This is a genomic window from Azospirillum sp. A29, from assembly GCF_042604625.1.
In the GTDB taxonomy this organism is placed as follows: Bacteria; Pseudomonadota; Alphaproteobacteria; order Azospirillales; family Azospirillaceae; genus Azospirillum; species Azospirillum palustre.
Genome location: NZ_CP170469.1, coordinates 167198 through 282156, shown reverse-complemented (window position 1 = coordinate 282156; position 114959 = coordinate 167198). Strand labels below are relative to the sequence as shown.

The following is a 114959-nucleotide window of genomic DNA, read 5'->3' as shown; positions in this document are numbered from 1 at the left end:
GTGCCGGCCGCCATGCTGTTCCTGCGCGAACGGCCAGGCGCGGTGGCCATCGGCGCGGCGCTGGTCGGCTTCGCCGGCGTGGTGCTGATGCTGGTGCCGGCCTTCGAAGGGCCGACGCTGGACCGCGGCACCCTCATCGGGGTTGCGGCCGGGCTGGCGATGGCGTTCGCGACCGCGGCGGGCCGGGTCGAGATCAAGACTCTGACCGCGACCGAAGCGCCGGGGACCATCGCCTTCTACTTCGCCCTTCTTTGCGCACTCGGCGGTCTGGCGAGCTGGCCCTTCGGCTGGATCGTCCCGACCGGGCCGTCCCTGGCCTGCCTGATCGGGGCGGGCATCTCCGGCGGTCTGGCACACATCACCATGACCGAGGCGATGGCCCGGGCGCCGGTGTCGACCCAGGCGCCCTTCGACTACACCGCCATGCTGTGGGCGCTGATCCTCGACGCGGCTATCTTCGGCCTGCTGCCCTCTCCGGTCAGCCTTGCCGGCGCCTTCGTCATCGCCGCCTCCGCCCTGGTGGTCCCGCTGTCCGGCCGGTTCACGGCCCGGTCCGAAGCACTGCGGCCCGCCCGCTGAGAAGCAGGCGGGTCTGGCACCGTCAGGCTTGCGCCGCCTGCACGGCGGCGGTCTGGAAACGGCCGATGCGGAAGTCGTGCAGCGGCGTTTCGCTGTGCCCGGTGGCGATGATCTCCGCCATCACGTCGCCGACGCCGGGGCCGAGCTGGAAGCCGTGGCCGCTGAAGCCGAAGGCGTGGAACAGTCCGGGCGTCGTCGCCGATGCCCCCATGACCGGCAGCTTGTCGGCGACATAGCCCTCGCAGCCCGACCAGGTGCGGATCACCGTGACATCGGCCAGCGCCGGCAGCAGCCGGACCAGGGCCCGCAACTGGCCGGGCAGCCGCCCCGGGTCGGCCCTGGCATGGCCGGGATCGAGCGCCACCGGCACCCGCTCCGCCCCACCGCCGAAGACGATGTTGCCGCGTTCCACCTGACGAAGATAACCGTCCCCGCCGGCGCGCGACCACATGCCGACCACCGGCAGGATCCGGTGCGGCAGGGGTTCGGTCACGCCCATCTGCGGCCCATAGGCCGCCATCGGCACGCTTTCGCCGAAGCGGGCGGCGATGGTCGCTCCCCAGGCCCCGGCGGCGTTCAGCAGGCGATCCGCGGTGAAGCGGCCCCGGTGCGTCGTCGCTTCGAAGCCCGACGCGGTGGCCGACACCTCCACCGGCCCGCACTCCTCGACGATCTCCGCGCCCAGACGGCGGGCGGCGTCGGCGAAGGCGGGGGCGATCAGGCGGGGGTTGCCGCTGCCGTCCTGCGGCGAGAAGGAGGCGGCGATGGCGCCCGGCCCCAGGCCGGGGAAGCGGCGGCGGATCTCCGGCGGCGACAGTTCATCCAGTTCCAGCCCCCAGGGCCGCGCGTCGGCGATGTAGCGGCGCACGTCGGCCAGACCATCCTCGTCGAACACCAGCCGCAGATGGCCGGTGGCGCGGAACTCGACATCCCGCCCCAGCAGCCGCTCCGCCTCCCCCCACAGCGCCCGCGAGCGGTGGGCGAGCGGCAGTTGCGGCAGATAACGCCCGGTGCGGCGGATGTTGCCGAAGGACGCCACCGTGGCGCCGGTGCCGACGCGGTTGCGCTCCAGCAGCGTGACGGACAGGCCGCGCCGGGCCAGGAAAAAGGCGGCGGCCGATCCGATCAACCCGCCGCCCAGCACGATAACCCTCATCGACCTCTCCCACATGCGGGCGGACATGGCTCCGCCCCATCGGTCAGGCTGCCCACGACCGGCGGGCTGGTCAAAGACGGGTTCGGCAGGATCCCATAAGGCCGGGCTATGGGAGCGCCGCCTTATGCGGCGCAATGCATAAGCCCGCCTTATGTGTTTGCGCTCAATGGCTCTTAGACCGTCCCCGGCCCGCCATGTCAGCTTTCCGTCCGGATCAGACACAGACTGACTTGCCGAGAGGAGCGGAGATGGACGGAGGCTTGGGTGAGGCCGATTGGAAGGTCGGCGTCGACATCGGCGGGACATTCATCGATTTCTGCGCGCTGGACACGCGGTCGGGACGGGTGGCGTCGCTGAAGGTGCTGACGACGCCGGACGACCCCGGCGCGGAGCTGATGACCGGCCTGACCCTGCTGGCGGAGCGCGAGGGGCTGGACCCGCGCGCCGTCACCCGTTTCGTGCACGGCACGACGGTGGGCATGAACACGGTGATCCAGCGCAAGGGCGCGCCGCTGGCGCTGCTGACCAATGCGGGGTTCGAGGATGTGATCGAACTTGCCCGGCTGCGCATGCCGGACACCTATTCGCTGTTCTGCTCGCGCCCCGACCAGCTCATCGCCCGCGACATGGTCTTCGGCATTCCCGCCCGGCGGCGCTCCGACGGGACGGAACGGCAGGCCCCCGACATGGCGGCCGTCGCCGATGCCGTCGCCGCCGTCAAGGCCAAGGGGGCGATGGGCGTCGTCGTCTCCTTCCTCCATTCCTGGCGCGACGACGCCCACGAAACCGCGGTGAAGGAGGAGGTCGCCCGGCTGGCCCCGGAGCTGTTCGTCTTCACCTCCGCCGAGGTCTGGCCGGTGATCCGCGAGTATGAGCGGACGACGACCGCGGTCCTGAACGCCTATGTCCATCCCCGGATTTCCGGCTACCTCTCGGCGCTGGAAGGGAGGCTGGCCGGGCGCGGGGTGCCCGCCCGCCCGCTGCTGACCAAGTCCAACGGCGGCGTGATGAACGCGGCGGAGGGCAAGCGGGCCTGCGTCCACATGCTGCTGTCCGGTGCCGCCTCCGGGGTGAACGGCGCGGCGTGGCTGGCCCGGCAGGCGGGGGAGCCGCGCATCCTGACGCTCGACATCGGCGGCACCTCGGCCGATTTCGCCCTGATCGTCGACGGGCAGGCCCAGTTCGGCGTCGGCGAGATGATCGGCGAGTTCCCGCTGCACATCCCGTCGGTCTCGGTCAGCTCCATCGGCATCGGCGGCGGGTCGATTGCCAGCGTCGACGGGCAGGGCGTGCTGCGTGTGGGGCCGGAGTCCGCCGGTTCGACGCCGGGTCCGGCCTGCTATGGCCGCGGCGGCGACTGGGCGACGGTGACCGACGCGATGGTGGTGTGCGGCTGGCTCGGCCACAGCCAGATGGCCTACGGGCAGCTGCGGATGGATGCCGACCTCGCCCGTGCCGCCGTCAAGCGGCTGGCCGACGAACTGTACCGCTCGGTGGAGGCGACCGCCCAGGCGATCCTCGACGTCGCAGTGTCGGAAATGTTCGCGGAGGTCGAGAAGATGGCCGCGCGGGCCGGCGTCGATGTGCGGGACTTCGCGCTGATGCCCTTTGGCGGCGGCGGTCCGATGCTGGGCGTGTTCCTGGCGCGCGAGCTGGGGATGCCGCGCGTCGTCGCTCCGCGCTGGCCGGGCGTGGTGTCGGCGCTGGGCGGTCTGGTCGCCGACCTGCGCGGCGATTTTGTCCGCACCCTGTTCGCCGACCTTTCCCCCGGCCTGATGCCGGCGCTGCGCGAGGCCTTCGCCGCGATGGGCAGGGAAGGGCGCGACTGGCTGGCGGCGCAAGGCCATACCGGTGCCGCCGAGCTGAGGGTCGTCGCCGACATGCGCTATGCCGGCCAGAGCTACGAGATCGAGACGGCGCTAAATCCCGAATGGCTGGATGGCGGCGATACTAGCGGCGATCCTGGCGCCATCGCCGAGGCCTTCCATGCGGCGCATACCCGGCTTTACGATTTCCATGACCCCGACGGGCGGATCGAGATCGTCAACCTGCGCCTGTCCGCCATCGGCAACGGCCCGGCCTTGCATTTCCCGACGGCACCGGAGGAACCGCATGCCGCCTCGGCGGAGCGCAGCGTGCCGGTCTTCACCGGCGGCGCCGTGACCCCGGTCGGGCTGTACCGCCGTGCGGACTTGCAGGCCGGCGCACGCTTCGAGGGACCGGCCATCGTCGCCCAGGAGGACACCACCTTCGCCATCCCGGCCGGGACCTCGGCCCGTGTCGATGCGCATCTCAACCTCCACCTGACCTTTGCGGAGTGACGCCTGTGTTCGATCGGATGAAGCTTCAGGTGCTGGCGAACCACGCGCGGTCGGCGGCCGAGAACATGGCCCACACGCTCCAGCGCACCGCCCACTCCGCCTTCGTCAAGGAGACGGAGGATTTCACCGTCATGCTGCTGAACCGCCGGGGCGAGACCTTCGGCGTGCCGATGGAGCTGGGGGCGACCTGGTATCCCGGCCTGACCTATGGCCGCGCCATCGACATGATCGAGGACTACCGGCCCGGCGACGTCGCCTTCACCAACGATCCCTACTCCGGTTTCGTGGCGACCCACGCCCCCGACACCCATTTGTGGAAGCCGGTCTTCTATGAGGATGAGATCATTGCCTGGACCGGCGGGCACATCCACAACACCGACATGGGCGGCGCCGTCCCGGCCTCGCTGTCGCGGGCGCTGACCGAAATCCATCAGGAAGGCATCCGCTTTCCGCCGATGAAGCTGGTCCGCGAAGGGGTGTTCGACGAGCAAATCCTGCGGATCATGACCACCAACGTCCGCAAGCCCGACCTGAACATCGGCGACATCAAGGCTCTGGTCGGCGCGCTCAACACCGGGGAGCGCAAGATCCTCGCCATGGTGGAGAAGTTCGGCAAGACCGCCTTCCTCGACGGCGTCGACGCCCTGCTCGACCATGCCGAGGCGCAGGCGCGCGACATCCTGCGCGCGATGCCCGACGGGCGGTGGGAGTTCGCCGACTATGCCGACGAGGATTCCGTCACCGCCAACCCCTGCCGGCTGAAGCTGACCCTGACGATCAGGGGCGACGAGGCGGTGCTGGACTTCACCGGCTCGGACCCGCAGCTGGCATCCTCGCTCAACGTGCCGTCGGGTGGCGATCCCCGCCACACAATCCTGCTGGTCGGCGTCTATTACGTCCTCTACACCCTCGATCCGAAAATCCTGCTGAACACCGGGCTGACCCGGCCCTTCACCTGCATCACCCCGGAAGGGACGGTCCTGAACCCGACCTTCCCGGCGGCGGTGGGGATGCGGTCGCTGACCTGCGCGCGGCTGCGCTCGGTGATCTTCGGCGCCTTCTCCCAGGCGGTGCCGGAGCGGCTTCCGGCGGCCCCGGCCGGCAACAACTGCATCGTCAACGTGATGACCACCGACGAGCGGACCGGCAGCCGCATCATCGCCGCGGTGAACCCGGTGGTCGGCGGCGGCGGCGGCATGCCGCACCGCGACGGCACCAACGGGTCGGGCGCCGACGCCGCCTATCTGAAGAACACGCCCATCGAGATCACCGAGATGGAAACCCCGGTGGAGTTCGTCCGCTACGGGCTGGCGGCCGACAGCGGCGGGGCCGGGCGCTGGCGCGGCGGGCTGGCCACCCACATGGCCTTCCGCGTCTTCTCCCCCGACACCCGGATCACCGCACGCAACCGCGACCGCGGATTCTTCCGCCCCTGGGGCGTGCTGGGCGGCCGGGCGGCGGGGCTGTCGGACATGGTGGTCAATCCCGGCACGCCGGGCGAAAGGCGGCTGGGCAACATCGACACGGCGGTGCTGCAACCGGGCGACGTGCTGGACATCCGTTCGGCCGGCGGCGGCGGCCGGGGCGATCCGTTCACGCGCAAGTCCTGGCGGGTGGCCCAGGACGTGGCGCGCGGCTATGTCTCGGTGGAGGCGGCGGAGCGGGAGTATGGCGTCGTCATCCGCGACGGCGTGCTCGACACGCAAGCCACCGACCGGCTGCGTGCGAACCGGACGGCCCCCACCGGGCATTTCCATTTCGGACCGGAGCGCGAGGGCTACGAGCGGCAATGGACGCCGGACGCCTACGAGTTCCTGACGCGCACCCTCGCCGGCCTGCCGATCCACTGGCGCTTCTTCGCCAAGACGGAGATTTTCGGCCGTATGGCCGGCCGCGATGGCGCCGGCGGGGTTGAAGCGGCGCTGGCCGAGGTCTATGCCCGCTTCCCCGAAATGCCTCCCTCGAAGGCCCTGGTCCGCGAGGCGGCGGAATGAGCGGAACGGCGGCGGGCAGGCTGGTCAGGCTGGCCGAGACGGGGCGCGACCCGGTCCGCTTCCTGCTGGATGGCGTGGAGCGTGTGGCGCTTGCCGGCGATACGGTGCTGACGGCGATCCTCACCAACGCCCCGGCGCTGCGGCAGGCGGAGTTCGGCCCGGAGCGGCGCGCCGGCTTCTGCCTGATGGGGGCCTGCCAGGATTGCTGGATATGGCAGGAGCAGGGTGCACGCATCCGCGCCTGCTCCACGCCGCTGGCCGAGGGTATGCGGCTGCTGACCCGGACGCGGGAGGATTGGCCATGACGGAACCAAATCAGCCGCGCGTCGTGATCGTCGGGGCCGGTCCGGCCGGGATTCGGGCGGCGGAAACGCTGGCGGCGGCCGGTCTGCGCCCGACGGTGATCGACGAGGGCGCGCGGGCCGGCGGGCAGATCTACCGCCGCCCGCCCGACGGTTTCACCCGCCCGCCCAAGGCGCTCTATGGCTCGCAGGCCGGCAAGGCGGTGGCGCTGCACGCCGTCTTCGACGGGCTGGCGGCGGCGGGCCGCGTCGTCCATCTGCCGCGCCATTCCGTCGTTGCGCTTGCCGGCGGTGTGCTCCATGCGGTCAGTGACGGCGGAAGCCGCCGGATCGGCTACGACCGGCTGATCCTGGCGACTGGGGCGACCGACCGTCTGGCGCCGGTACCGGGCTGGCAGGCTCCCGGCGTCTACAGCCTGGGCGCGATGCAGATCGCGTTGAAGGCCCAGGGCGTGGCGATGGGGCGGCGGATCGTGCTGGCCGGGTCGGGGCCGTTGCTGACCCTGCTGGCGACCCAACTGCTGAAGGCGGGGGCGGAGGTCGCCGCGGTCCTCGACACCGCCGGCCTGCGCGGCCAGATCGCCGCCGTCCCCGACCTCGCCGCCCGCCCGTCCTTCGCCCTGCAAGGGCTGGCGATGCGGGCGCGGCTTGGGCGGCTCTACCATGCCGGCGTCGTTCTGGAGGGGATCGAGGCGACGGAAGGCGGGGTGACGGCGGTCCGCTGGACGGATGCCGGCGGACGGTCGCGTCGGACGGCCTGCGATGCCGCCGGGCTGGGCTGGCATTTGAAGGCGGAAACCCAGCTTGCCGATCTTGCCGGCTGCCGGTTCGCCTATGATGCGACCTGGGCGCAGTGGCTGCCCAGCACCGACCGCATGGGCCGGGCCGGGGAGGGCGTCTATCTGGCCGGCGATGGCCTTCGCCTGCTGGGGGCCGACGGGGCGGAGGTCGCCGGACGCCTCGCCGCGGCGGCCTGCCTGTCCGATCTGGGGCTGTCCGATCTGGGGTTGCCGGTTCCGGACATCGCGGCCGATCTGAAGCGTCTCGACCGGCTGGAACGCTTCGCCCGCGGCATCGCCCGTGCCTTCCCCTGGCCGGTGGATCGGGTGCGGGCGGTCCCCGACGACACCGTTCTCTGCCGCTGCGAGGGGATTACCGCCGGTTCGGTGCGTGAGACGGCGGCCTATGGCGGGGCGGAGGCCAACCGGGTGAAGTCTCTGGGCCGTGCCGGGATGGGGCGCTGCCAGGGCCGCTATTGCCAGCTGGCCGCGGCCGACCTGATCGCCGCCTCCGGCGGGCTTGCGCATGCCGGAGAGGTGGGGCGCCTGCGTGCGCAAGCCCCCGTCCGCCCGACGCCGGTCCGCGCGTTGCTGGAGGAGGAGTGAGCGGCGGTGATCGTCCCGCAGCATCCGGTGCAGGTCCGCCCCTCTCCCTCGCTGATAGAACCTCATGGTCCGGATCCAGAAATGGACTTCCCAGGATGGAGGCATTGTGATCCAAAGCCCTGGACGGGGCGTCGCGGCGGGCGCCGATCCGGTCTGCCCGATGCTCAGGCACGAGCCGAAGAGTGAAGGAAACCGATGTTGGCCGGAGGCGACCGTGAAGCGCAGCGTTGAGAACGCGGAGCATTACCACTGGGGGGACCGCTGCGACGGATGGGTGCTTTCCCCCTCTCCGGACATGACGGTCATTCAGGAGCGCATGCCGGCCGGAACGGTGGAGCGCAGGCATGTCCATGGTAGGGCGCGCCAGTTCTTCTACGTGCTCTCCGGCGAACTGACGATGGAGCTGGAAGGAACCCGCCACCTGATCACTGCGATGTCCGGGATCGAGATTCCTCCGGGAAGCCGCCATCAGGCCCGGAACGACAGCGGCGCGGACGTGCATTTTCTCGTCGTGTCGTCCCCGACGACACGGGGCGACCGAACCGACCTCGACGGCTGAGCCGCACTCTCAGCGCCGGTAGGTCGGCGCTGGCAGCGGCAGGGGCGCCGGGTTCAGCGTCACCCAATCGAGGGCGAGCGCACGAAGCCGGACGCTGTCGTCACCGATCCTGGCCTTCGCCTCGCCGATCGTCCGGTCGGCCTCCGACAGCGCGGACCTGGGCAAAGGCGTGGCGGAGCGGATGTGGTGCAGGAAGGCATCGGCCATCTTGTGATACTCCGCATCCCAGTTGACGCCGCCGTTGCGTTCGAGTTCGTCGTTGATCCTGCCTGCGATGCGGATGACCTCGCCCTGCACGGTGTCCGCAGGGCCGGTCGAGGGCACCAGCAGATCCCAAAGCTCCCGGTATTGCTCTTCCCAGCCGGCCGCCCTGGCGACGACAGGCGATCTGCCATCATGCATCACGCGGCGCGGAACGGGCGTCACGCCGAACAGCGCATAGAGCCGGTCCAGCGCGGCACTTGTCGCCTCTACATCGTCGGGGTTGTATCCGGTGCGATGGAATTCGAACTGCGTGCCGATGCGCTCCACCAGGGCCGCGATCTCCGGCGGCGCCACGGTCCTGTCGTCACAGCCCTTGCCGAGGAGACGGCCGAGCAGGGATTTCGGCCTGGCCGCGGCCGTCCGGCCCTCGGCGGCCACCAGCAGCTGGGCGGCGGCTTCCACCCGCCTGATGTCGCTGTTGGCACAGCGCCGCAACGCATAGGCCAACGGCGTCTGGCCGCTGCCGTCGAGCGCGTCGACACGCGCGCCATGGGCCAGCAGCAGCTCGACTGCCCGCAGATTGCCGACCGCGGCCGCCTTGTGGAGCGGCGTGCCGCGCGCAGCCTCGCCGCTGTGCACGTCGGCGCCGAGATCCAGCAGAATTTTGATCCGGCCTTGCCAGTGGCCGGAGCGCGCATGAAGCGGGGTGTCGCCGTAACTGTCGGGTGCGGAGACATCCGCGCCCTGCTCGACGAGCCAGCGGGCGAGCGCGTCGGGGCATTCGTTGAAGGCGAGGGCGGTCTGCTTGAACACGCCGCCGCGGGCATTCACGTCGCAGCCGTCGAAAACCGCCTTCAGCGCCTCGACGTCGCCCGTCCTCAACAGGCTCTCGAAATCCTTCGGCAGCGTCTTTCGTTTCGCCTTCTCCACAGCAACTCTCTCGGATCTGAGGGAAGCCGGCAGGATGCCGACGCATCGGCCCCGCCGGCGACCGGCATAAGCCACCGCCTCGCCGCAACACTCTCAAGGCGGATTATGTCAGAAGCGAATGACTATGGCATGCGATGTGCTGATCGGCAGCTCGGTTTTATAGGTGATCTGCTTCAGCACCAGATTGGACCTGATGGTGGAGACGAACTCTATTTTCGACAGCTTGCTGGCGATCAGATGTTCCAGCTCCTCGACATCCCGGACGATCACGCGCAGAAGGAAATCGCAGTCGCCCGTCATCCAGTTGCATTCCATCACCTCGGGAATCCGCTCGACGGCATCGCGGAAATTTTCCAGAGCCGATTGCGGCTGCTTGTCGAGCTTGACCTGGATATAGGCATTGATTTCCAGCCCCATCACCTTCGGATTCAGAAGGGTGACCCGCCGGTCGATGATGCCGGTCTGCTCCAGCTTCTTCACCCGTGTGAGGCAGGGCGAGGGGGAGAGGTTGATTCTGCCGGCAAGCTCGACGTTCGTCAGGTTTGCGTCTTTTTGCAGCTCGTTGAGGATCTTGATGTCCGTTCGGTCGAGCGTCAACGTGTTCATCATGATGACTCCCTGTTGTAGTCTTGACGGCCTGTCCTGGAACCGATGCGAAGAACGGCAGGAAATTCCGCGGAACAAACCTATTTGAGTGCGGCGCGCATTCCCTTCAGCCATTCGACTGTGCATACGGCAGAGTGTATCCGAGCCCAACCAATGGCAGAATCTACAGGATTGCCATTTTATGTCGCGAAACTGTCAAACTCGGACCGAGGTCCGCTTCGAACAGCACGGAGGCCGCAACATTGCCGAAGAGTGCGCGGATTGGTGCGAAGTGGCCAGAAGCCCCGGTGGCCGGCGATGATCTTCCGATGGCGTGGGATCCCACCGGCCTGCGCATCAGCTTCACCCCTGAGGATCCCGACGAGTTTGCCCGGCCGCTGGTCTCCTTCCTTGTCCGGCGCAATGTGGATGACGACGAGCTGCCGATCCACCGGCACCGGAAAGGCCAACTGGTGGTCGCGGCGGAAGGCTCGGTCATGTGCCGGACGCTCGACGGGCTTCGGATCGTCCCATCCAATGGAGCGGTGTGGATTCCGGGAGAGATTCCCCACAGCATTTCCATGTCGGACAAGGGCCGGTCATACTGCGTCTTCATCAATCCGGGGATTTCGCCTCTGCCGAATTCCTGCGCGACCTTTTCGATCAGCCCGATGCTGCGCGAGATGATTTTTCACCTGGCCAACCTGCCGCCGCTCTATCCCCTGGAGGGGCCGACGAGCCGTCTGGTCCAGGTCATCCTGGACGAGCTTGCGCAGATGAAGGCGGAGCCGCTCCACTTCCCGGTTTCCAACCATCCCAGGATCCAGCGCATCGCCGCCCAGTTGCTGGAGGCGCCGGACGACCGCAGGACCATCCGGGACTGGGCGGCAACAGTCGCCATGAGCGAGCGCACGCTGGCCCGGCTCATCCAGAAACAGACGGGAATGTCGTTCGGCCGGTGGCGCCAGCAACTCCACATCGTGATCGCCGTCCAACGGATGTCGATGGGCGCCACCGTGCAGGCGATCTCCCAGGAGCTGGGATACGATTCTCCAAGCGCGTTCACCGCCATGTTCAGGAAACAGATGGGGCAGCCTCCGCGCCGGTATTTGCAGGATCGGGCCGAAGGCGGGACGACCTGACGGCGCGTCGCCCTTCTCATGCCGACAGCCCTCGATCCGACTGTCGGGATCGAGGGCCGCCGGTGCGGTCGGGAACGGGATTGCGGTTCCCAGGCGGATGGCTGCCGCGGTTTACCCTGTCAGCTTACGATGTCCTGCCTGATGCTCTTTCGCGCCGCCATGAAGGCCATCGCCGCCAGGACATAGACGAGCGACGTGCTGATCAGAGCCCAGCGGATGCCGTCGCCGGACCCCATCGACCGCGCGAGCAGATCGCTGATCAGGCCGACCGACAGCGGTCCAAGGCCAAGCCCGATCAGATTGGCGAAGAACAGGAAGATGGCGGTGGCCGTCGCCCGGGTGCGCGGACGCACCAGGCTCTGGACCGCCGCGAAGATGGGGCCGTAATAAATGGACTGCAGCATCATCGGCAAACCCATCAGGCAAAGCGCCGCCACGGTGTTCGAGGTGAGATAAGCCGCGAAAAGCGCGAAGGGCATGCACAGGGCAGCCGCGGCCGGAATGGTCGCGTAGGCGTTCAGGCTGCCGCGCGCCACCGCGCGATCCGTCGCCCGGCCGCCCAGCCAGGTGCCGGCCGCGCCGCAGATGCCGACGATCAGGCCCAGCACCGTACCGAGGAAACCGGTGGGGCCCAATTGAATCCCGGTGAGATCGTGCAGCCTGGCCGCCAGGATGCCCAACCCTTCGGCGTGATTGCGCAGGAAGTGGGAGCTTTGAAAGGCAAGATTGCTGTAAATCCCGAAGCTCATGGCCACCATCGCGACCGTAAGCCAGATGTAGGTCCGCTTCCCGCCGAGTTCGCCCAGCGCCTCCCTCAGGCTGGGCGTGCTTTGCGCCCCGCTGGCCGCGACGGAGGAATTCCGCGGCTCGGGCAGCGTGAAATAGGCCAGCAGCCCAAGGGCGATGCCGGGCACCCCAACCAGCGCGAAGGAGGCGCGCCATCCGAGGCTGTCCGCGATCAGGCCGCCGACCACCATCCCGACCAGCGAACCGGCCGGAATGCCCATGGAGAAGAAGGCCAGCGCCGAGGCCCGCTTCTCCCGTGTCGTGTAATCGCTGATCAGCGACTGGGATGCCGGCGTGCAGCCTGCCTCTCCGACACCGACGCCGACCCTGGCGAGGAACAGCTGGGTGAAGTTCTGGGCCACGCCGCAGACCGCCGTGAACAGGCTCCAGGTGATCGCCGACAGCGCGACGATCCTGACCCGGTTCGCACGCTCCGCCCACCGCGCGATCGGAAGCGCCAGCGTCGCGTAGAAGATGGCGAAGGACAGTCCGGTCAAGGATCCCAGCTGCCAGTCCATGAGACCGAGTTCACGCTTGATCGGTTCCGCCAGGATGTTGACGATCTGACGGTCGACGAAGTTCAGCATGTAGATGAGGAACAGCATGGTCAGGGCATAGCGCCGATGGTGGATCGTCAGGCCCATCGGCTTTGGCTGCGGTTTCGGCTGCGGCACCGACACCGTGGTCGTTGCGTCGTCGGTCATACGGCAGTCTCCAAAAAGACCGGGCACAGGGGGGCCGGGTCGGTTTCGGTCGGAACGCGGTGTCGGGAGGTGTTGGGAATGGATGCGGCCGGCCTGCGGCTCGGCATGCGGTCAGAGTTTGACGCCCGTGCTGATGAGAAACACGTCACGGTCGGCGCGCGGGTCGTAGGGGCCGGCGAGGGTCGTCTGGTAGGTCAGGTTGAAGAGATAGCTGTCCTTGACCGTGCCATCGAGGGCGAGCCGGAGGATCTGGCGCCCCTGATTGAACGCGCCGTCATAGGACGTCCCGTTGACGTCGTGGGCGAAGGCGACGGACGGCTTGAGGTTCACCCCCGGCAGAAAATCCTGGTAGCTCAGGCTCGCCTGAAGGCGATAGCCCCACGAGAACGGCGTCACGAAGCCCTTGGTGGTGCAGGCCTTGGGATCGGCGCCGGCCGCGCAGACGCCGTTGTTGGGGCCGGTTCCGAAGATGTCGGACCGGCCATAGCGGCGGACGTTGGGGTCCGGCAGATCGTGGACATATTTGGCGCCGACCTCGCCGCCGAGGGTCAGGGTGCCACCGATCACGCTGCCGATATCGCCCGATGCGGCGAGCTGCCCCTGGGTGACGTGGAAGCGCTCGTAACCGGCGAACGGCCCGCCCCGGGGCACCAGGGCGAAATCTCGCGCCAGTACGCCGGTTTCGCTCACGGCCGCCTGCAAAAGATCGGGAGCATTGAAGGCGAGCGGCTGGTTGAATTTATGGTCGAGTTCGCCCGCGACCCGCAGTTTCATCGACGGAACGCTGGTGGCGAAGCTGCCGGACAGCATTCTGATGTTTTTGGGGTACTGGAACCGATAGGCCGGATTCAAACCGTCCGGATCTCCCGGCAGGAAGATGGCGCCGCTCCGGCCGGTCCGGTCGGCCTCGACATAGCCGGTCCGCGCGTGGATGTTGGTGAAGTGGAGCGAAAATTTGGTGCCGATATCCGGCACCAGATAGGAGCCGCCGATACCGAACTGGCCGGCATCTCCCGCCGTCCCGTCGCTGCCACGCTTCAGGAATCGCCCGGTCGCCAGCCCGTCGGCCGAGGACAAGGCATTGGATACCATGACCCTGTCGCACCCCGGCGAGGCGTAATCGGCGGTGGCGGCGAATGTTCCGCAACCGGGCTGCGTCGATGTCGCCGAGAGCAGCTGATAGAAGATTTCGAGGCTTGCGGACGCCGAGAGGTCGATTTTGCCCGACAGCGCCAGGAACGGCTTCGCTCCCTCCTGCGGCTGCAAGCCGGGCCGGGACAATGCCGCGAAGTCGCGCGGGTTGATGTCGCGGAGGCCGCCGGGAATTGTGAAGGCTGGTCCCCAGTCGACGGTCTGCTGGCCCGCCTTGACGGAGACCGGGAACCCGCCGGCGGAGAACTGCCCCTTGACGTAGGCATCGGCAAGGGAGATGCCGCGGAACTTGGCGCCTTGCGAAAAGCCGCGGTCGGACAAGGGACCGCCGGCATAATTGTTCGGCAGGTTGCCCAGCGCAACATGCCCCTCGGCGAGCGTGTGGTCGTACCAGCCCTTCACGCGGGTGAAGACGCCCCAGCCGTCGGCGTTGTTGGCCTCGAAATCGACCAGCCCCTTGGCGACGGTGGAAACCGGGTCTCCCCTGCGATAGTTCAGGTTCCCGTCGTCGGAATTGACGCCTCCCGGCGCCGCATGTTCAAGCCGGAGCCGTGCGCCGTCGCCGGCGGGCACCAGGGACGGGTCGATGGGGCTGGCGCGGATGGCCGTTCCGACGGTGACCACGGCCCGGATGCCCCCCGACCAGTTTCCTTCCTTGAATTCCCAGGCATGGGCCGGCCAGGAGATCGACAAGGCGGCAAGGATCGCCGCTTTCCGGCTGATGCCAAGGCTTGTCCACCACGCGGCACGAGGTGCCGGCAGAATTACGTCCCCCATCTTTGCTCCCTGCGAAGATTTATTGGAGTTGAGACAAGGAAGTCCGTCCCCGATCTTTCCGGACGGGCCAGGGTTCGGTCTTCCATTTTTCCTTGAAAGAACTCGGCATTGCCCCTGATCCAGGGCAATCGCATCCGAGAGTGGAGCGACAAGGCTCTGCTTCGAATGACCCTCTTCCCTTACGGAAGACAGGCTTCGTCACCGGACAAAATAAAAGATGCGGTGATAAGAACGCGGAGAATCCGTCCTATTTGACGGATTCAAAATGTTCGATTCGGCCGAATCTGCCCAACGAGTAAATCAGCGGAACCTTGTCCTGATCGTGACTCTGGGCGACGACGGCACCGATCATGATCGTATGGGTGGCGACTTCCACGCTGTCCTGCAGTCTGCAATCGAAACTGCAAACGGATTGGCGAAGGACCGGAACCCCGGTAACCCTCTCGCTCCAGTCGGCGGGGGAGAAGCGGGAGGCACCCTTGCTGCCGTCCATCGCCGCGAAGCGTTCCGCCAGCTGGATCTGATCGGCGGACAGGACGTTCCAGGAAAAGGCGCCGGTCCTGAGAATGACGTCGTGGGCCTCGGCACTGCGGTTGATGCAGGCAAGGACCATCGGCGGATCGACGCACAGGGAAACCGCGGCGGTGACGGTCAGGCCACGCCTGTCGGCACCCTGGCCCGACGCCACAATCGACACCGACCCCACCACGGCCCGCAATGCACTTTTGAAGGCTGCCGTCTCCACATAGTCCGCAACGGAAAAATCTTGTCCTGACATGGTGAACCTCACGCAAGGCGGTGGAAGGGCATGCCGCCGGCACGGGCGGGATTGGCCGTCCGGCAACTGTGTGGACGCTGCGCTACGGGGTGGAGGCGACCGGCAGCATCCGGTGCTCCACGATGTTCAGCCCGTAGCCCCGGAGTGCCACCGGGACATGCTGCGAGTTGGACAGGAGGATCATGTCGTGAATGCCGAGATCCGCGAGGACCTGGGCGCCGATGCCGTAGTTGCGCAGTTCCGCCTTGTCGACGAGCGGCTCCCCCGCCTTCACCCGAAGAAGCTGCGAGAGCGGCACATCGCGGTTGAACAGCACGATCACGCCCCTCCCTTCGGCAGCGATCTCCTGCATGGACCGGGCGACGATGTCGCCGCGGTCGCCGGTCTGGCCGAGCACGTCCGACAGGATGTCCAGCGCGTGCATGCGCACCAGGGTCGGCCTCTCGTCGATCACGCCCTTCACCAGCGCAATCGCTTCCGTCTCGATTGCCTTGATGCGGAAGGTGATGGCACTCCACTCGCCGCCCCATCGGCTGTCGAATTTCGTGGTGACGACACGCTCGACGTTGTGATCGTGGCGGCGGCGGAAGGCGATCAGGTCGCGGATCGTGCCGATCTTGAGCCCGTGATGCCGGGCGAAGGCGACGAGATCGTCGAGGCGGGCCATCGTCCCGTCCTCCTTCATGATCTCGCAGATCACGCCCGATGGGTTGAGGCCGGCAAGGCGTGCCACGTCCACCGCCGCCTCGGTATGTCCGGCCCGGACCAGCACGCCGCCGGGTCGCGAGACCAGGGGAAAGATATGCCCCGGCGAAACGATATGATCCGGTCCCCTGGCCGCGTCGATTGCCACCGCCACCGTCCGCGCGCGGTCCGCCGCGGAGATGCCGGTGGAAACCCCCTCTCGCGCCTCGATGGAAACGGTGAAGGCCGTCCCATGGCGGGTTCCGTTCTCCGCGCTCATCAATCTGAGGCCGAGCTGGTCGACCCGTTCCTTGCCGAGCGCCAGACAGATCAGGCCCCTGCCATGCGACGCCATGAAGTTGATCGCCTCGGGAGTCGCCATCTGCGCCGGGATCACGAGATCGCCCTCGTTCTCCCGATCCTCGTCGTCGACGAGGATGAACATCCGGCCGTTGCGGGCCTCTTCGATGATCTCCGCCGTCGGGGACAAAAATGGATGGCGTGGGGGGCAGGGCAGCATCGTCATGATCTTCCTCCGGTCACCGCATCACAGGTTGGACAGCGCCTGACGGATCAGCGAATCCTCGGAGTCGTCGTAGAGCGAATCGATCAGCGCCGCGTAACGCTCGTTCAGCACCTTGCGCCGCTTTTTCCGGGTCGCCGTCATGACGCCGTTTTCCGCCGACAGCTCTTCGGGAAGGATCCGGAACGACTTTATCTGCTCGACGGGCGCCAGCCGCTGGTTCGCCTTGGCGACCTCCCCCTCGATCAGGTGAATCACCGCTTCCGACGAACAGAAATCCGCGTAGTCGTTGATCGTTTCATTCCGCTCCTTCACCCAGTCCATCATCGCGATGCGGTCGACCTCGATCAGCACCACGAGGTATTTCCGCCCGTCGCCGCAAACCGCGGCTTCCGAGATGTAGGGGCTTCGCCGCAGCTCGTTCTCGATCTGCGCCGGACTGATCGATTTGCCGCCGGAGGTGTTGATGATCTCCTTTTTCCGGTCGATGATCGCCAGCTGGCCATCGGGCCGGACCTCGACGATGTCGCCGGTGTGGAGCCATCCGTCGCGCAGAGCCTCCAGCGTGTCGTCGGGCTTGTTCAGGTAACCCGTGAACAGGCCCGGGCCCGTCACCAGCATTTCGCCGTCGCCGGCGATCCTGGTCTTCCAGCGCGGATCGGCAATCGGAACGCCGATGGTGCCGGGCTTCGACCAGTCCCGTATCTGCCCGGTGTTCGCTCCGACCAGTTCGGTCTGCCCATAGACCTCCTTGAGGTTCACCCCCCAGGTCTGCCACAGCTTCACGACATCCGGCGGCATCGGCGCGGAGGCGGTGTAGGGGTATCTCAGCTGATCGAGCCCGATCTCCGCCAGGAGTGGCAGGAAGACCCGGTCGCGGCAGGTCGTGAAAAGCGCCTGGAGAAAGGGATCGTCCGGGCCGTCCGCCTGCCGGTCCGCCAGCGCCTTCTGGGCGATGGACATCGCGAAGCGGTAGGATTTCTTGCCGACCGTGGCCGACGCATTGATCCTGCTGACCAGTTCGGCGGCGTAGCGCTGATAGAAGCGCGGCGGCGCCATCCAATAGGTCGGCCTCACCTCGCGGATCGTCGTCGCGAAGTCCGCTCCGGTCTCGCCGAAATAGGGCGTGACCTCGCCGATGAGGGGAAGAACGATTCCCTGCCCGAGCCCGACGACATGGGAGAGCGGGAGATGGACGACCACCCGCTGGGGTTCGCGGAAAAGCGCCGGGCAAAAGCCTCGGATGGTCAACAGCCCCTCGATCAGCGACCGGTGGGTGAGGATCGCGCCCTTGGGATTGCCGGTCGTGCCGGAGGTGTAGACGATGCTGGCATTGTCTTCCGCCCGCACCTTGCCGGCCTGCTCGTCGAGCAGAGACGCACAGTCGGAGGACGACGAGGCGGAAAACCGCGGCAGCGAGACGATGGTCTTCGATGACGGAACCGCCGGATCGAAGACCACGATCTTCTTCAAGCTCTCCGCCTGCCGGCTGCGGAGAAGAATGCCGAGCTCCTTCTCTCCGGCGACGAAGGCGAATTTGCTTCCCGAGTCCTCCAGGAAATACTCCACCTCCTCGGTCGAAGAGGTGAAATCAATCCCGACCGCCACGCCGCCGGCACAGACCGTCGCCATGTAGGCGATCACCCAGTCCTGCGAGATGTCGCCCATGATGGCGACGTGGTCCCCCTTCTCCAGACCGTGATCGAGGAGGGCACGCGAAAGCGCCGCGGCGTCCCTGGCGAACTCCCCCCAGGTCGTGGCATGCCACGTTCCGGCACGCTTCTGGAAGAACGCCACAGCCTCGCCCCTGTTGTCCCGGCGGTCGCGCAGCAGCGACGGCAGCGTCGCGTCCTCATGCGCGGCCGGTGGAGTGTCGATGGCGGATGAGGCAGTTGAGGGCAGGACGGGCGGGAACAAGGACTGCGGCCCGCCCATCTCAATTGCCGCCTTCTGCAAAGCGCTTGCGCTTCTCGCGGAAGGCGGCGACGGCCTCCTTGCGCTCCGGGCTGTGGAAGGTGAGCATCTCGAGCGCACCGGCGGCGTCGAGATTCAGGTGCACCTGTTCCTTGATCAGCTTGTTGACGGCGTATTTGGTCCAGACGATGGCGTCGCGGGGACCGGATGCGAGCATCTCGGCATAGCGGACCGCATGCTCGACGACGGTTCCTTCCGCCACGACCCTGTTGATCATGCCGGCCGCCGCCGCCTCCTCCGCCGAAATGAAATCACCGGTCATCAGATAATGCTTCGCCCGCACCGGCCCCAGGAGGAGCGGCCAGATCACCGCGCCGCCATCGCCGGCGACGACGCCGGCCGTCACATGGGTGTCGGCGAAGCGGGCAGCGGGCTCGGCGAAGACGACATCGCAGAACAGGGCGAGCGTGGCGCCCAGCCCGACGGCGACCCCATTCACGGCGGCGATCAGCGGGCATTCCAGTTCGAGCATGTTGCGGATGAGATGGCGCCCGGAACGGGTGGGCGAAATCGGCCCCAGATCGTCATCGAGCGCATTCTGATCGCCGCCGGAGCAGAAGCCGCGACCCGCGCCGGTCAGGACGACGGCCTTGACCGCCCGGTCGTTGTCGAGGTCCGCGAACAGCTCTTCCAGCGCGGCATGCATCGGCCAGTCGATGGCGTTGAGGATTTCCGGCCGGTTCAGGGTGACGATGGCCACGCCGCTCGCGCGCTTCTCGACGAGCAGGCCCCTATAGGTCTTATCGGTCATGGGAGACTCTCTTCAGATCGGTCGAGAGGGGATCAGGCCGAGGCGTTCACCGTCCGCATCCGGCGGATCTGGTCGAGGATCTCGTCGGTCGGACGCACCACATTGTTGCGGTCGTTGAAATGCGGGATGACGTAGCGTCCGACCAGTTCGATGGCCTTCATGATCTCGGCGTGCGAAACAGAGTCGATGTGGAACAGGATTTCTTCGGCGCCGGTTTCGATGAAGCGTTCCAGCTGGCGGATGACCGTATCCGGGCTGCCGCAGACCAGGCTGGCGGAGTCGTTCAGGAGATAATCCCAGTCGGTGGCCGCGCGCTGGAGCGCCTCCAGCCCTTCCCCCATGTAGGCGTAGTCGTCGGCGATCTTCGCCAGCCGCGGATAGGCGTCGGTCGAGATGCGGGCGTACTGCATCAGCGGCTCGGCATAGATGTCCTTCGCCGCCTGATCGGTTTCGGCGATCCCGAGGAACACCGGCATGCCGAGACGCGGACGGTCGAGCGGGCCGTTCGGATCCCGCTGCCAGTTCGACCGGTAGGCCTCGACCATCTTCGCCTGGGCGTCCCAGCCCTGGTACAGCGTGTGGCTGAGGACGGCGAGCCCCTGGCGGGCCGCCCAGACATGGCTGCGCTCGCTGGTCGCCGCGATGCCCATCAGCGGATAGGGCTTCTGGACCGGCTTCGGCACCAGCATGCGCGGCGGAACCTGATAGTGCTTGCCTTCGAAGGTGAAGATGTCCTTGCTGAAGGCTTCGCGGATCAGCGCGATCCCCTCTTCCATCTGCTCGAGCGTTTCCGCCGGCTCCACATTGAAGGCGCGCATGGCGATGGTGGTGTTGGCGCGGCCGCAATACAGCTCCATGCGGCCGTTGGACAGGATGTCGGTGACGGCGGCCCGTTCCGCCGTGCGCAGCGCGTGGTTGATCTTCTTCGGCATCAGCGAAACCGCCGGCCTCAGCCGGATGCGGGACGTGACCGCCGCGAGGTAGCCATACACGACTTCGGGAGCCGAGCTGGAGATCCCGCCCAAGGCGACATGCTGTTCGGACAGGCTGACGATGTCGAAACCCATCTTCTCGGCAAACACCGCCTCTTCGACAAGCTCATGAAGCCGGCGCGAATAGCTTTGGCCGACCAGAGTTTCCTGCTCGGACCAGAAGCCGAACTTGACTGCCATTTGGATGCCCTCTCGGGTTTGTTTGTGATGCCTCTTCGGTGATTGGAAGCTTGTCATGAAGCCGGCGGCAGAACCTGCCGAAGATCCGTCATGCGGACTGTGTGTCCGGAACATTATTTTGTATAGGAATGACCGGCTGGGTCGTCCTAGGAAAAGCTCTCGACGAGAAGCGAGGCGATGCGCTCGATGCAATGGCTGCCGATGGCCGCCGAGGAACCGGTGGGGTCGCCGAGAATGCCGTTGGCGCTGACCGCCGCCAGCCCGTCGCGCCACATCAGTTCCAGATCGCCTTGCGAAAGCAGCCCCAGTCTTCCGGCCTCGTAGCGCTCCGTGCGCACCCGCCCGGGGTGGATGTCGAGCATCAGCGAGGTTTCGGCGATATCGGCATGGCCGCCGACCCTGACCGGCTCGCCGCCCGCCTCTTCCACCGCATCGCGCCAGCATTCCAGCCACGCCTTGGCATCGGTGAAGGCGGACACGCGGCAGGAGGCGGGCACGGCCGCACGCAAGCGCGGCAGCATCCTGGCCAAGGGCGGGGAATTGCCGACATGGGCGGAGAAGATCAGAATGCGCTCGAACCCGTGCCTTGCCAGGCTGGTGCAGTAGTCCCGGCAGATCATTTCGAAGGTGCTGTCCTGCAACGAGATCGTGCCGGGAAATGCCAGATGGTGGGAGGAACAGCCGACCCTGATGGTCGGTGCCACCAGCGCGCGTCCCACGCCCTTCGCCACCAGGATGCCGAGATGGTCGGCATGGTCGGCATCGACGCTGAGGGTCAGGTGCGGCCCGTGCTGCTCCACCGCCCCGCAGGGGATGACGATGGTCCGGGTGCCGCCCGCAATGGCGAGGGCGACTTCGGACGAGGTCATGAACTCAAGCCGGAGATGATCGCCGTCAGCCATGCTGCTGCCCCGCTTTGCGCTGGAGGAATCGGTCACGCGCCGCGGCCGTCTCGCCGCGGTTCAGGTAATCCCGCATGTCGCCGAGCGTGCGCGCTTCCAGCTCCTCGTCGGTCATCCGCGGCGCATCGGCGAAGGTACGCTTGATCGCCGAGAACAGATTCCTGTCCTTGCGGCGAAGCGTCTCGGCGGCGGCACGGGTCCGGTCCTGCAGATCGCTGAAACTGACGATGTCATCGACGAGGCCCATCGCCTTCGCCTCCTGTGCCGAAACGAGCTCCCCGGAATAGAGGAGACGCTCGGCAGCCCGGCGCCCGAGCCGGTTCATCGCCTGCCGCATGCCCTTCGCGGCGGGAAGCAGCCCATGGTTGATTTCGGGAAAGCCGAACTTGGCTCCCTCGCTCGCCACGACATGGTCCGCGAACAGAACCAGTTCCAGCGCCCCACCCACCGCATAGCCGTTGACGGCGCACAGCAGCGGGCAGCGGTAGCCTTCGAGCGCGACGAGCAGCCGGTGGAAGGCACGCATGCGCGGGACCGCGGCATCCGCGTTGACGGTGATTTCGCGAATGTCGCCGCCGGCACTGAAGAAGCGCTCGCCGGCGCCGGTCAGGATCACGGCCGGCGCGTCGGCCTCCACCCCGAACCGGGCGAGATCGTCCGCCAGCGCCTGAATCAGGTCGAATGAGAGCGCGTTGGCGGGCGGCCTGTCCATGGTCAGCCGGACCAGCGTCGTGGATAAACGATCCATCCTCAGCATCTTGCATCCTTTCAGATCGTGCAGGAGTGCCGGCCGAGGTTAGCGCGTGGCCCTCAAGGGGTTCTTCCGAAGACTCCCCGCGGGCACGCCCATGAAGGGATGTTCTGGCGTGACCTGAGTGTTTGACGGCCGAAGATGCCGCGCTCTCCCGCCGCCGGTTCGATGCCGGGCGGGATCCGGTCGATGGGGGTGCGCGGGTCGAGCGGCTCCAACTGCGCCCGGAACCCTTCGCAGCTCAGCACCGCCGCAGCCGGCGCTCCAGCCACAGGCTGTAGCGCGACGCGATGACGCAGACCGTCAGGTAGACCAGCGCCGCGAAACCGAACGCCTCGTCGTAGAAGCCCAGCCATGCCGGGTCCTTGGCGGCGGTGCGCGCGGTGTTCAGCAGGTCGAACAGGCCGATGACGATGATCAGCGTTGTGTCCTGGAACAGCCCGATCGCCAGGGTCACGATGGAGGGGATCACCGTCCTGAGCGCCTGCGGCAGGATCACCAGCCGCATCGATTGCCAGTAGCCGAGCCCCAGCGCCTGGGCGGCTTCATACTGGCCCGCCGGGATGGACTGGAGGCCGGCGCGGAGGATCTCGGCCAGATAGGCGGAGACGAACAGGACGATGGCGATCTGCGCCCGCAGCAGCTTGTCGATGGCGGCGCCGGCCGGCAGCATCAGCGGCAGCAGCAGGGTCGCGACATAGAGCACCGCGATCAGCGGCACGCCGCGCGTCACCTCGATGAACACGACGGCCAGCGTCCGCACCCCGCCCATGGAGCTGCGCCGGGCGAGCGCCAGCAGCACCGCCAGCGGGAAGGCGCCGACCAGCCCGACGACGGCGAGCAGCAGGCTGACCGGCAGGCCGCTCCAGCGCTCGGTCGGCACCGCCGGCCCGCCGGGGCCGCCGGTCAGCAGTACCAGTGCGGCGGCCAGCCCGAAAAGCCAGAGCCACAGCGTCGCCCGCCGCCAGAAAAGCGGCATTCCGCTGAGCCCGGCCAGCGCCAGCAGGATGGCGCCGGCCGCCGCCGGCCGCCACTGCCGGTCCTGGTCGTAGAAGCCGAACAGGATGTAGCGCAGCTTCTCGCCGATGAAGGCCCAGCAGGCGCCGGCGGCGTCGGCGCAGCGGTCGGCGGGCCCCACCCACACGGCATCCAGCAGGGTCCAGCGCAGCAGCGGCGGCACGGCCCAGCCGAGAAGGGCGAGGCAACCGAGCGTCACCACGGCATTCAGCGGCGTGCCGAAGAGGCCGGCCCACAAGCGCTGCCAGCGCGGCTGCGGCGGGGTCAGGGGTGGGGCGGCGCTTTGCAGAACGCCGTCGGTCATCGCGCCCCCCTCGCCGCCAGCCGGCGGTTGTACAGGTTCATCGCTGCCGAGACCGCGAGATTCACCGTCAGATAGGCGCCCATCATGATCGCCATGGTTTCCAGCACCTGCCCCGTCTGGTTGGCGCTGGTGTTGATGACGCTGACCAGATCCGGGAAGCCGATCGCGACGGCAAGGCTCGAATTCTTGGTCAGGTTGAGATAGCTGGAGGTCAGCAGCGGCACGATCACCCGCATGGCCTGGGGCAGGACCACCAGCCGCATGATCCGGCGGCGCGGCAGGCCCAGCGCGCGGGCGGCCTCCCACTGTCCAGCCGGCACCGCCTGGATGCCGCTGCGCACGATCTCCGCGATCATCGCCGCGGCGTTGACGACCAGCCCGACCAGCAGGGCGGAAAATTCCGGCGACACCGTCATCCCGCCGCTGAAATTGAAGCCGGCCAGTTCAGGAACCTTGACCTGCAACGGCGCGCCCGACGCCAGCAGCAGCGCGACGGGCAGGCCGCATGCGGCCGTGGCGAGTACCACCCCCGACAGCGCATCTCGCCGCCCGAGGCGTCGGCGCAGAACGGTCCCGGCAAGGGCGAGCGCCAGCGCCAGCGCGATGGCCGCGAGCAGCCATCCGCCCGCCCGGCCGTCGGCGAAGGCCGGCAGTTGGATGCCGCGGTTGCACAGGAAGACGCCCGGCAGCGGGTTCAACGCCTGGCGCGGGGAGGGCAGCGCCTGGAAGGTGGCGCTCCAGAAGAAGAGTTGCAGCAGCAGCGGCGTGCTGCGGACCAGCTCGACATAGCCCTGCACCAGCCCCGACAGCAGCGCGTTGCCGGACAGCCGCGCGACCCCCAGCAGCACGCCCAGGACGGTGGCGATCAGGCAGCCGGCCACCGCGACCTTGACGGTGTTCAGCAGCCCGACCAGCAGGGCCAGCGCGTAGCTGTCCTGCGGCCGGTAGTCGAGCAGCGCCTCGCCGATCTCGAAGCCGGCCGGGCGGCCGAGGAAGGCGAAGCCCGGCGTGATGCCGAAGCGCTCCATGTTCGCCAGCGTGTTGGAGCCGAGCAGGAAGCCGCCCAGCAGCACGAGCGCCAGGATCGCCGCCTGAAGGCCGCTGCGGCCACCCCACCAGAAGGCGACCGCAGCGACCGGACCGGAGCGCACCGCGCCGGGCGGCACGGGACTGCTCACCGGAAGGGCGGGGCGTAGAGCAGGCCGCCCTGGGTCCACAGCTTGTTGAAGCCGCGGTCCAGCCCGACCTTGGTCGCCGGCCCGACGTTGCGTTCGAAGATCTCACCGTAATTGCCAACGGTCTTGACGATGGTGTAGGCGAATTTCGGGTCGAGCTTGGCCGCCTCGCCCAGGCTGGGATCGACGCCCAGGAAACGGCGGACCGTCGGATCGGCGCTGGTCAGGAAGCTGTCGATGTTGGCCTGGGTGATGCCCAGCTCCTCCGCCTGGATGGTGGCGTAGACCGCCCAGTTGACGATCTCCAGCCACTGGTCGTCGCCGTAGCGGACGGCCGGCGCCAGCGGCTCCTTCGAGATGCGTTCGGGCAGCAGGACATAGTCGTCGGGCTTGGGCAGCTGGGTGCGGGTGATCGCCAGATCGGAGGAATCCTGGGTCAGCACGTCGCAGCGGCCGCTGGCGAAGGCCTTCTGGTTCTCGGCGGTTTCCTCGATCACCACCGGCTTGAAGGCGATCCTGTTCTGCCGGAAGAAGTCGGTGATGTTCAACTCGCCGGTGGTGCCGGTCTGGACGCAGACGGTGGCGCCGTTCAGCTCCTTGCCCTTGCTCACCCCCAGCTTCTTCGGCACCAGCAGGCCCTGGCCGTCATAGAAGACCACCGGGCCGAAATGGAAGCCCAGCTTGGTGGCGCGGGTGAAGGTCTGGGTCACGCCGGAGAGCAGGATGTCGAACTCCCCCGATTGCAGGGCCGGCAGGCGCTGCTGCGGCGAGGAGGAGACGAACTGCACCTTGTCCGGGTCGTTGAACACGGCGATGGACAGCGCCCGTCCGAAATCGACGAAGAAGCCCTGCCAGCGGCCGTTGCTGTCGGGGGAGAAAAAGCCCGGCTGGGTGCCGACGCCGACCTTGATGCTGCCGCGCGCCTTGATCGCGTCCAGCGTCGGGCCGGCTTTGGCGGCACCGGTCAGGGCGAGGCCGATGGCGAGGCTGAGGGCACCGGCGATCAGGAAGCGCGGCGACAGGCCGCTTCGGGAGGCCGGACGCGAAGGAGCCTGCGAAGGAGTGCGCATGGTGGTTTCCCGCAATGAGTTTGTTGTTTTGTGAAAGACGCGGAGCGCCGCATCGAACAGGCGCCCGATCTGCCGGATCCGTTTGCGAACCGGCTCTTGGAAGGGCAGCCGCGAAGGGGCAGCGCTTATTCCCTAATTAGCAGATAGGGAAAAAGCCCTGTCAACGGTTTCGTGAAAATTAATAAAACAACATGTATGAAATGTTGATTGTGAATTTTCCCGGCTCATAAATCCATAATTATGGTAGACAATAAGAGTCTTTCGCGTAATGATCGGATGTGAAACCGAAAGGCCGCCTGGAGTTCCGTGACCCCGGCGGCCGTGTCCAGCCTCAAGCCCTAACCTCCCAAGTCATTGTACTGGAACGTTATCATGGCCAATCCTCAGACGGCCCGCCGGGCCACCGCCTCCGCAGCGTCCGGACAGACCATGGTCTGGATCCCGCTTCCGGAAGCCATGGGGATGTGTGCCGTGAATGACGTGCCGACGCCGCAGGCACCGGCCGGCCGGCTCTGGGCACAGATGCGCGGCACCTGGCTGAAGGCGCGCAGCCGCACCGACTGAGCGGCCGTACCAGCTTCCGCAAAATCCGATTTCACACGTCGACGCACGCAAGCGGGCGTTCCCGAACGCATGTCCGCAAAGGAGAGTCCTGTGACCGCGCTTCCCTCTTCGGCCGAGCGGCCGCCGCTGCCGTTTCTCGATCTTGCCCGCCTGGACGGCGCCGTCGCGGACCGCGCCCTGTTCCTGTCGGAGCTGCGGGCGGCGATCCGCCGCTTCGGCGCCTTCTATGTGACCGGGCATGGGGTCGATCCGGCTTTCATCGACTCCGTCTTCGACCTGTCGCGCGGCTTCTTTGCCCTGCCGGAGCAGGACAAGCTGTCCATCGAGATGGTCAACTCGCCCCATTTCCGCGGTTATACCCGCGCGGGCTGGGAGCGCACGCGCGGTCTGGCCGACTGGCGGGAGCAGTTGGACGTCGGTGCGGAGCGGCCGGCCTTGCCCCAGGGCCCGGACTCGCCGCCCTGGGTCCGCCTGCAGGGTCCCAACCAGTGGCCGGAGGCCCTGCCGGACTTGCGCCCGGCGGTTTTGCGCCTCCAGGACCAGTTGACCACGGTGTCGCGGCGCATCCTGGCTACGGTGGCGGTGGCCCTGCGTCTGCCGGAAGATGCCTTCGATCCGATCCTGACCGATCAGCCGACGCAGCTCGTCAAGCTGATCCGCTATCCGGGCCATGACGCGGTTCCTGCCGACGATGCCCCCGGCGGTGATGCCCCCGCCGACGATGCCGGAGGGCAGGGCGTCGGGCCGCACAAGGACAGCGGCCTGCTGACGCTGGTTCTCCAGCACCGCCAGAGCGGTTTGCAGATCGAAACCGACGGGGGCTGGGCCGATGTGCCGCCAGTCCCCGGCACCTTCGTCGTCAATGCCGGCGAATTGCTGGAACTGGCGACCGACGGCTATTTCGACGCCGCGGTGCACCGGGTGGTGACGCCGCCGGCGGGGGTGGACCGGCTGTCGACCGCCTTCTTCCTGGGGGCGGGCCTGGATGTCCGGGTGCCGGTGCTGCCGCTGCCGGACGATCTCGCCGCCGAAGCGCGAGGTCCCGAGCGCGACCCGCTGAACCCGCTCTACAGCTCGGTCGGGGAGAACACGCTGAAGAGCCGCCTGCGCTCCCACCCCGACGTGGCCCGCCGCCATTACGCCGATCTGGTCGGCGCCTCCGCCTGACCGCCGAACTCTCAACGAAAATTCTCAAGGAATAAGAAGGAGCCCCGCCGATGACCGACCGCAAGCCGCACTTCGAAACCCTGGCCGTCCATGGCGGCGCCTTCCGCGCCGATCCCGTCACCGGCTCCGTCGCCGTGCCGATCCACCAGACGACCTCCTACCAGTTCCAGGACACCGCCCATGCCGAGCGCCTCTTCGCGCTTCAGGAGCTGGGCCACATCTACACCCGCGTCACCAACCCGACGGTCGAGGTCCTGGAACAGCGGCTCGCCGTGCTGGAAGGCGGTGCCGCGGCGGTGGCGGTCGCGTCCGGACAGGCGGCATCCTTCTATTCGGTGCTGAATCTGGCGCAGGCCGGCGACAACATCGTCACCTCCACCGACCTTTATGGCGAAACCTGGAACCTGTTCGCCAACACGCTGAAGCAGATCGGCATCGAGGCGCGCTTCGTCGATCCGGCCGATCCGGAGAATTTCCGCCGCGCCACCGACGAGCGCACCCGCGCCTATTATGCGGAGACGCTGCCGAACCCGAAGCTGAACGTCTTCCCGATCCGCGAGGTCGCCGACATCGGCCTGGAGCTGGGCGTGCCGCTGATCGTCGACAACACCGCGGCACCACTGACCGTGCGGCCTTTCGACCATGGCGCGGCGGTGACGATCTATTCGGCGACCAAATACATCGGTGGCCACGGCACCACCATCGGCGGCGTTCTGATCGACGGCGGCACCTTCCCGTGGGAGGCGCATGCCGCCCGCTTCCCGCTGCTGACCCAGCCCGACCCCAGCTATCACGGTGCGATCTGGACCGAGGCGGCAAAGCCGCTCGGCCCCATCGCCTATGCACTGCGCGCCCGCGTCACCCTGCTGCGCGACATCGGCGCCGCGCTCAGCCCGCAATCGGCCTTCCAACTGATCCAGGGGCTGGAGACGCTGCCGCTGCGCATCCGCCAGCACAACGCGAACGCCGGCATCGTCGCGAATTATCTGAAAACTCATGCCAAGGTGACGTCGGTCATCTTCCCCGGTTTGCAGGAGGGCGAGGCGCGGCGGCGCGCCGACACCTACCTGAAGGGCGGCTATGGCGGGCTGGTCGGCTTCGAACTGGCCGGCGGGGCGGAGGCGGGGCGGCGCTTCATTGAAGCCTTGAAGCTGTTCTACCACGTCGCCAACATCGGCGACGCCCGGTCGCTGGCGATCCACCCGGCCACCACCACCCATTCCCAGCTGTCGCCGGAAGACCAGCTCGCCACCGGCGTCACCCCCGGCTATGTCCGCCTGTCGGTCGGCATCGAGCATCCCGACGACATCGTCGCCGATCTGGAGCAGGCGCTGACCGAGGCGTAAGGCCCGCTGCCCATCGTCCATCCTCCAGCTGTTCCGGTCTCTCTCGGCCCATTGCCTCACTGCGCGGCCGGCACCATTCCCTCGGCGGGAGGTGCCGGCCGAAATTTTTCACAGACGTGCATATTTTGGTATGCGGCTTATCTCTACTGTGTAAGTATGATTTTAAGAAGAAAAAGCGAACCAAAGCAGTAATAGAATGCTGCTCCGGAATCGCCGCTTCGCTCAATCCACATGATCGACAGTCCCGGAGGGTTTTTCCGATGGCCAACGTGCCCGGCGCTCCTGTCAGTTCATCCGCCGCATCCCTCGACCTTGAGACCGACGTCCTGATACTGGGGGGCGGTCCCGCCGGCACCTGGGCCGCCATCGCCGCTGCATCCGGCGGTGCCCGCACCATTCTGGCCGACAAGGGATTCTGCGGCACGTCCGGCGCCACCGCGGCGTCGGGAACCACGCTGTGGTATGTCGATCCCGATCCGGCCAAGCGCGCGGCGGCCAAGGCGTCGCGCGAGGGGCTGGGCGGCCATCTGGCCGACCATGGCTGGATGGACCGCGTGCTCGACCGCACCCATGCGGCAGTCGGCCAGCTCGCCGACTGGGGCTATCCCTTTCCACGCGATGCGGACGGGCGCGAGCGCCGCGTGTCGGTGCAGGGACCGGAATATATGCGGCTGATGCGCCGCCGGGTGAAACAGGCGGGCGTGACGATCCTCGACCATTGCCCGGCGCTGGAACTGCTGGTCGATGACGACGGCGCGGTGGCCGGTGCCGTCGGCTTGCAGCGGCAGAAGGGCGGGCGCTGGACCGTGCGGGCGAAGGCGGTGGTCATCGCCACCGGCGGCTGCGCCTTCCTCAGCAAGGCGCTGGGCTGCAACGTGCTGACCGGCGACGGTCTGCTGATGGCGGCGGAGGCCGGGGCCGATCTGTCGGGGATGGAATTCTCCAACGCCTACGCCATCGCCCCGGCCTTCGGCTCGGTGACCAAGACGCTACTCTACCAGTGGGCCAGCTTCACCCGCGCCGACGGCGAACCCATTCCCGGTGCGGCTTCCAAGGGCGGCCGGTCCGTCATCGCGCGGGTGCTGGCGACCGAACCGGTCTATGCCCGCCTCGACCGGGCAGAACCGGAACTGTGGGCGGCGATGCGTCAGGCCCAGCCGAACTTCTTCCTGCCCTTCGACCGCGCCGGCATCGACCCCTTCACCCAGCGTTTCCCGGTGACCCTGCGGCTGGAAGGCACCGTGCGCGGCACCGGCGGCCTGCGGCTGGTGGACGGGACCTGCGCCACCGCCGTCCCCGGACTGTTCGCCGCCGGCGACGCCGCGACGCGCGAACCGATCTGCGGCGGTTTCACCGGCGGCGGCAGCCACAACGCCGCCTGGGCGATGTCGAGCGGCCATTGGGCGGGTCTCGGAGCCGCCGATCATGCCCGCGCCCTGGGTAACGGAACCCGCACCCTGCGGCGGGCGGGCGGCGCCGGATTGCAGGACGGGCCGCGGGGCGGCGCGGCAATCGATGCCGGGGGCCTGACCCGTGCCGTCCAGGCCGAGGTGTTCCCTTACGACCTCAATTACTTCCGCACGGAGGAGGGGCTGACCGGCTCCCTCGGCCGGCTGGACCGGCTGTGGGCCGATGCCGCCGGGGCCATGCCGGCCTCCGCCGACACCGTCCTGCGCGTGCGGGAGGCGGCGGCGATGCTGGCGACCGCCCGCTGGATGTACCGTTCGGCGTTGGCCCGCACGGAATCGCGCGGCATGCACCGCCGCATCGACCATGCGGCCCTCGACCCGGCCCAGCGCCATCTGCTGACGGTCGGCGGCCTGGACGAGGTGCATGTCTCGACCCGCCCAGCGCCCGTCCGCGCGGATCGGACCGAGGCCGGCCGGGAGTTGGCGGCATGATCGAGCTGATCAGCCCGGCCCGCTGCACCGGCTGCAACATCTGCGTCTCCGTCTGCCCGATGGACGTGTTCCAGGCGGCCGGCGGCGGCCGGGCCGAGGGCACCGCCCCCGTCATCGCCCGGCAGTCCGACTGCCAGACCTGCTTCCTGTGCGAAGCCCATTGCCCGGACGACGCCCTCTATGTCGCCCCCGATGCCGAAACGGTGACGGGGATCGCCGAGGACGCGGTCGCCGCCGCCGGCCTGTTCGGCAGCTACCGCCGCGCCATCGGCTGGACTGCCACCCATCGCGAGAACCGTTCCGCCGACCAGACCTTCCGGCTGCTGGCGCCCCATTGAGCGCCCGGCCGCATCCGACAGGAGCCTTTCGATCATGACCGTGTTCGACCCCTCCGGCATTCGCCTGAACCGCCGCCGCCTGCTGACCGGCGCGGCAGTCACCGCCGGTGCCGTGTTCGCCGGCGCGCTCGCCGCCGGGCCGCTGTGGGCCGGCCGCGCGCAGGCCGCCGCAGCCAAGGCGACGCTGGCCTATGGCAGCACCGGCTACACCTGGGCGGTTCCCTTCGTCGCCGAGGCCGCCGGCACCTGGGCCGAGGCCGGCTTCGATCTGAGCACCATGGAATTCGAGAGCGGGCGCGATTCGATGCAGGCGCTGCTCGCCGGCTCGGCCGACTTCTCCGCCTCGACCGACACGCCGGTGGTGTTCGCGGTGCTTCAGGGGCTGCGGCCGCTGATCCTGGTGAATTACAGCCGATATTCGCGCGACATGAAGATCGTCGTCCGCAAGGACGGCGGCATCGATCCGGCGAAGCCGGCCAGCCTGAAGGGGCGCAGGATCGCCACCCGCGTCGGCACCTCCGGGCAATACATGCTGGCGAAGTATCTGGAATTCGCCGGGCTGGCGCCGGGCGACGTCGAGGTGGTCGACCTCACCCCGAACAACATGACCTCCGCCCTGGTGCGCGGCGACATCGACGGCTTCGCCTGGAGCAGCCAGTCCGCGGCGGTGGCCGAGCGCCAGTCTGGCGGCAAGACCGCGGTGATGACGCAGGACGGGCTGGAGAAATTCTTCCAGAGCCATCAGCTGCTGCTGACCACCGAAAAGGTGGTGAAGGAGAAGCCGGAGCTGGTGGCCGGCGCCATCCGGGCGTTGCAGGGGGCGGAACGCCGCATCCTGGCCGACGGCGGCTGGGCCGACCTGATCTCGCGCCGCATCCACACGCCGCCGAAGGAGATTCTGGAGGCGACCTCCGAGTTCACCTTCAAGATCGCCTTCGACGACCGCTTCGTCGACGATCTGGTGGCGGAGGCGGAATGGGCCATCGCCGCCGGCCTCGCCAAGCGTCCGGCGGGGGATCTGCGGGCGCTGTTCCGCGGCCTGATCGTCGAGTCCCCGCTGAAGGCGGTGGCGCCCGACCGGGTCACCCTGTCATGAGCGGGGTCACGAGCGGGCCGCTGATCGATTTCGACCGCGTGTCGCAGATCTATGCGGCGCGCGACGGGTCGCCGGCCTGGGCGCTCAGCGACGTGTCGCTGCGGGTGGAGGCCGGCGAGTTCGTCTGCCTGATCGGCCCGTCCGGCTGCGGCAAGTCCACGCTGATCCATCTGCTGGCGGGTTTCCTCAAGCCGACCTCCGGCGCCGTGCGCTTCCGCGGCCGGCCGCTGGACGGGCCGGGGCCGGACCGCGGCGTGGTGTTCCAGGAATATGCGCTGTTCGCCTGGATGACCGCGCGCCAGAACGTCGAGTTCGGCCTGCGCATGCAGCGGGTCTCCGCCCCCGTGCGGCGCCGCCGGGCGCTGGAGGCGCTCGACCGGGTTGGGCTGCGCCATGCCGCCGACCGCTACCCGCACGAGCTGTCCGGCGGCATGCGCCAGCGCGTCGCCGTCGCCCGCGCCCTGGTGGTCGAGCCGGAGGTGGTGCTGATGGACGAGCCCTTCGCCGCCGTCGACGCCATGACCCGCACCACCTTGCAGGAGGACCTGCTGCGGCTGTGGCGGGAGACCGGGGTGTCGGTGCTGTTCGTCACCCACAACATCGACGAGGCGGTGTTCCTCGCCCAGCGCGTCGTGGTGATGGGGGCCGGGCCGGGCGTGATTCGCGAGGATTTGGCGGTCGATCTGCCCTATCCGCGCGACCGCGGGTCGGCGGAGTTCGGCCGGGAATATGCCCGCATCGCCGCGGCGCTGGCCCGCGGCAGCCGGAGTGCCGAGCGGACCGACGGCGAACGGAGGGCGGCGTGACGGCGGCAACGGATGACGCGACCGGCAACGGCCTCTCCACCTCCCGGCGCCCGGCGGCGGATGCGGCGTCCGACAGGGACGCCTTCGCCGAAGAGTTCCGCCGCGCCCATCGCCGCGGCCTGCGACGCGCGGCGTGGCTGCGCGCCCTGCTGAACGTGACCGGCATCCTGCTGTTCCTGGCGGTCTGGGAGGCGGTGCCGCGGCTGGGGACCTGGGTCAATCCGGTGCTGCTGCCGCCGCCGTCGGTGGTGTTCGACAGCTTCGTCCCGATGCTGCTGTCCGGCGAGATCCCGGCCAACATCCTGGCCAGCCTGCGCCGGGCGGCGTTGGGGTTCGCCATCGCGACGGCGACCGGCGTGACCGCCGGGCTGCTCACCGCGCGCATCGGCCTGCTGCACCATGTCAGCGAGCCGATCCTGCACGGTTTCCGCTCCGTGCCCTCCATCGCGCTGGTGCCGCTGTCGGTCCTGTGGTTCGGCATCGGCGAAGGCTCGAAGGTGGCGCTGGTCGCCTGGGGCAGCTTCTTCCCGATCTGGATCACCACCTTCATCGGCGTGCGCGACGTGCCGGCCGCCTATCTGCGCTCCGCCGCCTGTCTCGGCGCCGGGCGGCTGGCGACCCTGCTTCTGGTGGTGCTGCCGGCGGCCCTGCCGATGATCCTGGCCGGCCTGCGCCAGGGCATCGCTGTCTCGCTGATCCTGCTGGTCGCCGCCGAGCTGTCCGGTGCGCGGGAGGGTGTCGCCTACATGATGTCCACCGGCCACCAGATGTTCCGGGTCGACATCATGCTGATCGGGCTGGTGCTGCTCGGCACCTTCGGCTTCATCGCCGACCGCCTGTTCGTGGCGCTGATCCGCCGCCTGTTCCCCTGGTACACCACCGCCTCGTGAGGGTCGCCGGATGAGCGAACGGAGTTCTTCCCCCACCCTGATTCTGCGCAACGCCAACGTCCTCACCTTCGATCCGTCCCGTCCGCGCGCCAGCACCGTGGCGCTCGCCGGCGACCGCATCCTCGCGGTCGGCGGGGAGGAGGTCGCGGCACTCGCCACCGCCGCCACCGAGGCGATCGACCTGGATGGCGCGACGCTGATCCCCGGCTTCAACGACGCCCACGCCCATATGGAGCGCGAGGGGCTGAAGCGCCTGCGCCCCTCGCTGGCCGGTGCGCGCAGCGTCGGCGACATTCTTGAGCGGGTGCGGGCGGTGGCGGCGGAGACGCCGCCCGGCCAGTGGATCGTCACCATGCCGATCGGCACGCCGCCCTTCTTCTTCGACGGTGCCGCGACGCTGGCCGAGGGGAGGCCGCCGGACCGGCACGAGCTGGACCGCGCAGCACCGGACCATCCGGTCTACATCCCCGGCCTGTTCGGCAACTGGGGCAAGCCGCCGGGACACAGCGCGCTGAACAGCAGGGCGCTGGCGCTGAACGGCATCACCGCGGCCAGCCTGCCGAGCTGCGGCGGCGTGGAGATCCTGAAGGATGCGCGCGGCGAACCGACCGGCGTGATCGTCGAGCACAACAGCCGCCCGACCGTCGAGTTCGACCTGCTGCCGGCGGTTCCCCGCTTCGGCTTCGCCGAACGGCTGGAAGGCGTGCGGCTGTCCCAGCGGCTCTACAACGCCCAGGGCACCACCAGCATCTACGAGGGGCATGGCTCCGCGCCGCAGACCATCTCGGTCTACCGCCGGCTGTGGGAGCTGGGGGAGCTGACGGTGCGGGTCGGGCTGGTGGTGAGCCCGAGCTGGGCCGACATCGCCGAGGCGCGCCGCGCCATGCGTGACTGGCTGGCCCACGCGCGCGGCGCCGGGCTGGGCGATCCCTGGCTGCGGCTGTCGGGCGTCCACATCGCCTATGGCGGCGACCCGGCGGTGGCCTGCTGCGCCCGCGACAATCTGCCGGACACCGGCTGGTCGGGCTTCGTCGAGCAGGCACTGACCCCGGCCGACTTCCGCGAGGCCTGCTTCCTGGCCGCCGAGCACGATCTGCGCCTGCACACCATCGTCAGCGACAGGCTGCACGAGGTGGTGCCGGTGCTGGAAGCGGTCAACCAGCGCCATCCGCTGTCCGGCCGCCGCTGGGTGATCGAGCATATCGGCCGCGCCCGGCTGTCCGATCTGGAGGCGCTGAAGCGGCTGGACGTGCTGGTGACGACGATTCCGACCTACTTTCTATGGAAGGGCGGGGCCGCCTATCTGGATGAGGCGGATGGCGGCGATCTGGTGGTGCCGCACGCCCATCTGCTGCGGCTGGGCATTCCGACCGCCATCGCCACCGACAACATCCCGCACGATCCCTTCTTCACCCTGTGGTCGGTCTGCAACCGGCTGGAACGGACCAGCGGCCGGGTCATCGGACCCGATCAGCGGCTGGATGCCGAAACGGCGCTGCGCCTGTTCACCGTGGCCGGCGCCGCCCTTACCTTCGACGAGGGGTGGAAGGGACCGCTGCGTCCCGGCTTTGCCGCCGACCTCGCCGTGCTGTCGGAGGATCCCACCGCCATCGACCCGGACCGGCTGCGCGACCTGCGCTGCCGCCTGACGCTGGTCGGCGGACGGATCGTCCATCGCGAAGGGCTGTGACCGTGCCGCGGCCGTTGCGGATCGTCATCGTCGGTGCCGGCGTGTCGGGCAGCGGCGTCGCGGCCGGGCTGGTGCGCGCCGGTGCCGCGGGCGGCTTCTCCGCCGAGGTGGAGCTTGTGGACCCGCGGCCGTCGCCCGGGGCCGGGCTGACCTACGCCGCGGGCGGCGACCCGCGCCACCGGGTGAATGTTCCCTCCATCCGCATGGCGGCGGTGACCGGACGGCCGGCCGGGGAGGGCGGGGATGAGGATTTCCATCGCTGGTGCCGGGAGCGCGGCGTGCTGGAGGCCGATCCGGCCGGTTGGGCGGACGGGCTGGTACCGTCAAGTTCGGGCTAGCAGGGATGCCTGGGTGACGGTATAGGGCCGGCATGACGACGCGCCCCGACCCGATGTACGCCGGCTACCGCTTCCCTGCCGAGGTGATCAGCTACGCAGTGTACCTGTACTTCCGCTTTCCGCTGAGCCTTCGGATGGTCGAGGAGATGCTGGGGCTGCGTGGTGTCACGGTCAGCCATGAAACCGTGCGCCAATGGGGCCTGAAGTTCGGCCGGGAGATCGCCACCCGCATCCGGCAACGGCGCCTTGCGCGCGGCGACAAGTGGCATTTGGATGAAGTCGTGATCAGCATCGCTGGTAGGAGGCACTACCTGTGGCGGGCGGTCGACCAAGACGGCTTTGTTCTCGACGTGCTCGTGCAAAGTCGGCGCGACACGCAGGCGGCCAAGCGTCTGCTGCGCAAGCTGTTGAAGAAGCAGGGCCGGGCGCCGCGGGTGCTGATCACCGATAATCTGAAGTCCTACGCAGCCGCCAAGAAGGCCCTGAAGCTGCGCTGCGAGCACCGCCAGCATAAGGGCCTCAACAACCGCGCCGCGATCACCTTACCGCCTCCGAATACCGCGCCGCCCGCGTCCAGGCCTTCGCTGACTGGGCCGAGGTCGCCGGTGCGCCGCTGGCCGACTGAGGCACCGGCATCTGCCTATCCATGGCCGAACGGGGCCAGCCACCATGTCGGTGCCAACGAGTTGACGGTGCCGTACAGGTACACCGCGTAGCTGATCACCTCGGCAGGGAAGCGGTAGCCGGCGTACATCGGGTTGGGGCGCGTCGTCATGCCGGCCCTATACCGTCACCCAGGCACCCCTGCTAGCCCGAACTTGACGGTACCCCATAGAATGCTGGCCTGATGGCTGTTGGTGACGGCCACAGCCCTACCAGACCGCGCCTCCAGCGCAATATCTCTCTTCAGCTTAAAGTAGCATGCCGGTCAGCACCGGCTGGGACGTACCCGCTACGAACAAACTCTCAGGGGAAACGGCATGCGTGTGCTTCGGAGGTGGTACATCGGCAGCCTCCGGCCAGGGAAGATTTCTTCTCAACACGCGGTCGCGCGATCCCGCACCACGTGCAAAAAGCTTTTCTCCCGGATTTATTCTTCGGCGAGGCCATTGGGGCGGCCACGCATCCCGATGCTGAACCCGTAGCCGTTGGGCCCGTCGATCCCCCCTCGGTGATTTAGCCGCGACCTGACGCGGCCCGCGCAAGGCCGGCATAGTGACGGACGTCGAAGGCGATGAACTCGACCTCTGCGTCGGTGACGTCGCGCAGGTGCTTGGCCGGGCTGCCGGCCCAGAGCTGGCGGGCGGGGATGCGCTTGCGCGGGGTCAGCACCGCGCCGGCGGCCAGCATGGCGTTGCTTTCCACCACCGCCCCGTCCAGTACGATCGCGCCGATGCCGACGAGACAGCCGTCCGCCAGCGTGCAGCCATGCATCCTCACGCCGTGGCCGATCACCACGTCGGCACCGATGATCGTGGGATACTCGTTCAGCATGACGTGGATGATGGTGCCGTCCTGGATGTTGGTGCGCGGCCCGACCGTGATGCTGTGGTCGTCGCCGCGCAACACGCAGCCGTACCAGACGCTGGCCTCCGTCCCGATGGCGACGTCGCCGACCACCACCGCGCCGGGGGCGACGAAGGCGTCGGCAGCGATGCGCGGCCACACTCCCTTGACAGGCCGGATGATGGCGCCGGGATGGCGGGCGAGCAGGAACTCCCCGGTTTCGAAGATGGCCTCGGTTGCGCTCTCGGTGGTCATTGCTTCTTGTCCTTAATCAGGGCCTGCCCGGTCTTCGCGCCGGTCAGGAGGCGAGCCGTTCGGCCTCTGTCTCCGCTGCCGGATCGGTAATCACCCCGGCGGCGAGCAGGCGGTCGATGTCGGCCCGACTGTAGCCCAGTTCGGCCAGCAGCGTCGCGCTCTGCGCACCCACCGGCGGCAAGGCCATCCGCGGCCCCAGGCGCCGCCCGCCCAAAGTCAGCGGCAGAAGCGGTACGCGGGTTTCCCCGCCGGTTTCGGTGGTGATGGCGGCGAGGCCGCCGCTCTCGATCAGGTGGGGGTCGTCGAACAGCTCCTCCGGCCGGTTGATCGGGGCATAGGGCAAGCCGTTGCGCTCGAAGAGATCGGCGATTTCGGCCTTGCTGTAGGCGGCAAGGCGGCGGCGGATCTCCGGCAGCATCCAGTCGCGGGCCTGACAGCGTTTGGTGTTGCCGTCCAGCCGCGGATCGGCAGCCAAGTCGTCGAAGCCGAAGGCGGTGCAGAAGGTCCGCCACTGCACGTCGCTGACCGCGCCGAGGAAGATTTGCTCGCCGTCCTTCACCTCGAAGGTGTCGTAGATGCTGAAGGCGGCGATGCGCTCGGGGAAGGGGGGCGGTGCCTCACCGGTCACCGCGAACTGCTGCATGTGCTGGGCCGACAGCAGGACGCAGGTCTCGTACAGGCCGGATTGGATGTCCTGGCCGCGGCCGGTGGCGTCGCGGGTGCGGAGCGCCGCCAGGACGCCGATCACCCCGAACATGCCGCCCATGATGTCGTTCACCGAGCTGCCGGCGCGCAGCGGCCGGCCGGTCGGGCCGGTCATGTAGGCGAGCCCGGCCATCATCTGCACCACCTCGTCCAGCGCCGTACGCTTTTCATAAGGGCCGGGTAGAAAGCCCTTCAGGGACAGGTTGATGACGCGCGGGTTGCGCGCTTCGAGGCTGGCATAGTCGAGGCCGTATTTCGCCATCAGTCCGGGACGGAAATTCTCCAGCACCACGTCGGCGGTGTCGACCAGCTTGTGGACGGCGGCCAGCCCGTCCGGGCTGTTCAGGTCGATGGCCAGCGACTGTTTGTTGCGGTTGAAGGTGCGGAAAAAGCCGGCGGCGGCGCCCGGCAGGGCGCGGGTCTTGTCGCCAGTCACCGGCTCCACTTTGATGACGTCGGCACCGAGATCGCCCAGGATCATGCCGCAGGTCGGCCCCATCACCATGTGGGAGAATTCGACGACCCGGATGCCGGCTAGTGGGAGGGTGGCGGTAAGGTTGTTGGCGTCAGGCATGGACGGTGCTCCGGTGAAAATGCTTCGGCAGGCCGGCGGCGGCGATCTTGCCGTGCAGCGTCTGGCCGGGAAGTAGGGTGGCGAGTAGGCGTTGCGCCTCGATCAGGGCGTCCAGGTCGATGCCGGTGTCGAAGCCGATCGCCTCCAGCATGAAGGCCAAATCTTCGGTGGCGACATTGCCGCTGGCGCCGGGGGCATGGGGGCAGCCGCCCAGCCCGCCGAGCGAGGCGTCGAATTCGCGGATGCCGATGTCCAGCACCGCCAGACAATTGGCGAGGCCGAGGCCGCGGGTGTCGTGGAAATGGGCGCTTTGCAGCCGGTCGCCGGCGACGTCCTTCACCCGCTTGTACAGGCGGCGGACCTGGGCGGGATCCGCATAGCCGACGGTATCGGCCAGGGCCACGCGGTCGGCCCCCGCTTCCAGGCAGGATTCGCACAGGCGGACCACCTCGTCCTCCGGCACTTCGCCCTGGATGGTGCAGCCGAAGGCGGTGGAGATGCCGGCGTCGATGCGGGTCGCGTAACCACCCTCGTCGCGGGCGCGGCAGACGCGGGCCAGCTCCTCCACCGACTCCTCGCGGGTCTTGCGGATGTTGGCGCGGCTGTGCGCCTCGCTGGCCGACAGGGGCAGGACGATGACGTCGGAACCGGCGGCGAGCGCCGCCGTGGCACCCTTCAGGTTCGGGGCCAGCGTGTGGACGGTGACGCCGGGCAGCGCACGGGCGCCGGCCACCACCTCGGCGGCGTCGGCCATCTGGGGCAGCAGCCTGGGCGGCACGAAGGAGGCCGCTTCGAAGCGGCGGACGCCGGCGCGGGACTCGGCCTCCAGCCAGCGCAGCTTGTCGACGGTGGGCATCACGCGGTCGAGGATCTGGAGCCCGTCGCGCAGGCCGACCTCGACGATGGTCACGGGGGCTTTCGTCATGGCAAGGAGTCTCCGTTCGGATGCGCGCGGGGCGGCGTGCATCCGGGGGAAGGCTTTGAAGGGAATGCGGTTCTGAAGCGGGCGGTTACGTTCCGAAGCCGGCGGCTTGCGGCAGCCAGAGCGACAGTTGCGGGAACAGCCAGATGATGAACAGCCCGGCCATCATCAGCAGCACATAGGGCAGGGCGCCGCGCGTCACCTCGGCCAGGGAAGAGGTGGTGATGCCCTTGATGACGAACAGGTTCATGCCGACCGGCGGGGTGATCAGCGCCAGTTCCAGGTTGATCATCAGCATCACGCCGTACCAGATCGGATTGATGCCCAGCGCGGTCATCACCGGCAGGATGATCGGCGTGGTGATCAGGATGATGGCGATGGTTTCCAGGAACATGCCCAGGATGAAGATCGCGAACATCACCGCCAGGATGAAGCCGCTCTGCGACAGGCCCAGCGTCGCCACCGTCTCCATGATCTGGGCCGGCAGGCGGATGATGGTGATGGCATGGCCGAACATGCCGGCGGCTGCGATGATCATGAACAGCATGACGCTGGTCCGCATGGTCTGCACGCCGCAATCCAGCAGGTCGGCGACGGAGACGTTGCGGTAGACCAGCAGCGCCACCGCCAGCGCATAGACCGCGCCGATCGCCGCGGCCTCGCCGGCGGTGAAGACGCCGAGATAGATGCCGCCCAGGATCAGCGGCGGCATCATCACCGCCCAGATCGACTTGCGGAAGGCGGCGGCGACGGTGCCGAAGCCGGGCCAGGGCTGCGACTGCACGCTGTCCTGTCCCCTGGCCCGGAGCCAGCTGTAGCCGGCGAAGATCACCGCCATCAGCAGGCCGGGAATGATGCCGGCCAGGAACAGCGCGCCGATCGAGGCATCGGTGACGATGGCGTAGAGAATCATCGGCCCGGACGGCGGGATCAGGATGCCCAGCGTGCCGCCGGCGGCGATCAGCCCGTAGGTATCGCGCTGGCGGTAGCCGTAGCGCTTCATCTGCGGGATGGAGATCGATCCGATGGTCGGCGCGGTCGCAACCGAGGATCCGGAGATGGTCGAGAAGATGGTGCAGGACAGGATGGTGGCGAAGCTGAGTCCACCCTTGATGTGCCCGACCAGCGTGTTCGACATCTCATAGAGGTCGTCGACCACCTTGGCCTTGATCATGATGTGGGCCATGAAGGCGAACATCGGGATGGTGGCGAGCAGCGGGTTGTTAAGGCTGGCGAACACCGCGTCGGCCATGCTGTCGACGCTGCCCTCGAACAGGGCCAGCACGCCGAGCGAGGTGAGGGCGAGTGCGGCGAAGATCGGCATGCCGCTGAACAGCAGGAGCAGCAGCAGGCCCAGGATCAGGAACGTCATCAGTGGCCTCCCGTCCGCTCGTCCGACTCATGTCCGGCCAGAGCATTGATCAGCTTGGCGAAGGCGACGATCCCCAGCAGGGCGGCACCGATGGGGAGTGCCGCCTGCGGAATCCACAGCGGCAGTTCCAGCTGGCCCGAGGAAAAGGCATCGAAGTCATAGGAGAAGGCGGCGGTATGCCAGCCGGTGCGGACCAGCAGCACGGCGAAGACCAGCACCGCCAGGTTCGACCAGGCATCCAGCCAGCGCCGGCCGCGCGGACCGACGAAACCCAGGATCAAATCGATGCGGATATGGTGGCCGGTGCGCAGCGCCTCGGCGGAACCGGCCATCACCATGGCGACGACCAGATAGCCGCAGGCCTCGTCGACGCCTTCCAGCGGGTGGCCGAGGACATAGCGGGCGACGACCCCGGCCGTGGTGAGGGCCAGGACGATGGCGATCAGCAGGATGCTCAGTGCGCCGCCGATGCGCGACAGGACCGACGCGGTGGCGGTCAGCAGGCGCAGGGCGCCATGGGAGGTGGCTTTGCCGTCTCCGGGGGCGACGGCATCCGGGGTGGACATGCTGCTCACGGCTTACCCTCCCGTTATTGAAGCTTCTGGACGAGTTCCAGCAGCTTGCGGCCGTCGGCACCGGTCTCGTCGGCAAAGCCCTCGGCGAAGGCGGGAGCCATGGCGGCCTTGAAGGCGGCATTCTCCTCGGCGGTCGCGACGTGGACCTTGACGCCCTTCGATTCCAACTCCGCCGGGGCATTGGCGGCCGCCTCTTGAGACGCTTCCAGCGCCCAGGCGGCAGCCTCCTCGCCGGCCTTCTTCAGGGCTGCCCTGTCCTTGTCGGTCAGCTTGTCGTACCAGCGGGGATTGACGTAGCCGTGCAGATAGGCAGCCAGCACCGGTACCACCGTCATGTGGTCCTGCACCTCGTAATATTTGCGCGACCAGGCGGCGGCGACGTCGGTGAGGGCGGAGTCGATGACGCCGGTGGCCAAGGCCTGGTAGACCTCGCTGCCGGGGATCGCGACCGGCGTGGCGCCCATCGCCTTAAGCCCGCGGTCGAAGGCCGGACCGATGCCGCGCATCTTCTGGCCCTGGAAATCCGCCGGCTTCAGCAGCGGCTTGCCCTTCGAGGTGAAGACGGTGGTGTTGGTCTGGAACATCCAGACCACGTTCTTTACGCCCTTCTTCAGCAGGCGTTCCTCAAGGAAGGCCGCCGCTTCGGAGGTCGGCCATTTCCGCCAAGCCTCGATCGACGACAAGGTGTAGGGGCCGACGGTGACGTTCATCAGCGGCAGCGTCTTGCCCCATTGGAAGTTCAGGGAAAAGGCGCATTCGATGTCGCCCTTGGCCACTGCCAGGATGTTGTCGTTGGCCTTGATCAGGCTGTCGGCACCGAAGACCTGGACGTCGAGATTGCCGTCCGACAGCGTCTTCACCTCCGCAGCCCAGCGGTCGATGACCTTGGCGATGTGATGGGCCGGCGGCAACTGGTGGCTGCAGCGCATCCGCGTCGCAGCCTCCGCATCCGTCGGCAGCGCCATCAGCGCCGTCAACGCTGTGGCCGAAATGGCGGCGAGCAGCGTCGATCTTGCGTGGCTGGACGTCTTGGTGGGCGTCATGTCCTGCACCTCCCGATGGTGGTTCGTTGCGGCGGTCCAGCCCGTCGACGCGCGGCGTCTGGACCCGGAGCCCATTCGACTGCGGGCTTTCGGATTGTTTGTTCGGCAAGCAGAACAGCATGGGGGAGCAAGGTCGTAAAATATAAAGAAACGAAGCGAGTTATCTGGTTTCGAGATGGGTCTCATGCAGCCGTCCGGGCCAGCGGCCCGCCGCCTGCGCTTCGCGCACCACATCGATCATCAGCCGACGCGCTTCCGCCACGGCGCGGGACGCGGTCTTCATCCGTGAGGACACAAGATACAGAGTGCGGCCTATCGACGGATTCACCACCGGCCGCGCGACCAGTTCGCCGCGGGCGATCTCGTCGCCGGCCAGGGCGGCCGACTGGACCGTCACGCCAAGCCCGGCGTCGACCGCCCGTTTCAGTGGAATGGCCGATTCGATCTCCAGATAGACCTTGGCGGCGATGGCGTTGCGCACCTCGGCATCGCTGGCCAGTGCTTGCAGCACGGCGACGCGCCCGGGCATGATCAGCGGCAGGCGCAGCACCTCGGCCAGATCGATGGGGCCGCCGTCGCCGATCATCGCCTGGGTGCCGAGGCAAACCAGTTCCTCGTCCAGCAACGGGACGGCCTCCAGCCGGTCGTCATTGGGCGGCATGAGGGTGAGGGCGATATCGGCCTGACCGGACAGCATCCATTGATGCATGATCTCGCTGTGCGCCTCGATCACGCGCAGCTTGACTTCGGTCAGGGTGGCCGCGACGCGCCGGATGAAGGGCAGGCCGATGGCCTCCATTGCCGTGTAATTGAAGCCGACCATCACCGGCCCCACCACTGCCCGTGACAGCGACAGCACGTCCAGTTCGGCCTGTTCCAGCGCGTGCAGCACGCCTCTCGCATGGGCATACAGCCGGTCGCCCGTCTCCGTCCGGCTGACGCCGCGCGGCTGACGGACCAGAAGCTGGACGCCCAGATCGGCCTCCAGCGTCGCGACGTGCTGGCTGAGCGCCGATTGCGCCACGTTCAGAAACTCACTGGCCTTGGAAAAGCTGCCGAGTTCGCAGACGGCGACGAAATAGCGGAGGCGGCGGAAATCCAGCTTCGTTGGCATGTGGCTTTGTCCCACAGGCCCCCTTGCCGGGCAAAGCGGAATATCGCTGTTGGCTCCGCCCGCCGCTCCCGGTACGGCACGAACGACATACTTTCTTGCAAATAAGAGCTTGTTCGTGACGGGCTCATCCTGACCGGTGCTGCGCGGGATGCTACTTTAAGCTGAACAAGAGTGTTGCGTCGGGTGGCCGGTCTGGTAGGGCTGTGAGCGTCGTCGACAGCCTTCGGGTCAGCAGTCTATGGGCAGCGCCGTTCGTCCCGCAAGCACCACGCCCGCCTCCTGGGATGCGTTCTCGAATGTCGATGCCTTCGTGGATGAGGTGCTGACGGAGTTGACAACCATGGCGGCGGAGGGGACGCGGACAACCCGAGCCGGCTCGAAGCCAGCGCTCGCCGGCGCTACCCTGCGCAAGGCGATCATGGCGGTGTGGTGCGTGTGCTTCTGCGGCATGCAATGGCGGGCCATCGGCCAGCTCTCCGGCATCCCGTTCGGCACGCTGTACACTCTGTTTGCCCGCTGGACCCGACTGGGACTGTGGCGCCGTTTGCTCGATCGGCTACGCCGCACGTGGCGGCTGGCCTGCAGCGATACGGCCGAGCCGAGCACGGTGGTGATCGACAGCCGCACCTGCCCTTCGGCCCCGAGCTGCTTCGCGAGTGGCGTGGACGGCGGCAAGAAAATCCGCGGCGTGAAGGTCCATATTGCCGTCGAGAAGTACGGCATTCCGCTGGCGATCGATGCAGCGCCAGCCAACGTACACGACTCCAAGGGCATCGTCCCGGTCCTGCGGGAGATCGCCGGCCGCGGTTTCCAGGGCCCAGCCATTGGTGACCTTGGTCATCGCGGCCAGCGCCTAGCCAAAGCCGGGGAGGCGCTTGGCATCACCATTCAGCCGATCGCCCGAGGGCGCGATGGCGTGTTTATTCCCACCAAAATCGCCTGGGTCGTAGAGCGCTCGTTTGGATGGCTGAGCTGCTACCGACGATTGAACACCATTGTCGAGCGGACGAAGGAGCACCTCGTCGCTTTTATCGGGATCGCCTTCATCTCGATCCTCTCACGCCGCCTGAAGCGGCTCGTCACCCAGGCAATCCCCGCATGAAGTCCACGAACAGCCACTGAAATTGGGTGACTTACGACGCGGCACTGTGTCGCCGAGGTGATTTGACGCTCTGGGTGACGCCGGAGGCGATCGCCGCCTGGACGCCGCTCTCCACTGACCCTCTCCTATGCTCTCACCGGCAAGGGTCAGATTGTGTAATTCGGCTCCGGCAGGCTCATGTCCATTTCCTCCGCCGGGGCCTGCGGCGAGTTGGTCCAGCCGACGATCCTGGCCGGCACCCCGGCCACGGTGGCGCCGGGCGGCACCGGCTTCAACACCACGCTGCCGGCGCCGACCTTGGCATGCCGGCCGATCTCGATGTTGCCCAGCACTTTGGCGCCCGCGGCCAGCAGGACGCCGTCGCGCACCTTGGGATGGCGGTCGCCATGCTCCTTGCCGGTGCCGCCCAGAGTGACGCCCTGGAGGATCGACACGTCGTCGCCGACCTCCGCCGTCTCGCCGATCACGACGCCGGTGCCATGGTCGATCAGCACGCCGCAGCCGAACGGCACCGCGGGATGGATGTCGACGGCGAAGGCTTCGGAAACCCGGCTTTGCAGGAAATGCGCGAGTTCGGTGCGCCCATGCCGCCACAGCCAATGGGCGACGCGGTGCCATTGCAGGGCGTGGAAGCCCTTGAAATAGAGGAACGGCGTCAGGCAGCCGTCGGCCGCCGGATCGCGGGCGACAATGGCGCCGAGGTCGGCAACCGCCGCCGCGACGATGGCCGGTTCCTCCGCATAGGCGGTCTCGGTGAGATCGGCGAGCCGCTCCGCCGAAATGTACCGGTCGCCCAGCTTGCGGGCGAGATGGCCGCCCAGCGCCGATCCGAAGCCTTCATGCGACAGCACGGCGATGTGGATGAAGCTGCGCAGCAGCGGATCGCGACCAGCAGCATCCTCGGCATCCGCGCGCAACCTCGTCCACAGCGCGGCTTCGGCCCGGTCGCCCGCCGCCGCCCGGTCCGGGGGCCTGGATGCGGCGGCGAAGCAGGCCGGGGCGACGATGCGGCCCATAGGCGTCCTCCTCACGACCGCTGCCTCATGACCGCTGTCCGCGCCGGACCAGTTCGGCCCGGATGCGGTGGAGGGCGGCGGTCGGCGCGTCGATGTCCTCGCAGCTGTTGTAGAAGGCGAGCGAGGGGCGCACCGTGCTTTCCACCCCGAAGCGGCGCAGGATCGGCTGGGCGCAGTGATGGCCGGAGCGCACGGCGATGCCCTCGCGGTCGAGCGCGCGGCCGACATCCTCCGTCCGGCAACCGTCCAGCACGAAGGACAGCACGCCGGCCTTCTCCCGCGCGGTGCCGATCAGCCGCAGGCCGGGCACGGTCAGCAAGCCGGCGGTCGCGTATTCGAGCAGGTGATGCTCGTAGGCGGCGATGGCCGGCATGCCGATCCGGTCGAGATAGGCGATGGCCGCCCCCAGCCCCACCGCGTCGGCGATGTTGCCGGTGCCCGCCTCGAACCGCATCGGCGCCGGCTGGTAGACGGTCCTCTCGAAGGTGACGTCGGCGATCATGTTGCCGCCGCCCTGCCAGGGCTGCATGCCCTCCAGAACGTCGAGACGGCCATAGAGCACGCCAATTCCGGTCGGGGCGAACATCTTGTGGCCCGACAGCACGAAGAAGTCGCAGCCCAGCGCCTGGACGTTCACCGGCATGTGCGACACCGCCTGCGCTCCGTCGACCAGGGTGCGGATGCCGGCGGCGCGCGCCATCGCCACCATCTCCGCCGCCGGGGTGATGGTGCCGAGCGCGTTCGACACCAGGGTCAACGACACCAGCTTCGTGCGCGGCCCCAGCAGGCGGACATACTCGTCCATCCGGATCTGGCCGTCGTCGTCGACCGGCACCACCCGCAGCCGGGCGCCGGTTTCGGCGCAGAGCTGCTGCCAGGGCACGATGTTGGCGTGATGCTCCAGCCATGTGACGACGATCTCGTCGCCCTCGCGGACGAAATGGCGGCCCCAGGCCTTGGCGACCAGATTGATCGCCTCGGTGGCGCCGCGGACGAAGACGATCTCGCGGGTGTCGGCGGCGCCGACGAAGCGGCGGACCTTCTCGCGCGCATCGTCATAGGCGTCGGTGGCGCGGGCCGCCAGCGCATGGGCGGCGCGGTGGATGTTGGAGTTCTCCTCCGCGTAGAAGCGGGCGAGCCGGTCGATCACCGCCTGCGGCTTCTGCGTGGTGGCGGCGTTGTCCAGCCAGATCAGCGGCTTGCCATGCACCGTTTGGTTCAGGATCGGAAAGTCGCGCCGGGCGGCGCGCGGGTCGAAGGCGGGAGCTGCCGCCAGGGGCAGGTCGGGAATGCGATCGGCGCGCAGTTGGACCGACAGCGCGCCGACATCGACCAGATGGCCGGGAGCGGCCGGAACCGTGGCCGCGGAACTGCTCGGCGCGCCGGCGGGGCCGCTTCCGAGGAAATATGGCTGTCCCGCCGGCAGAGCCGGACCGGTGGCCGGACTGGCGGCTGGCAGGGGAGATGTCAGGGGAGATGCCGGGGAAGACACCGGCGGCGGTACCAGCGACAGCGCGCCGCCCAGCGAATGCAGGATGGAGCCAAGCCCGCCGTCGCCGGCCGGGGGTGCCGTGGCCGGAGCGACCGGAACGGCCGGAACCGGTCCCGGCGCATGGACGGCGGAAACCGCAGCCGGCGGCGGAGCCGCCCGGACGGCCGTCGGCAACCCGCTCGATGACGGCCCGCCCGACGGTTGGCCGTTGGGCAGCGCCTGGAAGAACTGGTTGGCGAGCCGGGCGATCAGGCCGGCATCGGGCGAGCCCGCGAAGCCGGCATCCCCTGCCGCCGCCGACGGCGACAGGGTGAGCGCGTCGGCGGGAAGGCCGGCGGAATCAGGCATAGTCGTAATAATGGCCGACATTGACATCCTCCAGCACGCCGATGGCATCCTCGGTCAGGATCGCGGCCGAGCAGTAGAGCGAGATCAGGTAAGACGCGATGGCCTTGCGGTTGATGCCCATGAAGCGGACCGACAGGCTCGGCGCCACCTCGCCCGGAACGCCGGGCTGGAACAGGCCGATGACGCCCTGCTTCGCCTCGCCGGTGCGCAGCAGCAGGATGTTGGTGCGGCCGTCCGGCGTGATATGCAGCTTGTCGCTGGGGATCAGTGGCAGGCCGCGGCAGGTCAGGAAGGGCGAGCCGTGCAAGGGTGACGGTGGGCGGCGGCACGCCGCGGCGGGTGCATTCGCGGCCGAAGGCGGCGATGGCGCGCGGATGGGCCAGGAAGAAGGCGGGCTCCTTCCACACCTTGGCGATCAGCTCGTCCAGGTCGTCGGGGGTGGGCTGGCCCTTGCGGGTCTTGATCCGCTGGCCGGGGGCGGCGTTGGTCAGCAGGCCGTATTCGGCGTTGTTGATCAGCTCGCCCTCCTGCCGTTCCTTGACCTTTTCGATCAGCAGCCGCAGCTGTTCCTGGATCTGGTCGATGGGATGGCTGTAGAGGTCGGAGACGCGGGTCTGAACGTCCAGCACCGTCGTCACCGCGTTCAGCGAATATTCGCGCGGGCTTTCATCGTAGGGGACGAAGGTTTCCGGCAGGTCGGCGTCGTTGCGCGGGCTGCATTCCACCTCGGACCGCACTTGGCCCTGCGGGTCGATGACGCGGTTCAGGCGGTAGATGCCGGCCTCGACCGGCGTCCAGGGCAGAAAGGACACCAGCCAGCGCGGCGTGATGCCCGACCATTGCGCCCGCGTCTTCGTGGCGTTGGCGAGCTGGCGGGCCGCCTGCTCGTTCAATGTTCGGCGCAGCTCGGTGTCTTCGGACATGGGAATCGGCTCCTTGCGAAGGGCGATGGCATTGGAAGGCGCTCCGGCGGCGCGCGACGGCGACAGCCGCCGCGGCGGCGGCGTGGAGACGCCGGTGCGGGGAATGGGTCGGGCTGACCGGCGGAAGGGCGAAGCCCTCGTCCTGGGCTGCGGTCCGCCGGTGGCGGTGGCGTCCCCGGCATCGGGGCAAGGCCGACCATGCACAGCTTCCGGCTGCCTCTCAAGCGCCGGTAAAACAGCGCAGGTCGATTGATCCGCTATAACGGACAGACCTCCGTTCAATTGGGCCAAACCCTGATAGCGGATTATTCTCTATTTATCCGTAGGAATTACCGCGGCTCTTAACCTATTCAGTCGCCGGGAAATTCATCGGTGGATTCTGCGAAGCCGGTCGTGCTCTGCGGCGAAGTCTGCGAAAGACCGGTGAAAACCTGGGAGGCGATCTCCATCCATACGGCAGAGCGCGCAGTAAAACATTATAAATATGTACTATTATAACAATACACACTGTGGATAATAATTCTCTCTTATGTGACATGGAAATGGTGACTCCCATGCCGCACTCGTCCCTTCGCCGGGCGGTTCCGTCGGCTGTGCAACCTGAGGAGGCCGGCGTGGCGCCGATCCTCCGTCTCGTCCTCGACAATATGGCGGAGGGGGTGTGCGTCGCCGACTGCAACGGCCGCATCATAACCGCCAATCCGGCGGCGGAGGCGGTCTTCGGTCCGCTGGGCGGCATCGCCTTCGATGCGCATTTCGGAAACCGGCTGCGGCTGGAGGACGGGGTCAGCCCGTGCCCGGAAGCCCTTTGGCCGATGGGCCGGGCGATCCGCGGCGAGACGATGGACCGCGAGAGCCTGTATCTCGCCGCGGCCGTTTCCGGCGGAACAGGCACCTGGCTGCGGGTGAACGCCCGCCCGCTGGTTCAGGACGGCCGGCCGGTCGGCGGTGTGCTGGTGTTCCGCGACATCACCCAGGTCAAGGCGGTGGAGGACCGGATCGCCTGGCTGGCCCATTTCGATCCTTTGACCGGCCTTCCCAACCGTGTCGAGTTCCGCCGGCGCCTGGAGGCGGCGATTGCGGCGGCGCGGCGGGACGGCACCCGGCTGGCGGTGATGCTGCTGGATTTCGACGGCTTGAAGGAGATCAACGACCAGTTCGGCCATGCGGTGGGCGACGAGCTTCTCGTCGCGGTGGCCCGCCGGCTGCGCGACGCGCTGGAGGCCGGGGCGACGGTCGCGCGGCTGGGCGGCGACGAATTCACGATCATCGTCGAGGAGCGCGGCGGCCGGACGGCCGATGCGGCCTCGCAGTCCCTGATCCGGGCGATGGCCGAACCGTTTCCGCTTGCCGGCGGCCGGCACCGGCTGACCGTCAGCATCGGCGTGGTCGGCCATCCAGCGCAAAGCGACGGTGCCGACGACCTGCTGCGCAAGGCGGACATGGCCATGTACCGGGCCAAGGAGCGCGGCGGCAGCACGGTTTGCCGGTATGACCCGGCGATGACGGACGCAGCGGCGGAGCGGACCCGGCTGCGCGGGCTGCTGGCCGGCGCGCTGGAGCGCGGCGAGTTCCACCTCGCCTACCAGCCGCTGGTCGAGGCGGCCGGCGGCCGTCCCGTCGGGGTCGAGGCGTTGCTGCGCTGGCAGCCGCCGGGCGACGCGGCGCCCGTTCCGCCATCGGTGTTCATCCCCCTGTGCGAGGCGAGCGGGCTGATCCTGCCCATCGGCCGCTGGGTGCTGGAAACCGCCTGCCAGCAGATCCGGAGCTGGGCGGACGGCGGCGGGCCGCCTTTGGAGGTCGCGGTCAACGTATCGCCGCGCCAGCTTCGCGACCCCGCCCTGCTGGAGGATGTGCGGACGGTGCTGGAGACGACCGGCATCGATCCCGCACTGCTGGTGCTGGAGGTGACCGAGGGGTTGCTGATCGAGGATATGGAGTACAGCCGCCATGTGCTGACCGGGCTGAAGCGGCTGGGGGTGCGGCTGGCGCTGGACGATTTCGGCACCGGCTATTCCAGCCTCAGCTATCTCAACAGCCTGCCGTTCGACGTGCTGAAGATGGACGGCTCCTTCACCCGCAATCTGGGGGCGGCGGACCTGGACAATGCCGGCGGGCAGGCGGTCGCCCGCGCCATCATCGGGCTGGCGCGCAGCCTGTCGATGACCCTGGTCGCCGAGGGGGTGGAGACGCCGGCCCAGCATGGCTGGCTGGCGGCGAACGGGTGCAGCCTGATCCAGGGCTATCTCATCGGACGGCCGGAACCGGCGCCGTCCGCCGCTGCCCTGATCGGCCGGCTGGCCGCCGAGCATGAGCGCAGGCAGAATGAACGATTCGACTTTGTGATTTGAACCAGAAGGAACAGGCTGCGACGTTAAATCTACTTGCTGAATAGGTTAAAGGAGATATTCTCTTCTCATTCAATGGGAAATGCGGCCCGTGCCCGCAGGCCCGTTCAAGCGGAGTGGACGATCTGTGAGCGTCGCGAACGACGAGTATGCTCCCTCCGGCGAGGATGCGATCCCCGCGATACTCGGGCGTCACCTGCGGCGTCTGCGCACCCGCCAGGGCCTGTCGCTGGAACGGCTGGCGCGGCTGTCCGGGGTCAGCCGGGCGATGCTTGGGCAGATCGAGCTTGGACGCAGCGCGCCGACCATCACCGTGCTGTGGAAGATCGCCCGTGCGCTGGATGTCACGCTGGCATCGCTGACCCGATTCACCGAGCAGGGTGGGGTGGTAGTGGTGCGCCAATCCCAGACCAGGATGCTGGTTTCCCCGGATGGGCTGGCCCAGTCGCGGCTGCTGGCCCCGCCGGGGGAGGGGAGGGGGGCCGATGTTTTCGAGATCCGCCTGCATCCCGGCGGCAGCGAAGTCGGCGGCAGCCATCCGCCGGGGACCAGCGCCCATCTCGTCGTCGCGGAGGGCGTGGTCGAGCTTCGGGCCGCCGGCGTCCTGCATCGGCTGGCTGCCGGCGACACCAGTCTGTTCGACGCCGATGTGCCTTATGCCTGCATGAATGTCGGCGACGGCGATTCCCTGCTGTTCCTCGTGCTGTCGCACAGCGAAATCCTGCCCTGAGATGTCCTCTCCGCGCCCGCCGTCGCGCAGGTGCGGGACGGCGGGCGGCGCTGCATCCGCATACGTGAAGATGCAGCTTGACAGCCAAAAATTCCTACCTTCATACTAGTGAAATCAGATCTAAACACAAGACATTATGGTGTTTTTCCGCGTCCCATCCTCCGGGCCATCCTGTTCCGGGCCATCGTGCAAACTCTCACCGGCCCTCGACCCGGTGGGACAGATCAGCAAGGGCATGCCATGATGTCCATTGTTTCCCGTTTCGTCCTGCTGCGCGCCACGGTGCTGGCCGCCGGTGTGGCGTCCCTGCTTGGTGGCGCGGCATTCGCCGGGACGCCGCAGGACGGCGGCACGCTGACCGCCATCGTTCAGCCCGAGCCGGTCACCCTGACCTCGGCGATCAACACGGCGGCACCGACCGGTTTCATCAGCGGCAACGTCTTCGACGGCCTGATCGATTACGACCTCGACCTCAACCCCAAGCCGGCCCTGGCCGAGCGATGGGAGGTGGCGCCCGACGGCCTGTCGATCACGTTCTTCCTGCGCAAGGACGTGACCTGGCACGACGGGCATCCCTTCACCGCCGCCGACGTGAAATGGACGCTGGAGAATGTCTGGAAGACGATCCACCCGCGCAACCAGGCGACCTTCGGACGGGTGACGCAGGTCGACACGCCGGACGACCACACCGTCATCCTGCGCCTCAGCGAACCGTCGCTGGCCATTCTGAGTTCGGTCAACTCCAACGGCGCGCAGGTGCTGCCCAAGCATCTGTACGAGGGGACCGACGTCCTCAACAATCCCTACAACCTGAAGCCGGTCGGCACCGGCGCCTTCGTCTTCAAGGAATGGAGCAAGGGCAATTACCTGATCCTGGAGCGCAACCCGAACTACTGGGACAAGGGCAAGCCCCATCTCGACCGGGTCGTCTTCAAGGTGATCCCCGACGCCGCCGCCCGCGCCGCGGCGCTGGAGAAGGGGGACGTGCAGTATGCGGTCTTCAGCCCGGTGCCGCTGAAGGACGCCGAGCGGCTGGGCAAGCTGCCGAACCTGAAGATCGAGACGCGCGGCTACGAGTCAATATCGCCCTGGCTGTTCTTCGACCTGAACGTCGACAACAAATATCTGAAGGACGTGCGGGTCCGCCGCGCCATCGCCCACGCCATCGACCGCAAGGCGATCTCCAACATCGTCTGGTACGGCTTCGCCAAGCCGGCGATCAGCCCGGTGCCCTCGACGCTCCCCGCCTTCCACGACGCCACCGTTCCGCAATACGAGTTCGACGTCAAAAAGGCCGAGGCGCTGCTCGACGAGGCCGGCTACAAGCGCGGTCCCGATGGGGTGCGCTTCGCGTTGACCCATGACTTCATCCCCTATGGCGACGACTACAAGCGCACCGGCGAGTATCTGAAGCAGGCGCTGAAGCGCGTCGGCATCGAGGTGACGATCCGCAGCCAGGACACCGCCGCCTTCACCAAGCGCGTCTACGGCGACCGCGACTTCGACATCTCCAGCGCCTGGTTCGCCGCCTTCTCCGACCCGCAGGTCGGGGTGACGCGCGCCTACTGGTCGGGTTGGGTGGGCAAGAACACGCCCTGGACCAACGGCTCAGGATACCGCAACCCGGAGGTCGACGCCCTGATCGCCCAGGCCCAGGGGCAGGCGCGCCAGGAGGACCGCATCGCAACCTTCAAGAAGATCCAGCAGATCGTCCAGACCGACCTGCCGTCGATTCCGCTGGCCGAACTGAAGTTCTTCTCGGTCCACGCCGCGAACCTGAAGGACGTGGTGACCCACGGCGACCAAATCTACGGCTCGCTGAAGGACGCCTGGTTCGACAAGGCGGCATCGAACTGATCATGGCCGGATCCTCGATGCCTGTGGTCCGGATTGGCCGCCGGCGGCTCCGCTTCTGGGCGGGGAGGCTGGTTCACATGGCGCTGGTCGTGCTCGGCATCGCCGTCGTCAACTTCTTCCTGCTGCATCTGGCCCCCGGCGACGCGGCCCAGGTGCTGGCGGGGGAGGCGGGATCGGCCACGCCGGAATACATGGCGGCCCTGCGCCGCCAGTTCGGGCTGGATCAGCCGCTGCCGGTGCAGTTCGTCCAGTATCTCGGCAACCTGCTGACCTTCAACCTCGGCTTCTCCTTCCGGCATGGCCTGCCGGTGCTGGAGCTGATCGGACAGCGGCTGCCGGCCACCCTGCTGCTGATGACCGCCAGCATCGGTTTCGCGGTGCTGGCCGGATCGGCGCTCGGCGTGGTCGCCGCGCGCAACGCCGGGCGGCTGGCGGATACGCTGATCTCGACGCTGGCCCTGCTGTTCTATGCCACGCCGGTGTTCTGGATCGGACTGGTGCTGGTGGTGGTCTTCTCGGTCGGTCTGGACTGGCTGCCGGTCGGCGGCATGACCAGCGTCGAGGCCGGCTATGGCGGCTGGGACCATGTGAAGGATGTCGCCCGTCATCTGGTGCTGCCGGCGGCGACCCTCGGGCTGTTCTACCTCGCCATCTACACCCGCCTGATGCGGGCGGCGATGCTGGAGGTGACGACCCAGGACTTCGTCCGCACCGCCATCGCCAAGGGGTTGAAGCCGCGCCGCATCGCGCTGCGTCACGTGCTGCGCAACGCGCTGCTGCCCGTCGTGACCATGCTCGGCGTGCAGGTCGGCTCGATCCTCGGCGGAGCGGTGCTGGTGGAGACCATCTTCGCTTGGCCGGGGCTGGGGCGCCTCGCCTTCGAGGCGCTGTTCCAACGCGACCTGAACCTGCTGCTCGGCATCCTCCTGTGCAGTTCGGCGGTGGTCGTGGTCGTCAATCTCGCGGTCGATCTCCTCTACACGGTGCTCGATCCGCGCATCGAGCTTGCCAGATGAGCATCGCCCAATCCGTCCTTCCCGCTGCGGAGGAGCGGCCCGTCCGCCGCAGCCTGTTCGCCCGCCTGCTGCGCAAGCCGTCGGCAATCGCCGGGCTGACCCTGCTGGGCGCCATCCTCGCCATGGCGGCGCTGGCCGACGTCGCCTACCCGGTCGATCCGCTCGACATGGTGGGCACGCCCTTCCTGTGGCCGGGCGCCGATCCCGATTTTCCGCTCGGCACCGACATGATGGGGCGCGACATCGCCGCCGGCGTCTTCCACGGCGCGCGGGTATCGCTGCTGATCGGTGGAGTGGCGACGCTGGTGTCGCTGGTCATCGGCGTCGGCGTCGGCGCCATCGCCGGCTTCTTCCGGGGCCGCGCCGATCACGTGCTGATGCATGTGACGGAGCTGTTCCAGACCATCCCGCCCTTCCTGTTCGCCATCGTCATCGTCGCCATTCTGCAGCCGACCATGACCACGGTGGTGCTTGCCATCGGGCTGACCTCCTGGCCCAGCCTGGCCCGGCTGGTGCGGGCGGAGGTGCTGCGCCTGCGCGACGGCGAGATGGTCCAGGCCAGCATCGTGCTCGGCCTGTCGGATGCGCGCATCATCCTGACCCATGTGCTGCCCAACGTGCTGGCGCCGATCGTCGTGTCGGCCTCGATCATGGTGGCGTCGGCGATCCTGACGGAATCGAGCCTTGCCTTCCTCGGGCTGGGCGATCCCAACATCGTCAGCTGGGGCAGCATGGTCGGCGCCGGCCGCGAGGTGCTGCGCACCGACTGGTATGTCGCCACCGTGCCGGGTCTCGCCATCGTCGCGGCGGTGCTGGCCCTGAACCTGCTCGGCGACGGGCTGAATGACGCTCTCGATCCCAGGCAGAACCGCCGATGACCCAATCCCCTCAACCCGTTCTGGAGGTGGAGGATTTGTCCATCCGCTTCCAGGAGCGCGGGCGCAGCCTGCTGGCGGTGCGCAACCTGTCCTTCCAGGTGGCGCGCGGCGAGACGCTGGCCGTCGTCGGCGAGTCCGGCTGCGGCAAGTCGATCACCGCGCTGGCCCTTCTCGGCCTCGTTCCACCGCCGGGTCGCGCCGAGGGCAAGGCGATCCGGCTGGAGGGACGCAACCTGCTGGGGCTCGGCCCCGAGGCTCTGCGCGATGTCCGCGGCCGCCGCATCGCCATGGTCTTCCAGGAGCCGATGACCACGCTCAACCCGGTGCTGACCATCGGCGAGCAGATCGTCGAGACCATCCGCGACCATGAACCGGCGAGCCGCCGCGAGGCCCGCGACCGCGCGCTGACGCTGCTGGAGCGCGTCCACATCCCCGACCCCGTCCGCCGCTTCGGCGAGCACCCGCACCGGCTGTCCGGCGGGATGCGCCAGCGGGTGGTGATCGCCATGGCGCTGGCCTGCAACCCGGCGGTTCTGGTCGCCGACGAGCCGACGACGGCGCTCGACGTCACCATCCAGGCGCAGATTCTCGACCTGATCGACGAGCTGAAGCAGGGCGGCATGGGCGTCGTCCTCATCACCCACGATCTGGGCGTCGTCGCCGGCCATGCCGAGCGGGTGCTGGTGATGTATGCCGGCCGCAAGGTCGAGGAGCGCGCCGCCGCCGACCTGTTCGCAACGCCGCTGCACCCCTACACCCGCGGCCTGATCGCCGCCCGCCCGCGCCGCCGTGCGGACGGGGGCGGGCGCCCCCGGCTGGTCGAGATTCCCGGCACCGTGCCGTCGCTGGCGGCGATGCCGCCGGGCTGCGCCTTCGCTCCGCGCTGCGCGTCGGCGACGGAAGACTGCACCGCGGCCGAACCGCCCCTGACATCGTTGGAAGACGGGCAGGTCGCCTGCCTCCGCGTCGGAGACTTCCTTGCCCCAAGCCACAGCCTTCCCCATGCCCGCCTCGCCTGACCCCGTGCGCCCCGATGGCGGGCAGGGAGACCCGCTGCTGGCGGTCGAGGACCTCGTCGTCCGTTACGATACGCCGCAGGGTGTCGTCCACGCGGTGGACGGGGTGTCGCTGACCGTCGGGCGGGGCGAGACGCTCGGCCTCGTGGGCGAGTCAGGGTGCGGGAAATCGACGCTCGGCCGGGCGATCCTGCGGTTGATCGAGCCGGCGTCCGGCCGCATCCGTCTGGACGGCGAGGATTTGTCCGGCAAGAGCCGGGCGGCGCTGCGCCCGATCCGGCGCAAGTTGCAGATGGTTTTCCAGGACCCGTTCGGCTCGCTCGATCCCCGCTGGACTGTCGGGCAGCTGCTCGCCGAACCGCTGCACGTCCACGGCATCGGCCGGCGGTCGGAGCGACGCGACCGCGTCATCGACCTGCTCGCCCGCGTCGGTTTGCCTGCGGATGCGGCCTCGCGCCATCCGCATGAGTTTTCCGGTGGTCAGCGCCAGCGCATCGGCATCGCCCGCGCGCTCGCCCTGTCGCCGGCACTGGTGGTGTGCGACGAGCCGGTGTCGGCGCTCGACGTCTCGGTGCAGGCGCAGATCCTCAATCTGCTGGACGATCTGCAACGCGACCTCGGCGTCGCCTTCCTGTTCATCAGCCACGACCTGTCGGTGGTCGAGCACATCGCCGACCGGGTCGGCGTGATGTATCTCGGCCGCATCGTCGAGACCGCCCCGCGCGAGGCGCTGTGGCGGCGTCCGCTGCACCCCTATACCCAGGCGCTGTTCGATGCGGTCCCCGATCTGGACCGGCCGGCGGAACGGCGGACGCGGGCGGCACTGACCGGCGACCTGCCCAGCGCCTTCGCGCCGCCGGCCGGCTGCCGTTTCCACACCCGCTGCCCCCTGGCGGTCGAGCGTTGCCGCCACGAGATCCCATCGCTGCGTGCCATCGGCGACGCGGACCACCATGTCGCCTGTCACCTCGCCGAGCCCCCGCTCAAAACCGATCCTGCCTGATCCAACAGAAGGAACCGTTCCCATGGCCCGTGTCCGCAACATCGAGGTCGAGGACGTCAGCGGCGAAGCCCGTGCCGTCTACGAGCGCATCCAGCGCGACTACGGCCCCTTCGGCAACATGCTGCGCGTCTTCGCCCACCGCCCGCCGGCCTTGCGCCACGTCTTCGGGCTGCTGCTGGAGTCCGCATCCGACGCGGTGATCTCCAAACGGCATCTGGAGATCGTCCTGGTGACCGCATCGAAGGCGGCAGCCTGTGCCTACTGCGTCGCGCACCATGCGCCGCGTCTGGTCGAGCAGGGCCTGCCTGCCGAGACGGTGGAGCGCATCCTCGATCCCGACGTGCCGGGGCTCGACCCGGTGGACCGTCTGGTCCGGGACTATGCGGCGCAGGTCACCCGCGACCCGGCGCGGGTGAGCGACGCCCTGTTCGCCCGTCTGCGCGAGCATTTCAGCGAGGAGCAGGTGGTCGAGCTGACCCTGCGCACCGCGCTCTGCGCGTTCTTCAACCGCTTCAACGAAGCGCTGGGGATCGAGATCGAGGAGGACGCCCTGACGCTGCCGCTTGCCTGAATGGCGTGACGACTGTTCCACTGGTCTCGACGCAGGGATCGGTCGCAGCGAGAGCGTCCAAGGCTGTGGGCCAGGGGGCTGCCGGCCGGGGATTCGCAGGGTGAGGCTTCCAGCCAAGGGAGATTTGGGGACATGGTCGATTACCGCAATCTTGGCCGCAGCGGACTGAAGGTTCCGCCGCTGGCGCTGGGGACCATGATGTTCGGCGGGCAGGCCGACGAGGCGACCGCCCACCGCATCATCGCGAAGGCGCGGGCTCAGGGCTTCACCTTCATCGACACGGCCGACGTCTATCATCGCGGCGCGTCGGAGCGGGTTGTCGGAAGCGCGATCCGCGGCGACCGCGACGCCTGGGTGCTGGCGACCAAGTTCGCCAACCCGATGGGGGAGGGGCCGAACAGCAGGGGCATCTCGCGCAAGTGGATCGTCGAAGCGGTGGAGAACAGCCTGCGCCGCCTCGGCACCGATTACATCGACATCGCCTATATCCACCGGGCGCCGCTCGACGCACCGCTGGACGAGGCGGTTCGGGCGATTGCCGACCTGATCCGGGCCGGCAAGCTGCGCTATTTCGGCGTGTCCAACTTCAGCGGCTGGCGGATCGCCGAGATCGCCCATCTGGCCGACGCCCACGGCATCGACCGGCCGGTGGCGAGCCAGCCGCTCTACAACATCGTCGACCGCAAGGCGGAGGTGGAGCAGCTTCCGGCCGCGGGCCATTACGGGATCGGCGTCGTCTCCTACTCGCCGCTCGCCCGCGGCGTGCTGACCGGCAAATATGTTCCCGGGGCGGCACCGGCGCCGGACAGCCGCGCCGGCCGGGCCGACCGCCGCATCCTCGAAACCGAATGGCGTCCGGAATCGCTGGCCATCGCCCAGGAAATCCAGCGCCATGCCGCCGCCCGCGGCATCTCCGCCGCCGATTTCGCACTGGCCTGGGTGCTGAACAACCGGCTGGTCACCGCCGCCATCGCCGGTCCCCGCACCGAGGAGCAGTGGGACGCCTATGTGGGGGCGCTCGCCTATCGCTTCACCGCCGAGGACGAGGCGCTGGTCGACCGTCTGGTGTCGAAGGGCAATGCGTCCACCCCCGGCTACAACGACCCCGGCTATCCGGTCGAGGGCCGCGTCCCGCGCATCCCGGCGGCCGGCCCGGTGCCGGACTGACGGAACGCCTGCCGCCGATGGCGATGCCAAAAAAGACCTGCGCCGGCGTCACCGGCGCAGGGAGCGGTCCAGGCCGCGCAGGATCGGCAGGACGATGTCGATGATGGGTGTCGGAACGGACCGCTCCCTGGCAGAGGCCTGGACCTGACCGAGCAGGCATTCGACCTCGGTGCCGCGGCCGAGCAGGACATCTTGCAGCATGGACGGCCGGGTTTCCGACCTCGTGGCGGCCCATACCATTGAGTCGGCCATCGGATCGGCCGCATCGCCATGCGGGGGCAGGTCGTAGCCGAGCGCCCGGGCGGTGTCGGCCACCTCGCCGGCGATGCGCCGTCCGAGTTCCGCCAGCTCGGGGTCGGCGGCCCGGTCCTTCGCCGACAATCGGGTCAGGGCGGCCAGCGGATTGCCCGGCGCATTGACCAGCAGCTTGCGCCAGATGTCGGTCCGGATGTCGGTCGACAGCAGGGCGGGCATGCCGGCGCCGGTGAACAGTTCGACCAGCCCGCGGGCCCGCGGGCTGTCGCCGCCGTCAGGCTCGCCGATGATGAACCGGTTGTGCGCGCCATGGACGACGACGCCCGGCTCGACGATCTCGTTGGGCGACATCACCACGCCGCCCAACGCCCGCGCCGGCCCGACGTTTCGCCAGAGCGTAGCGTCGGGATCGAGCAACGGCAGCGGACCGCCGCCTTCCCGCAGGCCATGATTCCACCACCACGGGATCCCGTTCAACAGGAAGACCGCGACCCCGTCGGGGGCCAGCAGCCGGGCGAGCGCGCCCGCCACCGCTGGCAGGGCCGGCGCCTTCAGCGTGACGACGACAATGTCTTGCGGCGGCAGGGTCGAAGGATCGTCGGTCGCCACCGGCACGGCGACGCGGAACTCCTCGCGATTGCTCCGGAAGGTCAGGCCGTGCTCGCGCATCGCGGCCAAGTGAGGACCGCGCGCGACGACGGCGACGCCGGGGATATCGGCGCGCAGCAGCCTCGCCGCCACATGGCTGCCCACCGCGCCCGCCCCGAAGATGCAAATCCGCGGGGCGGTCATCGCACCGCCGCCGGTCCGATGCGGAAGCCGGCGGCCTCCGGTGTGCCGACGGCCTCCGGCAAAGACAGTTCCCAGTCGAGATAGGCGCGCGATGCTTCGAGGTTGCCGCTGTGGCGGTCATGGAGCCAGAACAGATGGTCGATGCGGTCGGCATCGTCAGGGTCGGAGGGCGACGGGACGACCGCAAGGCCGGCGGCTGTCCAGGCCGCCTCGCCGCCTGGAAGGACCGCGGCCGGAATGCCGGCCTCTTCCAAATCCAGGGCGAGGAGATGGGCGGTCACCGGATCCCGCCCGGTCACCACGACCCCGGCCGCGCGGTCGAACCGATCCGGCGGACCGAGGCGCGAGCGGTTGGCCCAGAGCGCTCCCGCCGGGTGGGCGCGGCGGCAGTCGCCGCTGGAATCCGAGAAAAGCAAAGCCGCACCGCGCCGCACCCGGTCGCCGGCCTCGTCGGCGGACAGCACTCTTGCCCGCGGTGGGGCGACGGGCACCGCATGGGCGGGAGGCGGGGCGGTCCCCGACACCAGCCCGGGCAGGACCAGCGCATCCCAGCCGAGCTGGCGCAGCCAATGCGCCGTCACGGTGGCGCGCACACCGTCGTCGTCGGTCAGCACGATCCGTGCCCCGCGGGTGGCTGCCCATTTGTCCAGTGCCTGGACCAGCTGCCCGCCCTGGGCGGACGGAACCCCGTCGGCATGCCCCTCGGCATGCTCGGCCGGCTGGCGGACGTCGAAGAGATAGGTGGTTCGGGCGGGATCGGCACGCAGCCGCTCCAGCGCGGCGCGGTCGATCACCGGAACGGCGAAGCGCCGGGCAAGGTCGGCGGCGCGCCGCCGCGCCGTTTCGCGGGCTTCCGGCCCCACCGGCGGCCGGGGCGGAAGCGGCGTGTCGCGCTCCAGCTCGAAACCGGCAAGGCGCCAGCCCTGGGTTCCGCCCGACAATGCGACCACGCGGTTGGGAACGCCGGCGTTGATCAGCGCCTGCGCGCCGATGATGCCGCGTGTCCGGCCGGCGCAGGACACGACGACGAGGCTGTCCGGCGAGGGAACGAGGTCGGCGAAGCGGTGGACGATCTCCGCGCCCGGCGCGCTGACGGCACCCGGCACATGGAAACGCTCGAACTCTTCCACGGTGCGGCTGTCGAGGATCACCAGATCGGCCCCGGCCCGGATGAGCCGGTCGAGTTCGGCCGCCTCGATGTCCGGCGTGTGGCAGGCATGTTCGACGCATTCGGCGAATGCCTTGCCCGGCACGTTGACGCTGGGGAAGAGCGGCAGGCCGGCGGCGGACCAGGACTCCACCCCGCCGGACAGCATATGGACGCCGGTATAGCCGAGCGCGGAGAGCCGGCGGGCCGCCCGCGCGGCGACCGGCTCTTCGGCCAGCAGGACGATGCGGGTGTCGGCGCGCGGGACGAGCGCGGCGATGTCGAACTCCAGCCGGCTGAACGGAATGTTGACGGCGAGAAGCGGGTGTCCCTCGCCGAAGGGGCCTTCCTCGCGCAAATCGAGGAAGGCGATCTCGCCGCCGTCCTCCAGCCAGTGCAGAAGCGTCCGGGGATCGATGCCGGTCGTCCCAGTAGGAGCTAGGGGCCAAGTGCTCACGGCGGTGCCCTTTCGGTCGAAGGCGGGGGCGGTCATTCGCGGTAGCCGGGGTTCTGGCGGTCGAGCAGCCGCTTCAGGGCGCCGAAATGCAGCTCGTGGCCCGACGGCACGCCGGGGGCCAGCGGGGTGCCGGTGATGGTGGCGTGGACATGCGCGACCATCTCGCCCGGCAGTTCGCGCAGCGGCTTGCCGGTCCATTGGGCGAAGAGCTGTACCCGCGCCGCCCGCTCCAGCGTGTAGAGCCGGTCGTAGGCTTCCGAGACGGTCCGGCCGGCGACCAGCACGCCGTGATGCGCCATGATCAGGATGGTCTTGTCGCCGAGGATGTCGGCCAGACGCTCGCCCTCGGCCGGGTCGCGGGCAAGGCCGGTATAGTCGTCGTCATAGGCGATCTCGGCGATCAGCTGGGCCTCGGTGTGCCCGATCGGCAGCAGCCGCTGGTCCTGCAACCGGGTCAGCGCGCTGGTGTAGGGCATGTGGGTGTGGAACAGCGCGGCGTGCTGCGGCTTGCGCCGGTGGATGGGGGCGTGGATGCAGAAGGCGGAGCGCTGGAGCGGCCCCTTGCCGTCGAGCAGGCGGCCGTCGTAATCGACGGTGAGCAGGTCGCCGGCCTTGATCTCCGACCAGTGCAGCCCGAGCGGGCTGACATAGAAGCGGTCGTCGTATCCGGGAACCGCCAGGGTGAAATGGTTGTAGATGCCCTCGCTCATCTCCTGGATCACCGCGAGGCGCTGGGCCGCGGCCAGATCGACGCGGGCCTGCCGCTGCTCGGCTGTCTCGAAAGTCGGGTCATGCGCGGCGACGGGCTTGCCGGTGACGGCGTTCATTGGACGGTGTCCTTTTGCAGGAAATGGGGAAGGGACGGGGCTGCCGCGCCATCGGTCGCGGCATCGGTCGCGGAATGGAGATGGCAGGCGACCGCATGGCCGGGGGCGATCTCGGCCAGCCGCGGCGCCTGCTCGCGGCACAGGCGGGTCGCGAAGGGGCAGCGGCCGGCGAAGCGGCATCCGGGCGGCGGATCCTGCGGCGCCGGCAGGTCGCCCGGCAGCAGCCGGGTCCGGTCCATCCCGCGCCGGTCCGGTTCCATGCGCGGAACCGCGGCGATCAGCGCCTGGGTGTAGGGGTGGGCCGGCGACCGCCACAAGGCCGCGCGGTCGGCGATCTCGACGATCTGGCCGAGATACATCACGGCGATCCGGTCGGCGAGATGCTGGACCACCGAGAGGTCGTGGCTGATGAACAGGTAGGCGATCCCGCGCGATGCCTGGAGGTCGGCCAGCAGGTTGAGGATCTGCGCCTGCAGCGAGACGTCGAGCGCCGAGACCGGCTCGTCGCAGACGATCAGGCTCGGCTCCAGCATCAGGGCGCGGGCGATGGCGATGCGCTGGCGCTGGCCGCCGGAGAATTCATGCGGCAGCCGGTCCGCCATCTCGGGGTGCAGCCCGACCTGGGTCATCACCTCGCGCACCCTGTCGCGCCGCTCGCTCCGGTCGCCCCGGCCATGCACGGCCAGCGGCTCCTCCAGGGCGCGGCGGATGCGCTGCCGCGGGTCGAGCGAGGCCGCCGGATCCTGGAACACCATCTGGAAGCGGCGGCGGTGCGGGCGCAGATGGCGGCCGTTCAGCCGGCCGATGTCCACGCCGTCGAGCCGGATGGCGCCGGAATGCGGATCGACGATCCGCATGATCGCCTTGCCGAGCGAGGATTTGCCGCAGCCGGACTCGCCGACCAGACCCAGCGTCCTGCCGGCGTGCAGGGCGAAGGACACGCCGTCGACCGCCATCAGGGATCCACGCCGGGTGGCGTAGCGGACGCGGAGATCCTCGACCTCCAGAAGCGCGCTCATTCCGCCGCCCTCCATTGGCTGCGGTCGGTCCATCGCGGGACCTGTCGGGGCGCCCAGGCCGGCAGCTCGACCTTGTGGCAGGCGACCGCGGCCCGCCCGTGCCGCTGCAACGGCGGAACGGTGGCGCAGCCGGCGTCGGCATCGGCGCAGCGCGGAGCGAAGGCGCATCCCGGCGGGATGGCGCCCGGCAGGGGCACCAGGCCGGGGATTTCCTGCAACCGCTGCCGCGGCGGCGGCTCGCCCAGCGTCAGCCGCGGCTTGGCCCCCATCAGCCGGCGGGTGTAGGGGTGCAGCGGGGCGGCGAACAGGCCGGGCGTGTCCTGTTCCTCGACCTTGCGGCCGGCATACATCACCAGCACGCGGTCGGCGGTTTCGGCAACGACGCCGAGGTCGTGGGTGATGAGGATCAGCCCCATGCCGAGGTCGCGGCGCAGCTCGTCGAGCAGGCAGAGGATCTGCGCCTGGATGGTGACGTCGAGCGCCGTCGTCGGCTCGTCGGCGATCAGCAGCGACGGGTTGGCGGCGATGGCGATGGCGATGGCGACCCGCTGGCGCATGCCACCCGAGAAGCGGTGCGGATGGTCGTCGAGGCGGCGGTGGGCATCGGGAATATGGACGAGATCCAGCAGCTCCGCCGCCCGCGCCCGCGCCGCCCGGGCACCGAGCGGGCTGTGGGCGCGCACCGCCTCGGCGACCTGCTCGCCGACGGTCAGCACCGGATTGAGCGCCGACATCGGGTCCTGGAAGACGATGCCGATGCGGTCGCCGCGCACGGCGCGCATCCGTGCCTCGGGCAGGCCGGTCAGGTCCAGCCCGTCGAGCCGCACCCGTCCGCCGATCCGTCCCGGCGGCCCGACCAGCCGGGTCAGCGCCAGCGCCGTCATCGACTTGCCGCAGCCGGATTCACCGACGATGGCCAGCGTCTCGCCGGCTTCGACCGAGAAGGACAGCCGGTCGACGACGACGGCGTCGCCGAAACGGACGGTCAGGTCTTCGACCTCGAGCAGGCTCATGGGTTCACCTCACGGGGGTGCGGGGATTGAGGAGATCGTTCAGGCCGTTGCCGATCAGCATGAAGCCCATGACGGTGAGGAAGATCGCCCCGCCGGGCAGCGCGGTCATGTACCAGGCGGTGCGCAGCATCGGCCGGCCGGCGCCGACCATGCTGCCCCAGCTCATGCCGTTGGGGTCGCCGAGGCCGAGGAAGGACAGCGAGGCGTCGGACAGGATCGCCTGGGCCACCAGGATCGAGGCGGCGACCACGACCGGCGCCAGGCTGTTCGGCAGCACATGCAGCAGGACGATCCGCCCATGTCCCATGCCAAGCGTGACCGCGGCGTCGACATAGTCGAGCCGGCGCACCCGCACCGCCTCCGCCCGCACCAGCCGCGCGATCTGCGGCCAGGCGGTGATGCCGATGGCGAAGCTGATGCTGGCGGTGGTCGGGCCGAGGATCACCACCAGGATGATGGTGAAGAGCAGGCTCGGCATGGTCTGGAACAGTTCGCTGATCCGCATCAGCACGTCGTCGGTGGCTCCGCCGAAATAGCCGGCCAGCACGCCGGCGGCGATGCCGACCAACAGCGCCAGCGCCGCCGCGGCGATGCCGACGGTCAGCGAGGTGCCGGCGGAGTGGGCCATCGCCGCCGCCATGTCACGGCCCAGCATGTCGGTGCCGAGCGGGAAGCGGGCGTCGACGCCGGGCCAGGTGCCGGCGGGGCCGGCCATGTCGCGCGGATCGCCCGGATAGAACAGGCCGGCGGACAGGGCGACGGCGACGACGACGGCCAGCAGCAGCAGGCCGACCAGCAGCGCCCGCGAGCCGCGCAGCCGGCGCAGTCCCGGCATGCGCATCAGGCGCTGGAGGATGCCGCCCGGCATCCCGCCATGGGTCGGGGCGGACAGGCTCATTGACGGATCTCCACCCGCGGATCGAGCGCCGCATAGAGCAGGTCGACCGCCAGATTGACGACGATGACGATGAAGGAGCTGCACAGGAAGATGCCGAGCAGCAGGTTGACGTCGCGCGAGAACACCGCCTCCTGCGCCAGCCGGCCGAGACCGGGCCAGCCGAACACCGTCTCGACCACCACCGTGCCGCCGAAGATGGCGCCGAGCTGCAGGCCGGTGACCGTCACGATCGGCAGCAGGGCGTTGCGCAGCACGTGGCGGACCACCACGCGGGCCTCGGTCAGTCCCTTGGCCCTGGCGGTGCGCACGAAATCGAGCCCGTAGACCTCCAGCATCGCCGAGCGGGTGATGCGGACATAGATCGACAGGAAGAACAGGCTGAGCGTCACGGCCGGCAGCACCAGATGCCGGCCGATGTCGAGCCACTCGTCCCAACGGCCGCGGTAATCCGCCCCCACCGTCACCATGCCGGCCGACGGCAGCCAGCGCAGCTCGATGGAGAACAGCACGATCAGCATCAGCCCGACCCAGAACAGCGGGGTGGCGAAGCCCATGGTGGAAACCACCGAGATCGCCTCGTCCAGCAGGCTTCCGCGCGACCGCGCCGCCACCACGCCGAGGAGCACGCCGATCATGAGCGCGACCAGGATCGCGGTCAGCGACAGCAGGATCGTCGCCGGCAGGCGTTCGAGGATCAGTTCGCCCACCGGCATGCCCTGGCGGAAGGAATAGCCGAGGTCGAAATGCAGGATGCCCTGGATGTAGTTCAGGAACTGGAGGTGGATCGGAATGTCGAGCCCATAGAGCCGGCGCAGGTTCTCCATGAACTCCGGCGTCGCGGAGCCGGATTCCCCGGCGATGACGTCGGCGAGGTCGCCCGGCGTCAGCTTCAGCAGCAGGAAGTTCAGCAGCACGATGGCGAAGGCCATCGGCAGGGCCTGGACCAGCCGGCGGAAGACGTAGCGCAGCGATGTCGGCATGGCGTTCTCCGTGCTCGGGCGGCCGCTACAGGGCCAGGCTCTGGCCGCCGTCCACCGCGACCAGCGCGCCGACCACGTAGCTCGCCCGCTCGCTGGCCAGGAACAGCGCCACCTCGGCGATCTCATGGGCCTCGCCGTAGCGGCGCAGCGGTGTGGCGGCGGCACCGGCGGCCAGCGCCTCGTCGCGGCCGATGCCGAGGCGCTTGGCCTCCAGGGCGAGGTTCTGCTCGATGCGGTCGGTCAGGGTGAAGCCGGGATTGATGGCGTTGATGCGGATGCCGTAGGGCGCGTATTCGCGGGCGAGCCCCAGCGTCGACAGCAGCAGGGCGGCGTTGGCGGAACCGCCCGGCAGATGGGTGCCGGAGGGAATGCGGCCGCCGGTACCGACGATGTTGACGATGGCGCCGATCTGGCGGGGCGGCGGCAGCCGGGTTTCCGTCCGGGCATCCGCCCCGCTCTCCGCCTGGGCACGGCGCCGGAAGCTCTTGAGCACGGCGTCCTGGGCGTGGATGTAGGGGAAGAACTTGGCGTCCAGCCCGGCCTTCCAGGCGGCGGCGTCGAGCTCCTCGGCCGGGGTGCGCTTTGCGGCGCCGGCGCTGTTGATCAGCACCTCGACCGGGCCGAAGGGGCGTTCGGCCTCGGCGACGGCACGGGCGGCCTCGGCAGCGTCGGCGAAATCGGCGGCGACCGTCGCGACCTCCAGCCCCTCGGCGGCCAGGGCGGCCTGCGCGGCGGCGAGGTTTTCGGGGCTGCGCGACGCGATGACCACACGCGCGCCTTCCCGGGCGAAGGCGCGGGCGGCGGCGAGGCCGAGCCCCTTGCTGCCGCCGGTGACGAGGACGACCTTGCCGGCAAGGGCGAGATCCATGGCGAAACTCCTGTTGATCTGGCGGTCAGGCTGTTGGGTCAGACTGCCGGGCCGGGATGGCGGAAGGCGTGGCCGGGATGGCGCGGCGAAAGCCGGGCGCGGCCGGGACCGAACAGCTTCTCGCGCAGGGTGCCGGGGCTGTAGTCGGTCTTGTACACCCCGCGGTCCTGGAGTTCGGGCACCAGCAGGTCGACGATGTCGGTCAGGTTGGCCGGCTCCACCACGCGGGTCAGGTTGAAGCCGTCGACGCCGGCCTCGACCCAGGTCAGCAGCTCGTCGGCCACCTGCGACGGCGTGCCGACGACGAAGGGACCGCGCCCGCCGACCTCGCCGAAATCGGCGAGATCGCGCACCCGCCAGACGCGGTCCGGGCTGCGCAGGGTCATCGCCTCGATCTTCGACTGCATGCCGTTGCTCTTGACGTAGCGCACCGGATCGTCGGGGCCGTATTGCGAGAAATCGATGCCGGTCCAGCCCGACAGCAGGGCGAGCGCGCCGCGGGTGTCGATGTGGCTGCGGTACTCCTCGTACTTGTCGCGCGCCTCCGCCTCGGTCGGGGCGACGATGACGGTGGCGCCGACGAAGACCAGCAGATCCTCCGGGTGCCGGCCATAGGCGGCGGCGCGGCGGCGGATGTCGGCGGCTGCCTCCGCCACCGCGGCCCTGCTCTGGTTCATGAACACGCATTCGGCGTGGCGGGCCGCGAATTCGCGCCCGCGGCCCGAGGTGCCGGCCTGGTAGAGGAGGGGGGTGCGCTGCGGCGAGGGTTCGCTGAGATGGATGGCGTCGAGGTCGAAGAAGGTGCCGCGATGGGTGATCCGATGGACCTTCTCCGGCCGGACGAAGACCCGGCCGGCCTTGTCGCGAACCGCGGCATCGTCCTCCCAGCTGCCTTCCCACAGCCGGTAGGCCAGTTCCAGGAACTCGTCGGCGCGGTCGTAGCGCTGGTCGTGCTCCCGCACCCCGCCGTCGCCGATGGCGCGGGCGGCGCTCTCCAGATAGCCGGTGACGATGTTCCAGCCGACCCGCCCCTTGGTCAGGTGGTCGAGCGTGGAGAAGCGGCGGGCGAGGTAATAGGGCTGCTCGTACCCGACCGAGGCGGTGACGCCGAAGCCGAGATCGCGGGTCGCCGCGGCCATGGCGGAGATCAGGACCGACGGGTCGTTGCTCGGGATCTGGGCGCCAGCCGCCAGCGCCGCGTCCGGCGTGCCGGCATAGACGTCGTAGACGCCGGAGACGTCGGCCAGGAAGATGCCGTCGAGCTTGCCGCGCTCGGCGATGCGTGCCAGCTCGACCCAGAAATCGAGGTCGGTGTAGTCGGCGCAGCGGTCCTTCGGATGGGTCCACAGGCCGGCCCAGGAATGGCCGGGCGCGTTCATGTGGAAGGCGTTCAGGCGGATTTCCTTATGGCGCGTCCGGCCGGTCATGCCGCGTCCTCCGCCGGCAGGTGCCGGAAGGCCGCCGCCGGATGCGGAGCGCTCAGCCGGGCCCGCCCGGGGCCGTAGAGCTTCTCGCGCAGCGTGCCGGGGGCGTAGTCGCGCTTGTAGGCGCCGCGGCGCTGCAGTTCCGGCACCACCAGATCGACGAAGTCGACATAGCTGTCCGGCGCCACCGCGTAGGCGAGGTTGAAGCCGTCGGCGCCGACCTCCTCGACCCACGACTGCAACTCGTCCGCCACCTGGGTGGGCGAGCCGACGATCACCGGCCCCTGCCCGCCGATGCCGGCATGGCGGGCGATCTCGCGCAGGGTCCAGGAGCGGTTGGGATCGGCGGTGGTGAAGGCCTCGATGGTGGAGACCACGCCGTTGTCGCGGTCCTCGAAGCGCAGGACCTCGTCGGGATCGCGCCCGGCGAGATCGATTCCGGTCCAGCCGGAGAAGAGCACGAGGGCGCCTTCGTGGCTGATGTAGCTCTGGTAGTCCGCCAGCTTGGCCTTCGCCTCCCGTTCGGTCTCGCCGGTGATGACGGTGACGAGCGGGAAGAACAGAAGCTCGGCCGGGTCGCGACCGTTCTCGGCGGCTCGGCGGCGCACGTCGCGGACGACGGCGCCGGCCACCGTCTTGCTGGGGGCGGCCAGGAAGATGCCTTCGGCGTGCCGGGCGGCGAACTGGCGGCCGCGCTGCGACCCGCCGGCCTGGAAGAGCAGGGGCGTGCGCTGTGGCGACGGCTCGGTCAGGTGGATGGCGTCGAGGCGGTAATGCTCCCCGTCGTGACGGACAGGGTGCACCTTGGCGGGATCGGCGAAGATGCCGGCCTCGCGGTCCCAGAGGACCGCGTCGTCCTCCCAGCTGCCTTCCCACAGCTTGTAGACCACCTCCATGAACTCGTCGGCGATGTCGTAGCGCCGGTCGTGGGCGACGATGCCGCGCCCCAGCCCCTTGGCGCCGGCCGCCGACTTGCCGGTGACGATGTTCCAGGCCAGCCGTCCGCGGGTGAGCTGGTCGAGGGTGGACAGCCGGCGGGCGAACAGATAGGGCTGCTCGAAGGACAGGTTGCCGGTGACGGCGAAGCCGAGGTCGCGGGTGGCGTGCGCCATCGCCGGGATCAGCAGGATCGGGTCGTTGGTCGGCACCTGCGACCCGTGGCGCAGCGCCGCCTCGATCCCGCCGCCATAGACGTCGTTCACGCCGATGCCGTCGGCGAGGAAGACGGTGTCGAACCTGCCGCGCTCCAGCGTGCGCGCCAGTTCGACCCAGTAGCCGAGATCCTGGTAGGAGGTGGAGCGGTCGCGCGGATGCCGCCACAGTCCCGGCGACTGGTGGACCGGCCGGTTGACGACGAAGGCGTTGAAGCGGATTTCCTTGGCCATGCTTTCCTCTCAGGCCGACAGCCAGGCGTCGGCGAGCGAGGCCAGCGCCGCATCGGGGGCCGGTGCCAGACCCCGGAGTTTCCGGCTGTGGATGGTGACGTGCCGCATTTCGGACAGCGGCAGGATCGGCAGATCGGTCATGGCGATCGCCTGCAACTCGCCGAACAGGGCCTTGCGCTTCCCGGCGTCCGGCTCGACCTGGAGGGCCTTGATGACGCGGTCCGCCTCCGGGTTGGCGTAGCCGGTGTTGTTGGAGGTCGGAACCCCCCGGACATGGTTGGTCGACAGCAGCAGCCGCGGCAATCCCATCTCGGGATCCATCATCACGGCCACGGTGTTGCTGTCGATGTCGTAGGCGTAGTCGGTGTAGACCCGCCTGGTCCAGCTCGGATAGTCCTGGCCGCGCAGCACGAAGTCGATGCCGACCTTCTTCAGGTTGTTGCGGATGTATTCTCCGGCGTCCCGATAGGTCTCGCCGAAGGGCAGATAGTCGTGGGTGACGGTGAAACGCATCCCGTTGGCACCCCGGGGCAGGCCGGCCTCGTCCAGCAGCGCTTCCGTCCGGGCGGGATCGTAGTCGTGGCGGGGAACGTCGGGATTGTGGAACCGGGTGAGCTGCGACGGCACGGGGCTCACCGCCGGCTTGCCGAAGCCGTACCAGACTGTGTCGATCAGTCCCTGGCGGTCGATGGCATGGGCGATGGCACGCCGCACCCGCAGGTCGGCCAGATGCGGGTTCGACAGGTTGAAATCGAGCAGGAAGACGTGGGACTGGAAGGCGTAGCCGCTGGTGCTGACCGCCAGCGCCGGGTCGTTGCGGAGCCGGGCGACATCGGCGAGCGGGACCGCGGTGAAGGGAGCATAGTGGATCTCCGGTCTCCAGGGCCACCGCCCGCGACGCGGCATCGGGAATGATCCGGAAGACGATGCGGTCGAGATAGGGCTTGCCCTCGTCCCAGTAGCCGGGGTTGCGTTCCAGCACGATGTGCTGGCCCTTCCTCCACTCCTTGAAGATGAAGGGGCCGGTGCCGACCGGCGCGTTGTTCCTCGGGTTCTTCAGGACGTCGGTGTTCTCGTACAGGTGCTTCGGCATCACCTGCGATTCCGCCGCGTTTAGCGCGCTCAGGATCACCGGGGCCGGTGCCGAGAGGCGGAAGATCGCGGTGTGCGGATCGGGCGTCTCGACGTCGAGCAGGGCGCCGAAGGTCACCCGGCCGCGCGCATGCAGCTTCTTCCACAGCTCCAGCGCGCTGAACCGCACGTCGGCGGCGGTGAAGTCCGCGCCATCATGCCATTTCACCCCCTTGCGCAGCCGGAAGAGGATGGTGCGGCCGCCGTCCGACACCTCCCAGGATTCGGCCAGCGCCGGCTGCGGCAGCATCTCCCCGTCGTAGCGCAGCAGCCCGTCATAGACGTTCGCGCTGACCAAGGCGTTGGCGTAGTTGTTGTTGACCGCGCTGGCGAGTGCCGTCGGTTCCGGCTGGATGACCGCCACCAGGGTGCCGCCGCGCACCGGCTGTCCGGCGGCAGGAGCCGGTGCCGCGGACGCCGGAGCGCCGGGCAGTCCCAGCGCGGCAAGCGCGACGAGAGCCCCTTGCGAGAAGCGGCGGCGCGAAACCGCCGGAAGCGGCGGTCGTGAGGGATTCTTGAGCAACGCGGCCTCCCTCGGCCGGCATCGGCCGGCCTCTGTCCTGATGGCGTGAGAGCGTTCTTGCGGCTGGCGTCCAGCCGGACCTGCGGTTGTCCGCTTGGTCCGGATACGCCCGGCGAGGACGGCTGGAGAGTGTCCAGGGGGTCCCGCCCGTCTGGTTTCTACCCTTACTCATTTTTGTCTATAAGATCCATAGACAAAAATATCCTGGTATGTGATTTTATGTATAACAACGATGGACATGCGTAAAAACCTGTCCGGATTTCCAGGCTTTCCCGTGGAACCGGGCGGTCCTCCGTGCAGCCCGGCCGCGCAGGGCCGGACAACCCGTCCGCAGCCTTTCCGCCGTCTTCCATCTTCCGTTCCAGCGCCATGCGCCATCCAGCGAGAGCCGCCATGAGCCCCCCGAGACAGCTGCACCTGAATCTGAACTTCATGAATGCCGGTTCCTACAGCTCTGCCTGGCGACGGCCGGAGAGTGAGGCGGCGGACTTCATCGACCCCGCCTTCCTCGTGCGCCAGGCCCAGCTTGCCGAGCAGGGCACCTTCGATGCCGTCTTCCTCGCCGACAATCCGGCCCTGCCGGACCGGCCGGACCTGCGGCCCTACCAAGCCCTGGAGCCGACCATCGTTCTGGCGGCGATGGCGGCGGCGACGACGCACATCGGGCTGATCGCCACCCTGTCGACCACCTACAACGAGCCCTACAACGTGGCGCGCCGCTTCGCGTCGCTCGACCATGTCAGCGGGGGCCGGTCGGGATGGAACATCGTCACCACCGCTGAAACCGGCACGGCGCGCAACTTCGGTCTCGACGAGGTGCTGCCCCATGACCAGCGCTATGCCCGCGCCGTCGAATTCGCCGATGTCGTGACCGCCCTCTGGGACAGCTGGGAGCCGGGCGCACTGGTCGGCGACAAGGAAAGCGGACGCTTCATCGACGGTTCCCGCATCCATCCGATCGAGCATCGGGGACGCTACTTCGCCGTACAGGGGGCTCTCAACGTTCCGCCCTCGCCGCAGGGCCGGCCGGTCATCGTCCAGGCCGGAGGGTCGGGCGACGGCCAGGAACTGGCGGCGCGTCATGCGGATCTCGTCTTCTCGGTCGCGCACAGCCTCGATGAGGCCAGGAGCTTCGCCGACGGCCTGCGGGCCCGGTTGCTGCGTGCGGGCCGCGCTCCGGCCGAGGTGGTGATCTGCCCCGGTCTGGTCACCATACTCGGCAGCACGGAAGCAGAAGCGAAGCGGCGCGAGCGGGAGCTGTGGAAGAGCGTGCCGATTGACTACGGGCTTGCGCGGCTGGCCCGCACCCTCAACGTCGATCCCGACCGGCTGAAGCTGGACGAGCCGCTCCCCGCCGACATTCCGTTCCCGGAGAATCACAGCCAGACCTTCTTCAAGGGAACCGTGACGCTCGCCCAGCGGAACGGATTGACGGTACGCGATCTCGTCAAGGCCCAGGGCGGCGGCGGGACCCAGCACCGCCTGGCCGTCGGCACGCCGGAGCAGGTGGCCGACGGGATCGAGGCATGGTTCCACTCAGGCGCCGTCGACGGTTTCAACATCATGCCGGACGTCACCGCCTCCGGCCTGGAGATCTTCGTGGAGGAGGTCGTTCCGCTGCTGCGCAGGCGCGGGATCTTCCGCGAGGCCTACAGCGGACGAACGCTGCGCGATCATCTGGGATTGCCGCCGCCGTCCGTCCGGCATCGTCGACCGGCGGCGGCCACGGCCTGACGCCGGTCCCGCGACACCAGACCTTTCACACCCAGACTTTTCACGCTGCCCGATGCAGAAGGAATCGACCATGGTCCTCGTCCGTGGGCGCCCCGCCGCGCGCCCATTCGTCCGTCCGCTCGCCCTTGCCGCCCTGGCCTTCGGACTGGCGGCGCTCCCGCTCCAGGCCGGGGCACAGCAGAGCGCGGCACCGGTGCGCGGCGGTACGCTGATCGCCACCATCGAGCCGCAGCCGTCCGTCCTCACCACCGCTTTCAACAACCAGTATGCGAACGCCGCCCTGTCGACGAACGTGTATGATGGGCTGCTGAGCTATGCCGAGGATCTCTCGGTCCGGCCGAGCCTTGCCGAAAGCTGGGAGGTCGCGCCCGACGGGCTGTCGATCACCTTCAGGCTCCGCCACGGCGTCAAATGGCATGACGACGTCGAGTTCACCTCGGATGACGTGAAGTTCAGTGCGCTGGAGGTGTGGAAGAAGACGCACCCGCGCGGGCGGCTGACCTTCGCCTCGCTGCAGGACGTCGAGACGCCGGACAGATACACCGCCGTCTTCCGCCTGTCCGCACCGTCGCTGGTGATCCTGAGCGCGTTAAACGCAGCGGAATCCCAGATCCTGCCGAAGCATGTCTTCGACGGCGCGCCGATCCAGACCAACCCGGCCACCTCCCGGCCGGTCGGCACCGGCCCCTTCCGCTTCAAGGACTGGAAGAAGGGCCAGTATGTCGAGTTGGAGCGCAATCCGGACTATTGGGACGAGGGCAAACCCTATCTCGACCGGGTGATCTTCAAGGCCATCCCCGACACCGCGAGCCGCGCCGCCGCGCTGGAAACCGGGGAGGTGCAGTACGCACCCTACGACGCGGTGCCGTTCGGCGACGTCGCCAGGCTGCGCAAGGACCCGAACCTGCGGTTCGAGACACGCGGCTACGATTACCATTCCCAGTTCTACATCCTGGAATTCAACCTGCGGAATCCGATCCTGGCGAACGACAAGGTCCGCAAGGCGGTCGCCCACGCGGTCGACAGGGCGAAGCTGGTGGAAACCGTGTGGTACGGGCTGGGCCGGCCGTCGACCGGGCCGATTCCGGCCAGCGTCAAGACATTCTACACGCCCGACGTCCAGCGCTATGACTTCGACGTCGCGGCGGCGAACCGGCTGCTCGACGAGGGCGGCTATCCGCGCAAGGCCGACGGCATCCGCTTCGCGCTCAACCTCGACTTCACCGCGGTCGGCGACGTGACCTCCCATTCAGCCGAGTTCATCCGGCAGAACCTGAAGGCCGTCGGCATCGACGCGAAGCTGAACAGCACGGACGATCCGACCTATCTGCGCAAGGTCTACAAGGACTACAGCTTCGATCTGAACCTGTTGCAGATTTCGCCGCTGATCGATCCGCAGATGGGGCTGTTCCGGCTTTACTGGACCAAGGCCCAGGCGCCGGGCGTCCCTTACGTCAACGCGTCCGGCTATTCCAGCCCGGCGATGGACGGCATCATCGAGGCGATCCGCGTCGAGAGCGATCCGGACAGGCGGAAGCTCCTGTTCCACGACCTCCAGCGTCAGGCGATGACCGACCTGCCGCTGGTGCCGCTGTTCGACATGCAGCACTTCACCTTCTACAACCGGAAGGTCCACGGCATCAACACGACCCCGGACGGCGCGATCTCGTCGCTCAAGAATGTGTGGATCGAGCGATGAGTGGCCCTCCCGTACGCGACCGCGCCGCGCTCGTCGAACTGTCGGCCGAATTCGGCCGGCGCTTCGCCAAGGGCGCCGCTGCCCGCGACCTCGAACGCCGGATGCCGTTCGAGGAGATTTCCGAGCTTGCGCGCAGCGGCCTGCTGGCGGCCCGTGTGCCGGCCGCCTATGGCGGGCCGGAGGTGAGCATGGGCGAGTTCGCCCGGATCGTCGTCAACCTGTCGAAGGGCGATCCGAACATCGCGCAGTCTGCCGCCGCGACCTTTCCCAACGTCGAGAAGATCCGTATCTACGGCAGCGAAGCGCAGAAGCGGCGCTATTTCGGCCTGCTGCTGGACGGCCGCCGGCTGAACGGCAACGCGGCGGCGGAGCGTGGCGGCACCCGCATCGGCGACATGGCGACGCGGATCGTCTCCGACGGTGGCGGCTATCGGCTCGACGGGCGCAAATACTACACGACCGGCAGCCTGTTCGCCGAATTCACCCTGGTCACCGCCCTGCTGGAGGGCGGCCGGGCGGCGGCGATGGTTCCGGTCGACCGCGCGGGCGTCACCGTCATCGACGATTGGGACGGGATGGGGCAGCGCACGACGGCGAGCGGCACCATGATCTTCGAGAATGTCCGGCTCGACGAGGGCGAGGTCATGCTGATCCCCGATTACGGCAGCCGCCGCACCTACGAAGGCGCCTTCGCCCAGCTTCTGCATTCGGCCCTCGACACCGGGATCGCGCTGGCGGCGCTCGACGATGCCGTCGCCTATGGGCGGACCCATGCCCGTCCGCTGCCTGATGCCGGGGTCGGGCGCGCGGTCGAGGACCCTTACGTCCAATACACCGTCGGCGAGATGGCGATCCTGGCCCATGGCGCCGAGGCGCTGGTCGGGCGCGCCGCGGCGGTTCTGGACGAGGCGGTCCGCCTGTTCCACCGCGAGGGCGCCGCCGACCGGCCGCTCGGCGAGGCCTCGGTCGCCGTCGCCGAGGCGAAGTTCGCCGCCAGCGAGGCGTCGGTGAAGGTGAGCGAGATGCTCTATCGGATCGGCGGGGCATCCGCCACCTCGCGGGCGCTCAACCTCGACCGCCACTGGCGCAATGCGCGCACCCACACCACCCACGATCCGGTGGCCTACAAGGCCAAGGCAATCGGCAACTTCTATCTCACCGGTGCGCTGCCTCCGATCAACACCAAGATTTGACCGGCCCTGGAGCGACAGAGTGAAAGCGACAGAGTGGAGACGACAATGACCGTTATCGACAGGACCGGCCCGCGCCACGGCGAGCCCGCAATCGGTGAGGCCGAGGTCCCCGGACCCGGCTCGCCCGCGTTGCGCCAACTGGTCGAGGCCATCGCCGCGGGGGCCGAGGCCCGCGACCGTGGCGAGGCGAGGGCCGGCGAGGCGATCGATCTGCTGCGCGCGGCCCGTCTCGGCGCCTTCCGGCTGCCGCGGCAGGACGGCGGCGGCGGGGCATCGCTGACCGAGCTGTTCGAACTGGTGCTCGACCTTGCCGAGGCCGATTTCAACATCCCCCACATCCTGCGCAACCATTTCGCCTTTGTGGAGAAGGCGTTGCGCACCGCGGACAATCCGAAATACGCGCGCTGGCTCGACCATGTGCGCGACGGCCGCATCATCGGCCTCGGCGTCAGCGAACTCGGCATCCAGAACATCGGCCTGAACGACGGTGACACCCGCCTGGAGCCGTCCGCGACCGGCTACGTGCTGAACGGACGGAAATACTACAGCACCGGCAACTTCTATTCCGACTTCATCCTGGTGAATGCGCGGACGCCCGACGGCAGGACGGCGTCGGCCTTCGTGTCGACCCGCAGTGAAGGGGTTACCGTCGACGACGACTGGGACGGCATCGGCCAGCGGCTGACGGCCAGCGGCACGACGGTCCTGTCAGGGGTGCCGGTGGCTCGGGACGATGTGCTGTTCGGCGCCGACGAGGATGTGCGGCTGCCGTTCCGGGCAACCTTTGCGCAGCTCTACCTGACCGCCATCGTCGCCGGCATCCTGCGTGCCGTGGTGGCGGATGCCGCGGCCCTGGTGGCGGGGCGCGAGCGCAACTATTACCACGCCGTCGCCGCCCGTCCGGCCGACGACCCGCTGCTGCAGCAGGTCGTCGGCCGGCTGTCGAGCGCCGCCTATGTCGCCGAGGCTGCGGTGCTCAGGGCGGTTGACGCGCTGGATGCCGCTTTCCAGTCCGCCGTCGCGGGGCCTCCCGATCAGGCGCTTTTCGTCGAAGCGGCACTGCGCACCGCGAAGTCGAAGGTGATGGTGGACGAACTCGCACTCGACGCGGCGACCCGCCTGTTCGAGGTCGGCGGCGCCTCCGCCATCCGAACCGGCAACCGGCTGGATCGCCACTGGCGGAACATCCGCACCCTCTCGTCACACAATCCGAACGCCTACAAGGCGCGGGCAATCGGCGATCATGCGGTCAACGGGACCCCGCTGCCGACCGCGGCCTTCTTCTGAATGAAGGTCTGTCGGAACCGGCCTGCCCGACCGGCGACGCCGATCGACCGCACCCAGGGCGCACCCCAAGGTGCACCCCAGGGACTACCGTGCCGTCACGTCCTGCCGTGCGACGACGAAGGGTGACAGCCTGTCGGCGTTCAGATCGATGCCGAAGCCCGGCCCGTCCGGCACCGTGACGGTCCCGTCGCCGTTGACGGCGGGACGGCCGCAGAGGTCTAGCAGCGGGTTGGGGCCGGCATCGAATTCGAGGAACGGGTAGCCACCGGCAGCGCCGCCGCTGCGCAGCGTGGGCAGGGTCGCGGTCAGATGCAGGGCCGCCTGGAAGTTGACGATGCCGCCCCAGACATGGGGGACGACCGGCCGGTCGTACAGCTCCGCCAGGGCCGCCACCCGTCCGACGCCGGTCAGTCCGCCGCAGACGGCGATGTCCGGTTGCAGCACGTCCATGCAGCCGGCCTCCAGGAAGGGGCGGAAGGCACGGGCGTCCGTGAAGGTCTCTCCGCCGGCCAGCGCGGGTGTCATCAGGCCGGAGAGCATGCGGTATCCTTGCAGGTCGCCCGGAACCGTGGGCTCCTCCACCCAGAGCAGGCCGGCCTCCCGCATGTTCGATACGGCGGCCAGTGCCGCCCGCGGCGGGTAGGACTGGTTGAAATCCAGCATCAGCGTGCCGTCCGGCCCCATCATCCGCCGGACGGTATTGACGATAGCCGCATCGTCCGCCGGGGCGAAGCCGCTGCGCAGCTTGATCGCCTTGAAGCCCGCCCGGAGATAGCCCTCCACCTCGCGTTCGAACTCGCGGTAGGGATGGCCGCCGGGCTTGAAGAAGGGGCCGCTGGCATAGGCGGCGACCCGGTCGCGCAGGGCGCCGCCCAGCAGCGTGCTGACCGGAATGCCGCGCTGGCGCGCCGCAAGATCGTGCAGCGCCATGTCGATGGCGGCGACGGCGCCCATCGCTCCGCCGGCGGCCTCGCGCATCTCCTGCCAGAGCCGGCCGATCTGCTGGGGATCCTGCCCGAGCAGGCGCGGGGCCAGACGCGCGACGATGGTGGCGCGGTCGGCCGCGGGGGTGTGCCAGGCCTCGCCCCAGCCGGAACGGCCGTCGCGGTCGACGATCTCGACGAACAGGGTCTCGCGGCGGTCGAAGGACACCAGCGCGTTGCCGATGACCTCGGGCAACGGGGCGACCAGATGATGAAGGCGGACTGCGGCGATGCTCATGCCTTGCTTTCCTGTGCGTTGTCCTGGGCGGAACGCGATGCGGGCACGACAGCGCCGCGCATCATGTCGCGCATCAGATGACCGAGCAGCAGGATCGCGCAGGCCGTGAGCGCCATGGCGCCGGCGAGGACCAGCTGTGCGCCGCCGAAGCCGCCGGTGGCGTCCCGCACCCAGCCGATGATGGTGGGACCGAAGAAGCCGCCGGTGCTGCCGACGGAGTTGATCAGCGCGATGCCGGCCGCGGCGGCGGTGCCGGTCAGGAGGGTGGTCGGGAAGATCCAGATGTTGGGCGAGGCGCCGCCGATGCCGGCCGCCCCGATGGTCAGCCCGACCAGCCCAATCAGCGGATCGCTGCTGAGCGCGGCCAGCACGAAGCCGGCGGCGCTGACCAGGAACGGCCCGGCCGCGTGCCAGACCCGCTCGCCGGTGCGGTCGGCGTGGCGGCCGACCAGCAGCATGGCCAGCGCCATGAAGGCGGAGGGGATGGCGGCGACGAAGCCGGTCTGCACGGTGCTGAGGCCGAAGGCCTTGACGAACTGCGGCATCCAGATGGCGATGCCCGTGGTGCCCATGACGAGCCCGACCGCGATCAGGCACATCAGCAGGACGCGGGGATCGCGGACGGCGCGGCCGACGGTGAAGCGTTCCGCCTTCTCCTGGGCCGCGCGCTCGGCCTCCAGCCGGGCGGACAGCCACCGGCGCTCGTCCTCGGCCAGGAAGCCGGCCTTCTCCGGCGAGGACGGCAGGAAGAGGGCGACGACGACACCCATGACGATGGCGGGCATGGCTTCCAGGATGAACATCCACTGCCAGCCGGCCAGACCGTTCCAGCCGTTCAGATGCTCGATGATCAGGCCGGAGACCGGCGCACCGATGACCGACGCCAGCGGAACGGCGATGTTGAAGGTTCCGAACATGCGGGCGCGGTATTCCCGCGGGAACCACAGCGTCATGTAGAAGATCATGCCCGGAAAGAAGCCGGCCTCGGCGGCGCCCAGCAGGATGCGCACCAGATAGAAGCTGCCGGGGCTCCAGACCAGCGCGGTCGCCGCCGACAGCAGCCCCCAGGTGATCAGGATGCGGGCGATCCACAGCCGCGCGCCGTACCGCACCAGCAGCAGGTTGCTGGGAACCTCGCACAGCACATAGCCGAGGAAAAAGATGCCGGCGCCGAAGCCGAACGCGGACGCCGAGAAGCCCAAATCCTGGTTCATGGTCAACGAGGCGAAGCCGATGTTCACCCGGTCGAGAAAGGCCGCGAAATAGCAGACCATCAAAATCGGCAGGATTTGCCATCCCACCTTGGCGATGACGTCAGATCGCTCTTTCATCCTGGTTTCCTCCGAATTGCGCGGACTCCGCCACGCTTTGCCTGGATGACCAAGAGTGTCCGGTCATTGACATTGATAATCAAATAGGATGTTCTTAACATCTGATATTGGGAAAACTGATATTAGAAACCGGTCATGCGGATCACCGTCGCGCAGTTGGAGGCTTTTTTCTGGACCGCGCAGCTGGGCTCGGCGCAGCGGGCGGCCGAGCATCTCAATCTGGCGCAACCCACCCTGTCGCTGCGCCTGAAGGATGTGCGGGACGCGCTCGGAAGCGACGTGTTCGAACGGACGGGGCGCGGTTTGCGGCTGACCCCGGAAGGGCGCCTGCTGTTGCCGCGGGTCTCAGCGATCATGACCGAGCTGCGGGCCATCGGCGGACAGGACGAATCCGCACCGTCGCCGGCCGCGTCCGGGTCGGGCTGGCCGAGGGCTTCGCCGTCACCTGCCTCTCGCCGCTGCTGGCCGGGCTTCGGGAGGATCATCCGGCGCTGCAACCGGACTGGGTGGTGTCGACCAGCACCACGCTGGAGAGCGCCCTGCTGCGCGATGCGCTGGACGTGGCGGTCCTGCTCAACCCGATCGGCGACGAGCAGCTCCACCTCCAGCCGCTCGGCGCCCAGCCGACGAGCTGGGTCGTTCCGAAATCCTGGGGACAGGCCGGTCCGCTGACGCCCCGGGATTTCTGGTCGCAGCCGGTCTTCTCCAACCCTCCGCCGTCGGCCATGCACCGGCAGATCAGCGGCTGGTTCGCGACAGCGGGCCTCTTTCCCAGCCGTCTCAGCACCTGCACCAGCGTCGCGGTGATCGCCGAACTGGTGGCCGGCGGGGTCGGCGCCGGGCTGCTTCCCATCCCGATGGCCCAGCGGTTCCTTGCGCTGGACCAGGTCGAGTTGGTAGCGTCCGATCCCCCGGTGGAGAACGGGCGGCTTTTCATCTGCTATCGGACCGGGGTCAACGATCCCAAGGTGGCTGCCGTCGCGCGGTCCATCGCCCAGGTGATGCGGCGGATCGATTACGTCGACCTCTGACCGGCAACGGCTTCGCGTGATGATACCGCCGCTTGAAGCGTGAATTAGGGGTCACTACACGAACGTGCGCTTCGACTTTGCGCATTTCAGGACTGCCGTCTCGCTTAGGAGCCGGTTCACAAGTCCAGCAATGGTGCGGATGATGGGCGGTTACGGCGCGTAGCAGGCGACATCGACGAGCCGTCGAAGGAACAATGGCGGCGTTCTGAGCATGTCACCTTCAGCGGGCGTGGCGGCCTGTTCGAACCACAGGTGCTGGCGCAGACGGGCCAAGGCATCGGCGAAAGTCGGCGCTGGTTTCGGATACCAGATGGCGCGTCGGGGCGACAGAGCGAGGCGGCCGGCATTCTGATGGACGTACAGCGTGATCAACGAGTAAAGCCCGAACAGCAGTGGGGCGGTGCGGAATACCGCCGGGTCTGCCCACTGTCGCTGGGTCTCGATGCCGAGATGAGCACGGCTCTCCTCATACGTCGTCTCCATTGCCCAGCGGCGGTTGAACCATTCCAGGACGGTGCGTGGCGACACCGACAGGTCGGTGCACAGAAAAGCTTCCGGATCGCGCCGGCCATCGGGATAGCGCACCATCACCCAGAGGATGGGCACGATCGGCTTGCCCTGGTGGTGCCACAGCGCCGTTCCGGAGGCATAGTCGATCCAGCCGCTGGAGCGCCACCGGGTTCGGCCTGGTTGGGCGGCCCGGCGCCAGACGGTAGCCTTGTCGGTCAGACAGGCCCGCAAGCTGGGTTGGCGGGCGCCCTTCACCACCTGTCGCAAGGTCAAGGGCGGGTCTGGTGGCGAATTGAACAGGCGCGCATCCAAGCGCAGCCGAGTGATCGCGACCATGTGCGAGCTGACGGCGTCGAGCAGGGTCAGCGCGGCGAATTCGCCATCCATGACGGCAACCAGAAGCCGGTCCGGCAGCCAGCGATGCAGGCGCAGCAGGATAGCCCGGGCCCAGGTGGTGGTCGGCCGATAGTGCCGGCCCTGCGTCTCACACCAGGAGCGGCTTGGCACCAACGCGCTCAGCACCGGCAGTCCCCAGATGCGGCCGGCGAAGGGAACCTCGACCAGCAGCATGGCGGTCATCCAGCGCAATCCGCGGCTGGTGACCGTCTGCTCCGTCGAGGACCGGACGGAGTTGAAGCAATGGCTTGCTGGGCGAACATGGGCTCCCCGGCGCCGTTCAAGAGTATGGTCGACACCGATGACGATCGGGCCGTCCGGGACGAAGGTGTCGACCAGGGCGTTCAGCAGGGTGCGTGCGAGTTTCAGCCCCGACCAGCGGTTCCGGTTGAGCACGCGGTGAAAGGCGGCGAAGCCGGGATCGTTCGCCAAGCCGAGAGTGCGCAGCAGGTTGGCGACGGTGCGGGGACCAACCGCCAGCACCGCACCGACCGCGAGCGCCGCTACCGTGGAGCGGGTGCGCCCCGAAAATGCATCCAAATAGGGCCACAGCCAAGCTACGAAGGTTTGGGGAAGAGAGACGGCTGGGCGTGGCATGGGGCACCTGCGGTGTCGTCGGACGTTGACCAGCCAACAACCTTTCGCCGACGGTATTGCGACGCCCGCGCAGGACAGGACAAGTGTCCCCAAATACGCGAAGTCGAACTAACACCTATCGCGCTCTCCTCTAGCTCACCGTGATGCCGCGCGCCGCCAGCATCTCCTCGACCATCCGAAGGCTCAGAGGGTAGCGATGGTACAGCCACACTGCGGTCATGATGACCTCGGCGGGGTAGCGGTAGCCGGAAAAGCGGGGATAGGAACGCGTCGTCATGCCCCTACCGTACCCAGCCCGACCGCCCCCGGCAATCCCGCCGCCGCCAACTTGACGGTGCCCACGGAATAATGTCCGCCTCGAGGATCGGTTCAAGCTCCTGGTCCGGGACCACCTGTCGGAAACGATGGCGCAATTTCCCTATCTCTACCAGCCGCAACTGCCGCCCCACCATGCCGGAGGCTTGGACCCGATCTTCTGGTCCTTCGGCTTCCTCATGGCAACCTGGCTGGCACCGCGCGCCTGGAAGAGCATGACCAACCCGGACAAGCCTGAGCACACCACGTTCCAGGCCTTGCACCCTCTTCTGATCGGCACAACGCCTATCATCGAGGCCGACTATCAGCCCTGGCCAAGGCAATCCCCGGACTTCGCGAACACTTCAAGGCCCGCCGCAACAGCCCCATGCGGTGATCCCGGGGAACCGGTGAAGGGTGCGCTCACACCGCTTACGTCGCAACTATAGCTGTGCGCTGTCCTGTTTTCTCAGCCACGTTTCGATCACAGAAGGATTGACAACGTATTCAGGCACCCGCCACTCTGCCACCGCTAGAAGGTTCTCGCAGAATGCCTCCGGCAGACGCATCTGAGACTTTACCGTATGTCCTACCATGTGTGGGGTAAGGATGGCGTTTGGAAGGTCGCGCAGCGGACTATTCTCTTTCAGCGGCTCTGGGTCGAACACATCGAGGGCGATGCGCATAGCAGGTCGCTCTGCGGCGAGCGCGGCGAGTGTATCGTCGGGGACGATGCCGCCCCGCGTGATGTTGACAAACACCACGTCCGGTTTCATCCGGCGCAACGCGTCAAGATCCAGCATTCCTCGTGATTCAGGATTGAGCGCAGCCGCCATGATAACGACATCGCTTGTCGCGAGCACCTCATCGAGGCTCTGCGCGGCGACATATGCGGGCATCGGTCGCGTCGTGCGCACCGAGGCGACGAGCCTCACACCCCATGCAGACAGCCGTTCCGCGATAGCCTGTCCAATTTTGCCAAAGCCTATCAGGCCAACTTTCTTTCCCATGAGCATCCGCGCACGGACCTGCGAGGGACGCGGCAGGTTTTCGCGAAGGCAGCGCTCAGTGCCATGAAGGTCATAGAGCGAAGCCAGCGTGAAGAGAACTGCGGCCTCGGCCATGCTGACGGAGTTTTCCGTAATTTGGCCATTCGCCACGAGTATGCCGTTTGCTGTCGCGGCCGAAACATCGAACCCTTCGACCCCTGTGACCGGGGAAACCAATGCGCGCAAACGCGGCATCTTGGCAAACAACTCCCGGTCGGCTGTAAAGCTTGAGGACGCGCCAAGGATTTCCAAACACTGCAGCGCATCAACTGCGGCAAGCAGATCCTTTCGCGTTAAGAACCGCGCCACGCTATGGCCGCGCCGTTGCAACTCGTCATGGGCTAGATTGAAGAATCGATCAAAGGAGGACGATCCCACTAAAGCAACAATCAAGATTTTAAACTCCACATGAGTTACTTGGGCAATCCTAGTTGGCGGGTCCTACCATTCAAGACCGAGCGTACGTTGCAGTCGTAGACTGCGACCAGATCTGGTTAAATTGCATATCTTCGTTTGGTGTGTACGAACACAGAAATCCATTGAACCTAACGGCCGATCACGCCGTCGTCCATGAAACCTATTTCGCTACGTCGCCGAGCCACCTATCAGCGGCAACCTCAATGTGATCCACCACCGTTCCGAAAAAGAACTGTCAACGAGCCATATTTTGTCGACACCGCCTTGATTGTCCCGCGGAACAAGCTCGATTTGCCTGCCGCCGTTTCCGGCGACTGGCTTTTCTGCCCTGCTAACCCTTGCAATCGGCACGAGAAGATGACAATCCCAAAAAATCCAGCTTCTAAGCCAATTCATTTAATCTAGTACCGGCGACCTCGCGCCTCACCTTCGGGCCATGATTGGCTGGAGAACCCAAAGCATCTGCTAACCTATAGAAACGGATAGCTCGGCTCCTGATCAAAAGACTTAATCTACCACAACTGCACCGGCTATCGATACCTGTCCTGGTGGCTTATCCCCGAGTGTCCGGTGGCACAACGAGGCTCACGCCTTCATCGCCGACGAGGCCACCTTCTGGATCGGCGTCTGATAGGAATTATAACCCACAACGCGCAAAGTCGAGGGGCACTTTCGTGTAGTGATCCCAATCACAAAGAAAACTAAAAGCTCAGAGTTTGTCTGGCGCTTCAATAGCACCAGACAGCCTCTAAGCCAGCGTGCCGTCCGCCACCAACGCCGCGACCGCGGCGGCGAGAGCCGCTTCCGTGGCGTCGGAAAGGCGTCCGACCGGCGGGAGCGAGCGGCCTATCGGCAGGCCGATCAGGGCGAAGGCCCGCCGGACGGCCTCGGGGAACTGCTCGGCGAACAGGGCGTCCATCAGGGGGTTCAGCCTGCCCTGGGCGGCCAGCGCATCGGCGACCCTGCCGGTCTCGGCGAGCGCCTGAATCTTCGCCCAATGGCCGGGCAGCAGGGCGGCCGATGTCAGGATGCCACCCTTGGCCCCGAGGATCACCTGCTGGACGAACAGGGTGTCCTGGCCGCTCAGCAGGCTGAAATCCTCGTCGAGCAGCTTCGACAGACGGTCGAGATGGTAGAGATCGGTGTTCGATGCCTTCATGCCGACGATCAGCCGCTCCGCCGCCAGACGGGCGATGGTTTCCGGCGCGGTGACGATCTGGCTGCGGAAGGGGTTGTCGTAATAGAGGATCGGCAGTCCCAGTTCCGGGGCGAGCGCACGGAAATAACGCAGCACCCCCTCCTGGTCGGTGCGCGCATAATAGGGCGGGATGACCATGAGGCCATCGGCGCCCGCCTGCCGGCACATCCGTCCGATGTCGAGCGCGCCGCCGAAGCCGGGGGCGAGCACGCCGCCGATCACCGGCACGCGCCCGCCGGCGGCGGAGACGGTGACCTCCATGATGCGGCGGCTGGTGGCAAGGTCGAAGGAGGCCGCTTCGCCGGTACCGCCGAGCGGGAGCAGCCCGGACGCGCCGCGCTCGATCTGGTAGGCGACGATCCGTTCGAGCCCGCTCTCGTCGAGCGTTCCGTCGTCGTTCAGCGGCGTCGGGAAGGCGGGGATCAGCCCGCGGAACATCGGTAGCGGCAAGGGCAGGGTCTCCTTATGCGGATTTTGGCAGGGCAGGGCAGGTCGCAGGGAGGCGGCCCGGCCCTTCCCCTTGCCGGCGTCAGCGGCCGAGGTGAATCGAGGTCGCCTTCAGCTCGGTGTATTTCTCCATCGCGTGCAGCGACTTGTCCCGGCCGAAGCCGGATTGCTTGAATTCGCCGAAGGGCGAGGAGATGTCGCCATGGTCGAAGCAGTTGACCCAGACCACGCCGGCGCGGAGGGCGGAGGACGCCTTGAAGGCGGTGTTGAGGTCGCGGGTCCAGACCGCCGCGGCGAGACCGTAGGCCGTGTCGTTGCCGATGCGGATCGCATCGTCCACGTCGTCGGCGGCGATGGTCGCCAGCACCGGGCCGAAAATCTCCTCGCGCGCGATGGTCATGCCGCCGGTGACGTCGTCGAACAGCGTCGCCTCGATGAAGCAGCCGTCCGACGCGATGCGCTTGCCGCCGAGCCGGAGGGTGGCGCCCTCCGCCTTGCCCTTGTCGATGTATTCCATGACCCGTTCGGCCTGCCGGGCATCGACCATGGCGCCCATCTCCGTCGCCGGGTCGAGCGGGTCGCCGACCTTGATGGCGCCGCCGACCGCGATCACCTTTTCGACGACCTCGTCCTTCACGCTCCGCTCGACGATCAGGCGCGAGCCGGCGTTGCAGACCTCTCCCTGGTTATAGAAGATGCCCCAGGCCGCTGCTGTCGCCGCCGCATCGAGATCCGGCGCATCGGCCAGGATGATGTTCGGGCTCTTGCCGCCGCACTCCAGGCCGATCCGCTTCATGTTGGACTGGCCGGAATATTGGAGGAAGTATTTCCCGACCTCGGTCGAGCCGGTGAAGGCCACCGCGTCGACGTCCATGTGCAGGCCGAGCGCGCGCCCGGCGGTCTCGCCGAAGCCGGGAAGCACGTTGAACACGCCGTCGGGAATGCCGGCCGCCGCGGCAAGCTCGCCGAGCCTGATGGCGGTGAGCGGCGACTGCTCCGCCGGTTTCAGGATCACCGAATTGCCGGCGGCGAGGATCGGGCCGAGCTTCCAGGCGGCCATCAGCAGCGGGAAGTTCCACGGCACCACCGCAGCGACGACGCGGAGCGGCTCGCGGCGGATCAGCGACACCGCGGTCGGCGCGGTCGGCGCGATCTCGTCATAGAGCTTGTCGATGGCTTCGGCATACCAGTCGATGCATTGCGCCGATAGCGGCAGGTCAACCGCGAGGCTGTCGCGGATCGGCTTGCCCATGTCCAGCGTCTCGAGCAGCGCCAGCTCTTCGGTGTTGGCGGCGATCAGGTCGGCGAAGGCGGCGAGGCGCTTCTTGCGCTCGCGCGGCGCCATGCGCGACCAGACCCCGGACTCGAAGGCCTTGCGCGCAGCCGCGACCGCATGGTCGACATCCTCGACGTCGCAGGCGGCGATCTGTGCCAGGATTTTGCCGGTCGCCGGGTTGATGCAGTCGAAGGTCTTGCCCGAGCGGGCCTGGACATGGCGTCCGTCGATGAAGGCGCTGCCGGTGACGCTGAGCGCGGCGGCGCGAGCGTGCCAATCGATCGTCGCTGACATGGGGGTTTCTTTCCGCCAGGGGGGGTCGGTTGAGAGGCCATTGGGCCATCATCGGGTGACGGGATGATAGGTGATCCCGGCGGATCGCTCCACCGCAAATTTTTGGTTTTCTGAAAAATGAACTGACACAACTGAAACCGGTTGCTATCCTGGCGATCATTATGGGACCGCCCGGCTTCGCCGGCATCGGTCCTGATCACAGGAACGGATGCGCCACGTCGATGCCGCACACGAAGACCGCTGAGGATGGCGCCGAGCGCGTCCAGGCGAACGGTGCCACTGCCGGCACCAATGTGGATGAGGAGACGCAGAAGCTCGGGCAGCGGATCCGGGATGTGCGGCTCAAGGCGGGCATGACGCTGACCGATCTGGCGAAGGCGACCGGCGTGTCCATCGGCACGCTGTCGCAGCTGGAGCGCGGATTGGTGTCGCCGACGGTGCGGACGGTCTACACGGTCGCCGCCGCCTTCGGGGTGATGCCGGCCTGGCTGATCGACCCGTCTTCGTCGAAGACCACCGAAAGCCGTTATATCGTGCGGGCTGGGGAGCGGTCGCAGCTGCTCGACCTCGACGGCATCCGCAAGGACGTCGCGTCCCCGGTCGCGAGCAAGCGGCTGCGCGGCTTCTTCATGGCGATCCAGCCGGGCTGCAATTCCGGTGCGCAGCCATACACGCACAAGGGCGAGGAGATCGGCTTCGTCCTGTCCGGCGCGCTGGAACTGCAGATCGACGGCGAGACCTTCATGCTCTACGAGGGCGACTGTTTCGCCTTTTCCAGCGACAAGCCGCACCGCTTCGCCAACAGCAGCGCGCGGCCGGCCACGGTGTTCTGGGTGAACGCCGACATCTGATGCGGCGCCCATGCGGATCCCCTACGGCAACCGATCCGCTGTTTTTAGAATATTGAAAATACCCGTTGCCTAACTGAAAATTGGCGCCCATAGTTTCAACACACCCCGCCGGGGCGCGCCGCAGGCGCCCCCCGGATCCCGTGCCGGAACTGAAGGACGTGCTGCGTTGACCAGTTCATCCACCGCATCGGGCGCATCGGGTCTCGGTCCCTGGTCGGCGATAGTGCTTCTGGCCCCCCTGACCGTTCTGATGTTCGCCATCCTGCTTTATCCGCTCGGCCTCACGCTGTGGACCAGCCTCTATGACGGCCAGCTGTCTGGCCAGCTGTCCCTGCGGGCCTACGCCGAGCTGGCGTCGAGCACCCTGTTCCTCAAGGTCCTGCGCAACACCTTCGAGATCGCGATCACCGGCACGCTGGTCAGCCTGATCTTCGGCTATCCGGTCGCCATGCATCTGGCGGCCCAGCCGCCTCGGCGGCGGACGGCCTGCCTGGTGATGGTGATGCTGCCGTTCTGGACCAGCATCCTGGTCAAGAGCTTCGCGCTGGTGGCGGTGTTCGGCAACCAGGGGCTGGTCAACCAGCTGCTCGGCTTCCTCAGCGGCGGCCAGATCAACCTGCCGATGATGTTCAACCGCGTCGGCGTGGTGCTGGGCATGATCAATTTCCTGCTGCCCTTCATGATCCTGTCGATCCTCGGCAGCCTGCTGGCGCTCGACCGCCGGCTGGTGCTCGCCGCCGAGACGATGGGCGCCGGCCCGCTGCGCATCTTCTGGAAGATCATCCTGCCGCTCAGCATGCCGGGCGTCGTCGCCGGGGTGCTGATCAACGTGACGCTGTCGATCGGCATGTACATCACCCCGGCCCTGCTCGGCGGGCGGCAGGACATGATGGTCGCCAACCTCGTCGATTTCTACACCCGCCAGACGCTCGACTGGACCGCCGCTTCGGCGACGGCCGTGGCCCTGCTGGCGATCTCGGGCCTGCTGGTCGCGATGCTCGGACGGGTGCGCGGCGGCCTGTCGGGAGGTGCGGCATGAACCCGCTGTTCGGCTCCAGCCACACCGCCCGCCGCCTCGTCACCGCCGCCGCCTGGCTCTGCTATCTCTTCCTGCTGGTCCCGAGCCTGATCGTCGTGCCGATCTCCTTCGGCAATTCCGGACAGATCGAGTTCCCGCCGCGGGAATTCTCCCTCGGGCTCTACCGGCAGTTCTTCACCGATCCGGCCTGGTGGGGATCGATGGTGCAGAGCCTGGTCGTCGCCGTTGCGACCACGGTGATCGCCCTGCTGCTGGCGGTGCCCGCCGCCTATGCGCTGGCGCGGTCGGAGCTGCCCGGCCGGGGTTTGCTGCGCGGCCTCTTCATGATGCCGATGCTGGTGCCGGTCATCGTCCTCGGGCTCGGCCTCTATCTGCAATTCTCCAACTGGGGGCTGCTCGACACCACCGCAGGCGTCGTCCTCGCCCATGTCATGCTGACCACGCCCTACATCATGATCTCGGTGATGTCGGGACTGCAGCATTCGGACATCGCGCTGGAGACCGTGGCGTCGATCATGGGGGCCTCGCGGCGGGTGGTCTTCTTCCGCGTGGTGTTGCCCCAGCTCGGGCCGGCCATCGCCGTCGGCGCGCTCTTCGCCTTCCTGATGTCGCTGGACGAGGTGGTGGTCGCCTACTTCCTGACCGGCACCGACGCCATGACGCTGCCGGTCAAGATGTACAGCTCCATCCGCTGGGAGCTGACGCCGGTCCTGGCTGCCGTATCGACCCTGCTCACCGTCCTGTCGTTGCTCATCGCTCTGGGCATCATCGCCCTGCAGCGCAAGACCGAGGCGCACTCATGACCGCTCCGTCCGCTCCCGCCATGGTCCAGCTCCAGGGCGTCACGAAACGCTACGGCGAGTTCGAGGCCCTGCACAGCATCGACCTGTCGATTGCCAAGGGCGAGTTCGTCACGCTGCTGGGGCCGAGCGGCTCGGGCAAATCGACCCTGCTCAACCTGATCGCCGGCATGATCGCGCCGAGTTCCGGCCGGATCGTCATCGACGGCCGCGACGCCACCACCCTGCCGACCAACCGGCGCGGCCTGGGCATGGTGTTCCAGAACTACGCGCTGATGCCGCACATGACGGTGTTCGAGAACATCGCCTTCCCCCTGCAGGTGCGCGGCCTGCCCAAGGACGAGATCCGGCGCAAGGTCACCGGGGTGCTCGACCTGATCCAGCTCGGCCACGTCGCCGGCCGCAAGCCGCGCGAACTGTCGGGCGGGCAGCAGCAGCGCGTCTCGCTCGCCCGCTGCATCGTCTACAATCCGGCGCTGATCCTGATGGACGAGCCGCTCGGCGCGCTCGACAAGAAGCTGCGCGAGCAAATGCAGCTCGAGATCAAGCGGCTCCATGCCGAACTCGGCATCACCATGCTCTACGTGACGCACGACCAGGACGAGGTGCTGACGACGTCCGACCGCATCGTCCTGATGAACGGCGGCCGGATCGAGCAGCAGGGACAGCCCGACACCCTCTATTTCAAGCCGGAGACCGTGTTCCGCGCCGAGTTCATCGGCAGCTCCAACCTGATCCCCGGCGAGATCGCGGCGGGGGAGGGCGGCACCGTCACGCTGAAGACCGCGCTCGGCGCCTTCCCGGTGCCGGCGCCCGACCGGCCGGTCAGGCCCGGCGACCGCGGCGTCCTGCTGGTCCGGCCGGAGAACATGATGCTGACCGACCGCGCCGATCCCACCAGCGTCGCCGGCCGGATCGAGGATTCCATCCTGCTCGGCGGGGTGGTGCGGCACTTCGTGCGCTGCGCCGACGGCAGCATGGTCATCGTCCAGGAACTCAACCAGCCGGGCCGGGCCGGCACCCGCCGCGACGAGACGGTCCGCGCCGGCTGGACCATGGACCACGCCCGGCTGCTGCCACCACCGCCCAACACAACGCTGCCCGCCGGCTGACGCCGACCGGTTTTGACCACTGCCGAAAAGACGAGGGGGAAAGTGCCCATGACCAAGACGACGTTCCTGACTTCGCGGCGCGGGCTGCTGAAGGGCGGTGCCGCCGGCCTCGCCGGCATCATGGGCCTGACGGCGGCTCCGGCGGTGTTCTCCCGCCGCGCCCATGCCGCCGACACCACCCTCACCGTCACCTCCTGGGGCGGCGACTACAACAAGATGGTGCGTGGAATCTTCGCCGACCCCTTCACCCAGGAGACCGGCATCAAGGTCGCGCTGGTCGACAACGGCGACATGGCCAAGGTGAAGGCGCAGGTGCAGAGCAAGGCCGTGCAGTGGGACGTCATCGACGCCCCCGCCGCCTTCGCCACCTCCGGCGCCCGCGACAAGCTGTGGGAGGAACTCGACCTCTCGATCATCAAGCCGGGTCCGCTGGTGCAGGCCGCGGCTCCCGACTACATGCCGCTCTATCTCTACAGCGGCGGGCTGGTCTGGGATGCCAAGCGCTCTCCCGACGGCAAGCATCCCGTCGATTTCGCCGGATTCTACGACGTCGCACGCTTCCCCGGCCGCCGGGTGATGCGGTCCCTGGCGTCGGAAACGCTGGAGGCCGCGCTGATCGCCGACGGCGTCGCGCCGAAGGATCTCTATCCGCTCGATGTCGAGCGGGCGTTCCGCATGCTCGACCGCATCAAGCCGCATGTCAGCAAATGGGCGGCCACCACCCCCGATCAGGTGAACGCCATCGTCCAGGGCGAGGCCGACTTCTCCTACAGCTATTTCAACCGGGTCAAGTCGGCGCAGAAGGCAGGCGCCAGCCTGGACTTCTCCTTCGCGCAGACGATCAATTCGCTCGACTATTTCGCCGTTCCCAAGGGCACGAAGAACAAGGAAGCGGCGATGCGCTTCATCGACTTCTGCCTGCGGCCGGACCGTCAGGTCGCCTGGGCGACGCGCGGCTACTATCTGCCGAACAGCGTCGCGGCGCTGGACGAGGTGAAGGGCGGTCCCGCCAGCCAGTATCTGCCCGACCTCACCAACGGCAAGAACGTGATCGTCGATTCCCAATGGTGGAGCGAGAACTACACGGCGATGCAGAAACGCTATGCCGAGTGGATGCTGACCTGACCGCCGGACGATCCCGTCATCCGTTTCGCTCTCTTCTCCCGCCTCTTGCCGCTGCCATCGGTGCGAATGCCATGACCCACGATGCCTTGCTTGCCGAACTGACCGCAATCGTCGGGGAACGGTATGTCGTCACCGCCGCCCCAGACACCGCCGCCTTCCTCACCGACCATCGCGGCCGCTACACCGGCGAGGCGCTGGCCGTGGTCAAGCCGGCGAGCACGGCGGAGGTGTCCGGCGTGGTGAAGGCCTGCGCCGCGGCCGGGGTGGCCATCGTGCCGCAGGGCGGCAACACCGGCCTGTGCGGCGCTGCCACGCCGGTCGGACCGCGGCCGAGCATCGTCCTGCGCCTCGACCGCATGAACCGCATCCGCGCGGTTTCCGCGGCGGAGGAGACGATCACGGTGGAGGCGGGCTGCATCCTCGCCGACATCCAGGCGGCGGCGGCCCGCGACGGGCTGCTGTTCCCGCTGAGCCTCGGCGCCGAGGGCAGCTGCCAGATCGGCGGCAACATCGCCACCAACGCCGGCGGCATCGCCGTTCTGCGCTACGGCAACATGCGCCAGCTCGTGCTCGGGCTGGAGGTCGTGCTGGCCGACGGCACGGTGCTGGGCGGGCTGCGCCGGCTGCGCAAGGACAATTCGGGCTACGACCTGAAGCAGCTGTTCGTCGGTGCCGAGGGCACGCTCGGCATCGTCACCGCCGCGACGCTGAAGCTGTTCCCGGCCATCCGCTCGCGCTCCATCGCGATGATGCAGATATCAAGCGTGGCGGATGTGCTGACCCTGTTCGCACAGGCGCGGAAGACCTTCGGCGAGCGGATATCCAGCTTCGAGATCATCGGCTCGTCCTATATGGATTTCGTGCTGAAATACGTGACCGGCACGGTGATGCCCTTCGCCCAGCCGGCCCCCTGGTATCTACTGCTGGAGGTGGGGGATTTGCGGCCTGACGCCCCGCTGGCGGCGGACATGGAGGCGTTCCTTGGCGAGATTTTCGAGGCCGGTCTGGTCAGCGACGCCGTCATCGGCTCCAGCCTCGCCCAGGAGGAGGCGATCTGGAAGCTGCGCCATGGCGTCACCGGCGAATTCAAGCTTGCCGGCAAGACGATGTCGCACGACACCTCGGTTCCGGTCGCCGAACAGCCGGCCTTCGTCGAAAGGGTCGAGGCTGCGGTGCTCGCCGCCTATCCCGACGCCAACGTCATGATGGTCGGCCATATCGGCGACGGCAACATCCATGTCGTGGTGCTGTTCCCGCACGAGCGGTTCGCGACGGCCGAGGCGTTCGAGGCCGCGTCTGACGAAATCGACGTGATCATCGACGACATCGCGATGAATATCGGCGGCAGCATCACGGCCGAGCACGGCGTCGGCTACACCTACCGCAAGCGGCTGGCGCGGACCAAGAACCCCGACGAACTCATGCTGATGCGCGGGATCAAGCAGATGCTCGATCCGAACGGGCTGATGAATCCGGGCAAGATCTTCCTGCCGGCCGAACCGGCCTGAGGAGACCACGGAAAAGCCGTCCCCCTTCCGGAAAGCTGCCATCATGACCGGCCCCCTCGCCCTGCCTCCGAATGTCTATTCGCTCGACGCGCCGCCGGCTCCACCGACCCCGCCGCTCGACGGTTCGCGCAGGGCCTCGGTGGCGATTGTCGGCGCCGGCATCGTCGGGCTGACGACGGCCCTCCATCTCGCCGAAGCCGGGGTGGACACCGTGGTGATCGACAGTGGCGAGCCGGGGTGGGGCGCCTCGGGGAACAACGGCGGCCAGCTCAATCCCGGACTGAAGTTCGATCCCGACGGGATCGAGCGGATCGGGGTCCCGATCTCGGCCCCAGGATGGTCGAATTCGCCTATCAGACGACCGACCGGACCTTCGCGCTGATCGACCGGCTGGGCATCGCCTGCGAGGCGCGGCGAGGCGGCACGCTCCGGGTCGCGCGCAGCGCCAGATCGACAGGCGGCGTGGCGGAGACCGCGCGCCAATGCATGATCCGCGGCATGCCGGTGTCCTTCCTCGACCGGAAGGAGACGGCCGGCGCCACCGGCACCACGGCCTATCACGGCGCGATGCTCGACCGGCGCGGCGGCCATCTGAATCCGCTCGCCTATGTGCGTGGCCTTGCGGCGGCGGCCATCGCCGCCGGTGCCGCGGTCCATGGCCGCACGCCGGCACGGGCGCTGAACCGGCGCCCCGGCGGCTGGTCCATCGAGACGCCGGCCGGCACCATCGAGGCCGAGAAGATCCTGATCGCCACCAACGGCTTCACCGACGACCTCTGGCAGGGGCTGCGGCGCACGGTGGTGCCGGTGTTCAGTGCCATCGCGGCGAGCGAGCCGCTCGGCGATGACCGCCTGCGGGGCGTCCTGCCCGACCGTCCGGCGGTCTACGAAAGCGGCCAGATCACCGTCTATTACCGGATCGATGCCAGGGGGCGGTTGCTGATGGGGGGCCGCGGCCCGATGCGGCCGATCGGCACGCCGGCCCCGCTGGCCTATCTGACCGACTATGCGGAGATTTTGTGGCCCCAGCTTGCGGGCCTGCGCTGGACCCATGGCTGGAACAGCCGGCTTGCCATCACGAAGGACCATTGGCCTCATCTGCACGAACCGGCGCCGGGCGTGCTTGCCTATCTGGGCTGCAATGGACGAGGCGTGGCCCTGGGAACGGCGATTGCCGAGCAGCTGGCGCGGCGGCTGATCGACGGGAGTACCGCCAGGCTCGACCTGCCGGTCGTCGAGCCGAAGGCGATCCGTTTCCACGCCCTGTGGCCGCTGGGCGTTTGGAGCGTCGTGCAGCACGGCCGCATTCTGGACCGCTTGGGGCTTTAGAGCCTGTCAGGTGCTTCAGCAGGCATCAAGCGGACGGCCCAGGAAGGGACATAGGCCGAAGCGGCCCGGTCGATAGAGGATCCGATGCAGGAAACGTATTATGCGACGCCGCATAGGCCTGGGGGGCCGGTGGGAGGTGGAAGACGCGCCAAAGGTCGGTAAAAAACACGTAATTTGTATTATGGAAATTATACGCGACCATGGGCCCTAGCTCCCACAAAAGGCACGCGATCGGTCATGTGCCAAAATCAGGAATCTACAACGTACGGCCTCGGCAAGCATGATGAGGCTGCTACTGATTAAGATTTATTTCCTTTATGTTGACAATATACCTGCAGCTCGGCACTGTCGTCGTCGCCAGCGGGCCAGCTGCGCCCGCAAATTCCCCCGCGCCCCAGGAGTTCGTGTGCCATGAGCCTTGCCGCCATGGGTGACGCCGCGTGCATTGCCGTCGCCGCCATCGCCGTGCCCGACAGCCATGCCCGCCGCCGCATCGACGGCGACGGGCTGGATTTGCTCGCCCGATCCATCGAAGAGGTCGGGCTGTTGCAGCCCATCATGGTCCGTCCGCTGGGGAATGGGCGTTACGAGCTGCTGGCCGGCGCAAGGCGGCTGCGCGCGATGCAGGCGCTCGGCCGGGCCGGCGTGCCGGCGGTGCCGGTAACCAATGAAGGCGCCGCGGTGCTGTCGCTGGTGGAGAACATGCAGCGCCAGGGGCTGGACGCGCTGGAACTGGCCGAAGCGCTCCAGCGGCTGGTGGAGCGGGGCTGGGGACGCGAAGCTCTGGCCCGGCTGGTCGGGCGCAGCACGAGCTGGATCGGCGACATGCTGGGCCTGAACCGGCTGCCGGACTGGATCAAAATGGAATATCCGCAGGCGCGGCGGGTGGTGTCGCGCTCGCTGCTGGTGGAGATCGCGCGGGGGCGCGACGCGTCGGCGCAGGCGGAGATGTGGCGGCAGGCGGCGGGCGGAGCGCTCACCGTGCGGCAGGCACGGCGGATGCGGCGCGAGGCGCTGCCGGCAGTCCCGCGCGCTTTGTCGGCGGTGCGGCGCTGTGTTCGCCAGCTGGACCGGATCGACACAGCGCCGGATCTGGCGGAAAAGGATCGGTCGGCGCTGCTGGCCCTGCGCGACAGGATCGACTTGCTGCTCGGCGCCGGAGGCGGGGGCGAGGATGAAGCCCGCGGCTTTCCCGTCGGCCGTCTCCAGGCGGGGGGTGTCGTGGCTGCCGCGGATGCCCGGTGAAGGGCCTGACCGCTGCTTCGGACAGGCCTTTCGATCCGGCCAAGGCTCCGTTCAGCGCACGGCCTCGCCCAGGCTCAGCATCAGGCGGTTGGCCCAGGCGAAGATCGCGACCGCCAGGACGAGATCCAGGATTTCGCCGTCCTCCACTCCGGCCCGGCGAAGCGCTACGACATCCTCCGCCGTCAGGGCGGCCGGCGTGGCGGTCAGGCGGGCGGCGGCCTGGGCGATGGCATGGCGGCGCGGGTCGTCCTGACCGGAAATTCCCTGCGTGAACAGCAGATCGACCGCGTCCCTGCCCCCGGTCAGCTCGACGAAGCGGCGGGCGTGGACCGAGGCGCAATAGACACAGCCGTTCAGCACCGATTCCACGGCGGTCGCGAACTCGCGCTCGGCCCGGGGCAGGCCGCGCGGGGCGTACATGATGCCATTGAACAGCGGCGTGCGGTGCAGAAGCGATTCCGGCTCATGCGCCAGCACCAGCGAATAGGCGCCGATGGCGATGTTGGACGGCGTCACCGCCAGAGCGAGCCGCTGCTCCTCCGTCGCATCCTCCAGCAGCACGGGGGGCAGCCAGGGCTTCCAGTCCAGCACGTCGGTGGTGAAGCCGATGTCCGCATCGACCGGCACCGGTGCCCCGGCGGGCAGCGGGGCGGACGGCGGTTCCGCCGCACCGCCCGCCAGCGCCCGCAGTCCGGCCAGCAGGCGGACCTGATAATTCACCAGTGCGATCAGCTGCGACAGCGCGACGATGCCGTGCGCATCGAGCCCCGCCGCTTCCAGCGCGCCCAGATGCTCCGGCCGGGAGTTGCGCGGGGACCGGGTGACCCGCTCCGCATGGGCGACCAGGGCCGGGCGTGCCTCGGTGCCGGCGGCGAGCCCGCGATAATGGGCGGCGAGCGTGTCGTTGCCGGCCAGCGACGCGATGCGTTCCGCCACCGCGGTGCGCTCTGCGGCCGGAAACAGGCCGGGCCGCCGCGGCGCCAGCAGGGCGTCGTGCGCCGCCTGGGTGCGGGTGCGGATCTCCGCCCGGCGGGCGCGCAGGGCCAGCAGCGGGGAGGCGTCGGACAGGCCGGCCAGCCGGTCGATCAGGTCGGGGGCGATGTGGGCGATATCGCCAGCGGTGGCGCTCATTGGAAATCCTCCGCTTCGGTCCATTCGTCGCCCAGCAGTTCCGGCGTCTCGAACCCGATCAGCCGCTGCCAGTGATAGTCGTAATCCTCGGTGAACAGCGCCGCCGTGATGCTGTCGGCCAGACGCTCCGCCCCGGCGTCGATGCCGGGGATGTCGCCGGTCACCTTGCCGTGGCTCAGCACCGCGGCGTAGTTGAAGGCATGGATGCGGTTCAGCCAGGGCGCCTCGCCGGGATTGCGCTCAAGGAACTCGAAATCGGCGCCGAGATAGGGATGCTGGGCGAACTCGCCGGCCTCATGGCCGGGAAGGACATAGCGGTCGCGCCACAGCAGGGTGTGGCGGGCGATTTCCGCCAGTTCCGGCCGCTGCTCCCAATTGAGCGCGAAGCCGGTGGCGAGGATGACGTGGTCGACCGTCACCGTGCCGCGTCCGGTGCGCAGGACCAGACGGCCGCCCTCGGCCTCCGCCGCCTCGACGGCGCAGCCGGTCAGCAGCGAGAAGTTGGGATGGCGCGAGCAGCGCAGCATGGAATTGTGCGGCGCCGGCACGCCGGTGTCGGCGATGTACTGGTTGTAGGCCCAGCGCCGCTCGTCCGACAGGGTGTGGAAACCCAGAACGATGCCGGGATGGCCGGCGCCCAGGCTCTTGTTGATGCGCGGCAGCTCCGCCCGGCGGATCAGCATGTAGACCTTGGCGGCACCTCGCTCCAGCGCCTCCGCCGCATTGTCCACCGCACCGGCGCCGGCACCGAGCACCGCGACGGTCCTGCCCTTCAGGCCATCGAAGTCGATGGGCTCATGGGCATGGCTCCAGAACCGCTTGTCCACCGCCTTCCAGAAGGCCGGGACGAAGGGGCCGCCCAGACCGTCGCGCCCGTTGGCCAGGATCACCCGTCGCGCCCGCACCCGCTGCCGCCCCTCCGGACCGTCGAGGTCGAGCGTCACGCCGTCGGCGTCGCCGGAGATCGCCGTCAAGGCGGTGTCGTTCCCACCGGCGCGCCGGTGACGCGGCGGTACCAGGTCAGGTATTCCAGCCATTGCAGACGCGGGATGCGGAACAGCGCATCCCAGGCGGTGCGGCCGAACTGCGCCTCGAACCAGGCGCGGAAGGTCAGGTTGGCGAAGCCCAGCGCCGGACCAGTCAGCGTCTTGGGCGACCGCAGGGTCTCCATGCGGGCATAGGTCCCCCACGGTCCCTCGCGGCCGGCAGGGGCCCGGTCGAACAGCCGGATGTTGGAGATGCCGACCTTGCGCAGGGCGAAGGCGGCGGTCAGCCCGGCCATGCCGGCGCCGACGATGGCGACGTCGAGAACGCCGCCCTCTTGCGCCGGCACCCAGTCGGCCGGCGGCAGGGTGAGCAGGTCGAGATCGCGGGCAAGCCGCGCCTCCAGCTCCTCCAGCGAACGGGGGCCGGGGTCTGCAACGGTGGAAGGCACGGCGGAGTTGTCCTTGGTCATCGGAAGAGGGTCCTGTCGGAAATGCTGCGTCAGGCGGGCGGCGTCAGGCGGCCTGGGCACCGCCCAGATAGGCATCGCGAATTTGCGGGTCGCGGGCGAGGTCGGCGGCCGGGCCGGACAGCACGATGCGTCCGGTTTGCAGCACATAGCCGCGATGGGCGATCTGCAGGGCGAGGCTGGCGTTCTGTTCCACCATGAAGATGCTCACGCCCTGCCGGTTGATGGTCTGGATCATCTCCAGCACACGGTCGACATGCAAGGGTGACAGGCCCATCGTCGGCTCGTCCATCACGATCAGCCGCGGACGCCCCATCAGGGCGCGGGCCATCGCCACCATCTGCTGTTCGCCGCCCGACAGGGTGCCGGCCTGCTGGGCATGGCGCTCGCGCAGCCTGGGGAACAGGTCGAGGACACCGTCGTAATCCTCCGCCACCGACTTGGCGTCGCTGCGGGTGTAGGCGCCCATCAGCACATTCTCGCGCACCGTCATGGTGCCGAACAGGCGGCGGGATTTGGGCACCGAGCCGATGCCGCGCCGGACGATCTGCGGCGTGGTCAGGCCGGTCAGCGGCTGCCCGTCGAAGACCACCTGCCCGGAGCGCGGCTTCAGCAGCCCCAGGATGATTTTCATCGTGGTGGATTTGCCGCTGGCGTTGCCGCCCAGCAGGCAGACGATCTGCCCGCGCGGCACCTCCAGCGACAGGTCGAAATGAACCTGCACCGGCCCGTAGAAGCTGTTCACGCGGTCGAGCCGCAGCAAGGCGTCGGTCATTCCGCCGCTCCCCCTCAATGCGCGATCCGGGCAGGGACAGTGGCGTCCTCGTCCTTGCCCGTATCCTGGCCCATATCCTGATTTGCAGCCCCCACCGCCTTGTGGCCGAGATAGGCCTCGATCACCGCCGGATCGCCGGCGACCGCGGCGGGCGGCCCCTCGGCGATGCGGGCGCCATGGTCCATCACCACCACCCGGTCGGACAGCTGCATCACCAGATCCAGCTTGTGCTCGATCAGCAGGATGGTCAGTCCGCGCGCCTTCAGGCTGCGGATGATCTCCAGCATCTCCGCCGTCTCGGTCGGGTTCATGCCGGCGGTCGGCTCGTCCAGCAGCAGCAGGCGGGGGTGCAGGGCCAGCGCGCGGGCGATCTCCACCCGGCGGCGGTTGGCGTAGGACAAGCTGTGCGCCGGCTTGTCGAGGCGCGGGGTCAGCCGCTCGCCGAACATCCGGACGATCTCCTTCGCCTCGGCGCGCAGCCGCTCCTCCTCCGCCGGACGGAGGCGGGACGGATCAACGCCAGCGCCAGTTCCACCAGCGGCCCCACCACCGGAATCCGCGGATTCACTGCGCGCAGCCGGGTATGGGCACCGACCAGCACATTGTCGAGCACGCTGAGATTGCCGAACACCCGGCGATGCTGGAAGCTGCGGGCGAGCCCGAGAGCGGCCAGCCGCTCGGCGGAGAGGCCGGTGACGTCGCGGCCTTCGAAAGTGACGGACCCCGCATCCGGCGCGTCGAGCCCGGAGATCAGGTTGAACAGGGTGGTCTCGCCGGCGCCGTTCGGGCCGATGATGCTCGGCACGAGCTCGCCCCGCCCCGTCAGCGACAGGCCGTTGACCGCGGTCAGCCCGCCGAAGCGGCGGGTCAGGCCGGCAATTTCAAGAAGGGGTTTCTTCGGCTCGTTCGCCATGGCGTCCTCACACCGTTCCCAGAAGGCCCTGCGGGCGGAAGCGGATCAGCAGCAGCAGGACGACGCCGTAGATCAGCATGCGGTACTCGGCCGCCGCGCGGAACAGCTCCGGCAGCCCGACCAGCACCGCCGCCCCCAGCACGGCCCCGGCGACATTGCCGAGCCCGCCGAGGATGACCATGGTCAGCGCCAGCATCGACACCGGCGCCGGGAAGGTCTCGTGGTTGATGTAGGAATAGGAATGCGCCATCAGCGCGCCGCCCACCCCGGCGATGAATCCCGCCACCGCGAAGGCCAGCCCCTTGTAGCGGTTGAGGTCGACGCCGTAGGAGCGCGCCGCCACGTCGTCCTCGCGGATCGCCCGCAGCGTGCGGCCGAGATGGGAGTTCAGCAGGCGCGATTGCAGGGCGGCGAAGGCCAGCAGGACGACCAGCGGCACCCAATAGACCCACTGGCCGCTGACCAGCGGCTTGCCCGCCACCACCAGCGGCGGGATGCCGGCCACGCCGATCGGGCCGCGGGTCAGGCTTTCCCAGTTGAGGATGACCAGCGTCACGATCTCGCCCACCGCCAGCGTGGCGATGGAGACGTAATGGCCGCGCAGCCGGAAGGCGGGATAGACCAACGCGGTGCCCAGCGCCGCCGCAACCAGCCCGGCCAGCGGCACCGCCAGCAGCACCGGCACCCGGCATTAGGCGCCAGCAGCGAGGAGGCATAGGCGCCGATGGCGAGCAGTCCGGCATGGCCGAGCGACACCTGCCCGACCGTGCCGGCGACCAGCGTCAGGCTGAGCGCCAGCAGGGCGTAGAGCCAGGCATTGCCCAGCGTCTGCAACAGATAGGGCTGCTGCACGACCAGCGGCAGGGCGAGCGCGGCGGCAGCCAACGCCCACACCGCCCATTTCGGCAGGACCAGCGGCCGGCTGGGGGCGATGAAGGTGCCGGTCGCGGCTCCGGCGGCAGGCGGCGGCTGCCAGCGAACAGGCCGTTCGGCCGCAGCACGGATCAGATCAGCGCCACGAAGGCGAACAGGTTGCGGTAGCTGGTGCCGAACAGGGCGATGCCGTAGCTCTCGATCAGGGCCGAGCAGCAGGCTGCCCGCGATGGCGCCCGGCACGTTGCCGACGCCGCCGATCAGCTGGGCGACGATGCCCTTCAGCCCGGCCTGGAAGCCCATGTTGGGGTCGATGGTGTTGTAATACATGCCGACCAGCAGGCCGCTGACCCCGCCCAGCGCGGATGCGATGGCGAACACCGTGCGGTTCACCTTGTCGACGTCGACGCCGCACTGCTGCGCCGCGTCGCGGTCGAGCGCCGTCGCCCGCACCGCCCAGCCCAGCTTGGCGAAGCGCAGGAAACCGTAGAGCAGCCCAGCGCTGCCGATGCCGACCCCGGCGATCAGCAGGTCGAGCGCGCCGATGCTGCCGCCGCCGATGGCGATGCGCCAGGTCGGCAGCTGGGTCGGCAGGGCGCGCGGGTCGGGGCTGAACAGCAGTTGCGCCGACTGGTCGAGCACCACCGACAGGCCGATGGTGGCGAGCAGCGGGGCGATGCGCCGGGGCGTTGCGCAGCGGGCGCAGGCCCACCCGCTGGATCACCACCCAGCAGCCCGCAGCCGGCGGCCACCGTGACGAAGGTCACCGGCAGAGGCAGGTTCAGCTTCGTCACGCACAGCCAGCCGATGTAGGCGCCGACCATGTAGACCGAGCCATGGGCGAAGTTGATCAGGTGCGAGACGCCGAAGATCAACGCCAGACCGACGGCCAGCAGCGCATAGATGTTGCCGATGACCAGCCCGTTGATGGTGTAGTCGAGCCACGGGCCGAGAGTGGTGGGAAACACGATGGTCGGTCCTTTTCCGGCGTCAGTTCGCAGCCTTGGCGGCCACCGGTGCCCGCCCCGCCTGCTCCCAGGGCGAAGCCGCCGTTCCTCACGACGAGCCGCGTGCTCAGCGGCTTGTCGACGCGCCGGGTCTGCGGATCGAAGCGGACGGTGCCGTAAACGACGCTCGGCGCATCCTTGACGGTGGCGAGCCCGTCGCGGACGGCGGTGCGGTCGGTGCCGCTCTGCCGGATCACGGTGGCCAGCAGCAGAAGCGCGTCGTAGGCGCGGCTCGAGAATGGCATCGGGCTCAACGCCGTATTTATTGCCGGTGTAGGCCTTGACGAAGGTCTGGACCTCCGGCCGCGGGTCGCCGGGGAAGAAGGGGGTGGTGGTGTGGACGCCCTCGACCGCCGCCCCGCCCAGTTCCAGGAACTTGGGCGAATCGGCCCAAGACCGGCGGCGACCACCGGCTGGGTGAATCCGGCCTCGCGCAGCTGGCGGGCGATCTGGGCGCCGTCGGCGTAGTAGGAGACCAGCACGATGCCGTCCGGTTTCAGGTGTCGCGCACCCGCACCAGGGCGGAGCGGAAATCCTTCTCGTCGGCCAGATGACCCCCTCGGCACCGACCACCTCCGCCCCGCGCTCCTTCGCCGCCTTGGCGAACAGGTCCTTGCTGGTGCGGCCCCAGTCGTTGTTGATGAACAGCAGGGCGACGCGCTTCAGCCCCAGCGCCGTCACCGCGTAGTCGGCCGGCGCCGGCATCTCCTCCGCCTGATTGAGCGCGTTGCTCCAGACGAAATCGCCGCCCCTGGTGAAGTCGGGATGTGAGTTGGTGAAGCCGAACTGCACCCAGCCCGCCATTCTGGTAGATCGGCGAGGCCGCCATGGACGCCGCACTGGTGAAGTCGCCAAGTTCGGCGACGATGCGGGCTGTCGGCGACGAACTTGCGGGCGATGGCGACGATTGCTTCGAACTGGACGCGCAGCGGGCGGCCCTGGATGCCGCCACCGGCATTCGCCTGCTCCAGCGCCAGATCGAAGCCGCGCTGCCACTGCGCGCCATACTGCGCATACTGGCCGGTCAGCGGCCCGCTGACGCCGACGCCGCCGGCTCCTTCGCCGGGTCGGCGGGCTGCGAGAAGGCCGGCTGGACGACGCCGAGCGCGGCCAGCGGCGGACGGGTGCCGGCGACCAGCGCGGTGGAGCGGAGAAACAGATCGAGCATCGGAATCGCTTTCAAATCTTGAAATCCGGATCAGTTGGTGGCGGCGGGGAGGCTGCCGTCCCACAGGGCGAGCTCGACGTTGCGCACGCCGGACACGCGGCGCGTCTCCGGATCGAAGGTCGCCTTGCCGAAGATGACGCTGGGGATGTCCTTCACGCGGGGGAAGGCGTCGCGGATCGCGGTGCGGTCGGTGCCGCCGGCATCGATCACCCGCTGCGCCACCAGCACCGCGTCATAGGCGTAAGCGGAAAAGCGTCCGGCTCCTCCTGGTACTTCGCACGGTAGGCGGCGACGAAGCTCTGCACCTCCGGACGAGGTTCCGCTGGAAAGAAGTTGGCGCGGGTGTAAACGCCGTTGACCGCCTCCCCGCCCAGTTCGTAGAAATTTCGGCGAATAGACGGAGCCCACCGCGACCACCGGCTGGTTGAGGCCGACCAGTTCCAGTTGCCGGCGATGGCCGCCCCGTCGGCATAGTAGGAGATCAGGACGATGCCGTCGGGATTGGCCTCGCGCACCCGCACCAGGGTGGAGCGGAAGTCCTTCTCGTCGGGCAGGTAGCCTTCGGTGGCGACGACCTCCGCCCCGCGCTCCTTCGCTACCTTGACGAAGATGTCCTTGCTGGTGCGGCCCCAGTCGGTGTTGAGGTGCAGCACCGCCAGCCGCTTGAGCTTCAGCAAGGTGACGGCGAAATCGGCGACGTTCGGCTGCTCCTCCGCCTGGCTGATGGAATTGCTCCAGACGAAGTCGCCGCCCTTGGTGAAGTCGGGGTGGGAGTTGGTGAAGCCGAACTGCACCAGCCCGGCCCGCTGGTAGATCGGCGAAGCGGCCATCGACGCCGGGCTGGAGAAGTCACCCAGCTCGATCGGGATCTTCCGATCGGCGACGAACTTCTGGGCGATGGCGATGGATTGGCGCCGGAGTCGTTGGCTGTCCTCGAACACGTAGCGCAGCGGACGGCCCTTCACCCCGCCCGCGGCGTTGATCTGGTCGAGCGCCAGATCGAAGCCCTTCTTCCACTGCGCGCCATACTGCGCGCTGGGACCGGTCAGCGGCCCGCTGACCCCGAACCACAGCGGCTCGCCCGCGGCCTCCGCCGCGGTGGGCCGGCCCGCCGGACATCGCGATGCAGGCGAGCGCCAGACCCCCGGCCAGGGTGTGGCAAAGCACTGAACGTCGGGAAAGCGCAGGCTGGGGCATGGCGTCGTCTCCAAAAGGCTTTCGGCACGAATTCGAAAAAAGACCGCCGCCCGGAACCGGGGCGTGGACCCGCTGACGGGCGGCGGCTTCAGGCACGGGAGGACGGGACGCCGGCGAGCGGAGCGCCGGAAGGACAAGGGTCGCACCGCCCGCCTGCGCCCTGACGGTCGCGATCAGAAATCGTAACCGCCGCCGGCCCCGGCCGGTGCCGCCGGGGACTTCGGTTCCGGACGCTCGACGATCAGCGCCTCGGTGGTGATCAGCAGGCCGGCGACCGACGCCGCATCCTGCAAGGCGATGCGCACGACCTTGGCCGGATCGATGATCCCGGCCTTCAGCAGGTCGGTGAACTCGCCGGTCTGCGCGTCGTAGCCGAAGGCGGTGTCGTTCCCCTCCAGCAGCTTGCCGACGATGACCGAACCGTCAGCCGCGGTCTCGGCGATCTGGCGGACCGGCGCCTGCAAGGCGCGCCGCGGCACGATGTCGATGCCGACGCGCTCGTCGTCGTTGACCGGAACCACCGCATCGATGGCGCAGGTAGCATCAGCAGGGTGACGCCGCCGCCGGGCACGATGCCCTCGGCGATGGCGGCACGGGTGGCATGGACGGCGTCGTCCACGCGATCCTTGCGCTCCTTCACCTCGACCTCGGTCGAACCGCCGACGCGGATCACCGCGACGCCGCCCGACAGCTTGGCCAGCCGCTCCTGCAGCTTCTCGCGGTCGTAGTCCGAGGTGGTTTCCTCGATCTGGGCGCGGATTTGAGCGATGCGGGCGTCGATGGGCCCGCGGCCGCCGGCGCCGTCGATCACCGTCGTCTCCTCCTTGGCGATCACCACCCGCTTGGCGGTGCCGAGATCGGCCAGCGAGACGGTCTCCAGCTTGAGGCCGATGTCCTCGCTGATCACCTGCCCGTTGGTGAGGATGGCGATGTCCTCCAGGATAGCCTTGCGCGGGTCGCCGAAGCCCGGCGCCTTCACCGCGGCGATCTTCAGGCCGCCGCGCAGCTTGTTCACCACCAGCGTCGCCAGCGCCTCGCCCTCGACATCCTCGGCGACGATCAGCAGCGGACGGGAGGACTGCACCACAGCCTCCAGCACCGGCAGCAGCGGCTGCAGGCTGGACAGCTTCTTGTCGTGGATCAGGATGTACGGATTGTCGAAATCGACGACCAGCTTCTCGGCGTTGGTGACGAAATAGGGCGAGAGATAGCCGCGGTCGAACTGCAACCCTTCGACCACGTTCAACTCGGTCTCCAGGCTCTTGGCCTCCTCCACCGTGATGACGCCGTCGTTGCCGACCTTGGACACCGCCTCGGCGATGATGGCGCCGATGGCGCGCTCGCCGTTGGCGGAGATGGTGCCGACCTGCGCCACCTCGTCGTTGGTGGAGATGGTCTTGGCCCGCGCCTTCACGTCGGCGATCACCGCGGCGACAGCGCGGTCGATGCCGCGCTTGAGGTCCAGCGGGTTCAGCCCGGCGGCGACGGCCTTGGCGCCCTCGCGGACGATGGCCTGGGCCAGCACGGTGGCGGTGGTGGTGCCGTCGCCGGCCAGATCGGCGGTCTTGGACGCCACCTCGCGCACCAGCTGGGCGCCGATCTTCGAAGCGGTCGGCCAGCTCGATCTCCTTGGCGACCGACACGCCGTCCTTGGTGATGCGGGGGGCGCCAAAGTATCGATCACGACGTTGCGGCCCTTCGGGCCCAGTGTGACCTTCACGGCATTGGCGAGAGGGTATCGACGCCGCGCAGGATGCGGTCGCGGGCATCGGCGGGAGAATTTGACGTCCTTGGCGGCCATGGCGATGTCCTTTTTATCGAAGTCTTTTTTGGGTGGGTTCCAGCGGAAACGGGCAGGTCTGCCTGGGCGGGGCCTCAGGCGGCTTCGACCACGCCGACGATGTCGGATTCCTTGATGACCAACAGATCCTCGCCCTGCACCTTGATCTCGGTGCCCGACCATTTGCCGAAGACCACGCGGTCGCCGACCTTCACGTCGAGCGGATGGATGCGGCCCTGGTCGTCGCGCACGCCGGGACCGACGGCGATAACCTCGGCCTCCTGCGGCTTTTCCTTGGCGGTGTCGGGGATGATGATCCCGCCCTTCGACTTTTCCTCCTGCGCCACACGGGCCGACGACGACGCGGTCGTGCAACGGACGGAACGGCATGCCTGGTGTCTCCTGGTTCGGGCCTCGTTCGGGCCTCTGGGGGTCATGTGCGGCGCCCCGCATTCACCGTAGGGACAAAGCTTAATCACTGTTTATTCCTACTGTAAAGATAGTGTTTTGTATTTTTCTTATACATATTTCATGTGTTATTATTGGTCCCGCCAGGGCCGTCGGCATCCGACTCATTTGAAAAACTCAACGGAATCATGAACATTCCAAGATTGCCGGGGTGCCGCCGCGGTATTGTAAGAAACAACACACAGATGCATCTCAGCGGCGTAGTTTCACAGAAATGCCGAACACCCGGATATCGACCGCTCCGCCGGCCGCACGGTTGCCCACCATCGACGACGATGTGGCTGTGGCTTTTCGGGCTGTTCCAGGACACCACGCTGATCATCGCCATCGGCCTGTTCGACCTGCTGAACACCGCGCGCACCGCCGCCAAGGACCCGGCATGGCTGGGCTTCTACGACGAGGCGTTCGGCTTCGCGGCGCTGGTCTACCTGACGGTCTGCGTGATCGCGTCGCGCTACAGCCTGTGGCTGGAGCGCCGGCTGCGGCGGTGAGGACGCCCCGGAAATGGCATGGAGGCCGGCTCGCCGCAACCGGCCGGATCAGGAATAGAAGCCCGGCTCCGGCAACGCGCCGGTCAGGGCATGGACGCCCAGCTCCTTCAGCTTGTAATCCAGCGGATCGTGCAGGGAATGGGTGCGGACATTGCGCCAGAAGCGGTCGAAGCCATAACGCCCGGCTGGCCCCCCGCGCACCCGTGATATCGAACAGCCGGCCGGCAGCGTCCAGACCGGCACGGGCGGCGGCGACCTTGAAGGTGGCGACGGCGAGCGAGGTCTCGCCCACGCTCCTGCGCTCCCAGCGACCGTCCGCGCTCCCACGCCCGTTGCAGCCGGTCGAGCGCCAGCCCGCCCAGCGCGTCGGCCGCGGCGATGGCCAGCTGCACTTCGCCGAAATGATGCAACAGATAGGGGTCCTCGGCGGCGCTGGCTACGCCCGACGCCCGCCACGGCCGTCCTTCCGTCAGGGTGAAGCCGCGCGCCGCCGCCAGCGCCCCTTCGGCGATGCCGAGATAGAGGCTGGCCAGGATCGACTGGGCGATGCAGGGGCGCAGGCTGGAAGCGACGTCGCCGAACGGCCCCGGCGGTCCCAGGATGTCGGCGGCCGACACCGCCACATCGGTGAAGGTGACGGTGCCGCTGTCGGTCTGGCGCTGGCCGATGGCATCCCAATCGTCCAGCACGGCGATGCCGGCACGGTCGGTCGGCAGCACCATCACCCGCAACACCCCGTCCGGCCCGTCCGCCGACACCAGCAGCAGGTCGGAATCGCTGGCGCCGGAGCAGAAGCTCTTGGCGCCGTTCAGACTCCAGCTTTGCGGCTCCTCCCCGTCCTTGCTCCCCTCCCCCGTGGGCGTCAGATGGGTGCGGCGGTCGAGCGGGTTCAGCGCATTGCCCCAGAACAGGCCGCGCCGCGCCGTGGCGGTCAGCAGCCCAGCCCGCTGGGTCGGGTTGCCATAGAGCAGGATCAGGCGACCATCAGGTGATGGAAGGCGAACAGATGGGCCAGAGAGGAATTGACCTGCGCCAGGTCCCGCACCGCCCCCAGGATGGCCGGCCAGCCTTCCCCCTGCCCGCCATAGGCCGCCGGGATCGACAGGGTCAGCAGGCCCGAGCGGCGGATGGCGTCGCGTTCCGCCTTGGCGGTGCCGCCGGCCCGGTCGCGGGCGACGGCGGTTTCATCCAGCAGGCCCTTGAGGTCGGCCAATGCCCCGCGCAGGGCCGGGCTGGACAGCGGAACGATGCTCATGAGGCACTCCTGGCCGGCTGAAGGTCGCCGAAGGGGCTGACGAAGGCGACGTCCAGCGCCGGCTGGGTTACTGGTGGCGGGGCCGTCACCGGCAGCGGCGGGAACAGCAGGTCGGCGACGCGGTGCGCCTCCTCCAGATGCGGGTAGCCGGACAGGATGAAGCTGTCGACGCCGAGATCACGGTATTCCAGCAGCCGGTCCGCCACCTGCCGCGGGTTGCCGACCAAAGCGGTTCCGGCGCCGCCACGCACCAGCCCGACGCCGGCCCACAAATTCGGCGCCACCACCAAATCCGCGCGGAGGCAAGCTCGGTCATCCGCCGCTGGCCTTCGAACTCGAAGCGACGGAAGGCGCCGTGCGCGGCCTCGACGGCGCTGCGGTCGATCTTGCTGGGATCGAGATCTTCGGCGGCGGCCCGGCTCCGCCTCGGTCTCGCGCACGATGATGTTGACGCGCAGGCCATAGGACAGGGTGCGGCCATGGGCCGCGCCCGCGCCCGCACGTCCTTGAGCTTGGCGGCCACCGCCTCGGGCGGCTCGGCCCAGGTCAGGTCAAGTGCTGGAAATCCTGCCGCCACCGCGGCATGGCCGGCGGGCAACAAGCCGCCAAAGAACAGCGGCGGATGAATGTCACCGGTCGCAGCGGCACGGTCGCCCCCTTCACCGTCACGTGGCTGCCGGCAAAATCGACGGTCTCGCCGGCCAGAACCCGCTTCCACACCGTGAAGAACTCGGCCGCCTCGGCATGCGGGCATCATGGTCGAGGAAGACGCCATCGCCCGCCAGCTCCGCCGCGTCGCCGCCGGCCACCACATTCAGGTAGAAGCGCCCGCCCGACAGCCGGTCCAGCCCGGCGGCGAGCCGGGCGGCGAAGGTCGGCGTCATTGAGGAGGGCCGGGTCGCGACCAGGAAGCGCAGCCGCTCCGTCGCCGCGATCAGTGCGGCCGAAACGATGTAGGGCTCCTCGCAGGCCTTGCCGCAGGGAACCAGCACGCCGTGATAGCCGCGCCGGTCCGCGGCCCGGGCGATCTCCGTCAGATAGGCCAGGGTGGCGGGCCGGCTGTCGACCTGGCTGCCCAGGATCGGGGCCGTCGCCATGCACCGGCAGGAACCAGAAGATGTCCATGGGTCGGGTCTCCGCTCAGAGATCGAGCGCCAGCAGGCGCCGGGCGTTGTCGAACAGCAGCCCGTCGAGCACCGCCCCGTCGAAGCCGAGCTTCAGGAAATCCTCCACCGTCTGCTTCATCGGGCGGAACGGGTAGGAGCTGCCGAACAGCAGCTGGTCGCGCAGGAAGCCGTTGGCGGCCTCGACATAGAGGCGGCTGCCGGGCAGGAAGAGGTACATGTCCGGCACGATGTGGACGTTGGGATGGCGGAAGGCGATGCCGACGATCTCGGCCACATGCGGCCAGAAGCCGTGGTGGATGACGATGTTCAGGGTCGGGAACGCGCGGGCGATGCGGCCGACCGGGGCCGGATCGTTGAAGCGCGGATCCGGCGTGGTCGGCCCGGTCATCAGGAAGACCGGCACCTTCAGCTGGTCGCAGGCGTCATAGACCGGCAGCAGCGACGGATCGTCGAAGGGAATGGCCGGATCGAGGAAGCCCGGCTCCAGGTTGATGCCCTTCAGCCCCAGCGCGGCGATGGCGCGCCCGGCCTCCGCCACCGCGGCGGCGGTGCCCTGGCGCTGCGGATCGACCGAGCCGATGCCGATCAGCTCCGGCCGGCCGGCGACCAGTTCGTGAACGCGGTCGTTGGAGGTGCTGACGCCGGGGGTATCGCGTCCGACGATGGCGGCGGCGGTGATGCCGGCCTCGTGCACATCGGCGAGATAGCCGTCCAGCGTGTGGGAACGGGTGAAATGGCTGTCGTCGCCACGGGTGCCGACGCGCCGGTTCAGCCATCTGGCCGTCTCGAAGCCGGGGGTGCCGGGGGTCGCCCCATAGAAATCATGCAGGAAGGCGGGACGGCTGCGCAGGTCGATGATCTTGCGGGACACGGTTGCGGTCTCCGGTTGCAGGGTCTGCCGGATAAGCGCAACAACGGTGCCAAACCGGTTTTTTCTTTGTTTCCAGTTACTTGGAGAAAATCTTCCCCGACGGTCGCGCTGCAATTGCAACAGCCGCCGCCGGGGAATTGCTGCATGGGCAGCGCCGATTTCACAGATCGCCCGCTACGCCCAGCCCCCCGACCAGACCGCTTCGCGCACCGATATGCTGGATTTCAGCAGACCGGAGGCGTGGAAGCTGTCGGCCACCGCCTGCTGGCGCCGCACCGCCCGATCGTCCAGCGGCTTGGCGCCGTAGGTCAGCCGGCTGAAGGCCAGTTCCAGCGCCGGGGCGTCGATGCCGAGGTCGCGCGTCATGCTGCGCGCCGCCTCCGCCGCGTGGAGAGCGGCGTATTCGCCGGCCTTGCCCACCTCGTCCAGCAGGATGGCGACGGCTTCCGGGTTGCGGTCGGCGAAGCTCTGATTGGCGAGGTAGAACTGGTGGTTCGGCACCAGCCCGCTGCCGTCGGTCAGCACCCGCGTGTCGTCGCGGATCTGGGCCGAGGAGAGCAGCGGATCCCAGATCGCCCAGGCATCCACCATCTCGTCGAGCAGCGCCTCCAGCGCCGCCGCCGGCTGCATATGGACGATGCGCACGTCATCCAGGGTCAGCCCATAGGCCTGCAGCGCCCGCAGCAGGAAGTAATGGACGTTCGACCCGGTGTGCAGTGCCACCGTCCGCCCGCGCAGGTCGGCGGTGCTGCGGAAGGGGCTGTCATGGCGGATCAGCAGCGCCTCGGCGTTGGGGGCCGGCGGGTCGTAGCCGACATAGACCAGCGGCACGCCGGCCGCCTGGGCGAAGACCGGCGGCGCCTCTCCGGTCGCGACGAATTCCACCTGCATGCTGCCGAGCGCGTCCATCATCTGCGGGCCGGACACGAACTCCGTCCAGGTGACGCGGTAGCCATGGGCGGCCAGCCGCCGTTCCACGGCCCCCCGCATCTTCAGGATGCTGGAGGTGCCGAACTTCTGGTAGCCGATCGGCAGGTCAACCAGTTGGGCGGGCCGGGGAGAGACGGCCGGCACGGAGGGCGTCGAAGACCGCTCCTCCCCCGGTTCCGCCGCACCGGACCGCCGCCGCGGCGCGATGGCGCCGAGATGGGCCAGTTGGGTGCGGAAGGCGTTGCGGGTCATCCCCAGGCTTTCCGCCGCCCGCATCTGGTTGCCGTCGGCCAGTTCGAAGGCGCTGCGCACCGCGGTGCGGACCAGCCGCTCGTACAGGTCGGCTTCGCCGTCGGCGATGGCGCGGCCGACCAGCGCCTTCACCGCTCCTTCGAGGTCGCGGGGCGGCGGCTCCACAGCACCGGACGCCCAGCCCTGGGTCTCGCCCTGGCTCTGACCATGACCGTGTCCCTCGCAGCGCAGGCGGACGTCGTTCGCGCCGATCTCCGGACCGGGCGCCAGCAACACCGCGTTGTGCAGCACATTCTCCAGCTGGCGGATGTTGCCCGGCCAGGGGCACCGGGCCAGCCGACGCAGCGCCTCCCCGCTCAGCGACAGCTCCGGCCGGCCGAGCCGCTCCTTGTGGAGGTCGAGGAAATGCCGGGCCAGCGGCGGGATGTCGCCCGGCCGCTCGCGCAGCGGCGCCAGCTGCACCGAGGCGACGTTCAAACGGAAATACAGATCCTCGCGAAAGCGCCTGGCCTCCACCGCCGCCTCCAGATCGACGTTGGTGGCGGCGATGACGCGGACGTCGATGGGAATGGGCTTGCGCGAGCCGACGCGCACCACCTCGCGTTCCTGCAACACGCGCAGAAGCTTGACCTGAAGGGCGGGCGGCAGGTCGCCGATCTCGTCCAGCAGAAGCGTGCCGCCATGGGCGGCCTCGAACCAGCCGGCCTGGGTCTTCAGCGCGCCGGTGAAGGCTCCCTTTTCGAAGCCGAACAGTTCGGCCTCGGCCAGCGTGTCGCTGAAGGCACCGCAATTCACGGCGACGAACGGGCCGTCGGCCCGACGGCTGCGGCTGTGGATATAGCGTGAGACCAGTTCCTTGCCGGTGCCGGTTTCGCCTATGATCAGCACGGTGGCGTCGCTGGGCGCCAGCCGGTCGAGATCGGCCTGGAGCCGTTGCGACTGCGGATCCTCGAACACCATCGCGGTGGCGCGGATCTTCGGCTTGCGGGCCCGGCTGGCCGGGTCGAAGGCGACGATGCGGCGCTGTTCGTAACCGGCGGCGTCGATGCCCGGTCCGCAACTCCCGTCCTGCCCCACGACAACGGACGGCAAGGCGGCGGCGTCGAACCGGCAGGAGGACAGGCCGGGTCCCGAACGGGGATCGGCATCGAAGGCTGTCGCGGCGGGCCAGCGGTCACTGGGCGGGATCCTGGTCATGGCGGCACCTGCTTCCTGAGGCGGGCATCGTCGGGTCACCCCGATCATTCCCCAGTGTACCAATATGGAAATAGATTCAATATTACAAACTAATCTCGTTGTATTTTCCGCCTACTGGTGCGTTTCACATGATTCCTGCTGCATGTGCAGCACCGGTGGCGTGACGGCTGCTGCCTTTGAAGCGTGACCTCGTTGCTCGCGACAGAACTTCATTAACAAATTCAGCATCTTACCGTCTTGGCACACGGCTTGCCCCTATGGCTCCGGACATTCCCGCACTGGAGCTTGTGTAAAATGGGCAAGATCAAGGTCGTCACCGTTTCCGGCAATCTGGGCGCCCGGTCCCGCACCCGCGCCCTGATCGATGCCGTGGTGGAGGAGGTGGAGGCACGGGTTTCCATCCATCGCACCGACATCGTCATCGGCGAACTGGCGCCTGATCTGGGGGCGCTGACCGATCCGAAGGCCGCGCCGCCGCGCGTGGCCGACGCGCTGGCCGCCATCGTCGGCGCCGACCTGCTGGTCGTCGGCACGCCCGTCTACAAGGGCTCCTACACCGGGCTGTTCAAGCATCTGATCGACTTCATCGATCCGAACGCGCTGGGCGGCGTGCCGGTGGTGCTGACCGCGACCGGCGGCAGCCCGCGCCATGCCCTGGTGATCGAACACCAGCTGCGCCCGCTGTTCGGCTTCTTCCTGGCCCACACGGTGCCGACCGGCGTCTTCGCCCAGGACAGCGACTTCACCGACTACCGCCTGACCAGCCCGGACATCGCCGCACGCGCAGCCCGCGCCGCCGACGAGGCGGTGCGCATCGCCGCCCTCGGCCGGCTGGCGACTTCCACCGCTTCCCTGGCCACCGCGTCCCTGGCCGCCGCCTGATCCTCCCTTCTTCCGCTCCCGGAGACTTCACCATGACCGCCACCACGACTGCCAATTCCGACGCCGTGAAGTTCGCCTATTGGGTTCCGAACGTGTCCGGCGGCCTCGTCATCAGCAAAATCGAACAACGCACCGGCTGGG

The 114959-nt window shown here is 68.3% G+C and carries 93 protein-coding genes and 14 pseudogenes (2 of these 107 running past the window's edge); 47 read left to right on the top strand and 60 right to left on the bottom strand.

The annotated features are described in order from the left end of the window. Positions 1-579 carry the 3' portion of a DMT family transporter gene (locus ABNQ38_RS35405; protein WP_377811256.1) on the top strand. The gene continues 399 nt to the left of window position 1, outside the view, so 579 of the gene's 978 nt are visible here — the last part of the coding sequence; its start codon lies beyond the left edge, outside the window; it ends in the stop codon at positions 577-579. A 22-nt stretch (positions 580-601) separates the two neighbouring features. On the opposite strand, the gene ABNQ38_RS35400 is transcribed toward ABNQ38_RS35405, so the two are convergent. Next, positions 602-1735: an NAD(P)/FAD-dependent oxidoreductase gene (locus ABNQ38_RS35400; protein WP_377811255.1), complete on the bottom strand. Its 1134-nt coding sequence runs from the start codon at positions 1733-1735 to the stop codon at positions 602-604. Positions 1736-1983: 248 nt separating this feature from the next. On the opposite strand from ABNQ38_RS35400, the gene ABNQ38_RS35395 reads away from it, so the two are divergent. From ABNQ38_RS35395 to ABNQ38_RS35375, 5 genes are all read left to right on the top strand, one after another. Then, positions 1984-4056 (top strand): hydantoinase/oxoprolinase family protein, encoded by a 2073-nt coding sequence (locus ABNQ38_RS35395; protein ID WP_377811254.1) that lies wholly within the window; start codon positions 1984-1986, stop codon positions 4054-4056. A 5-nt stretch (positions 4057-4061) separates the two neighbouring features. Then, positions 4062-6050, top strand: coding sequence for a hydantoinase B/oxoprolinase family protein (locus ABNQ38_RS35390; protein ID WP_377811253.1), 1989 nt, complete (start codon positions 4062-4064; stop codon positions 6048-6050). Next, positions 6047-6355 carry a (2Fe-2S)-binding protein gene (locus tag ABNQ38_RS35385; RefSeq protein ID WP_377811252.1) on the top strand — a complete coding sequence of 103 codons (309 nt, stop codon included), beginning with the start codon at positions 6047-6049 and terminating at the stop codon, positions 6353-6355. Before ABNQ38_RS35390 ends, ABNQ38_RS35385 begins: the two co-directional genes overlap by 4 nt. Beyond that, positions 6352-7737 (top strand): FAD-dependent oxidoreductase, encoded by a 1386-nt coding sequence (locus tag ABNQ38_RS35380; protein ID WP_377811251.1) that lies wholly within the window; start codon positions 6352-6354, stop codon positions 7735-7737. The genes ABNQ38_RS35385 and ABNQ38_RS35380 overlap by 4 nt, the downstream gene beginning before the upstream one ends. 160 nt (positions 7738-7897) lie before the next feature. Next, positions 7898-8296 (top strand): cupin domain-containing protein, encoded by a 399-nt coding sequence (locus tag ABNQ38_RS35375; RefSeq protein ID WP_377811462.1) that lies wholly within the window; start codon positions 7898-7900, stop codon positions 8294-8296. A 9-nt stretch (positions 8297-8305) separates the two neighbouring features. Here the strand turns inward: ABNQ38_RS35375 and ABNQ38_RS35370 are convergent, their stop codons facing one another. Next, complete coding sequence (locus ABNQ38_RS35370) at positions 8306-9430, bottom strand: ankyrin repeat domain-containing protein (protein ID WP_377811250.1); 1125 nt, start codon at positions 9428-9430, stop codon at positions 8306-8308. Positions 9431-9538: 108 nt separating this feature from the next. Continuing rightward, positions 9539-10036, bottom strand: coding sequence for an Lrp/AsnC family transcriptional regulator (locus ABNQ38_RS35365; RefSeq protein ID WP_098735120.1), 498 nt, complete (start codon positions 10034-10036; stop codon positions 9539-9541). 242 nt (positions 10037-10278) lie between these two features. Between ABNQ38_RS35365 and ABNQ38_RS35360 the strand changes: the two genes are divergently transcribed. Then, positions 10279-11157 (top strand): helix-turn-helix domain-containing protein, encoded by an 879-nt coding sequence (locus ABNQ38_RS35360; protein WP_377811249.1) that lies wholly within the window; start codon positions 10279-10281, stop codon positions 11155-11157. A 119-nt stretch (positions 11158-11276) separates the two neighbouring features. Here the strand turns inward: ABNQ38_RS35360 and ABNQ38_RS35355 are convergent, their stop codons facing one another. From ABNQ38_RS35355 to ABNQ38_RS35300, 12 genes are all read right to left on the bottom strand, one after another. Next, positions 11277-12647, bottom strand: a complete 1371-nt coding sequence (locus ABNQ38_RS35355) for a spinster family MFS transporter (protein ID WP_377811248.1) — start codon at positions 12645-12647, stop codon at positions 11277-11279. Between the two features lie 111 nt (positions 12648-12758). Then, positions 12759-14576: a DUF1302 domain-containing protein gene (locus ABNQ38_RS35350; protein WP_377811247.1), complete on the bottom strand. Its 1818-nt coding sequence runs from the start codon at positions 14574-14576 to the stop codon at positions 12759-12761. A gap of 247 nt (positions 14577-14823) precedes the next feature. Continuing rightward, positions 14824-15321 carry a flavin reductase family protein gene (locus ABNQ38_RS35345; RefSeq protein WP_377811246.1) on the bottom strand — a complete coding sequence of 166 codons (498 nt, stop codon included), beginning with the start codon at positions 15319-15321 and terminating at the stop codon, positions 14824-14826. 115 nt (positions 15322-15436) lie between these two features. Then, entirely contained in the window at positions 15437-16564 is a 1128-nt protein-coding gene (gene ribB, locus ABNQ38_RS35340) for a 3,4-dihydroxy-2-butanone-4-phosphate synthase (protein WP_377811245.1), read from the bottom strand. Between the two features lie 21 nt (positions 16565-16585). Then, positions 16586-18496 carry an AMP-dependent synthetase/ligase gene (locus ABNQ38_RS35335; RefSeq protein WP_377811244.1) on the bottom strand — a complete coding sequence of 637 codons (1911 nt, stop codon included), beginning with the start codon at positions 18494-18496 and terminating at the stop codon, positions 16586-16588. A 1-nt stretch (position 18497) separates the two neighbouring features. After that, positions 18498-19286 carry an enoyl-CoA hydratase/isomerase family protein gene (locus ABNQ38_RS35330; protein WP_377811243.1) on the bottom strand — a complete coding sequence of 263 codons (789 nt, stop codon included), beginning with the start codon at positions 19284-19286 and terminating at the stop codon, positions 18498-18500. A 32-nt stretch (positions 19287-19318) separates the two neighbouring features. Continuing rightward, positions 19319-20458 carry an LLM class flavin-dependent oxidoreductase gene (locus ABNQ38_RS35325; RefSeq protein WP_376966854.1) on the bottom strand — a complete coding sequence of 380 codons (1140 nt, stop codon included), beginning with the start codon at positions 20456-20458 and terminating at the stop codon, positions 19319-19321. Positions 20459-20604: 146 nt separating this feature from the next. Then, positions 20605-21360, bottom strand: a complete 756-nt coding sequence (locus ABNQ38_RS35320; RefSeq protein WP_377811242.1) for a creatininase family protein — start codon at positions 21358-21360, stop codon at positions 20605-20607. Then, positions 21353-22108, bottom strand: a complete 756-nt coding sequence (locus tag ABNQ38_RS35315) for an enoyl-CoA hydratase/isomerase family protein (protein WP_377811241.1) — start codon at positions 22106-22108, stop codon at positions 21353-21355. Before ABNQ38_RS35315 ends, ABNQ38_RS35320 begins: the two co-directional genes overlap by 8 nt. A gap of 244 nt (positions 22109-22352) precedes the next feature. Next, a complete protein-coding gene (locus ABNQ38_RS35310) occupies positions 22353-23432 on the bottom strand; it encodes an amino acid ABC transporter permease (RefSeq protein ID WP_377811240.1) in 1080 nt (359 codons plus the stop codon). Continuing rightward, entirely contained in the window at positions 23429-24598 is a 1170-nt protein-coding gene (locus ABNQ38_RS35305; RefSeq protein ID WP_377811239.1) for an amino acid ABC transporter permease, read from the bottom strand. Before ABNQ38_RS35305 ends, ABNQ38_RS35310 begins: the two co-directional genes overlap by 4 nt. Positions 24599-24606: 8 nt before the next feature. Further along, complete coding sequence (locus ABNQ38_RS35300) at positions 24607-25677, bottom strand: amino acid ABC transporter substrate-binding protein (RefSeq protein WP_377811238.1); 1071 nt, start codon at positions 25675-25677, stop codon at positions 24607-24609. A gap of 372 nt (positions 25678-26049) precedes the next feature. Here ABNQ38_RS35300 and ABNQ38_RS35295 point away from each other — a divergent pair, with 372 nt between their 5' ends. From ABNQ38_RS35295 to ABNQ38_RS35245, 11 genes and pseudogenes are all read left to right on the top strand, one after another. Then, a complete protein-coding gene (locus ABNQ38_RS35295; RefSeq protein ID WP_377811237.1) occupies positions 26050-26241 on the top strand; it encodes a hypothetical protein in 192 nt (63 codons plus the stop codon). 69 nt (positions 26242-26310) lie between these two features. After that, the gene (locus ABNQ38_RS35290) at positions 26311-27408 is read left to right on the top strand and encodes an isopenicillin N synthase family dioxygenase (protein ID WP_377811236.1); all 1098 of its coding nucleotides are present in this window, start codon (positions 26311-26313) and stop codon (positions 27406-27408) included. A 50-nt stretch (positions 27409-27458) separates the two neighbouring features. Then, positions 27459-28754 carry an O-acetylhomoserine aminocarboxypropyltransferase/cysteine synthase family protein gene (locus ABNQ38_RS35285; RefSeq protein WP_377811235.1) on the top strand — a complete coding sequence of 432 codons (1296 nt, stop codon included), beginning with the start codon at positions 27459-27461 and terminating at the stop codon, positions 28752-28754. 260 nt (positions 28755-29014) lie between these two features. After that, the gene (locus ABNQ38_RS35280) at positions 29015-30655 is read left to right on the top strand and encodes an FAD-binding protein (protein ID WP_377811234.1); all 1641 of its coding nucleotides are present in this window, start codon (positions 29015-29017) and stop codon (positions 30653-30655) included. Further along, positions 30652-30993: a 4Fe-4S dicluster domain-containing protein gene (locus ABNQ38_RS35275; protein WP_377811233.1), complete on the top strand. Its 342-nt coding sequence runs from the start codon at positions 30652-30654 to the stop codon at positions 30991-30993. The genes ABNQ38_RS35280 and ABNQ38_RS35275 overlap by 4 nt, the downstream gene beginning before the upstream one ends. Positions 30994-31027: 34 nt before the next feature. After that, positions 31028-32089 carry an ABC transporter substrate-binding protein gene (locus ABNQ38_RS35270; RefSeq protein WP_377811232.1) on the top strand — a complete coding sequence of 354 codons (1062 nt, stop codon included), beginning with the start codon at positions 31028-31030 and terminating at the stop codon, positions 32087-32089. Then, positions 32086-32895: an ABC transporter ATP-binding protein gene (locus ABNQ38_RS35265; protein WP_377811231.1), complete on the top strand. Its 810-nt coding sequence runs from the start codon at positions 32086-32088 to the stop codon at positions 32893-32895. Before ABNQ38_RS35270 ends, ABNQ38_RS35265 begins: the two co-directional genes overlap by 4 nt. Then, positions 32892-33785 carry an ABC transporter permease gene (locus ABNQ38_RS35260; RefSeq protein WP_377811230.1) on the top strand — a complete coding sequence of 298 codons (894 nt, stop codon included), beginning with the start codon at positions 32892-32894 and terminating at the stop codon, positions 33783-33785. Before ABNQ38_RS35265 ends, ABNQ38_RS35260 begins: the two co-directional genes overlap by 4 nt. Before the next feature lie 10 nt (positions 33786-33795). Beyond that, on the top strand, positions 33796-35475 hold the full coding sequence (locus ABNQ38_RS35255; protein WP_377811229.1) for an amidohydrolase: 1680 nt from the start codon (positions 33796-33798) through the stop codon (positions 35473-35475). Between the two features lie 2 nt (positions 35476-35477). After that, entirely contained in the window at positions 35478-35813 is a 336-nt protein-coding gene (locus ABNQ38_RS35250) for an FAD/NAD(P)-binding protein (protein WP_377811228.1), read from the top strand. A 32-nt stretch (positions 35814-35845) separates the two neighbouring features. Beyond that, a pseudogene (locus ABNQ38_RS35245) lies at positions 35846-36346 on the top strand (IS6 family transposase); the annotation flags it as partial. Positions 36347-36989: 643 nt separating this feature from the next. Here the strand turns inward: ABNQ38_RS35245 and ABNQ38_RS35240 are convergent. The 7 genes from ABNQ38_RS35240 to ABNQ38_RS35210 all read right to left on the bottom strand — a co-directional run bounded on the left by ABNQ38_RS35240 (position 36990) and on the right by ABNQ38_RS35210 (position 43879). Further along, the gene (locus ABNQ38_RS35240; RefSeq protein ID WP_377811227.1) at positions 36990-37574 is read right to left on the bottom strand and encodes a gamma carbonic anhydrase family protein; all 585 of its coding nucleotides are present in this window, start codon (positions 37572-37574) and stop codon (positions 36990-36992) included. A 43-nt stretch (positions 37575-37617) separates the two neighbouring features. Further along, on the bottom strand, positions 37618-38853 hold the full coding sequence (locus tag ABNQ38_RS35235; protein WP_377811226.1) for a CaiB/BaiF CoA transferase family protein: 1236 nt from the start codon (positions 38851-38853) through the stop codon (positions 37618-37620). Next, positions 38846-39778, bottom strand: a complete 933-nt coding sequence (locus ABNQ38_RS35230; RefSeq protein ID WP_377811225.1) for a hydroxymethylglutaryl-CoA lyase — start codon at positions 39776-39778, stop codon at positions 38846-38848. Before ABNQ38_RS35230 ends, ABNQ38_RS35235 begins: the two co-directional genes overlap by 8 nt. An 85-nt stretch (positions 39779-39863) precedes the next feature. After that, a complete protein-coding gene (locus ABNQ38_RS35225) occupies positions 39864-41147 on the bottom strand; it encodes a TRAP transporter large permease (protein WP_377811224.1) in 1284 nt (427 codons plus the stop codon). After that, positions 41147-41713, bottom strand: a complete 567-nt coding sequence (locus ABNQ38_RS35220) for a TRAP transporter small permease (RefSeq protein ID WP_377811461.1) — start codon at positions 41711-41713, stop codon at positions 41147-41149. Before ABNQ38_RS35220 ends, ABNQ38_RS35225 begins: the two co-directional genes overlap by 1 nt. 23 nt (positions 41714-41736) lie before the next feature. After that, positions 41737-42765, bottom strand: a complete 1029-nt coding sequence (gene dctP / locus ABNQ38_RS35215; RefSeq protein ID WP_377811223.1) for a TRAP transporter substrate-binding protein DctP — start codon at positions 42763-42765, stop codon at positions 41737-41739. Positions 42766-42925: 160 nt separating this feature from the next. Further along, positions 42926-43879, bottom strand: coding sequence for a LysR family transcriptional regulator (locus tag ABNQ38_RS35210; protein ID WP_377811222.1), 954 nt, complete (start codon positions 43877-43879; stop codon positions 42926-42928). Between the two features lie 238 nt (positions 43880-44117). Here ABNQ38_RS35210 and ABNQ38_RS35205 point away from each other — a divergent pair, with 238 nt between their 5' ends. Further along, positions 44118-44981, top strand: a complete 864-nt coding sequence (locus ABNQ38_RS35205; protein ID WP_377811221.1) for an IS5 family transposase — start codon at positions 44118-44120, stop codon at positions 44979-44981. A 20-nt stretch (positions 44982-45001) separates the two neighbouring features. Further along, positions 45002-45097, top strand: a pseudogene (locus ABNQ38_RS35200) (IS5/IS1182 family transposase); the annotation flags it as partial. A 30-nt stretch (positions 45098-45127) separates the two neighbouring features. On the opposite strand, the gene cysE reads toward ABNQ38_RS35200, so the two are convergent. The 3 genes and pseudogenes from cysE to ABNQ38_RS35185 form a co-directional block, all read right to left on the bottom strand. Next, complete coding sequence (gene cysE, locus ABNQ38_RS35195; RefSeq protein WP_377811220.1) at positions 45128-45997, bottom strand: serine O-acetyltransferase; 870 nt, start codon at positions 45995-45997, stop codon at positions 45128-45130. 25 nt (positions 45998-46022) lie between these two features. Then, positions 46023-47837, bottom strand: coding sequence for a family 2A encapsulin nanocompartment cargo protein cysteine desulfurase (locus ABNQ38_RS35190; RefSeq protein WP_377811219.1), 1815 nt, complete (start codon positions 47835-47837; stop codon positions 46023-46025). Continuing rightward, positions 47830-48760, bottom strand: a pseudogene (locus ABNQ38_RS35185) (family 2A encapsulin nanocompartment shell protein). Before ABNQ38_RS35185 ends, ABNQ38_RS35190 begins: the two are co-directional and overlap by 8 nt. Before the next feature lie 614 nt (positions 48761-49374). Here ABNQ38_RS35185 and ABNQ38_RS35180 point away from each other — a divergent pair. The 9 genes from ABNQ38_RS35180 (at position 49375) to ABNQ38_RS35140 (ending at position 59346) form a co-directional block, all read left to right on the top strand. Then, positions 49375-51111, top strand: a complete 1737-nt coding sequence (locus ABNQ38_RS35180) for an EAL domain-containing protein (RefSeq protein WP_377811218.1) — start codon at positions 49375-49377, stop codon at positions 51109-51111. Positions 51112-51235: 124 nt separating this feature from the next. After that, positions 51236-51838: a helix-turn-helix domain-containing protein gene (locus tag ABNQ38_RS35175; RefSeq protein ID WP_377811217.1), complete on the top strand. Its 603-nt coding sequence runs from the start codon at positions 51236-51238 to the stop codon at positions 51836-51838. A gap of 240 nt (positions 51839-52078) precedes the next feature. Beyond that, complete coding sequence (locus tag ABNQ38_RS35170; protein ID WP_377811216.1) at positions 52079-53695, top strand: ABC transporter substrate-binding protein; 1617 nt, start codon at positions 52079-52081, stop codon at positions 53693-53695. 17 nt (positions 53696-53712) lie between these two features. Next, positions 53713-54711, top strand: coding sequence for an ABC transporter permease (locus ABNQ38_RS35165; RefSeq protein WP_377811215.1), 999 nt, complete (start codon positions 53713-53715; stop codon positions 54709-54711). Then, a complete protein-coding gene (locus ABNQ38_RS35160; protein ID WP_377811214.1) occupies positions 54708-55589 on the top strand; it encodes an ABC transporter permease in 882 nt (293 codons plus the stop codon). Before ABNQ38_RS35165 ends, ABNQ38_RS35160 begins: the two co-directional genes overlap by 4 nt. Next, positions 55586-56608: an ABC transporter ATP-binding protein gene (locus tag ABNQ38_RS35155; RefSeq protein ID WP_377811213.1), complete on the top strand. Its 1023-nt coding sequence runs from the start codon at positions 55586-55588 to the stop codon at positions 56606-56608. The genes ABNQ38_RS35160 and ABNQ38_RS35155 overlap by 4 nt, the downstream gene beginning before the upstream one ends. Continuing rightward, a complete protein-coding gene (locus tag ABNQ38_RS35150) occupies positions 56592-57608 on the top strand; it encodes an ABC transporter ATP-binding protein (RefSeq protein ID WP_377811460.1) in 1017 nt (338 codons plus the stop codon). Before ABNQ38_RS35155 ends, ABNQ38_RS35150 begins: the two co-directional genes overlap by 17 nt. 22 nt (positions 57609-57630) lie before the next feature. Next, positions 57631-58179 (top strand): carboxymuconolactone decarboxylase family protein, encoded by a 549-nt coding sequence (locus tag ABNQ38_RS35145; RefSeq protein ID WP_377811212.1) that lies wholly within the window; start codon positions 57631-57633, stop codon positions 58177-58179. 132 nt (positions 58180-58311) lie between these two features. Then, positions 58312-59346, top strand: coding sequence for an aldo/keto reductase (locus ABNQ38_RS35140; RefSeq protein WP_377811211.1), 1035 nt, complete (start codon positions 58312-58314; stop codon positions 59344-59346). 48 nt (positions 59347-59394) lie between these two features. On the opposite strand, the gene ABNQ38_RS35135 is transcribed toward ABNQ38_RS35140, so the two are convergent. The 12 genes and pseudogenes from ABNQ38_RS35135 to ABNQ38_RS35080 form a co-directional block, all read right to left on the bottom strand. Continuing rightward, positions 59395-60393 (bottom strand): ketopantoate reductase family protein, encoded by a 999-nt coding sequence (locus ABNQ38_RS35135; protein ID WP_377811210.1) that lies wholly within the window; start codon positions 60391-60393, stop codon positions 59395-59397. Next, positions 60390-61997: a rhodanese-like domain-containing protein gene (locus tag ABNQ38_RS35130; protein ID WP_377811209.1), complete on the bottom strand. Its 1608-nt coding sequence runs from the start codon at positions 61995-61997 to the stop codon at positions 60390-60392. The genes ABNQ38_RS35135 and ABNQ38_RS35130 overlap by 4 nt, the downstream gene beginning before the upstream one ends. Before the next feature lie 32 nt (positions 61998-62029). After that, a complete protein-coding gene (locus tag ABNQ38_RS35125; protein ID WP_377811208.1) occupies positions 62030-62824 on the bottom strand; it encodes a class II aldolase/adducin family protein in 795 nt (264 codons plus the stop codon). After that, positions 62821-63843: an ABC transporter ATP-binding protein gene (locus tag ABNQ38_RS35120; protein ID WP_377811207.1), complete on the bottom strand. Its 1023-nt coding sequence runs from the start codon at positions 63841-63843 to the stop codon at positions 62821-62823. Before ABNQ38_RS35120 ends, ABNQ38_RS35125 begins: the two co-directional genes overlap by 4 nt. Next, entirely contained in the window at positions 63840-64856 is a 1017-nt protein-coding gene (locus ABNQ38_RS35115) for an ABC transporter ATP-binding protein (protein ID WP_377811206.1), read from the bottom strand. Before ABNQ38_RS35115 ends, ABNQ38_RS35120 begins: the two co-directional genes overlap by 4 nt. Positions 64857-64860: 4 nt before the next feature. Beyond that, positions 64861-65754 (bottom strand): ABC transporter permease, encoded by an 894-nt coding sequence (locus ABNQ38_RS35110; RefSeq protein ID WP_377811205.1) that lies wholly within the window; start codon positions 65752-65754, stop codon positions 64861-64863. Then, positions 65751-66734 carry an ABC transporter permease gene (locus tag ABNQ38_RS35105; protein ID WP_377811204.1) on the bottom strand — a complete coding sequence of 328 codons (984 nt, stop codon included), beginning with the start codon at positions 66732-66734 and terminating at the stop codon, positions 65751-65753. Before ABNQ38_RS35105 ends, ABNQ38_RS35110 begins: the two co-directional genes overlap by 4 nt. 25 nt (positions 66735-66759) lie before the next feature. Then, positions 66760-67602 (bottom strand): SDR family NAD(P)-dependent oxidoreductase, encoded by an 843-nt coding sequence (locus ABNQ38_RS35100; RefSeq protein WP_377811203.1) that lies wholly within the window; start codon positions 67600-67602, stop codon positions 66760-66762. Positions 67603-67640: 38 nt separating this feature from the next. Next, positions 67641-69029 (bottom strand): LLM class flavin-dependent oxidoreductase, encoded by a 1389-nt coding sequence (locus ABNQ38_RS35095; RefSeq protein WP_377811459.1) that lies wholly within the window; start codon positions 69027-69029, stop codon positions 67641-67643. Beyond that, positions 69026-70411: an LLM class flavin-dependent oxidoreductase gene (locus ABNQ38_RS35090; protein ID WP_377811202.1), complete on the bottom strand. Its 1386-nt coding sequence runs from the start codon at positions 70409-70411 to the stop codon at positions 69026-69028. Before ABNQ38_RS35090 ends, ABNQ38_RS35095 begins: the two co-directional genes overlap by 4 nt. 9 nt (positions 70412-70420) lie before the next feature. Further along, a complete protein-coding gene (locus tag ABNQ38_RS35085; protein WP_377811201.1) occupies positions 70421-71317 on the bottom strand; it encodes an ABC transporter substrate-binding protein in 897 nt (298 codons plus the stop codon). 22 nt (positions 71318-71339) lie between these two features. Beyond that, a pseudogene (locus ABNQ38_RS35080) lies at positions 71340-71792 on the bottom strand (ABC transporter substrate-binding protein); the annotation flags it as partial. Between the two features lie 666 nt (positions 71793-72458). Here ABNQ38_RS35080 and ABNQ38_RS35075 point away from each other — a divergent pair. From ABNQ38_RS35075 to ABNQ38_RS35060, 4 genes are all read left to right on the top strand, one after another. After that, entirely contained in the window at positions 72459-73799 is a 1341-nt protein-coding gene (locus tag ABNQ38_RS35075) for an LLM class flavin-dependent oxidoreductase (protein ID WP_377811200.1), read from the top strand. A 70-nt stretch (positions 73800-73869) separates the two neighbouring features. Next, complete coding sequence (locus ABNQ38_RS35070; RefSeq protein WP_377811199.1) at positions 73870-75498, top strand: ABC transporter substrate-binding protein; 1629 nt, start codon at positions 73870-73872, stop codon at positions 75496-75498. Next, positions 75495-76691, top strand: a complete 1197-nt coding sequence (locus tag ABNQ38_RS35065; protein WP_377811198.1) for an acyl-CoA dehydrogenase family protein — start codon at positions 75495-75497, stop codon at positions 76689-76691. The genes ABNQ38_RS35070 and ABNQ38_RS35065 overlap by 4 nt, the downstream gene beginning before the upstream one ends. Before the next feature lie 45 nt (positions 76692-76736). Then, positions 76737-77978 carry an acyl-CoA dehydrogenase family protein gene (locus tag ABNQ38_RS35060; RefSeq protein WP_377811197.1) on the top strand — a complete coding sequence of 414 codons (1242 nt, stop codon included), beginning with the start codon at positions 76737-76739 and terminating at the stop codon, positions 77976-77978. 84 nt (positions 77979-78062) lie between these two features. Here the strand turns inward: ABNQ38_RS35060 and ABNQ38_RS35055 are convergent, their stop codons facing one another. Both ABNQ38_RS35055 and ABNQ38_RS35050 read right to left on the bottom strand, forming a co-directional pair. Further along, positions 78063-79199: a mandelate racemase/muconate lactonizing enzyme family protein gene (locus ABNQ38_RS35055; RefSeq protein ID WP_377811196.1), complete on the bottom strand. Its 1137-nt coding sequence runs from the start codon at positions 79197-79199 to the stop codon at positions 78063-78065. Then, a complete protein-coding gene (locus ABNQ38_RS35050) occupies positions 79196-80530 on the bottom strand; it encodes an MFS transporter (RefSeq protein ID WP_377811195.1) in 1335 nt (444 codons plus the stop codon). The genes ABNQ38_RS35055 and ABNQ38_RS35050 overlap by 4 nt, the downstream gene beginning before the upstream one ends. A gap of 135 nt (positions 80531-80665) precedes the next feature. Between ABNQ38_RS35050 and ABNQ38_RS35045 the strand changes: the two are divergent. Both ABNQ38_RS35045 and ABNQ38_RS35040 read left to right on the top strand, forming a co-directional pair. After that, positions 80666-80845: pseudogene (locus tag ABNQ38_RS35045) on the top strand (LysR family transcriptional regulator); the annotation flags it as partial. Between the two features lie 74 nt (positions 80846-80919). After that, positions 80920-81561, top strand: a complete 642-nt coding sequence (locus tag ABNQ38_RS35040; RefSeq protein ID WP_377811458.1) for a substrate-binding domain-containing protein — start codon at positions 80920-80922, stop codon at positions 81559-81561. A gap of 150 nt (positions 81562-81711) precedes the next feature. Here the strand turns inward: ABNQ38_RS35040 and ABNQ38_RS35035 are convergent, their stop codons facing one another. Both ABNQ38_RS35035 and ABNQ38_RS35030 read right to left on the bottom strand, forming a co-directional pair. Then, positions 81712-83064: a transposase gene (locus ABNQ38_RS35035; protein ID WP_377811194.1), complete on the bottom strand. Its 1353-nt coding sequence runs from the start codon at positions 83062-83064 to the stop codon at positions 81712-81714. Positions 83065-83197: 133 nt separating this feature from the next. Next, positions 83198-83341, bottom strand: a pseudogene (locus ABNQ38_RS35030) (IS6 family transposase); the annotation flags it as partial. Positions 83342-83468: 127 nt separating this feature from the next. Here ABNQ38_RS35030 and ABNQ38_RS35025 point away from each other — a divergent pair. Continuing rightward, positions 83469-83807, top strand: a complete 339-nt coding sequence (locus ABNQ38_RS35025; RefSeq protein ID WP_377811193.1) for a hypothetical protein — start codon at positions 83469-83471, stop codon at positions 83805-83807. On the opposite strand, the gene ABNQ38_RS35020 is transcribed toward ABNQ38_RS35025, so the two are convergent. The 3 genes from ABNQ38_RS35020 to ABNQ38_RS35010 form a co-directional block, all read right to left on the bottom strand. After that, on the bottom strand, positions 83802-84800 hold the full coding sequence (locus ABNQ38_RS35020) for an NAD(P)-dependent oxidoreductase (protein WP_377811192.1): 999 nt from the start codon (positions 84798-84800) through the stop codon (positions 83802-83804). The two genes, ABNQ38_RS35025 and ABNQ38_RS35020, sit on opposite strands and share 6 nt — an antisense overlap. 772 nt (positions 84801-85572) lie before the next feature. Continuing rightward, a complete protein-coding gene (locus ABNQ38_RS35015; RefSeq protein WP_377811191.1) occupies positions 85573-86472 on the bottom strand; it encodes a dihydrodipicolinate synthase family protein in 900 nt (299 codons plus the stop codon). A 79-nt stretch (positions 86473-86551) separates the two neighbouring features. Then, positions 86552-88039 carry an aldehyde dehydrogenase gene (locus ABNQ38_RS35010; protein ID WP_377811190.1) on the bottom strand — a complete coding sequence of 496 codons (1488 nt, stop codon included), beginning with the start codon at positions 88037-88039 and terminating at the stop codon, positions 86552-86554. A 221-nt stretch (positions 88040-88260) separates the two neighbouring features. Here ABNQ38_RS35010 and ABNQ38_RS35005 point away from each other — a divergent pair, with 221 nt between their 5' ends. The 8 genes and pseudogenes from ABNQ38_RS35005 to ABNQ38_RS34970 all read left to right on the top strand — a co-directional run bounded on the left by ABNQ38_RS35005 (position 88261) and on the right by ABNQ38_RS34970 (position 97048). Beyond that, entirely contained in the window at positions 88261-88890 is a 630-nt protein-coding gene (locus ABNQ38_RS35005; protein ID WP_377811189.1) for a cupin domain-containing protein, read from the top strand. A gap of 166 nt (positions 88891-89056) precedes the next feature. Continuing rightward, positions 89057-89929 carry an ABC transporter permease gene (locus ABNQ38_RS35000; RefSeq protein ID WP_377811188.1) on the top strand — a complete coding sequence of 291 codons (873 nt, stop codon included), beginning with the start codon at positions 89057-89059 and terminating at the stop codon, positions 89927-89929. Continuing rightward, positions 89926-90732 carry an ABC transporter permease gene (locus ABNQ38_RS34995; RefSeq protein WP_372395481.1) on the top strand — a complete coding sequence of 269 codons (807 nt, stop codon included), beginning with the start codon at positions 89926-89928 and terminating at the stop codon, positions 90730-90732. Before ABNQ38_RS35000 ends, ABNQ38_RS34995 begins: the two co-directional genes overlap by 4 nt. Next, a complete protein-coding gene (locus ABNQ38_RS34990) occupies positions 90729-91841 on the top strand; it encodes an ABC transporter ATP-binding protein (protein WP_377811187.1) in 1113 nt (370 codons plus the stop codon). The genes ABNQ38_RS34995 and ABNQ38_RS34990 overlap by 4 nt, the downstream gene beginning before the upstream one ends. Positions 91842-91889: 48 nt before the next feature. Further along, positions 91890-92966, top strand: coding sequence for a polyamine ABC transporter substrate-binding protein (locus tag ABNQ38_RS34985; RefSeq protein WP_377811186.1), 1077 nt, complete (start codon positions 91890-91892; stop codon positions 92964-92966). A 71-nt stretch (positions 92967-93037) separates the two neighbouring features. Continuing rightward, positions 93038-94474 (top strand): FAD-binding oxidoreductase, encoded by a 1437-nt coding sequence (locus ABNQ38_RS34980; protein ID WP_377811185.1) that lies wholly within the window; start codon positions 93038-93040, stop codon positions 94472-94474. Between the two features lie 43 nt (positions 94475-94517). Further along, a pseudogene (locus ABNQ38_RS34975) lies at positions 94518-95803 on the top strand (NAD(P)/FAD-dependent oxidoreductase). 411 nt (positions 95804-96214) lie between these two features. After that, the gene (locus tag ABNQ38_RS34970) at positions 96215-97048 is read left to right on the top strand and encodes a ParB/RepB/Spo0J family partition protein (RefSeq protein WP_377811184.1); all 834 of its coding nucleotides are present in this window, start codon (positions 96215-96217) and stop codon (positions 97046-97048) included. A 51-nt stretch (positions 97049-97099) separates the two neighbouring features. Here the strand turns inward: ABNQ38_RS34970 and ABNQ38_RS34965 are convergent, their stop codons facing one another. The 11 genes and pseudogenes from ABNQ38_RS34965 to ABNQ38_RS34915 form a co-directional block, all read right to left on the bottom strand. Continuing rightward, positions 97100-98179 carry a CMD domain-containing protein gene (locus tag ABNQ38_RS34965; RefSeq protein ID WP_377811183.1) on the bottom strand — a complete coding sequence of 360 codons (1080 nt, stop codon included), beginning with the start codon at positions 98177-98179 and terminating at the stop codon, positions 97100-97102. Next, positions 98176-99635: pseudogene (locus ABNQ38_RS34960) on the bottom strand (FAD/NAD(P)-binding protein). Before ABNQ38_RS34960 ends, ABNQ38_RS34965 begins: the two are co-directional and overlap by 4 nt. A 43-nt stretch (positions 99636-99678) precedes the next feature. Then, positions 99679-100407, bottom strand: a complete 729-nt coding sequence (locus ABNQ38_RS34955) for an ABC transporter ATP-binding protein (protein ID WP_377811182.1) — start codon at positions 100405-100407, stop codon at positions 99679-99681. A 14-nt stretch (positions 100408-100421) separates the two neighbouring features. Further along, positions 100422-101320, bottom strand: a pseudogene (locus tag ABNQ38_RS34950) (ABC transporter ATP-binding protein). Positions 101321-101327: 7 nt separating this feature from the next. Then, positions 101328-103161, bottom strand: a pseudogene (locus ABNQ38_RS34945) (ABC transporter permease). A 59-nt stretch (positions 103162-103220) separates the two neighbouring features. Continuing rightward, positions 103221-104393 (bottom strand): annotated as a pseudogene (locus tag ABNQ38_RS34940) (ABC transporter substrate-binding protein); the annotation flags it as partial. A 5-nt stretch (positions 104394-104398) separates the two neighbouring features. Next, positions 104399-104590 (bottom strand): hypothetical protein, encoded by a 192-nt coding sequence (locus ABNQ38_RS34935; protein ID WP_377811181.1) that lies wholly within the window; start codon positions 104588-104590, stop codon positions 104399-104401. Next, positions 104575-105579 (bottom strand): ABC transporter substrate-binding protein, encoded by a 1005-nt coding sequence (locus ABNQ38_RS34930; RefSeq protein WP_377811180.1) that lies wholly within the window; start codon positions 105577-105579, stop codon positions 104575-104577. Before ABNQ38_RS34930 ends, ABNQ38_RS34935 begins: the two co-directional genes overlap by 16 nt. Before the next feature lie 159 nt (positions 105580-105738). Beyond that, a complete protein-coding gene (locus tag ABNQ38_RS34925; protein ID WP_377811179.1) occupies positions 105739-106029 on the bottom strand; it encodes a TCP-1/cpn60 chaperonin family protein in 291 nt (96 codons plus the stop codon). Between the two features lie 134 nt (positions 106030-106163). After that, positions 106164-107366: pseudogene (gene groEL / locus ABNQ38_RS34920) on the bottom strand (chaperonin GroEL); the annotation flags it as partial. Between the two features lie 74 nt (positions 107367-107440). Further along, positions 107441-107735 (bottom strand): annotated as a pseudogene (locus tag ABNQ38_RS34915) (co-chaperone GroES). 353 nt (positions 107736-108088) lie between these two features. Here ABNQ38_RS34915 and ABNQ38_RS34910 point away from each other — a divergent pair. Beyond that, positions 108089-108304: a hypothetical protein gene (locus tag ABNQ38_RS34910; protein ID WP_377811178.1), complete on the top strand. Its 216-nt coding sequence runs from the start codon at positions 108089-108091 to the stop codon at positions 108302-108304. Between the two features lie 48 nt (positions 108305-108352). Here the strand turns inward: ABNQ38_RS34910 and ABNQ38_RS34905 are convergent. The 5 genes and pseudogenes from ABNQ38_RS34905 to ABNQ38_RS34885 all read right to left on the bottom strand — a co-directional run bounded on the left by ABNQ38_RS34905 (position 108353) and on the right by ABNQ38_RS34885 (position 113936). Continuing rightward, positions 108353-109559: pseudogene (locus tag ABNQ38_RS34905) on the bottom strand (acyl-CoA dehydrogenase family protein). Next, entirely contained in the window at positions 109556-109999 is a 444-nt protein-coding gene (locus ABNQ38_RS34900; RefSeq protein ID WP_377811177.1) for a hypothetical protein, read from the bottom strand. The pseudogene ABNQ38_RS34905 and the gene ABNQ38_RS34900 overlap by 4 nt, the downstream one beginning before the upstream one ends. 225 nt (positions 110000-110224) lie before the next feature. Then, on the bottom strand, positions 110225-110656 hold the full coding sequence (locus ABNQ38_RS34895) for an LLM class flavin-dependent oxidoreductase (RefSeq protein WP_377811176.1): 432 nt from the start codon (positions 110654-110656) through the stop codon (positions 110225-110227). Between the two features lie 43 nt (positions 110657-110699). Beyond that, on the bottom strand, positions 110700-111557 hold the full coding sequence (locus tag ABNQ38_RS34890) for an amidohydrolase family protein (RefSeq protein ID WP_377811447.1): 858 nt from the start codon (positions 111555-111557) through the stop codon (positions 110700-110702). Between the two features lie 174 nt (positions 111558-111731). After that, the gene (locus ABNQ38_RS34885) at positions 111732-113936 is read right to left on the bottom strand and encodes an aliphatic sulfonate ABC transporter substrate-binding protein (RefSeq protein ID WP_377811446.1); all 2205 of its coding nucleotides are present in this window, start codon (positions 113934-113936) and stop codon (positions 111732-111734) included. A 294-nt stretch (positions 113937-114230) separates the two neighbouring features. Here ABNQ38_RS34885 and msuE point away from each other — a divergent pair, with 294 nt between their 5' ends. Beyond that, positions 114231-114818, top strand: coding sequence for an FMN reductase (msuE, locus tag ABNQ38_RS34880; protein WP_377811445.1), 588 nt, complete (start codon positions 114231-114233; stop codon positions 114816-114818). 32 nt (positions 114819-114850) lie between these two features. Next, on the top strand, positions 114851-114959 hold the 5' portion of the coding sequence (gene sfnG / locus ABNQ38_RS34875) for a dimethylsulfone monooxygenase SfnG (protein ID WP_377811444.1). The gene runs 1001 nt beyond the window's last position; the window shows 109 of its 1110 coding nt (coding positions 1-109); it begins with the start codon at positions 114851-114853; its stop codon lies off the right edge, out of view.

Bases quoted from the DNA above. Each gene is read 5' to 3' on its own strand.
- ABNQ38_RS35400 (WP_377811255.1), bottom strand. From the start codon at position 1,735: ATGAGGGTTATCGTGCTGGGCGGCGGGTTGATCGGATCGGCCGCCGCC.
- ABNQ38_RS35395 (WP_377811254.1), top strand. From the start codon at position 1,984: ATGGACGGAGGCTTGGGTGAGGCCGATTGGAAGGTCGGCGTCGACATC.
- ABNQ38_RS35385 (WP_377811252.1), top strand. From the start codon at position 6,047: ATGAGCGGAACGGCGGCGGGCAGGCTGGTCAGGCTGGCCGAGACGGGG.
- ABNQ38_RS35380 (WP_377811251.1), top strand. From the start codon at position 6,352: ATGACGGAACCAAATCAGCCGCGCGTCGTGATCGTCGGGGCCGGTCCG.
- ABNQ38_RS35375 (WP_377811462.1), top strand. From the start codon at position 7,898: ATGCTCAGGCACGAGCCGAAGAGTGAAGGAAACCGATGTTGGCCGGAG.
- ABNQ38_RS35365 (WP_098735120.1), bottom strand. From the start codon at position 10,036: ATGAACACGTTGACGCTCGACCGAACGGACATCAAGATCCTCAACGAG.
- ABNQ38_RS35355 (WP_377811248.1), bottom strand. From the start codon at position 12,647: ATGACCGACGACGCAACGACCACGGTGTCGGTGCCGCAGCCGAAACCG.
- ABNQ38_RS35350 (WP_377811247.1), bottom strand. From the start codon at position 14,576: ATGGGGGACGTAATTCTGCCGGCACCTCGTGCCGCGTGGTGGACAAGC.
- ribB (WP_377811245.1), bottom strand. From the start codon at position 16,564: ATGACGATGCTGCCCTGCCCCCCACGCCATCCATTTTTGTCCCCGACG.
- ABNQ38_RS35335 (WP_377811244.1), bottom strand. From the start codon at position 18,496: ATGGGCGGGCCGCAGTCCTTGTTCCCGCCCGTCCTGCCCTCAACTGCC.
- ABNQ38_RS35330 (WP_377811243.1), bottom strand. From the start codon at position 19,286: ATGACCGATAAGACCTATAGGGGCCTGCTCGTCGAGAAGCGCGCGAGC.
- ABNQ38_RS35325 (WP_376966854.1), bottom strand. From the start codon at position 20,458: ATGGCAGTCAAGTTCGGCTTCTGGTCCGAGCAGGAAACTCTGGTCGGC.
- ABNQ38_RS35320 (WP_377811242.1), bottom strand. From the start codon at position 21,360: ATGGCTGACGGCGATCATCTCCGGCTTGAGTTCATGACCTCGTCCGAA.
- ABNQ38_RS35315 (WP_377811241.1), bottom strand. From the start codon at position 22,108: ATGGATCGTTTATCCACGACGCTGGTCCGGCTGACCATGGACAGGCCG.
- ABNQ38_RS35310 (WP_377811240.1), bottom strand. From the start codon at position 23,432: ATGACCGACGGCGTTCTGCAAAGCGCCGCCCCACCCCTGACCCCGCCG.
- ABNQ38_RS35300 (WP_377811238.1), bottom strand. From the start codon at position 25,677: ATGCGCACTCCTTCGCAGGCTCCTTCGCGTCCGGCCTCCCGAAGCGGC.
- ABNQ38_RS35295 (WP_377811237.1), top strand. From the start codon at position 26,050: ATGGCCAATCCTCAGACGGCCCGCCGGGCCACCGCCTCCGCAGCGTCC.
- ABNQ38_RS35290 (WP_377811236.1), top strand. From the start codon at position 26,311: ATGTCCGCAAAGGAGAGTCCTGTGACCGCGCTTCCCTCTTCGGCCGAG.
- ABNQ38_RS35285 (WP_377811235.1), top strand. From the start codon at position 27,459: ATGACCGACCGCAAGCCGCACTTCGAAACCCTGGCCGTCCATGGCGGC.
- ABNQ38_RS35280 (WP_377811234.1), top strand. From the start codon at position 29,015: ATGGCCAACGTGCCCGGCGCTCCTGTCAGTTCATCCGCCGCATCCCTC.
- ABNQ38_RS35275 (WP_377811233.1), top strand. From the start codon at position 30,652: ATGATCGAGCTGATCAGCCCGGCCCGCTGCACCGGCTGCAACATCTGC.
- ABNQ38_RS35270 (WP_377811232.1), top strand. From the start codon at position 31,028: ATGACCGTGTTCGACCCCTCCGGCATTCGCCTGAACCGCCGCCGCCTG.
- ABNQ38_RS35265 (WP_377811231.1), top strand. From the start codon at position 32,086: ATGAGCGGGGTCACGAGCGGGCCGCTGATCGATTTCGACCGCGTGTCG.
- ABNQ38_RS35255 (WP_377811229.1), top strand. From the start codon at position 33,796: ATGAGCGAACGGAGTTCTTCCCCCACCCTGATTCTGCGCAACGCCAAC.
- ABNQ38_RS35240 (WP_377811227.1), bottom strand. From the start codon at position 37,574: ATGACCACCGAGAGCGCAACCGAGGCCATCTTCGAAACCGGGGAGTTC.
- ABNQ38_RS35235 (WP_377811226.1), bottom strand. From the start codon at position 38,853: ATGCCTGACGCCAACAACCTTACCGCCACCCTCCCACTAGCCGGCATC.
- ABNQ38_RS35230 (WP_377811225.1), bottom strand. From the start codon at position 39,778: ATGACGAAAGCCCCCGTGACCATCGTCGAGGTCGGCCTGCGCGACGGG.
- ABNQ38_RS35225 (WP_377811224.1), bottom strand. From the start codon at position 41,147: ATGACGTTCCTGATCCTGGGCCTGCTGCTGCTCCTGCTGTTCAGCGGC.
- ABNQ38_RS35220 (WP_377811461.1), bottom strand. From the start codon at position 41,713: ATGTCCACCCCGGATGCCGTCGCCCCCGGAGACGGCAAAGCCACCTCC.
- dctP (WP_377811223.1), bottom strand. From the start codon at position 42,765: ATGACGCCCACCAAGACGTCCAGCCACGCAAGATCGACGCTGCTCGCC.
- ABNQ38_RS35210 (WP_377811222.1), bottom strand. From the start codon at position 43,879: ATGCCAACGAAGCTGGATTTCCGCCGCCTCCGCTATTTCGTCGCCGTC.
- ABNQ38_RS35205 (WP_377811221.1), top strand. From the start codon at position 44,118: ATGGGCAGCGCCGTTCGTCCCGCAAGCACCACGCCCGCCTCCTGGGAT.
- cysE (WP_377811220.1), bottom strand. From the start codon at position 45,997: ATGGGCCGCATCGTCGCCCCGGCCTGCTTCGCCGCCGCATCCAGGCCC.
- ABNQ38_RS35190 (WP_377811219.1), bottom strand. From the start codon at position 47,837: ATGCCTGATTCCGCCGGCCTTCCCGCCGACGCGCTCACCCTGTCGCCG.
- ABNQ38_RS35170 (WP_377811216.1), top strand. From the start codon at position 52,079: ATGATGTCCATTGTTTCCCGTTTCGTCCTGCTGCGCGCCACGGTGCTG.
- ABNQ38_RS35165 (WP_377811215.1), top strand. From the start codon at position 53,713: ATGCCTGTGGTCCGGATTGGCCGCCGGCGGCTCCGCTTCTGGGCGGGG.
- ABNQ38_RS35160 (WP_377811214.1), top strand. From the start codon at position 54,708: ATGAGCATCGCCCAATCCGTCCTTCCCGCTGCGGAGGAGCGGCCCGTC.
- ABNQ38_RS35155 (WP_377811213.1), top strand. From the start codon at position 55,586: ATGACCCAATCCCCTCAACCCGTTCTGGAGGTGGAGGATTTGTCCATC.
- ABNQ38_RS35150 (WP_377811460.1), top strand. From the start codon at position 56,592: ATGCCCGCCTCGCCTGACCCCGTGCGCCCCGATGGCGGGCAGGGAGAC.
- ABNQ38_RS35145 (WP_377811212.1), top strand. From the start codon at position 57,631: ATGGCCCGTGTCCGCAACATCGAGGTCGAGGACGTCAGCGGCGAAGCC.
- ABNQ38_RS35140 (WP_377811211.1), top strand. From the start codon at position 58,312: ATGGTCGATTACCGCAATCTTGGCCGCAGCGGACTGAAGGTTCCGCCG.
- ABNQ38_RS35135 (WP_377811210.1), bottom strand. From the start codon at position 60,393: ATGACCGCCCCGCGGATTTGCATCTTCGGGGCGGGCGCGGTGGGCAGC.
- ABNQ38_RS35125 (WP_377811208.1), bottom strand. From the start codon at position 62,824: ATGAACGCCGTCACCGGCAAGCCCGTCGCCGCGCATGACCCGACTTTC.
- ABNQ38_RS35120 (WP_377811207.1), bottom strand. From the start codon at position 63,843: ATGAGCGCGCTTCTGGAGGTCGAGGATCTCCGCGTCCGCTACGCCACC.
- ABNQ38_RS35115 (WP_377811206.1), bottom strand. From the start codon at position 64,856: ATGAGCCTGCTCGAGGTCGAAGACCTGACCGTCCGTTTCGGCGACGCC.
- ABNQ38_RS35110 (WP_377811205.1), bottom strand. From the start codon at position 65,754: ATGAGCCTGTCCGCCCCGACCCATGGCGGGATGCCGGGCGGCATCCTC.
- ABNQ38_RS35105 (WP_377811204.1), bottom strand. From the start codon at position 66,734: ATGCCGACATCGCTGCGCTACGTCTTCCGCCGGCTGGTCCAGGCCCTG.
- ABNQ38_RS35100 (WP_377811203.1), bottom strand. From the start codon at position 67,602: ATGGATCTCGCCCTTGCCGGCAAGGTCGTCCTCGTCACCGGCGGCAGC.
- ABNQ38_RS35095 (WP_377811459.1), bottom strand. From the start codon at position 69,029: ATGACCGGCCGGACGCGCCATAAGGAAATCCGCCTGAACGCCTTCCAC.
- ABNQ38_RS35090 (WP_377811202.1), bottom strand. From the start codon at position 70,411: ATGGCCAAGGAAATCCGCTTCAACGCCTTCGTCGTCAACCGGCCGGTC.
- ABNQ38_RS35085 (WP_377811201.1), bottom strand. From the start codon at position 71,317: ATGCCGCGTCGCGGGCGGTGGCCCTGGAGACCGGAGATCCACTATGCT.
- ABNQ38_RS35075 (WP_377811200.1), top strand. From the start codon at position 72,459: ATGAGCCCCCCGAGACAGCTGCACCTGAATCTGAACTTCATGAATGCC.
- ABNQ38_RS35070 (WP_377811199.1), top strand. From the start codon at position 73,870: ATGGTCCTCGTCCGTGGGCGCCCCGCCGCGCGCCCATTCGTCCGTCCG.
- ABNQ38_RS35065 (WP_377811198.1), top strand. From the start codon at position 75,495: ATGAGTGGCCCTCCCGTACGCGACCGCGCCGCGCTCGTCGAACTGTCG.
- ABNQ38_RS35060 (WP_377811197.1), top strand. From the start codon at position 76,737: ATGACCGTTATCGACAGGACCGGCCCGCGCCACGGCGAGCCCGCAATC.
- ABNQ38_RS35055 (WP_377811196.1), bottom strand. From the start codon at position 79,199: ATGAGCATCGCCGCAGTCCGCCTTCATCATCTGGTCGCCCCGTTGCCC.
- ABNQ38_RS35050 (WP_377811195.1), bottom strand. From the start codon at position 80,530: ATGAAAGAGCGATCTGACGTCATCGCCAAGGTGGGATGGCAAATCCTG.
- ABNQ38_RS35035 (WP_377811194.1), bottom strand. From the start codon at position 83,064: ATGCCACGCCCAGCCGTCTCTCTTCCCCAAACCTTCGTAGCTTGGCTG.
- ABNQ38_RS35025 (WP_377811193.1), top strand. From the start codon at position 83,469: ATGGCGCAATTTCCCTATCTCTACCAGCCGCAACTGCCGCCCCACCAT.
- ABNQ38_RS35010 (WP_377811190.1), bottom strand. From the start codon at position 88,039: ATGTCAGCGACGATCGATTGGCACGCTCGCGCCGCCGCGCTCAGCGTC.
- ABNQ38_RS35005 (WP_377811189.1), top strand. From the start codon at position 88,261: ATGCCGCACACGAAGACCGCTGAGGATGGCGCCGAGCGCGTCCAGGCG.
- ABNQ38_RS34995 (WP_372395481.1), top strand. From the start codon at position 89,926: ATGAACCCGCTGTTCGGCTCCAGCCACACCGCCCGCCGCCTCGTCACC.
- ABNQ38_RS34990 (WP_377811187.1), top strand. From the start codon at position 90,729: ATGACCGCTCCGTCCGCTCCCGCCATGGTCCAGCTCCAGGGCGTCACG.
- ABNQ38_RS34985 (WP_377811186.1), top strand. From the start codon at position 91,890: ATGACCAAGACGACGTTCCTGACTTCGCGGCGCGGGCTGCTGAAGGGC.
- ABNQ38_RS34980 (WP_377811185.1), top strand. From the start codon at position 93,038: ATGACCCACGATGCCTTGCTTGCCGAACTGACCGCAATCGTCGGGGAA.
- ABNQ38_RS34970 (WP_377811184.1), top strand. From the start codon at position 96,215: ATGAGCCTTGCCGCCATGGGTGACGCCGCGTGCATTGCCGTCGCCGCC.
- ABNQ38_RS34965 (WP_377811183.1), bottom strand. From the start codon at position 98,179: ATGAGCGCCACCGCTGGCGATATCGCCCACATCGCCCCCGACCTGATC.
- ABNQ38_RS34955 (WP_377811182.1), bottom strand. From the start codon at position 100,407: ATGACCGACGCCTTGCTGCGGCTCGACCGCGTGAACAGCTTCTACGGG.
- ABNQ38_RS34910 (WP_377811178.1), top strand. From the start codon at position 108,089: ATGTGGCTGTGGCTTTTCGGGCTGTTCCAGGACACCACGCTGATCATC.
- ABNQ38_RS34895 (WP_377811176.1), bottom strand. From the start codon at position 110,656: ATGGCGACGGCCCCGATCCTGGGCAGCCAGGTCGACAGCCGGCCCGCC.
- ABNQ38_RS34885 (WP_377811446.1), bottom strand. From the start codon at position 113,936: ATGACCAGGATCCCGCCCAGTGACCGCTGGCCCGCCGCGACAGCCTTC.
- msuE (WP_377811445.1), top strand. From the start codon at position 114,231: ATGGGCAAGATCAAGGTCGTCACCGTTTCCGGCAATCTGGGCGCCCGG.